Below are 96,304 nucleotides of genomic sequence, written 5' to 3' on the forward strand. Positions count from 1 at the left end.
TATATGGATATAAAAAAGGGATGTTTCATGGGAAAGTAATGGTATTCGACGATGAAATAACTGTGATTGGTACAACAAATTTTACTTCGCGTAGTTTTCATATGAATGATGAGATGGACTTTTACGTATATGGTGGCCCGCTGATTCAGCAAATGAATCAAGCGTTAACACAAGATTTTCAAGATTCAAAAGAGATCACTTCGTCCTTTTTTGATCATTTATCATTTTTAGAGAAGTGTAAAGAAAAAATAGCAGGGCTGTTTAATTACTATTTATAATAAAAATGGAATGAGGATTCATGTAGAAAATTCCTATTGTTAGGAGGCAATTTCAAATAGTAAAGGAAGAAAAACACTCTTCTCCACATACACTTCGATGACATAAACGAAATCATTAGGAAAAAGGGATACTATTTCACACAACAGGCGGATGTAGTGATAAAGAAAGAGTACCTAAAAAAATTACAATCTAGAGGGTTAAACGGTGTTAACTCCAATCGTTTTGAAAATGCCGTCCGTACCCTGTTGTCTCAATTCTTTCTGGGGCTATCACGACTATCTACAACAAACAGTCAAGTATTTATTTTCTGAGGGCGGAATGACGTTCCCAGAATTGTTAGATAAACCAGGCCGAACAATGCTAACATATAAATCGAAGTACGCATGTAATAAAAGTCGGAAAAGGATTTCGATTTTTAACACCGATTGAGTGTGAACGATTAAATGGTTTTCCTAATGATTGGACAAACACAGGTATGTCTAATCGAATGAGATATTTCTGTATGGGAAATGTGCTTGTTGTGGGGTTAATTGAGCGTATGGCCGAAAGGGTATATGAGATAGATATTATAGTTAGAAAACAACCAGAGATTAAATTTGAGGAGATGGTATAAGCCATCTCTTTTATAATATATAAATCTAGGTTGTACAGACTTTCTTGTCGTATAATTGATTTAAGGAGTATTTCTCTAGTCTTAGAGGTTATGTGATAGGCTTACTTATGTTGAGGTACTTTTTCTTTCAGTTTTTAGGATTTATGAGACTCTAAGGCTTAATAAAATTATATTTCATTCTAGAGGTGAAACAACTTAATGAAAATTGGTGTTATAGGCTCAAAGTTTTTTTTGGATTCCTTATCTAAACATTACCCTTTATTTCCTGAAGTTAAATTTATTTCTTATCAGTATGAGAACCCAGAACAAAGCGGTATGTTAGTAGAAGAAGCAGGTAGAGAAACTGATTTAGTACTGTTTTCCGGTTCGATTCCTTTTTATTTTGGGTATAAACAAGTTAAAAATAGTTCTATAGAAGGTATATATATCCTTTTTGATGAATTGACTGTAGCACTCTCATTATTATCAACTTCCCATCTAGGAAAAGTAAATATAAATAAGATTTCTATAGATTTACCAGATCAAAATCTGTTATTGAAGGTTCTTGAGGAATCAGAAATCGTTGAAAAGTCCCTTCATGTTAAGGATTATCCTTGGATATATAAGAGGGATGGGGAAACACGTGAACTAAAAATAGCTGAATTTGTCCAATTTCACAGTAAACTGTATCATGAAGGACAAACCCTTTTTGCACTAACGAGTATTCATGCGGTTTACCAAGAGCTTCAAAGACTGGACATTCCCTCTAGATACATGGTTCAGTCTAAACAGACATTGATTGATAGTCTTACAAAAGCTATATCTTTGTTGAAATTAAAGAAAACAGAGGAATCGCGAATTGCTGTTATTTCTATTCAAAGTTATCAACAGTCTCTTAAGAAAAGCGAACAATTTTTGATTTTTTTACAGAAGCTGAGTAAGAGGCTACATGCTCGAGTTAATTTGGAATATCTAGATCCTAATTTGATTTATACTACTCGTGGAGCATTGCAAGCGTTTGGAACCGATTATTATAGTGACATTATTGTTGAAATGGAAAAAGAATTCAAAACTTTATTCCAAGTTGGCATTGGGTATGGATACACGATTCAAGAGGCGGAAACTCATTCTGCTCAAGCGCTATTTTTCACGAATAAATTTCTAAAGAATAATTCGATTGCATGCTTAGTAGATGAGAATCAAAAATTACATGGGCCCTTATTTGAAAAAACTCATCATGTAGAGTTGAAAAATGAGGATCAGGCTATTCAAGAACTTGCTGGTGAGTTGAAAATGAGTGCAAAAAATATCAAGTTAATTTACCAGTTTATCAAAATTAATAATTTTAAAGCTTTTTCCGCGGCGAACCTGGAGGAATACATGAATTGTACACGCCGGTCGGCAGAAAGATTTATTAAAAGACTTATAGATGGGGGATGTTTTTTGCAAGCAGGTGAGGAACACCCTTATGAACAAGGAAGACCTCGAAATTTATACATAGCCACTGATAAACTAAAAGGGGTATATAGTATTCACGATTGACTGAATAGTGTGAATACTATATATTATTTACATTAACGACATATAGCGACAGTTTTGAAAGGGGAGATCGAGTTGATTAATGAACGTTGTGAGATTTATGCCGTTCATTTGCCTTTAAAAGAGCAATTTGTTATTTTCTATGACACCTATAAGTACATGCCGTCTGTTATTGTAAAATTAATAGTAGATAACGGTTTAGTAGGATATGGTGAAGCGGTACCTGATGATTAATATTTTTATTAAAACTAGATTGAGGAGATTACTTAGGATGAGGTGAATTGATGGAAACGGAAAAAAATACTGTACCGGTTAAGAAAAAGACATGGTTAAAAGTACCACATACATATACTCTCATATTTCTCATTATTATCCTTGCAGGGCTTGCTTCATATATAGTTCCTGCAGGTGAATTTGATCGCGTGAAGGATGAAGAGTCTGGGAGAATGTTAGTTGTCGATGGAAGTTATCATACGATTGAAAGTGATCCTGTGAGCTTTTTTGATATGTTTACGTCAATTCCGTTGGGCTTGGAAAAGGGGTCCCAAATTATCTTTTATATTTTTCTTGTAAGTGGTGTATTTGGAATAATTCAAACTACTGGGGCAATTGAAGCTGGAGTCCATAAAGGCGTACGTTCTCTTGAAGGCCGAGAAAAGCTATTAATTCCGGTCAGTATGATAATTTTTTCTATCGGTGGTTTTACCATGGGGATGGCGGAGGAAACAATAATTTTCGTGCCAATAGGTATTGCAATAGCCAGAGCAATGGGATTTGATGCGATTACTGGAACGGCAATGATTACCCTAGGTGCTGCCAGTGGTTTCTTTGGAGGTATGCTTAATCCGTTTACCGTAGGGGTTGCTCAATCACTAGCTGAGGTACCTTTATTCTCTGGAATTGGTTTCCGAGTTGTTGTCTATTTTTTTGTACTAGGTTTTGCAATTTGGTATGTCAGCCGTTATGCATTTAAGGTAAAACGAAATCCTGAAAAAAGTATAATCTATGATATTGAGCAAAAAGAAAAGAAAGTGACAGGGTTAGCTGAATTCCCAGAGTTGACCGGACGCCACAAGCTAGTTTTTGTAGTTTTGATTTGTGGTTTAGCATGTAATGTGTATGGTGTGTTTAAATGGAAATGGTTTTTAACAGAGCTTACGGCTTCCTTTTTGATTATAGGTATCGTTTGTGGATTAGTTGGCGGCTTGAAGTTAGGGAAACTTTTCGATTCATTTATCGCGGGTGCTAAGGCAGTTACATTTGGGGCATTAATCGTTGGATTTGCACGAGCTATTACAGTTGTTTTAGAGGAAGGGAAAATCATTGATTCATTAGTTTATATGATGACCGCGGGAATAAGTCAATTTCCGGAATCATTGAATGTCGTAGGTATGTTTTTTACTCAAGCGTTTCTGAATTTATTCATTTCTTCAGGTAGCGGGCAGGCAGCTGCCACAATGCCAATTATGGTTCCAATTACTGATATTTTAGGATTAGAAAGGCAGATTGCTGTGCTTGCTTTTCAATACGGAGATTCTGTTACGAACTCTATTATTCCAACGTCTTCTGCGTTAATGGGATACCTCGCTGTTGCTGGAATTCCATATGAGAGATGGGTAAAATTTATTTGGAAATTAATTCTCGGGTGGGCTTTCATGGCTTGTATTGCATTAATAGCTGCAGTCGCTCTCGGTATTTCCTGAGAAGATAAGGAGCGATACGATGAAGGAATTATTGAAGGAACTTAAACCTCAAGTTATGAAGATATTTCACGATCTTCATGAGAATCCAGAAGTGAGCTGGAAAGAATTTCAGACTACATCTTATATTTCCAGTATACTTCAACAAAATGGGCTTGATGTGATTAGTTTTGTTGATATCCCTGGCGTTGTAGGTGAGTGGTCTTCAGAGGACAGTTTAAGTGAGATAACGATTGGATTAAGAGCTGATATGGATGCCCTTTTTCAAGAAGTAAACGGGGCCTTTCGTGCTAATCATTCCTGTGGACATGATGCTCATATGACAATTGTATTAGGTGTTTTACTATTATTAAAAAAAATGAAGGTTACTCTTCCGGGTACATTAAAGTTTATTTTTCAGCCAGCTGAAGAAGTTGGTGAAGGGGCTTTAAAAATGATTGAAAAACAGGTAATAGATGATGTTGACTTTCTCTATGGTCTTCATCTACGGCCTGTTCAAGAAATTAAATATGGACAAGCTGCTTCCGGTATTATTCATGGATCAGCGGATACGGTAGTTGGTGAAATTTATGGTTTTGATGGTCATGGTGCGAGACCGCATTTAACTTTAAATTCCATTGAAGTGATATCTACAATCGTTGAGCAAATTAAAGGAATCCGCTTAAATCCGCAACAATCTTATTCAGTCAAAATGACACAGGCTTCTGCTGGAGGTGCGAATGCGAATATTATTCCTGGATCCGCTAAGTTCAGTCTTGATTTACGTGCACAAACAAATGAAATTATGGATGAATTGATTGAAAAGGTAGATAGTGTCCTAAAGAGAATAGCTGAATTCTATCAGTGCCGTATAAGATTTGAACATAGAGAAAGAGTTTATTCAGCGGTTATTGACCGAGAAGCAGAACAATTTATGGCCGAAGCAATTGAAAATACAATTGGATCCCAAGGGCTTGTACAACCTATTATTACCCCTGGTGGAGAGGATTTTCACTTTTATACAAAAGAAAGACCTTCTATTAAGGCAACGATGCTAGGAATAGGATGCGATTTAGATCCTGGCTTACATCACCCTAATATGGCATTTAAACATGATGCCATTCTTATAGGAATAGAGATATTAACCAGAACTGTTATTGAAACCTTTACAAAATATAAAAAATAATAAGCGATTTTTTGTCTTTATTAGTAAGTAAATCTCTGTTTATGCCAGGAAATCAGGGGAACGAATTAACGCTGGCGGATGTTCGACGGTATAAACAATTTGTTGAATTGCGTTATGAATCCAAATAAGGACCTCAGATGTTTTCCTTCTTGTGATAAAGAGTGCTTTAATACAATATGAGCGTGTTTTGATTGAATTTTTTCAAAACATGCTCTTTCTATTTGTTTTTATACCAGGGTTATTAGTGTTAATTTGAACAAACTTTATTTCAAAGTTACATTTAGCGCCATTTTAGATTCCGAAATGCTTGTGGATAGAGTTCAGGGATTCGATCTAAGGGTAGGAGAGATGGTACACGGCCTTTATGATTATTCGTTCGGGCGAGTATAGATCATTTTCACAATCCGAGGGCAATTAGATATTCACAAGACAAAGAATCAGCTAAAGGATATTATGAAGATGCTCATGATTATAAATCATTTGCTGAGCGAGTATTGATTCCGTTCGGGCCTGATGGAGATATGCGATATGTGATGAAATCACATGATTTAGAAACTGATAGGTATATGAAAACAGAGTCCGTACTCGCTTCAAAAGATATGATATTTATGATGGATGGTACTTTTTTAGAAAGAGTAAGGTGCGATAAAATACCGCACCTATTTTTAATGCCAAAATTGCAGTTGTTCTATTCGAGAAAACATTATTTTTCGTTTACGAGTTCGGTTACCTCATGATTAATTAATGTACCAATATGTTCACCTAAACATATTTTCTTCATCACTCCTGGCTCATCGAAGTTAAAAACATGTGCGGGTAAATGATAGTCACGAGCAAGTAATAAGGCTGATTGATCCATCACTTTGATGTTGTTCCGAACAACATCGTTATAATTTAAATGCCGATACATTTTTGCTGATTTATTTCGCTTCGGATCACTTGTGAAGACACCATCTACGCCTTGTTTTGCGACTAAAATCGCATCGCTATTCATTTCAATTGCACGCTGGACACTTGGGTAATCTGTTGTAACGAACGGTTGCCCGTTTCCACCGCCAAAGATTACGATATGTCCTTTTTCTAAATGATGAACGGCTCGTAAACGAATATAGGGTTCTGCGACTGCTGTAAAAGTAATGGATGTCATAACGCGTACTTCTTTATCGGTTTTGCTTGTGAGTACACCTCGCAGCATTAAGCTGTTCATAATGGTACCTAATGTCCCTATATTATCCGCTTCAACACGGTCAATCCCCCATTCCTCCGCTAAATTTCCTCTAAAAATGTTTCCTCCACCAACGACAAGAGAAACTTCAATACCTAAATCGACAATTGATAAAATTTCAGTTGCGATATGTTCTAAACGTTTGGAGCCAAAACTATTTCCATCTTGATCAGCGAGAGCACCGCCGCTAAGTTTAATTAAAACGCGTTTGTATGGCCTCATTATCATCACTCCTTATTTTGAAGAAAATGTTTTTCCGGTGGAGTCCGTAATTATCACTGAGAATTAGTTCTCATCATACTTGGATTCTTATAGGCAGTTTATTCTGAATTTAATTACTTTGCTCATATGAAAAAAATTTGCATGTAAGTAGCATATCGATTAGCAATAAAAAAGGAGCAGAGGCGAGTGCCTTTGCTCCTTTAAGAGAAATTGAAATAGGAAAGGAAGAGTTGTAATTGAAACATTTCGTAAGATTCTTCATAACCTCCACTCCTTTTCAGTTTGTTTATGTTCAAAAACTTATCTTTTAGATTATACAAAGAAATCAGATATTTTATCACTAAATGGTGTCAATGAATATTAAAAGAAAAAAATTCGAATCTTTTGTGAAGAAGTTGTAGGTTTTTGTCTGATTTTGTAGGTTTACTTATATCATGTGAATGAGCTTTTATTATTACGAATTGAAAGCGCTCGCAAAAAGGGGATGAAAATATATGAAAAAATTCGGATTGGCGACACAAATATTTGTCGCACTTGTGTTAGGGGTTGTGATAGGGGCAATCTTTTATGGCAATAAAACGGCACTTTCTTATATCGCACCAGTTGGGGATATATTTATTCACTTAATTAAAATGATTGTTGTACCGATCGTTATTTCAGCATTAGTTGTTGCGGTAGCTGGTGTAGGGGATATGAAGAAACTAGGAAAACTAGGTGGTAAAACAATTCTTTACTTTGAAATTATCACGACAATTGCGCTTTTAATGGGATTAATCGCAGCGAACGTGTTCCAACCGGGAACAGGTGTTGACATGAGCAACTTACAGCAAAGTGACATTTCATCATATCAGGAAACAGCTGATGCAACAGAGAAAAAAGGCTTTGCGGAAACCATTGTTCATATTGTACCGACAAACGTATTTGAATCACTGGCACAAGGTGATTTATTACCGATCATTTTCTTCTCGGTGTTATTTGGTTTAGGAGTTGCAGCAATTGGTGAGAAAGGAAAGCCAGTTTTTAATTTCTTTGAAGGTGTGCTCGAAGCAATGTTTTGGGTTACAAACCAAGTTATGAAATTTGCTCCGTTTGGCGTATGTGCGCTAATCGCTGTCACGGTTGCGAAATTTGGTGTGGCAACACTACTTCCTTTAGGAAAATTAGTGCTAGCTGTGTATGTAACTGTTATACTATTTGTTATTGTTGTATTAGGGATTAATGCACGTATGGTAGGTGTAAACATTTTCACCTTAATGAAAATTTTAAAAGAAGAACTTATCCTTTCGTTTACAACAGCGAGTTCAGAAGCTGTTTTACCTAATATAATGAGAAAAATGGAAGAATTCGGTTGTCCGAAGGCAGTTGCATCTTTCGTTATTCCAACTGGTTATACATTTAACTTAACAGGGTCGGCTATTTATCAGGCATTAGCAGCATTATTCATCGCACAAATGTATGGTATACACATGTCTTTAACGGAGCAAGTAACATTATTATTCGTTTTAATGTTAACGTCAAAAGGGATGGCAGGGGTTCCAGGTGCTTCATTTGTTGTAGTATTAGCGACATTAGGTTCAATGGGATTGCCGTTAGAGGGTATAGCGTTAATAGCTGGTATTGACCGCATTTTAGATATGATTCGTTCGTCTGTCAATGTGTTAGGAAATGCATTAGCAGCCATTGTTATGTCGAAATGGGAAGGCGAATTTGATCATGATAAAGCAAAACAATATGTAGAAACTGTCAAGCAAACAGAAGCAGCATAAGAAATAGATGAGGAGTGAGCATTCATGGTAACAGTAACTGAAGCTACAAAAAATGTACGAATCGAAAAAGATTTTTTAGGTGAAAAAGAAGTGCCAATGCATGCGTATTATGGAGTTCAAACAATGCGCGCTGTAGAAAACTTCCCGATTACAGGCTATAAAATTCATGATGGTTTAATTAAAGCATTTGCGATTGTAAAAAAAGCAGCAGCACTTGCTAATGCAGATGTAGGAAGATTGGAACTGAAAAAAGGTGGCGCAATTGCCGAAGCTGCACAAGAAATTCTTGAAGGGAAATGGCATGATCACTTCATCGTCGATCCAATTCAAGGCGGTGCGGGAACTTCTATGAACATGAATGCAAATGAAGTCATTGCCAACCGCGCTCTTGAATTATTAGAGATGGAAAAGGGAGACTATCATTATATTAGCCCAAATAGCCACGTGAATATGGCACAATCAACAAATGATGCATTTCCAACAGCAATTCACATTGCGACATTAAATGCACTAGAAGTGTTATTACAAACAATGGGCTATATGCATGATGTATTTGAAGTGAAAGCAGAACAATTTGATCATGTGATTAAAATGGGACGCACGCATTTACAAGATGCTGTACCAATTCGTCTTGGGCAAGAATTTAAAGCGTATGCTCGTGTAATTGGACGTGATATGAAACGAATTCAGCAATCTCGTCAACATTTATATGAAGTGAATATGGGAGCAACAGCAGTTGGAACAGGGTTAAATGCAGATCCTGAGTACATTGAAGCAGTGGTGAAACATTTAGCTTCAATTAGTGGATTGCCTCTTGTTGGAGCAGAGGATTTAGTAGATGCGACGCAAAATACAGATGCATATACGGAAGTATCAGCTGCACTAAAAGTATGTATGATGAATATGTCTAAAATTGCAAATGATTTACGCTTAATGGCATCTGGCCCGCGTGTTGGACTTGCAGAAATTATGCTTCCATCTCGTCAACCAGGTTCATCGATTATGCCAGGTAAAGTAAACCCTGTTATGCCAGAAGTGATTAATCAAATCGCGTTCCAAGTAATCGGTAATGACCATACGATTTGCCTTGCTTCAGAAGCAGGCCAATTAGAGTTAAATGTTATGGAACCAGTACTTGTTTTCAACTTACTTCAATCTATTAGCATTATGAATAACGGTTTCCGTGCCTTTACAGATAATTGTCTAAAAGGAATTGAAGCGAACGAAGGGCATTTGAAAGAATATGTTGAGAAAAGTGTTGGGATTATTACAGCTGTTAACCCACATATCGGCTATGAAGCAGCAGCTCGTGTTGCAAAAGAAGCGATTGCAACTGGGCAATCTGTCAGAGACCTGTGCGTGAAAAATGGTGTATTATCCCAAGAGGAATTAGACTTAATTTTAGACCCATATGAAATGACACATCCGGGGATTGCAGGAGCAACTCTTCTAAAGAAAAATTAAAAGAAGAGGGGGACATTCCCCTCTTTTTTGTTTACAATATAGAAATGGTATATATGAATGAAGGTAGGGATGGTATGAGTAAATTTACAGTTTCCTCTAATGGTGCATTAGAAACAACATTAAGGGGAGTAGAAATATTAGCAACGCCACTTTTAAATAAAGGTGTCGCTTTCACGAAAGAAGAAAGAGAAGAATTAGGACTAAAAGGGTTATTACCGCCAGCGGTATTAACATTAGATGAGCAAGCACGCCGCGCGTATGAGCAATTTTGTTCGCAGCCGGATGACTTATTAAAGAATGTATATTTAACAGCACTACATGATCGTAATGAAGTATTGTTTTATCGTTTGCTTACAGATCATTTGCGAGAAATGCTTCCAATTGTGTATACACCAACTGTTGGGGTAGCAATTCAAAGATATAGTCATGAGTACCGTAAACCGCGTGGCGTTTACCTATCAATCAATGACCCTTCTGGTATTGCAGAAGCGTTTACTAACATAGGTGCAACAGCTGAAAATACAGATTTAATCGTTGTAACAGATGGTGAAGGAATATTAGGGATTGGCGATTGGGGTGTTGGCGGTATTAATATTGCCATCGGAAAACTAGCTGTTTATACGGCTGCAGTTGGAATCGATCCTAGCCGTGTATTACCTGTAATTTTAGATGTTGGTACGAATCGAGAGGATTTACTAAATAATCCGTTTTATATTGGTAACCGTCACCCTCGTATAACTGGTGAAGCATATGACGCATTTATTGATACGTTTGTAAAAACCGTACATGACAAGTTCCCGCAAGCTTTATTACACTGGGAAGATTTTAGCTCACATAATGCACGCAGGATTTTAAATAAATATCGAGATCAAGTATGTACATTTAATGATGATATTCAAGGGACGGGCGCTGTTTCATTAGCAGCTGTATTGTCAGCAGTGAAAGTTTCTAATGTTCCTTTATGCGAACATCGCGTTGTAGTATTTGGTGCTGGTACAGCTGGAATCGGAATTGCTGATCAAGTGCGAGATGCGATGGTCCGTGCAGGATTATCAGAGCAAGAAGCAAATGAACGTTTTTGGTGTATTGACCGCCATGGTTTACTTACAGATAATATGAAGGAGCTTCTAGATTTCCAGGTTCCATATGCACGTAAGGAATCTGAAGTGAATGAATGGGGACAAGATAGTCTGATTGGGCTTGCGGAAGTTGTAAAACGTGTAAGACCGACGATATTAATTGGTACATCAACAGTAGCTGGTGCTTTTACAGAAGGAATTGTAAAGGAAATGGCTTCTCATGTAGAAAGACCAATTATTTTACCGATGTCTAATCCAACACCGCTTGCAGAAGCAAAACCAGTAGATTTAATCCATTGGACAGAAGGAAGAGCATTAGTGGCAACAGGAAGTCCGTTTGAACCAGTTACATATAATGGTGTAACGTATGTGATCGGACAATCCAATAATGCGCTTATTTTCCCAGGTCTTGGCCTTGGAACAATCGTTGTTCGTGCAAGCGTAATGACAGATGGTATGTTTGCGGCGGCGGCAGAAGCGGTGGCAAGTATGGTAGATACGAGTCAACCAGGAGCACCAATTCTTCCAGAAGTAGAAGAATTGCGTAACATCTCAGAAATAGTAGCGATTGAAGTAGCAAAAGCAGCAGTTGCTGAAGGGGTTGCTCGTGAGGAACTCAGTGATAACGATATCAGAAAAGCTGTGAAAGAAGCAATGTGGCAGCCTGTATATCGCCAAGTAAAAGCAGCTAAACAGGTAACACTATAGAAATAAAGCCCGTTTATATAATAAGCGGGCTTTCCTTGTTCAATTTTTGAAAAATATATTTCATAAATAGGAAGTGGCATCTTTGAATTGGAATCAATTATGGAAGAAAGATATGTCCCTTTTAATCATTTTAGTGTTAGTTGTTCCGATAGCCGGAGAGCTGAATTTTCATCCATTTAATGATACATTTCGTGTGAGTTTTGGAACCCCCATTTTTTTCTTCTTACTATTATTTTTACGGAAAGTACCGGGTGCTATAGCAGGTTTACTCGTTGGATTATCCGTTGCTATATTTCGAATTAGTCTGGATTGGATGTTGCAAGGAAACTTTGATTTAGCGGAGTCTTTTTATTTGCGTTATCCAGTTTTCTTTTATTATTTTATTTATGGTAGCCTATTTTCATTATGTAGAGTAAATAAATTTCATCAAAAACCGTTTATCATAGGATGTTTGGGTATTTCAATTGAAATTATAGCAAGTATGTCAGAACTTGCGTTTAATCACTTTTTAATACTGGGGACAACTATCACGGTTTCAGAAGTAAATAAATTGATTATTATTGCTGTTTTTCGAAGTTTCTTTGCTCTTGGTTTCTTAAATATGATGAGTTTATATGAAACGAAATTAAAAGAAGCGCAAGTTCGGAAGGAAAATGAAAAGATGTTGATGCACCTTTCCACTTTATATGTGGAATCTGTCCATTTAAAAAAGACACTTCAAAATGCAGAATTAATTACACAAGAAGCATATCAATTATATCGAAATTTACAAGCTAGTAATGATACAAATGATATAGAAATGCACAGTAAAAAAGTATTGAAAATTGCTGGGGAAGTACACGAAATTAAAAAAGATAATCAAAGAATTTTTGCAGGATTATCAAAGCTTTTATTAGATAAAAATCTTTCTGAATACATAGAAGGTCATGAGTTGACGGAAATGATTGTTAGGATCAATGAAAAGTACGCTCAGCTATTAGGAAAAGAAATAGCATTTTCTAAAAACATGGAAGGTGAGCACAATGAGTATCATGTGTATACTGTATTGTCTATTTTAAATAACTTAGTGGCAAATGCTGTAGAAGCAATAGAAGGTGTTGGTGAGGTTGTAATAAACGCTTATAAACAAGAAGAAAATGTAATGTTTGAAGTAATAGATAATGGTCCTGGTATTGCACAAAAGTATAAAGCGTTAGTATTTAAACCGGGATTTACTTCGAAGTATGATCAGACAGGGACACCATCAACGGGAATAGGTTTGTCATACATAAAAGAGATGGTTACAGAACTAGGCGGAGAAGTGATCCTTCAGGATAGAGAAAATGAAAAAGGATGTAAGTTTGTCGTATGGTTACCTGAGTCTAGTTTAACCAGGGAAGGGTGATAGGATGTTTTATTACATCGTAGATGATGATGAAGTATTCCGCTCTATGTTATCACAAATTATTGAAGATGAAGATCTTGGAGAAGTTGTGGGGGAAGCAGAAGACGGTGCTTGTATAGAAGTGGATCAGTTGAATTTTAAAAAGGTAGATATTTTATTTATTGATTTATTAATGCCAATGCGTGATGGAATTGAAACGGTACGTCATATTCTACCTGCGTTTACAGGAAAGGTAATTATGATTTCTCAAGTTGAATCGAAACAATTAATTGGAGAAGCGTATTCTCTAGGTGTTGAATATTATATTACAAAACCATTAAATAAAATTGAAGTTGTATCTGTCGTGCGAAAAGTGATAGAACGCATTCGGTTAGAACGATCGATACAAGATATTCAAAAATCATTGAATAATGTGTTTCAATGGGAACAACCACAAGTTCGAAATGAACCAGTGCAAGAAGAGAAAAAAATAGCGGACTCAGGTCGTTACTTATTATCGGAGCTTGGAATCGCGGGAGAGAATGGAAGTAAGGATTTACTTAGTATGCTTGAATATTTATTAGGTCAAGAAAAAGAAAAAACTTTTGAATATGGTTTTCCGGTGTTGAAAGATATTTTTCAACACATAACAGTTAAGAAATTAGGAGAAAGTGCTTTGGAAGTAGAAATTGATAAAGAAAGAAAGGCTTCAGAACAAAGAGTGCGCCGAGCAATTTATCAATCTCTGAACCATCTCGCTTCCCTTGGTTTAACAGATTTTTCGAATCCGAAGTTTGAAAGTTATGCACCGAAGTTTTTTGATTTTACAATTGTTCGTAAGCGTATGACAGAACTGACGAAGGAAGAGATAACAGCATCAGGGCATACGAGAATTAATACGAAGAAGTTTATTCAAGTGTTGTATTTTGAGGCAAAGCGATTGATGGAATTAGAATAGAACATGTAAAAAGAAACTACAGATGTCCTCGCATAGTAGTTTCTTTTGATTTACGGGTTTATTTTTTTATTATGACACTGATCGGTATTTTGAGGATTTGCTATTGATATATATACATGTAAAATGTTGTATAGGAGTAGATACAAACGCTTTACAAGCTTGTATGCTAATGTTTTGGGAATATAATTTTTGAGTTTTAAGGAAGGGCCTAAATAATGAGTTTTATATTAAATAAAACAATAATGAAACAGTTGTGTGGAGAAACCTCATATAAAAAAGGTGAGGCTTATTGTAAGACAAACAAGGTAGCTATTACTACTTATGATGCAAAGAGAAATATTTGCGAAGCGACAGTGAAAGGAAACGGAGATTTCTATGTCACGATAGAAACTGCTAATAATGGCGATATTGTTGGGAAATGCAGTTGTCCTTCACTTGCTTCTTTTCATACATATTGTCAACATATTGCAGCTGCATTATTATACATAAATAATTTTCAACGAAGTGGACAATCGTTAGAAGATGCTTTAAAAAAAGACCCGATAAACGCTAAAGATACTCAACTAGCGAGTGGTATGTTGGATTTATTTGATGAAAAGCCACTGCGACCTAAAAGTAAGCAGCACCGATTTGATACGCGAAAAATTCTTGATGTGGAGTTTATTGGTATTCCAGTATCTTCTCAAAACGGAGGAGCGCTGTTTGGTATTCAAGTAAAGTTAGAGAAGTTATACACTGTATATAAGCTTAGAGAGTTTCTTAATAGAGTGGAGCAGAGAGACTCCTTCATATGTTCAAATGATTTTACTTACACACCAGAGGTCTACAGCTTTCAACAGGAAACAGATGCTGTTATTCAACTGTTGATTCAAATGTATCGGAATGAAAAAATGTATGTAGAATCGTTGCAAATGAATTTTGAACAAGATGAAAGTATAATCTTAATTCCACCAGCTTCTTGGAAGGAGATGCTTTCTCTACTTTCTAATACTTCATTTGTAATACTACAACATGATGGCAAATCATTTCATGGTGTCCATATCTCAAAAGGGCTGTTGCCTTTAACTTTTGAGTTTAATAAAGGTGTAAACGGAGGATATACGCTTCAGATTGATGGATTACAACAAGTTCAAGTCATGGATACATACGGTTATGCTCTTTTTGAAGGAAAGTTATATCAATTAAATATAGAAGATTGCAATCGACTCATTGAATTAAAAAGAATGATGAATCGTTCTGGCAGTAATCAATTTCATATTTCTTCTGAGAAAATGGAGCATTTTGTAGCGAAAGTAGTACCAGGTTTAATGAAGCTAGGAAATGTACGAATTGATGAGGTTATATCGGAACGCGTTGAAACAGCTCCTTTGAAAGCAAAATTATTTTTAGATCGAGTTAAAAATCGATTACTAGCAGGGTTAGAATTTCAATATGGAAATGTCGTTATTAATCCGTTAGAAGAGGATGGACAACCTTCCGTTTTTAATCGGGACGAGAAAAAAGAACGAGAAATTTTAGAAATTATGAATGATAGCGCCTTTGCAAAAACTGAAGGCGGTTATTTCATGCACAATGAGGAAGCAGAATACAATTTCTTATACCACGTTGTTCCAAAATTAAAAAATATGCTTGATATTTACGCAACTACAGCTATTAAGTTGCGTATTCATCGAGGGAACAGTGGACCTCTTATAAGAGTAAGGCGGAAAGAACGAATTGATTGGTTAGCATTTCGCTTTGATATAAAAGGGATACCTGAAGCTGAGATTAAAGGTGTATTGGTAGCGCTTGAGGAAAAACGTAAATATTATCGATTAGCAAACGGTTCCTTACTATCGTTAGAGAGCAAGGAATTTAATGAAGTGAATCAGTTTATAAAGGAATCGGGTATTCGAAAAGAAATTCTAAAAGGAGAAGAAGTGAATGTACCTCTCGTACGAAGTGTGAAATGGATGAGTTCGCTTCAAGAAGGAAATGTTCTTAGTTTAGATCAATCCGTTCAAGAATTAATGGAGAATATTCGAAACCCTAAAAATATGGAATTCACTGTACCAGACAGTTTAGTTCCAGTACTTAGAGAGTATCAAAAAGATGGATTCGAATGGATGAAAACACTTGCACATTATCGATTTGGCGGTATTTTAGCAGATGATATGGGACTTGGGAAAACATTGCAAAGTATTGCTTTTATTGCTTCGGTTTTACATGAAATTCGAGAGAAGAAGCTACCTGCATTAGTCGTATCTCCTTCTTCTTTAGTGTATAACTGGCTTAGTGAAATAAAGAGATTTTCCCCGCATATACGAGCTGTTATTGTGGATGGGAATCAAACTGAACGGAGAAAGATTTTAAAAGATACTACAAAGTATGACGTCATGATTACGTCATATCCTTTGTTACGAAGAGATGTAAGGCAATATGCACAGCCGTTTCATACGTTATTTCTTGATGAGGCGCAAGCCTTTAAAAATCATACGACGCAAACTGCAAAGGCAGTGAAAACGATTCAAGCAAAGTATCGTTTTGGATTGACTGGAACGCCGGTAGAAAATTCATTAGAAGAGCTTTGGTCTATTTTTCATGTAGTCTTTCCAGAATTGTTACCAGGAAGAAAAGAGTTTGGAGATTTAAGGCGTGAAAATATTGCAAAACGGGTAAAACCGTTTGTATTACGTCGCTTAAAAGAAGATGTGTTAAAAGAATTGCCAGAGAAAATTGAGCACTTACAGTCTTCAGAACTACTTCCAGAGCAGAAAAAATTATATGCAGCATATTTAGCAAAATTGAGAGAAGAAACATTAAAGCATTTAGATAAAGATACATTGCGCAAAAATAAAATTAGAATCTTAGCCGGGTTGACGAGACTTCGACAAATTTGTTGTCACCCAGGTTTGTTTGTAGATGATTACAAAGGAAGTTCAGCTAAGTTTGAACAACTACTCGAAATTGTAGAGGAATGCAGAAGTACGGGGAAAAGAATTCTGATCTTTTCGCAATTTACGAAGATGCTTTCCATTATTGGACGTGAATTGAATCGTCAAGCTATACCATATTTCTATTTAGATGGGAATACGCCGTCAGCTGAGCGCGTAGAACTGTGCAATCGATTTAATGAGGGGGAAGGCGATTTATTTCTCATCTCTTTAAAGGCAGGTGGTACAGGGCTGAATTTAACTGGGGCTGATACTGTTATATTATACGATTTATGGTGGAATCCTGCGGTCGAACAACAAGCCGCAGATCGTGCTTATCGAATGGGGCAAAAGAATACTGTACAAGTAATCAAATTAGTAGCACATGGCACAATTGAAGAAAAAATGAATGAGCTACAAGAGAGTAAGAAGCATTTAATTGCAGAAGTGATTGAGCCGGGGCAAGAAAAATTCTCCTCTATTACGGAAGAAGAGATTAGGGAAATTCTTATGATTTAACATAGTAAAAAAAGCGATTCTTTCTTATTGATGAAAGAATCGCTTTTTTTTATGAAATGAAAATTTGGAATGCTTACGCCGCGCTGCGATAATTTTCTTGTGTTTCTTTTTGCTGTTTAGGTGCTTGAATGAAAATAGCGATAATAAGTGAAACGACACACAATACGCCAATTACCATGAAAGTAGGTTTGAATCCACCCAAAAGTGCACCGATAAAGGAACCTGCGAGTGCTCCAAAACCGAAGCCTTGATACACAATTCCGTAGTTTTTGCTATGGTGTTTCATACCGAAGAAATCACCAACGATAGCTGGGAAGATAGTGATATTTCCACCGAAGCAAAACGCAACACTTGCTACACAGACGAAATAAATGCCATAATTTAAATCTACAAAGCTGAGAACGAAGACAGATGTAGCCATCACGATAAATGTTGCAGTAACAATTTTTAAACGGCCGATTTTATCTGATAACGGTCCTAGAATGATTCGACCGAGCGTATTGAAGATTGCAACCATAGCGACAGCATTAGCTGCTGTTGCTGCACTAAGCCCTACAAGTTGAACACCAATGTCTTTTACCATACCAATTAAGTATAGACCACTCATACATGATGCGAATAGCATAATGAATAACAGATACACTTCTTTTGTGCGTAGCATTTCTTTTGTTGTATAGTCTTGACTATTTGTTGCATGAGCCGCACTTTGTTCAGATGCTTGACGGATCAAACAAGCACCAAGCACGATCATAGTTGTAACAATTACACCCCAGTATATAAATGCTTGCGATACACCAACTGAATCAATTAATTTTGCATTAATGTATTTAAATATTAAGCTACCTGTACCATATGCAGAGACAGATATACCGGCAATTAAACCTTTACGCTTTGGAAACCATTTTATTAAGTTAGATAGTGAAGTAATATATGCTGTACCATCTGCATAACCGACAACAAAACCTGCTAATACATAAAGCATGATTAATGAAGAAGCTTGTGAACTAAGCACTAATCCGATTCCTAATGCTAACCCAGAGAACATAATAAGCTTACGAAGTCCCCATTTTTCTTGTAATTTACTAGCAAACAAAGTTGAGAATGCTAAGGAAAGGCTAGTGATTGAGAAGGTTATAGCAACAGCGTTAAGACTCCATCCGTATTTACTCACTAAAGGCTGATTGAATAAGCTCCATGTATATATCGTTCCAAGTCCCATTTGTACAATGACTGTACCGAGAACAATAAGCCATGGATTAGTAGGTGATTTTTTCATACGATCTCGCCCTCTTTCTTTGTTTCAATGCTATTCAATAATCGTCTATTGACGTTTAAATCTTTTGTAATCATTTTTGCCACCTCTTAGGATTTGATAGCTTTATTGTATAGGATGAAAACGATTACGTAAGCGTTTTCTAGCGGAACGTCAAATATATGAAACCAGTTACAGAAAAAGAAGGATGAAATGCAAAAAGCTGCTTGTTAAATACGAAGCAGCTTTTTACATCATTACATTATACGTAGAGTTAAACCATGGCTGTATTTCAAAAATATGATTTACACGTACTTTTCACGAGGGTTTTTAGTTATTTTTTGTACCTTTACTTTTATAAGGCTTCGCATTTTTCTTTTTCTTAGCACTAGATTGCCAACGGTTCCAGCCTTTACTTCCTGTTCCTTGACCGATACCTTTTTTAGGTTTTGCTTTCGTTTTACTCATATTATCACTCCGTTACGATTGTATAAAAAATCTACTTTAATAGCAGTCAATGTCTTTGAAATATAATCTCGATCTATGACCATGTTAGTTCCTATTTGTTATGGAATTAGAACAAACAGCTGAATAATATAGTATATCATAAAATCGGCAGTAATTTGATATATTATGGGATCATGATCAAAATTTGCATAGATTTCTTCGAGTTGTAGAATGATATACATATGAAAAGAATTACAAAGGAAATGAAAATGATGAGAAATACAATGGATCCGGTTTTTCGGACGCTTACCCTGCTTGTCATATATATGTTGGTTACTTTAGGTGAAGTTTTTTTTAAATCAAAGCTACAAAAGAATCGCTAAAGAACTAAAATAAAGAATTGAAAAAATTTTAAAATTTTTGTTGACTTTCTCATTTTTTTGTATAGAATAATCATTAATAAAATGTTTCAGAGATGTGACAACAAAACGACTGTGAAAGGACGAGTAGTAGTAGGACGTAGTCAAAGCGAGTCAGGGGTGGTGTGAGCCTGATACGAAGCCTGTTATGAAGAACCTCCTGGAGTCGCTAACCGAAATCCTGTAGAGGAAAGTAGACTTAGCCGGGAACTTCGCCGTTACAAGAAGAACAGTATCGAGATTTTTCTAATCTCCGTACTGAATAAGTGAGCAACCTCTGTTGCTAATTTGGGTGGTACCGCGGAACCAAAGCCTTTCGTCCCAGTTTTTTTGGGAAAGAAGGGCTTTTTTGGTTGGCTTCTTTTCACTACATCCAAACATTTTAGGAGGAAACCACCATGTATCAATCATTAATGACAGTAAGAGAGACACAAATCGCAATCAAGGACGTTAAAACATTTTTTGAGGATCAATTAGCAAAGCGCCTTGGACTATTCCGCGTATCTGCACCACTATTCGTAACGAAAAAATCAGGTTTAAACGATCATTTAAACGGTGTAGAACGACCAATTGAATTTGATATGCTTCATTCAGGAGAAGAATTAGAAATTGTTCATTCACTAGCCAAATGGAAACGACTTGCATTACATGAATATGGTTATGAAGCTGGTGAAGGTTTATATACAAACATGAACGCGATTCGCCGTGATGAGGAACTTGATGCGACGCATTCGATATATGTTGACCAATGGGATTGGGAAAAAATTGTTCAAAAAGAATGGCGTACAGTAGATTACTTACAAGAAACAGTACGAACAATTTATGGAATATTCAAAGATTTAGAAGATCATCTATTTGAAAAATATCCGTTTCTTGGCAAGTATTTACCAGAAGATATTGTATTTATTACATCACAAGAATTAGAAGATAAATATCCAGAGTTAACGCCGAAGGATCGTGAGCATGCAATTGCGAAAGAGCACGGTGCAGTCTTTATTATCGGAATTGGTGATGCGCTTCGCTCAGGTGAAAAACATGATGGGCGTGCATCAGATTATGACGATTGGAAATTAAACGGTGACATCTTATTCTGGCATCCAGTATTGCAATCTTCATTTGAACTGTCATCAATGGGAATTCGCGTTGATAGTAAATCGCTTGATGAGCAGCTAACAAAGAAGGGTGAAGATTTCAAACGCGATTATGACTTCCATAAAGGTATTTTAGAAGATGTACTCCCGCTTACAATTGGTGGTGGCATCGGACAATCAAGAATGTGCATGTACTTCTTACGTAAAGCACACATTGGTGAAGTTCAAACTTCCGTATGGCCTGATGACATGCGTGAAGCTTGCAAGAAGGAAAACATTCATTTGTTTTAAGGAAAACAGAAAACCTTCTAAGTAGAATTGTGGTTCTATTTAGAAGGTTTTTCTCTTATAAGGAAAAAGCTAAATCTATTTTTTATAAGCTTTATAGAGCCCCATTCCAATGTCTAATAGTGTAGCGGAAATGAAGATAGGCAATGCATATTGCTTAGGAAAATTCCATATCATTTTGATTGTTTCATATGCTTCGCTTTGTGATTGTGCAAGTTCGGTCATAAAATGTGTGTTCCAAAAAGGTTGATTTGTAAATTGAACAAGGAGTAAAACAATACTTAATGACAGAGCGTTTAGTAGTAAGTTGTAGAGTGCTAATCTTTTTGTCCATTTTCCAATTATCAGCTTCAAACATTCTTTGAGAATGCCGATTCCTAATATGAGAAAAATAAATGGAAGGTAGAAAGCGAATGTTTCTGGATTGAAAAATGGGATAATCATGAGTGTTGCGTTTTCTTGTAGTATAAAAATACCGATAAATTGATTGGCAAAGAGAAAGAGTAGAATGAAAAGAATAGAAAAAACAATTCCGACTATGGGCTCGGTGCGATTGATTTGTTTTTTAGTTTCTGGGAGTAAAGGAAGATCTTGAGGTCTCCAATTAGTATGAAGAGCTTTTTGTATATCTTTAGATGAAGTTTTTCGGTAATCTAGTAAGGCAAATCCGATTGTTACCCATGCAAACCCTTGAACACCAGTTGTAATGAGAGAGGTTATATAGTCTATAGAGTGTTTGAGGAGGTTACTTGGGTCTAATATGATCTGAATTGTGAGTATGACGCTAAAAGCTAGGAAGATGGAAAGTAGTACAATCTTTAAAAGTGAAGCGTAAAGTTCAAATAATTCTGGGCTAATCAAATATCGTTTTGAACGGTGATATGTTTTTACTACAAGATTGGGAGGTCCTAATTCTAGAAGGACTTTTTCTATATCGTTGTTTGTAACTTCTTTTTCTTGTACGTATTTTGTTAACTCTGTGTCAATTACATTTCGTAGTTTTTTGGAAACATCTTTGCGATCGGATGGTGGTACATTTTTTGTGGCTGCGTAAATATATCTTTCAATCATCTCCATTTTTAGTTCCTCCCTTATTTCTCATATCTTTATACGAGGCATACCTTTTATTATTAAATGAGGATTTAGTGATGCAAGTGTTGTGAAGAGATGTTTGAATCATTCAATGTGTATTCTTCTTACTTCTATATATAGTGTAGTTTACATAGTCTTAGCAGTGACATATTCATGAACAATGGAGGAAAATCGAGGGTAATTTATATCCTCGATTTTCCTTTTATTTTACTTAGATTTTACTTTCGTTCCTTACAATGAAAACTAGAGAAACATTCGTTTTCATAAAGTGAGGAGGAAATGTAATGGAATTAATCATTGAACATGTACAGAAAAGGTACGGCGGGAAAGTAGTGTTGCAAGATTGTAGTTTACATGTAAAGCCTGGTGTATTAGGACTTTTAGGACCAAACGGAGCGGGGAAATCTACCCTTATGCGTATATTAGCAACAATTGAACAACCGACGAATGGTAGTGTGATGTGGAATGGGGAAAACATTCAAAAGAAACCAAAGTTGTTACGTTCACAGCTTGGTTATTTACCACAAGATTTTGGGGTATATCCAAATATGAATGCGGTGGAGTTTTTAGAGTATATCGCAGCGATGAAAGGTTTAGCTATGAACTCTTCAAAGAAGCGAATTAATGAACTACTTGAAGCGCTGAATTTAACGAACGATAGAAAACGACTATTAGGTAGCTATTCTGGAGGAATGCGACAAAGAGTTGGCATTGCGCAAGCTTTATTAAATGATCCAAAATTATTAATTGTAGATGAGCCAACAGTAGGATTGGATCCTGAGGAAAGAATTAGATTTCGAAATTTATTGTCAACTCTTTCTACAGATAGAATTGTTATTTTATCAACGCATATTGTAACAGATATTGAATCCAGTGCGACGAACATTGCTTTACTATCAAAAGGAAATGTATTAGCTCATATGAAACCAGAACAATTATTAAAACGTGTTGAGGGAAAGGTTTGGGAAGAGGTGATCCCAGCTTCAGAACTACACCATGTTCAAAAAAAATACATAGTAAGTGGTGCTGTTCATCGGCCTGATGGCATTCATGCTCGAATTATTTCAGTTCATGCTCCTAGTAAGGCGGCGCGTATGATCCCAGCTTCTTTAGAAGATGCTTATTTGTATTATGTTTCTGCGAAGGGAGGAATCCGCATTGAACAATGTATATAATCTATTTTACGTTATTAAAAATAATGTTAGAAAACAAATGAGAAGTTATTCCTTTTTAATTGTAATCGGCGTAACGATCCTTTTTGGATATGCCTGTGTACCGGCAGCTTCAGCGGGATATGAAGTGTTTTATCTTGGCGGAGTGAGAGGGATTTATAATTCAAATTGGCTCGGTGGTATGGGGGCGATGACATCTGCTTTATTTATTTGGTTACTCGGTTTTTATGTATTAAGGAGCCAAATTTCAGACGAACAGCGATTAGGCGTTGGGCAATTAATTGCTGCTTCACCGATAAGCAATTTCCGATATATTTTTAGGAAAACAATTTCTAATTTTATTGTATTAGTAGTGATTGAGATGGTATTAATTGTTGCTTTTATCGCAATGCAATTTATACGTGGAGAAGATCTTTCATTTCAATTAGGTGGTTATTTGTACCCACTTATTTATATTGTGTTTCCTTCACTTTTTCTTCTTGCAGCGTTAACAACCTTTTTTGATGTATTTCCTGGTTTGAATGGTGTGATTGGTAATATCGTATTCTTTTTCTTATGGGTGTTATTAGCGATTTTGTCTTTTGAAGTACCAAATCGCTATTTGGATGTATTTGGTTTAGGAATGATTCGTTCAGATATGATACAGGATGCGGTTAGCGAGTATGGATTTTTAAAAGGAAATGGCGGGGGAGGATTTGGTTATAACCCTACCGAGGGAACGATACAAACATTTGATTGGAATGGAGTAGATTGGAATCCCGGAATGTTTGTCGTAAGTTTGACTTGGCTTGGAGTGGCACTTTTATTCATTTGGATTACTTCTCTTATTTTTAATAGATTTCGTATATGTTCTAAAGTGAAGGGAAAGGAAGAAGAGTTTGAGAAGAAACAGCAGTCTATCATTGTGAATGAGCAAAGTCTGGACAGTTTTATACTTACTACGATTAAGAAGACAAGAGGAATAAACATGTTTCTATTAATCAAAGCGGAGTTATCTATTATGTTAAAAGGATTTACAGTTTGGTGGTACGTTATTGCTGCTGGACTTATAGCATTTGGGTTGATATATCCAGTACATATAGCAAGAGAGTGGCTATCTATCATTCTAATTTGGCCTATTGCAATTTGGTCGCAGATGATGACAAGAGAAAAACAATATGGTACAGATCAAATTATTATGTCGAGTTGTTCTCCACTTTATAAGTTTTTTGCAACATGGATCTCGGGTATTATAGTGGGTCTTATTATTTCTAGTGGTGTTATTGTTCAATTGATAGTAATGGAAGATATTTCATCTCTGCTTTCTTGGCTTAGCGGTATTGTATTTATTCCAACGTTCGCATTGACACTTGGAGTATGGAGTCAGACGCGTAAATTATTTGAAGTATTGTATATATTTTTATGGTACTTAGGCCCAATCAATCATCTCCCATATGTAGATTTCCTAGCAATATCAACATCAAATGTGGTCTTGTATATTACGTTATCTATTTTATTGTTATGTATCGCTCTAATTGGACAGTTGCAGCGAATGGGGAGTTTGCGGTTATTGTATAAGTAAGGTAGTTAAGAGGGGGGGATGAAGGTTATGAAAGGGAAACGATATATGTTTTTATGTATAAGTCTAATGATAGTAAGTCTTGTAGCATGCGGTACAAAAGAGAATGAATTAGCAGATACCAAACAGTTCGACGCGGAACATATAAATGAGATTTATGTAAAAACTGTAGGAGAAAACATTAAACTTTACTCTACAGTAGAAAAGAATATTAAGATTGATACAGGAGATACGGAAGGTGTGAAAGTGAAAGCGGATGGAGACAAATTAGAGATTATTATAGAAAATGCTCCATCAATTGTAAATTTGAAAACAGCAACTGTGCAAATATACCTTCCTAAAAAAATATATAAAAAAATAGATGTTGAAACAGAATCAGGTGAAGTAATAGGTGAAAATATGGCATCTAAAAAATTGGATTTATATAGTGATTCAAGTGATATGACAATAAAAAATTATAAAGGAGACCAGATGGAAGGAGTTTCTGAATCAGGAGGGATTACGTTACAAGAAGTGGAGGGGAGCTTCGATATTCAAACCAATACTGGGGAAATTAATGTAACAACGGCTTTCAGTGTTAAAAATGAAAGCAAAATAAAGACTGAATCATCCCATATACATATAAAACTGGAAAAAGAGCCGGAGAATCTTGAAGTAGATTTGTCGACACAGGCAGGGAAAATCGAAAATGATTTTTCACTTTCATCTGTTGAAAAAGGAAATAGTCATAAAGTAAAGGGGCGTATAGGAACTGGACAAGAGAATGATGCAAAGTTAACAGTGGAGTCTATGACAGGAACGATTACGTTAAAGCGTGATAAATAGTGAGAGTATGAAGCGGATATTCATCTATTTAGGATAAGTTTTTGCTGTATAAATCTCTTTTTCCTGTATTTACTAGAGGGTTTTCTAATTTTCATAGATTAACCTTCAATGGTGCACTGTATACTCTCTTTTTCTTGACATGCATATCATATAGTATTAATATACCGAGGAGTATGTTAATACTATATGTGTGGTAGAAATGCCTGATGAAAAGGAGTACAGAGTGTCATGGGAAGAAAAAAAGAATTAACAAATTCGAAACGACAGTTATCGGACATTATAGCCCAAACTGTGAAGACTGGAATTATTAAATCGAATTTGGTCCCGATGTTTGCTGGATTGACATTGGCTTTATATAAATATAAAATCAGCCCGTTTGAAAAAATTCCAGAAATAATATTTGCTTTCATTGGTTCAATTTTAATCATAGGAGCAGCAGGAGCATTTAATAATCTGTATGATCGTGATATTGATTCGATTATGGAGAGAACAAAAAAAAGACCGACTGTAACGGGAGAAATCAGTTTTAAAGCTGTATTATGGCTTGGAATATTGATGACAATCTCCGGGTTAGTATTTCTTGCGCTAACGACATATTTAGCGGCGTTATTAGGTTTTTTAGGTTTATTTTTGTACGTTGTACCATATACAATGTGGAGCAAAAGAAGAACGATTTACAATACGGAGATAGGAAGTATTTCAGGAGCAATGCCACCGCTTATCGGTTGGGCTGCTATATATCCGGATATCACGCATCCAGCTATCATTGGTCTTTTTATCATTATGATTATTTGGCAAATGCCTCATTTCTATGCGATAGCCATTCGTAAACATGATGAGTATAAAGCTGCAAATGTTCCGATGCTTCCAGTAGTAAAAGGTGTTAAAAGAACATATATACAAACGAACGTGTATTTAATGATTTTAATCATTATCAGTATTCTTTTAGGGTCATTAAGTATTGGTCTTATGTTAGTAGCACTTCTTTTAAGCATACTATGGCTTGCTTTAAGTATTTATGGTTATAGAAAAATGGATTCAGAGAAATGGGCAAAATCATTGTTTATTTTTTCTCTGTTCCATATGACGATTTTATTTTCCACAATTATTATCTATTCTCTAGTAGGTATCTTTTTTGGAAGCTGAAAATAAGCTACTGATACAAGAGTTTTGTAAAAAGTAAAAAACCAATTTCTCCTCTATAAAAGGAGAAATTGGTTTTTTTATGTAAAGAAGAAAGTTTCATTTCATGTAGACAATCTCAAAAGAAGACTAGTGATTTGAGAGTATGATGTGAATCTTTGAGCCTGTACCGATTTCACTCGTAACATGAATTGTCCCGCCGTGTGCTGTTATAATTTTATGAGCAATTGCCATCCCGAGTCCTGTTCCTTCATTTGAAACATTTGTAGTCGTCCCACGATAGTATTGCTTAAATAAGTTTTGAACGGTTAATTCATCCATGCCGGCTCCAGTATCTTCTATTATAATATGTATGTCTTCTTGTAATAGAATAGAGGTATGAATGCTTGTCTCTGGAGGATTGTGTAAAACAGCGTTCATAAACAAGTTTTGTAAAGAACGGTGGAATAATTTTGTATCAATTGGAATTATTATGTTTGTATTGCTTGATTCAAAACTAAAATGATACTGCTGAGAGCGTGGATCATTTGTTATATCAGCTATTAGCCTTCTTGTAAATTCAACGATGTTTATTTCTTCTTTTTTTAATGGAATCTGTGAATCTTGAAGGCGAAAGGAAAGGTTTAAGTCTTCGATTAACTCTTTCATGTGATCGCCTTTTTGCTGAATTTCTTGCAAAAACTTTTCTTTTTCTTCATGACTCCAAGTATGATCTGGTGATAACATAAGTGCACTGTATCCTGTAATATAAGTAAGAGGTGTTTTGAGGTCATGAGAGATTCCTGCCATCCATTCCCGTTTCATTTTCTCAAGTTGTTCACGTTCAGTTTCTATTTCTCGTAATCTATTTGTTAAGTGCTCTATATTTAGAAAGACGTCTTTATATAGGCGGTATGGCCCTTTTAATTTCCCTGTTTTTTTCTTATACATTTGTTTTGTGTTTGCTGGCGTCACGTATGATCCTTCTGCTAGTTGGTTAATCCAAGAAATCATCCGGAAGAGAGGCCTACTAATATGCCACCCATATATAATGGCACCGATAAGAAGCGTACATATAAAGAGGGAAAAAACGATAAGAGCTTCTGTATCCTTGTCATCTTTTCCTATTCCTATAAGAGGGAGTATGCCTTCCATAAAGATTGCCATAAAAATACCCATAAAAAAAGTACCGATACATAAACTGCGAATAAAATGGAAGCCTAATCTGAAACCGATTTTCATATTATTGCTCCTTCGTATGCGGGATAAATTTATAACCAATCCCTCTTAAATTGACAATGTATGTAGGCAATTTAGGGTTTTCTTCTATTTTTTTACGTAATTTAGAGATATGCATGACGACTGTTTTATCATCACCTATAGAAGTCAATCCCCATACTTGTTCGTACAATTGTTCAGCGGTAAAAATTCGGTTTGGATGTGTACAGAGGAAAGTGAGTAATTCTAGTTCCTTAGCAGTACAATGTACAGGTTCGTTGTTTACTGTTATCAATCCTTCGCTAGGATATAGAGAAAAGGATCTAAAATGTAGGTTTAATTTTTCTCCATTGTTTGGTTCTTGTGTCATATGTTGTCTTCGTAATTGGACGTTAATACGTGCAGCAACTTCTAAAGGATTAAAAGGTTTTGTTATGTAATCATCTCCGCCGATTCCTAGTCCGGTTAATTTGTCTAAATCGCTAGAGCGCGCTGTTACAAATAAAATGGGAGTATTTGTATAGTTGCGTATTTGTCTACATAGTTCAAACCCATCAATATCAGGTAGCATCACATCAAGTAAGATAATATCAAATGAATGATTTTTAATAAGATGTAACGTTTCAGCTCCATTGATAGCGGTTGTTATATGAGAGAAGTTTTCTTTTTTTAGTGTAAGTACTAACATATCTAGTATGCCTTGTTCATCATCTACTAAAAGTATTTTTTCTGTTCTCACTACGGATCCACCTTTACATGTTTTTTTGAATCTATTCAAAAGATATTTGGAAAATATTTCACATGTAATAGTGTAACATAATACTATTTTACTAGATAAAAAAATAACAACAAAGAAAGATTCCTTGTTGTTATTTTCGAAATTAATTCATTTGTACCATAGGATCAATTTTTGCCATAAATGATTGATGAAGTGCTTCTACACCATCTACTAAATGGAGGCGATCAATGACAACAGATACTTTAATTTCAGATGTACTTACCATTTTAATATGAATATTTTCTTCTTTTAATGTAGAAAACATGCTAGCCGCAACACCAGGATTTGATACCATGCCTGAACCTACAATAGATACTTTAGCTAGGTGGTTTTCATATTCTACAGATTCATAATGAAGCGTTTCTTGATTTTGTTCTAATACTTCGAGTGTTTCTCTTAAATCATTCGAATGAATAGAGAAGGATAGATGTACAGTACCTTCATTTGTAATACTTTGAATAATAATATCAACATTAATATGAGCTGTAGCTAGTGTAGAGAAAACAGTTGAAAGTGATTCTTGTTCTAACCCTTTCATTGTTACACGTGTAATGTTATCTTCAAATGCAATACCTTTTACCACTGATTGTTGTTCCATGTTACATTCTCCCCTTACAATTGTTCCATTTTCTTGTTCCATGCTTGAACGAACTTCTAAAACGACGTTATGATTTTTTGCAAATTCAACAGCGCGTGGGTGCAGTACACCAGCTCCAAGATTTGCGAGTTCTAACATTTCATCATAAGAAATTTCATCTAATTTATATGCGTCTTTTACAACACGTGGATCAGTTGTGTAAACGCCTGTGACGTCCGTATAAATATCACATTTTTTCGCTTTCAGCGCAGCTGCTAATGCGACAGCAGTTGTATCAGAACCGCCTCGGCCAAGTGTAGTAATCTCGTTCTCTCCACTTAATCCTTGGAAGCCAGCAACGATTACAATCGTACCTTCTTGTAAATAGGATTGAATACGTTCTGTGTTAATATTAGTGATTCTTGCACTTCCGTGTACAGATTCAGTTGTAATACCAGCTTGCCAACCCGTTAGTGAAATAGCTTGATATCCTTTTGCTTGCAATGCCATTGTTAATAAGGAAATGGTTACTTGTTCGCCAGTTGTAAGAAGCATGTCCATTTCGCGTTTACTCGGATTTTCAGTAATAGCGGTAGCGAGTGCAACAAGTTCATCTGTACTTTTCCCCATGGCGGAGACAACTGTAACAACACCGTTCCCTCGTTCATATTCTTCAATAATTAAATTTGCTACATGTTGAATGCGCTGGATACTTCCGACAGAAGTACCACCGAATTTTTGAACAATCGTTTCCATTACAAATTCCTTCTTTCATCCATTTTTTATTCGTAATTTAGGAAAGGTGTAAAAATATATAAGTCCCTAAGTATTCCTGTAGTTACCGGAAAGAAAAACAAAAAACACCATCTCAAATAAGTGAGGATGGTGCTGTTACAGGAAAAGGGAAACAGAAAAAGGAGCTAATAAAAAAACCGCCAAAAAAGGAATATCATATAAAACATGATATCTCTTTTTTGTAGATAGCTCTTCATATATACACGTCTGTATATATGACAGTTCTGTTTCTATTCGAAAACAGCCCCAATTGATAAATGCAGAGAAATTTATCAATTTCGGCAACACTTCCTTTTTTCTAAACTCATAGACATCTCTGTGTCTCCTTTAGAATACTTATAAGCGTTGCAACCTCTATCTCACGTTTTGGGCGAGAGTGTTTGGTTTATGAAGTTATTTGGTAACATTTTTTTTATAATAATTAAAATCTTTCAGGAAATCAAGTGGTTTATTAATATTTTGAAAATTTAATCTTTTTAAATAAATAAAAAGAAATATTTGAAAAATATAGATAGAATTGGATTATATATATACATTAGTAATATAGAGGTATGGGAGGGCGAGAGTGTGAAGAGGCCGAAACCGATTTATGTTCAAACAAAAATGGAAACATCAATGGAGGAACTATGGAAATATACGCAAGATCCAATGTTACATACAGAGTGGGATGCTCGTTTTACTGAAATATCATATTTAGAGAGAAAAGAAGATGAACCACAACGTTTTTTATACAAAACGAAAATCGGTTTTGGGATTGAAATAGCTGGAGAAGGGGAATCGGTAGGTCAATTACGAAAGGAAACAGGGGAGAGAATATCTTCATTAAAATTTTGGACTGACAGTAAACTTTCATTAATCAAAATAGGACGGGGATATTGGAAGTATACACCGAAGGGAGAAAAGATTTGCTTTGAAACGCAATATGATTATGAGACGAGGTTTGGCCGTATAGGAAGAATGATAGATTCATATATATTTCGGCCGTTATTAGGATGGGCGACAGCATGGAGTTTTGACGCTTTAAAGTTATGGCTAGAAAAGGGACTTCATCCACGTTTGCTAATAAGGAAATCGATTATTCACTGGTTGATTTGTTTGATACTTTCCTTTGTATGGATATATCAAGGGTTTGTGCCAAAAATATTATTTACTAACCCAGAAGAAATGCGGATGCTTTCTGTACTTATCGGTTCAAATGAAAATGGTATTCTTGCCCTTAAAATAATTGGTTTTTTAGAAATAGGATTCGGGATTACATGGTTGTTGCCATTTCAAAAACAGAAGTTATTGCTGTTACACATTATTATTTTAATTGGTGTAACTATTGCAGCAGCATTCACAAATATTTTGAGTTTTATCCAACCATTTAACCCCATTACCTTAAATCTTATATTAATTGGATTATCAGCTATTGGTTATATAAACAGTGATGATTTACCAAGAGCGAAAAATTGTAAGAGAAAAAGAAAGGGGTAAATGTGTGACTAGCATCTATGAACAATTATTAGGTGAATCTTACCAGCAGCTACATCCAAAATTGCAAAAACGCTATGCGATTACAGAAAAATATAATTTTATAGGTGAAGGAAAGATGAATGAAATTGCTGAAGGATCTTTCCTTGTCAAAATGATTTTACGGGTTGCATCGAAATTTCGCATGTTTTTTTCGGAGAGAGGAAAAGAAGTGCCGTTTACGATACATAATACTGCTGAAAAGGATGCGAAAGGAACTACCTTTGTAAGGTGGAATCGGATGTTTCTGTTTGGTAACAAACAACGTTACTTCAATGCTGTTATGTACTTGGATACGAAACAGAATGAAATTATTGATTACTTTGGTGAACCGCATTTGCTTGTATCAACACTTACATTTTATGTTGATAAAGAGGGAGCGCTGCATATCTCATCAAAGAAACAATGGTTGTACATACTTGGGAAGAAAATACCTTTACCGAAATTTTTATATGGAGAGGCGAAAATTAAAGAGAGCTATGATGATGCAGTAAACTGTTACAAGATTCATGTTCAAGTACGAAATCCATTGTTTGGCCCGCTTTTTTCATATCAGGGAACATTTGTAGAAGGGGATCAAAATAGATGAAAAATATAATTGTTGGACTTATTTGTTATATGATTTTTCTTATATTGGAATGGCCAGTACTACATCCTGTTGAAGTGATTATATTACTATCGATTCTTCTATTCATACCAATGTCATTTTGCATTGTTGATAAGGAGAAAAGAGATGGATTACAGGTTTTATTTTATAAAACAGTATCTTTGCTTTATCCGGTTGCTGCAATTAGTGCGATGTTAGCTTTTGCAACGGATTATTTTTTCTTTGCGGTTATATGGTTTATGTATACAGGCATGATTGCATTATTCGGTGTAAGTAGATTGTTAGAAAGAGGATGGAAGCCATTAGAAGAGACTGCAATTGATAGTGGTTTCATATATTTGTTTTTAGGTGGTTTTTGGTTTTTTGCTTCTGTAGCAAATTTATCAATTATGCACTTTAATTCTGATATCGTTTTACTTACAGCAGCCCATTTTCATTATTCAGCCTTCGTATTACCTTTATCTGTAGGGTTACTTGGGAGAAAGCGACAAAAGAAAAGTAAATTATTTAAGATTGTTACATGGATTATTATCATTTCTCCGATGACAGTAGCAGTTGGGATTACGTATTCAAGAATATTCGAGTTCTTTGCTGTATTCATTTATCTCATTTCGCTTTATGCATACGGTATTTATGTATGGAAAACAAAATTTACTTCGATAGTTGCAAAAATCCTTCTGATCATTTCATCGAGTACACTTATGATGACAATCCTATTTTCGCTCGTATACTCATATGGAAATTTGAAACAAGCTATGACGTTTACTATTGCCCAAATGGTTTGGATTCATGGTGTTGTGAATGGAATTGGGGTAGCATTGCCTGCCTTTATTGCTTGGATGCTTGAAAGGAATGTGCCAGCGTACATTCATTACGGCAAACCGATGAGTCGCATGAGGGGAAAAATGAATGTGGAAGGGATGAAGGTTGTAAAAGAGAAGATATATACAGGTCTTGTAAATCAAATGAGTGATTTTCATAGTGTGCAGTTTGATGAAAGAGAAGTATCTCCACTTATCATTGATTTTTATGAGCATACGAAAAATTATCAACTAAAAGCAAATATTATGTGGTCCCAATGGTTTCGTCCCTTTGCCTTTCTCTATGAGAAAATGAGTAGACATATGCAACAAATTCATTTAGGGATGGGGAATAGATGGGAAGTTATGTCTGGTAATATTATTGCGATAGAAAAGGAGCAAGATGGTAGGGAAGATGTGAGAGCGTGGATCAGAAAAAACGAACAAGGTGAAACGATTTTTGTCGCTCTTTACGCGCACCATACATATGACGGAGAAATATACATGAATATTGCGTTACCATTACCATTTTCGAATATGACGGGTATTTTAAAATTACGTAATGAGAATAAGAATCTGATCATCACTAGTAGATTAAGAGAAAGTACAAAAGGCGACGAAGGAATTTACTTACATACTCGTTTCTGTACGCTTCGATTACCATTAGCCGAGACGTTTACGATAAAAGAAAAGGCGAATAAGGCTTTGGTAGCCCATCATCAAATGTGGATATTTGGAGTGAAGTTTTTAGAGATTGATTATGAGATTGAGCGGATGGAAGAGAGAGGACATTGAATTAATTTTTGGTATATCTAAACATTTAATTGTTAGAAAAAAAAGAAAATTAAATGTTATAATGAAAGGAAAAAGAAGGAAAATATGTAAGGGAAGGGGATACATATGCAAGGAGAGGTGCAAACGGAAAATAAGGGGAATTATGTAAGTAATTTATTATTACCTGTTACAAAATCACGCCATTTTACTTTTTTATGGATTGGGCAGCTTCTTTCCGTCTTGGGAAGTTCCATTACAATGGTAATTCTTCCAGTAGTCGTATATACATTGACTGGATCCACGGTTGTGATGGGAACGACGATGGCGATGTATATGCTACCGAATATTCTCGTTTTACCGTTTTCTGGGCTAATCGTTGATCGCATCAATCGAGTTAAGTTCATGTTATTTACAGATGTTGTTCGATGTATATTGATGATAACCCTTGCGGTGCTTATGTTTACAAATACTTTAACAATCACAATTTTGTATGTGCTAGTAGCAATATACGGATTAATGGAAGGGCTATTTCAGCCGGCATATGCAGCGGTGCGAGCAAGGGTGTTCGTGCCAGAAATTCGGAATGCAGCCAACGCATTAACGCAAATGAGTAATCAAGGCGTTCGTTTAATAGGCCCAGCGCTTGGCGGTCTTATTGTTTCCGTTGCATCGGCTGGAATCGGGTTTGGGTTAGATGCATTAACGTATTTATTATCTTTTGTTTGTTTATTGTTTTTGAAAGATGTAACAGCTAAAAAGGTACAGGAACAGACAAACCAAAAAATGAATTTTAAAAAGGATTTTACAGAAGGTATTGTTGTCTTAAAAAGCCATCCATGGCTTTGGATTACAATTTTAGCATTTTCATTTATTAATATTTGTTACGCAGGAATTATCGTTGTATTAATCCCTTGGCTATTTCATATACATCATCAGTTTGAACCGTTTGTATATGGACTTGGAATGGCATTTTCTGGCGCTGGGGCTGTTGTTGCAGCTCTTATTTTTGGAGGGAAACAGAGGTGGCATAAACGAGGATTGCTCGCTTACGGAGGGGTCCTTATTAGTGGGATATCACTGTTACTAATGCCTTTTGTTTCTTGGGCACCAGGATTAATAGGATTAATGGCATTAGAAGGATTTGGGATTATGATTTTTGGCCTAATATGGGAAACAAGCTTGCAAGAACTTGTGCCAGAAGAAGCATTCGGAAGAGTGGCGAGCCTTGATATGCTAGGATCATTTGCATTATTACCGTTAGGGTATATCGTTGTTGGTTGGTTAGCGAATGTGATTGGTGGTACTGTAACGATTACGATTTTAGCCATTGCGGCCATTATAGTAGTAGTAATCGCGCTCTTTGTCCCAAGTATTCGCCAGTTTGATTAGTGTATATTTGCAAAAAAACAGTAAGTTCTGCTAAAGGGCAGAGCTTACTGTTCGTGAAAGAAAAATATTTGTGAATGCTGTTTCGCGGTATTTTCAGGATGACCGTTATAACTAAATTGATTCTCGTCCCAGCTAATGACGATGTCAAATGAGTTGGTATCCTCAGATAATGGGAATTGCATTTTCGGAAGACTCGTTTGACTATATGCTACACGTATATCGGATTTATTGAAAGGATTAAAAACAGCTTCTGCATTTGGGTTATTTTCGCGTATTTCAATGGATACGTTGCTTACGTCTTTACCGATATTTTTTACAAGTAAGTTGTATGTATGAAACATACCTTTTTTTGCTTGCGATGCTGTAGAATCCTTCGTTTTATCCACTTCAATATACCACTGATCAGATTTTGATATAACAGGAAGCTCTGTAAAAGTTAAAGCACTCGCTTGAAGTGGCACTGCGAAACAGATGAAAGTGAGTAAGAATAATATTTTTCTTTTCATGAATCATTCTCCAATTCACTATTGCTGATTTTTTATTTTGTTAGCATCTTCTAAATGTAAAAAAGTTATGCATATAGTTGCTTTAGTAAGTATAGAAGGCTCTTTTCGTAAATAATGTTGCTTTATTGCGTGAAAATTTTATCCTTATTGATTTTATAAAGTTTTTTACGAATAATTGTAACTAAGGGAGATGATTTTAAGTTGAGTAAACAGAATATTAGCACAACTGTTTCGGGAGATTTAATTGTTACCCATCTGATTGGCAAGATTAAAACAGATGATGTTAACAAATGGTTTGATGGCTTCGAGCAAGTTTGTCAGCAATTCATTTCATAGGGGCGGAAATACAAATTGTTGGTGGATAGAAAAGGCTACACTCCAGATCATTTTTCCGTTCAAAAAGCATGGAAAGATAAGTTTTTCAATGAAATCATTTTGAATCATAGTAAGGCAATTGCGTTTCTCCTTGAAGAAGGAGAGATAATGAATTATTTGCAACAGTCCAATACAAAAGAATCCGTAAAACTTTTCGATAATTATGAACAATCATTGATTTGGTTGAATGAATATCCAATATAAAGCCTTTATTGAATCGGTTGTTCAATTTGTGAAAAAGTATTTGAATCTTATGTTCATTACACTACTAGTCGGTATAACTACCTCGTTATTTGCACTTTGTATGATTGGTTTTACATGGTTAGTGTATTTTTTACTAGAAGCGGGTATGGCACCTGAGATTAGTTTCACAGTAGGGTCAGTTATGAAATAGAAGTTTTTATAAGTTATAAAGCTAATCTTTCTGAATGAATAGGAGGGTTAGCTTTATTTTATAACTATAAAATAAATATGTAATTATGTAGGAAGAAAATGAACTTTTTTCAAGTTGATAGGTAATAAATATATAGGGTGATTACGGGGAGGTGAGAATGTGGATGAAATATTACTTATTCAGCAGGCAAAGAAAGGAAATAAAGAGGCATTTAATCAATTACTGCAACCATACATACAAAAAGCATATAGAACATCCTATCTTATATTGAATGATAAAGGTTTGGCGGAAGATGCTGTGCAAGAATCTCTTATACAAACATACCAATCTATGAAACGTTTTAATGAAAACATTGCATCATTTAAAACATGGTTTCATCAAATATTGATTCATACGACTTTAAAACAAAAGCGAAAAAAACGATTTGCTTTTTTACAGATAGAAACATGGTTTCATATAAAAGATGAGAGTACATCAGAGGGAAATTTTCTTGAACAAGAAGAGACGGAAATGATTATGGATATGGTACGGAAATTATCAATGAAGCATCAAGTTGTTATTATTCTATTTTATTATCAAGAACTATCTATCATAGAGATTGCACAAGGGTTGGATATAAAAGAAGGAACTGTAAAATTGAGACTTCATCAAGCGAGGGAAAAGTTAAAAGAGTATCTAACGAAAATGAATTTTAAAAATCAAGAAACGGAGGTGAGCACATGGATCAACAAATAAAGAAAGCTGTTCAGGATCAAGCAAGAAAAGTCTCATTCCCGGAGCATGTCGATATTGAAAAATCATTAAGTAGAAAAAAGAAAAAGAAAATGAAATTACAATGGGCGATTATTCCTCTGCTTCTTGTAGTTTGTTTTTTTGCTAGTTGGAAAATGACATCTACAATTGCGAGTTTGTTTGAAACTGAGCCAGTTAAGCATGTATATGATGAATACTTAATTTATAATGAACACTACTATGTGCTCACTGATGAAATAGTAGAGAAGAAAAAAATTGGACAAGAACTAGGTGAAGTGAAGCGTACAGGAGAGTGGGCGTATTTAGAAGAAGGCGACACAAATATGTTTACTCCGGAAACAAAATATTATGAAGTGAAAGGTGAAAAAAATAAGATTGCGATTGAAATGGTACATAACGGAGCAGGGTATCCTGAATTTCGAATTTTACAGAAACAAAAACCGATTGAAGCAGTAGATGAGAAGAAAATGTTTGGTGCAAAAAATGATTCAAAGGGTGTACAAAAATCTTTGGGAAATGTACGAAAAGTCGTTCCTTTTTTGTATGAAATCACTGACGATCAATTAAAACCTAGCTTTGTAAAATTAAGTAATGATAAAAAACATTATTATGTAAAACTCATGTACGAACCTCATGTAAATAATCCGGATCATCCAAAAGTTATTTTTGTTCGAGAGTATGAGAAGAACTATGTAGATCCGTATGTTTCTGATATGTCATTAGACGGGGATTTTTGGTTTGATAAGAAAGATAAAGTGAATCAATTTGTAGTGAGTGATATGAAATGGACGGAATATCGATCTAAGCGAGAGAAGGAGTATGTAACTGTATTTCGTGCAGAAAAAAACAATGTGATTTATGAAGTGTCGTCACAATTATATACAGCAGAAGAAGTGAAAAACTTTTTGGGGACGATGAAGGGAAGGGGGGAAACAAGATGAAATGGAAAATAATAGTGAGTCTTTTCATTATTACATGTTTAGCTGGAGGTATATATAGTTTTTTAGATTTTGGGGCAAAAGCTGCTAGTGATAAAGTGAAAATTACCGAAAAAAAAGAAGAGAAAAAACAAGAAACTCATGAATTTTCGAAAGAGGAATTATATGAAAAGATTACAAATGCGATGGATTACTTTCAGACGGTACAAGGTAGTTATATAGAAGAAACAAAGGGATATGCTCGTAAAGATGAGTATAAGTTACGATTAGGAGATCGGGCGGCATCTTTTGTAAAAAGTTTTACTAAAGTTCCACAAACGGATCAGTGGGGAAGAGAACATGTTATATCAGCTAGTGATGGGAAATTACTAACTATGTCGGTACAAGATAAAAAATGTTGGGAGCAAAAATATGAACAAATAGAGAAACAGTCTCCTCAAGAAATTAAAAAGAGGATCACAGAAGCGAGGAAAAAAGAACCATATGTAGCAATCGCACGCCGGATAGATATTCCTTTCGCTGCAAACGGCATTTTTCAAGCAGACGCCTATGCTAATTTCTTTCGTGATTTTAGTAAATGGAATATAGTGAATCAACATGAAATGTATAAAGGTAATGATACAATTGTAGTTCAGGGAGAATTTACAGGTGCCAACGCTAAAAAATTTCAATCTAAAACATTTCATTATTGGTTTGATCGAAATACAGGACTTGTTTTGAAATATGAAAATCGAAATGAACAAGAAGAGGTAGTAGGTTATTTAGAAACGGAGTCCTTTGTTGTAAATGTACCGATTAAAGATGGGGAATTTGCGGTGGATATTCCTAGTGATTATCAGAAAGATAAGCATTGAATGAATAACAAATAATCAACTTAGATTGTATTTGTAGGAGGAAGTATGAGAATCAAATTACTAGTTTTAGTATTTTCTATTCTATTTTATATTACAGGCTGTGATCGTTCGTATTATTTCAAAAACACGAGAACAACAGCGCTTACTGCGGAGAATATTGATGGTTTAAAATTACATGATAACATTTATGAATCTAAATTTATTGAGAAATATGGAAAACAGATAAAGACGAGTCAAGATAATGAATTTTATGATTACTATCGTTTGCGTGATGATGTAGAAATTGCCGCTATAAAAGAAGGGGAAAATAAAGGTGATATTGTTCGGATTATGATTTTACATGAAGATTATAAGGTGAAAAAAAGTGAAAGTCATACGTCAAAAGGAGTAAAAATTGGTAGTAAAAAGGAAGAAGTACTATCCTCTTATGGAAAAAACTATTATACAAGAAATGAACAAGGAGCTAACATTATTGGTTATATAGACACCAAAATGCAAGTTACGTTAGAGTTTTGGTTGGATGATAAAGAACAAGTTGCGTTAATGCGCTTTGATGATGCGGATGTTCAATGAATAAGTTTAATATAAGGGATTATGTGCAGGAGGGCTATTGTATATAGCCCTTTTTTATATCTAGATTTTTGAAAGAATGTGAAACGAATTAAATTGGTTACATTTTACAAATGGATGAATAAGTTATATAATCAATAATCATATTNNAATATGATTATTGATTATATGTTTGTGAGGTGTGTGGGATGAAAGGAAGAGATGTTGTTTTAGGACTATTGATGGGAAAAGAGTTGTCTGGCTATGACATAAAAATTGTATTTGAAGATGTGTTTACTCATTTCTTTGATGGAAGCTTCGGTATGATTTATCCAACTTTAAGGCAATTGGAGAAGGAGGGGAAAATCAAAAAAGAGGTTATCATGCAAGAAGGAAAGCCAAATAAGAAAATGTATTTCATAACGGACGAAGGAAGAGAAGAGTTTTATGAATATATGAAGAGTGATGTAGAGAAGGATGTTTTGCGTTCTGACTTTTTAATGCGAATGTACTTTGGAAACTATAGCGATACAAATACGATAAAAAAATGGATTGAAGAAGAAATTGAAAGAAAAGAAGCGTATATTGCCGATCTTCGCTTGAAGTATGAAAAATGGAGAGGAGGTATCACATTTGTAGAGGAGATTTCGCTCGATGTCGGTATTGCATCGTATACAGCGCAAGTTGAGACATTAAAGAAGAAATTAATTCAGCTTACAGTAGACGATAGGGGAAATAAGGAATAAAAGAAGTGCTAACTTATAAAGGGGGAGGTTGCGATGGAGCAATCAAAGGGGCTTAAGATAGTATTTTTAATGTGTTTAGGTATTTTTCTTTGTATGATCGATACAACCATTATGAACATTGCTTTACCAGCAATACAATCTAGTGTAAATACGTCATTAGAAAAAATGTCATGGATTTTAAATGTATATACAATGACAATTGCTGTACTAGCAGTTCCGTTAGGGCGTATTGCAGATATTTTTGGTAAGGCAAAAATGTATATCATTGGTTTAATCGTTTTTGGTGGTGGTTCCGCACTTTGTGCATTTGCGAATACTGGAGATTTTCTTATCTTTTCTCGCTTTATTCAAAGTATAGGAGCCGCGATTTTATTTCCGACGAGTATGATAATTGGAGTGTCAGCAGTTCCGTTAGCTAAGAGACACATTGCGCTTAGTATTTTAGGTGTAACACAAGGGTTATCGGCGGCAATTGGACCAGTAATAGGTGGGGTTATTACAGAAAATTTAGGTTGGAGATGGGTATTTTTCGTCAATATTCCGATTTGTGTAATTGGGGTTGTTTTATGCTTTGTTATGCTACAAATAAAAAATGAAGAACGTATTAAATCCAAAATAGATTGGATCGGATTGGTACTAAGCAGCTCTGCAATTTTCTTTTTCACCCTTGTATTAGTTAAGGGGAACACATGGGGATGGATGAGTAACTTAGCTTGGGTTTGCTATGTTACTAGTATTATTTCTTTCTTATTATTTATTTTAGTCGAAAGAAAAGTGGCAGCGCCTATGGTGAATTTACAGCTATTTAAAGATCGAACCTTTGTTGGAGCGTCTATTGTAGTCATATTAAGCAATTTATTTTTAGTTGGAGTAACTGTATTACTTCCGACTTTCCTCACAAAAATACAACATCGAACAGAAATGGAAGCGGCTTTTTTAATTACGCCTATTTCAGCAATGATATTTATTGTTTCCCCACTATCTGCAATACTAATTAAAAAGCTTGGGAAAGTTTTTATTATTTTATCGGGTTTCATAGTGATGAGCATAGCGTATTACTGGTTACAAATGATAGGAGTAGATTCAACAAGTACAGATATTATTATTCCTTGTATGATATTAGGTGTTGGATATGGTTTAGTAGTCGGACCAATTACAATTTTAAGTGCTTCTTCATTTGAAGGGGAATTATTAACTGCTTCTCAAAGTGTCGTATCAATGTTAAGACAAGTGGGCATTGTATTAGCCGTAGCAATATTTGTATCTACTTTAACTCAAAATCTATCAGTAAATAAGGATATGGTTTATCGTTATGCGGAAGAAAAAGTTCGGACGATTCATGTGGAACAGGCTGAACAAGCAAAAATATTACAAATAACGAAAGAGAATATACAAAATAGAAGTTTAGAATCAAATATTGAAAAGAAACAAAGTGAAGAAACTCTTGGATTAAGCGAGGAGCAAAAAGAGAAATTGATTCATGAAAAAGTGAATGAAACTTTAAACGGAGTTCCAGTGGAATATAGAGAGATAAAAAGAGAAGAAATTACAAAACAAGTAACAAAAGCGATTGAAGAAAAAGATGAGCAAGTAAGGGGAGAGATTCTTGCATTCTCAAATGATGTTAGGCATTATGCAGAAAGCAAGATGGCGATGAGTTTTACTGATTTATATAAAGTGAGTGTACCAATCATTTTGGTTTGTGGTTTGGTAAGTTTGGTGTTTTATGAAGGGAAGTTCTGGATTGGTAGGAGAAAAAAGGCTTTAATGAGTGAAGATTAGAAAGTGAATGTTTTTCTGTTTATATATCAAGTAACTACTAACTTAAAGTTCTTTCGAAAATATGTTTTGAACCAATTCTGTAAAACTCTTTTCCCCCCTTGGTACGATGGATACGTCTTCATGCCAAATCTCAATAATTTCCCAGTTATTTGTTATATGAAAGCCTATAGCATCGCCGGAAAAGTTATCACCAAATAGTAAAACATTTTTCAGTTCTGGATTGTTATTGGCATCATATATTTCATCTGCTTCGATAAGTCCTCCGTAGAACATAAAATAGGAATTAGAAACAGATCCATAACCCACTTCTTTTAAGAAGGAAATATAATCTTGGGGTACACCGTTAAGCGTGGATTCTTCCTCAATAATAGAATCAGTTAATGTACTAAAATCATATTCAGTTGGTGCATCATGAATCTTTTTAATAATATCTTTGTATACCATTTGTAAACACTCCAAACGTATTTTGAGTTTGAGTATAAATATGGCGGTTTCATTACCTGCCATATTTTTGCAAATTACTAGAGAGATATAGACTAACGAAGTATTGAAACAAAAGTTATCAATACCAACTATATACTTCGTTTTTTTTTTATTGTTTTAATGATAACATACTATTTTGTTTTTCTGGAATGTACTATTTTTATTTACCTTAAAGTGTTTTGAGGGTGTTGCAAAACTTATAAATATCCAAAAATGAATGCATAAAAAATCCGTCTTCCTGGAAAAGTTGAACAACTGTTTAGTAAACTCAAAGATCAAGGGCTGGAACAGCCGCGCTGGTATAGCCAAAAGTGCTATCTACTGCATGTTCAGTTAGTTTTTTTGATTTATAACATTGCATATTTATTTTAGTTTTGCAACACCCTCGATATAGTTTGTATATATAGTATTCTTGCAATTTTTCGATTCTATCAGGTTGTGAAAAATACGAAAAAGTGTTATTTTTTAAGGGGTATTTAAGGTTATATATGCATAATAAAAATGGATGTGAAGATTGAGAGTATACTATATTCATTGATGCGGGGTGAAACAAAGAAACGAAAAGAGGGAATAAATTGCATTTAGATTTTGTAGCTCAGAAACAAAGAAGAAATGAATTACGTTTTAATTTTTCTGTTCAGCAAGTAAGAAAAAGCCCATTACTTTCTTTCATTATTAGCGGAATGTGGACCATTTTTTTAGAAACGTTGTTTTTTATTACGCTAGGCTATTTCGAATTAGAGAAGACTAAGCTATTTTTTAATGAGGGAAGCACATTAAGTATAGTTACTATAATTTTATGGAGTATACTATTTTTTATTGATTATTTGAATAAGGGGATAATCAATAGACTTAGACCAGCTATAAGAATTCATATTTTATTGTTTGTAATAGCTCATTTAATAGTTTGGCTTTATATATTCATACAAGAAAATATGAATTTTTCATTTGTGAATAATTGGATTTATTTGCAGTATGCACAGTACCTACTTAGCTTAGTATTCATTTATATGGTGTATATTTTAGTTTATAATTTATTTGGTAAAATTTTACTAAGTGTAATGTTAACTAGTTGTTCTTTAATTATTTTAGCAATTGTTAATTTTTTCAAAATTATTTTCAGAGGAGAGCCGCTTTATCCGTCTGACTTTACACAAATCAGGCATATGCAGTCCGTTATACCAATGGTTATGGATTATTTTAGTTTGAAAAATATATTGATAGTAATCATTAGTATAGCTTTATTTACATTTGTAGTTTTTCATATTCGAAAACACATTAACTCTATAAAAATCCATATTAGTATGAGGATTGTTTTAATATGTGCATCCGTGTTTATGGTATATTCGTTTAGTAATTACCCTAATACATTTGTGAATAAGTTATTTGCAAAAGGGGGGATATATTTCCCTTTGTGGAATCAAAATATGAACTATGGTCAAAATGGTTTGGTTTTGGGGTTTTTAAGTAACTTAGATACAACGGTCATCCAGGAACCAGAAGAATATTCAAAAGAAAATATGCTTCAAATTGCAGAGGATATAAAGAAACAATATGGCGATAATGTGGGAGAACAAAAAAAAGCAGAGAAACCGAATATTATATTTCTTATGAGCGAGGCTTTTTGGGATCCTACAAAACTAACGAACCTTTCATTTAGTGAAGATCCGGTGGCGAATTTACATCATTATATTGAGAATTTTCCTGGTGGACAAACAATAACTCCTACATTTGGGGGGAATACAGCGAATACAGAATTTGAAGCGTTAACGAGTTATTCAATGAGTTTGTTAATGCCTGGTTCTATACCATATCAACAAGCTGTTACAGGTCAGAAAGAAATTCCATCCATCGCAAGTGAATTGAAAAATCAGGGGTACTATGCGAGTGCAATTCATGCTTTTAATCGAGCATTTTATAAACGGGACGATGTATATAATATATTTGGATTTGATAACTTTAATGCAGAAGATACGATGAAAAATAAAGAATTAGCTGGAGACAATATTAGTGATTTATCTATGAGTAAAGAAATAATAGATGAATTGAATAAGAGAAAACAGCCTACATTTATTCATGCAGTGACGATGCAAAATCATTTTCCATATAATCCAGGGCGGTTTGAAGAAAATAAAATAGAAGTTAGTGGATTAACAAATGAAGAATCAAAAGAAGAATTAGAAGTCTATACGGAAGGTGTAAGGCGTTCCGATGAAGCTCTACAATATTTAATAGAGCAGCTTAATGAGCTAGAAAGACCTACTTTATTAGTCTTCTTTGGGGATCACTTGCCAGTGTTAGGAACGAATAAGGCTATTTATAAAGAGGCTGGATATATAGAAAATGAAGAAACTTTAAGTGAGAAATTAGCTATGTCAAAAACGCCATTACTAATGTATGCAAACTTTGATCTGCCAAATGATAACTTAGGCTTAGTAAGTCCGATTTATTTTTCAAATATTGTTCTTGATTATGCTGGATTAAATAAATCACCATTCTATCAGTTTTTATCGGAACTACAAAAAGAAATACCAGTGCTTAAAGATGATTTAAAGGTCGATAAAAATGGAGAAGAAATAAAAGACTTAACGCATAAACAAAAAGAAATGTTAGAGAAATATAAACTTATTCAATATGACTTACTTGCTGGAAAGCAATATAGTAAGGACATATTATTTAAATAAGCGCAAAAAAGAACTTGTATACGATACAAGTTCTTTTTTTATAGTATTTAACGGGGTAACCAGACAAGCTGAGTTAATTAGGGAGTATTACCTGTTAGTATAAATTAAAATGTAATCGTTTTATTTATTAATTTGAGAGAAATATTTGAATTTTTATCCGTTTTAAGATTAATTAAATCGAGAGTTATAATAAAGCTCTCAGAATTTGAGAAATAGTAGTTAAGTTTTGCAACACCCTCGTTTTATATAAACACTTTAGATAAGTTGAACCGTCAAATTGAAAATAGAACCTTACAAAAATGTAATGTTCATGTCACGAAATAAGATAGTACATTGTGAGTAATCTTATTAAAATTAAATAGATTATGCCTTGTATCTGGAAAATTACTAAAAATATAGTCCGCTGCTAAATTACTTCATAAGGTATATCTTATTAAAATGTAGCAGGAACTAAAACATTAAAGGAGATTATGTAATGAATTTGAAAGATTTAGATTATGAATGGTTTAATTTTATAAATGATAAAGTACAGCAATATCCAGTAGTAGATCATGTAATGATACTATTTGCAGAATATGTACAATATGCTTTCGTGTTATTGCTCGCCCTATTATGGATAAGGAATAAGCCTAATTTTCGTATAATGGCTTTTCAAGCGATGGTCGCATTTACTTTAGCTTATTCGATGAATAGGATTATTGAACAATTTCTGTATAGAGATCGACCTTTTGTTTCACATAACATCACACAACTCGTAGATCACGCGGCTAACTCTTCTTTCCCAAGTGATCATGCAACATCAGCTGTTGTAATTGCAGCTACATTATTGCTATCTGCATATCGTTTTAAGTATACTTGGTTTTTCTTAGCACTAGGTGTGGCTTTCTCAAGAGTGTGGGTCGGCGTACATTATCCACTTGATGTAATTGCAGGAATTGTACATGGAGTATTGATAGCGCTAGTTACACAGTATGTTGTATTTAAAATACGTCCTGTTGCTAGATTAATTGCAAAACCTATTTTTCAAGGGGGAAACTAGGTTTATAAAATAAATATGTTTGTACCCAAGAAAAAGCTGTTCTAAATCAAAGTATTTAGAACAGCTTTTTTGTTGGTCTCTTTTAGAACGAAAAGAACGGATGAAAATGTTATTGAATATGAAATGTTAACCATAGTACATTTAACAAGGGGAGAATTTTTCAAAAAGAGGGTGAGGAAATTGCTTAATGAAGCAAATGGCCTAATAAGGGGGCATATGTATACAGCAGAAGAACAACAAAGGCTGTATAAACGAACATTAATCATTGTAAGTATTTCACAAATGTTTGGAGGGGCAGGCTTAGCGGCTGGAATTACAGTCGGAGCACTGCTTGCACAGCAAATGCTTGGAACAGATGCATTGGCGGGACTGCCAACAGCGATGTTTACGATGGGATCAGCAGGAGCGGCTTTCATAGTAGGGAGGCTCTCACAACGTTATGGGCGCCGAATTGGGCTTGCATCTGGGTTTATGGCAGGAGGAATAGGTGCGATTGGTGTCGTAATGGCAGCTTTAACAAATAGCATTATCCTTTTATTAGCTTCTTTACTCATTTATGGGGCAGGAACAGCCACAAATTTACAAGCTCGTTATGCTGGTACGGACTTAGCGAATAAAAAGCAACGGGCAACAGCGATTAGTACGACAATGGTTATGACGACTTTTGGTGCGGTCGCTGGACCGAACCTAGTCGGGGTAATGGGGAATATCGCTCTTTCTATTGGTATTCCAAAACTTGCGGGGCCGTTCCTATTATCAGCAGCTGCATTTTTACTAGCAGGGCTCATACTGTTCATTATGCTTCGCCCAGATCCATTAATCGTAGCGAGTGTAATAGAAACATATAAACAGAAACAAATAAAGAAAGAAAATTCAATGGCTAAGGCGTCGATAGAAAATAAAAGAGGCGTAATAGTTGGTGCGGTCGTTATGATACTTACGCAAATCGTAATGGTCGCAATTATGACAATGACTCCTATACATATGAAGCACCATGGCCACGGCTTGCATGAAGTGGGCCTTGTTATTGGTTTCCATGTAGGGGCAATGTATTTGCCATCACTCGTTACAGGAATGTTAGTTGATAAGGTTGGTAGGATGACAATGAGTATCGCTTCTGGGGTAGTATTACTTAGCGCAGGGGTGGTGGCTGCTGTCGCACCGAGTGACTCTCTCATTCTCTTAGTCGTTGCTTTAGTTTTACTTGGATTAGGATGGAACCTTGGTTTAATAAGCGGTACTGCTCAAATTGTTGATGCAACAGAACCTTTAACACGCGCAAAAACACAAGGGAAAATCGACGTTTTAATTGCGTTAGCCGGTGCTTCCGGTGGAGCGATGTCAGGCATGGTAGTAGCAAATTCGAGTTATGCAGCATTATCATTAGCTGGAGGAGCTTTAGCATTGTTGCTTATTCCTGTTGTGATTTGGTCTCGAAAAAGTGATAGCTAGTATGTATTAAAAGAAAATAAAGACGTTATTAGACAATATGAATTTTATAAAGTGATGAGGGGTATGTCTCTGTTTGGTGGAGGATGCCCTTCTTTTGATTCAAGTTGTAGTTTATTAGGGGGCTTGTCCGTAATCATATTAGTAATGTAATGCAAAAACTAAGAAGTAAAGAAGTGCACAAGCAATTGTTGAGCTTTTTTGCATAGAAGAACGTATACTACATGAGCCAACTTTTTGATAATAGTTGGTCGTTTTTCTATTCGTTTTCGCTTTATACGAAGTACAGTATAGGAATAGAGGGTACATGGTGAAAGTGTATGGTTAGCAACATTGTAAAATCAACCATGTATTTTCAAAGTTTCTTCTCCATAAATCTTCTTTTTTAATCCAGAAATACAATAAACCAGTGTCTCCCCAATCCATTTCAGATTCATCATTCGTATCAAGTTGCAATAGTAACATCCAATCTTTAGGACTGCCAGGCAGAAGTTTTATTTTTTCATCTGAAGGGTATCCATTTCCTAAATATATCCCATTTGTAACAAGATGACACTCTTCCGCCATTTCTTCTGATTGTATAGCTTGTGCGGAGCCAAGTAAATGATGCAATCCATCGATATATAATTCTTCTATTTCTTTATAAAGATCCCATTCATCATCATGCGATAAAGCTGTTTCGCCGATCTTTTCTTTTGCTAATGTCCACGCCTCTTGAAAGGAGATGACGGAGGGAGGAAACACTTCTGTTTGCAGTTCTCGACGTTTTAGATTTTCTATATTTTCCGTGTATAGAATGCGGTGTCCTCCTGTATCTCTTGGATCATATCCCCACGGCTGTTCTTCTGCATCATAAAAGAAATACAGCATGCCCTTTGTAGGAAGTAGGTTTTCTTTATGATAAGGTTGTACTTCTTCTAAATTTAGTTGTCCAATAAAGTGTAGCGGTGTGTCGTTGTATGTTGGGATCTTGAATTCATTAGGTAAATCTGGAAAGCCTCCTAATTTTGAAGTTCCTATTGCTATTTGTTCATCAGATCCTTTATGTAGATGAATTTGAATTGCTCGCTCAAGAGAGTTTAAAATCTGTTTTTCTAGATGCAAGGCATTATATTTTTTTAATACTTTTTGCAATGTTTGTTTCATTATGTATCACCTCATCTTTATTGTACAACAGCAGAGTTCTAATTTTTCGAAAAATAGTATCATGGATAATAGTTAAAATACTCATTATGAATAGCATGGATTTTTAGTTGCATATAAAAAACATTAAATAACTTGTTTTAAATATTACACTAATATAATATTTATGTGAGAAGAAAGACTTGTGATCTTATACATGAGAGCATAGCGCGGCGTGGAACTGAATTCTCGGCCCATTATAAAAGAATAAGTTATACACCAGTTTAATTAATGTTTGATTTCTAGGGGAAAGGTGAAGGAATGCAATGAAGAAAGCAATGCAATTTTTAATACTACTCACATGTATTATATATGTGAATAATTTTGTATATGCCTATGTAAACGGGTATAAAACTTTAAAGGGTGCTAGCGCCGTATGGTCTATTTCACCGTACTTATTGCTAACAGTATCTTCTTTTATATTAGCAAATGATTATAAAAAAGAATATTCTATAGTGAAAAAAGAAGCTAGAATAGGCATGGCTTTGAAAATTCTCGCTTGTATAGTAGCCTTTTTTAATTACAAATTTGAAATAGAGTCTTTGGAATATGCTATGAGGTTTGTAATTTTAGCTATCTTATTCATTATAAATATCACATTAGAATATAGGATGTATAAAATAGCTGAAGGATATGTTCCTAAAAAAAGTGAAGATGAAGCTGTAACAGAGCGAGAAAAGTGGAATCTTAAAAATTATGGGAAAGCAACTACGTTAGGATTAAGTTCTTTTATGTTATGTGCATTAGGTGGAATGAATGTAGTAGCTATAGCACAAATGAATCCGTATTACAGTTTTATTTGCGTGTGTATATTTATCGTGTTTTTGAAAATGAATTATGATAAAACGATGTTGTTTTTTGAGAATAAATCATTAGGGAAACATATATTTGTTAGAGATGCTTTTTATGCAACAGTAGGCTTTGGATATAACTTGGTAATCGCTCTAGAATTGATTTCATTAAATGAAATCTTTGTAAATACAGCGCTAATTGTTGGTGTTTGTTTCCTTTATCCAACTATTACAACAAATAGGAAGATTTCTTTAAGATATAAAGCAGTATCAAAAGTAGTTGGAAGTAACTTAGCATATTATTTTGATGATAAGAAAAATCCTTATAAGCAAATGTAAAAAACGTTTAATCAATGATTGGACGTTTTTTATTATATTCAGAGAAATGAATCTACTAATAAAAACCGAAATATTGAAAATTATGTTAAAATATCATTAATATGGAAAGGGAGGAATATTTCATGGCAAAAGACCGTCTTGCTCAAGTAGATATAACAAAGAAAATGGAATCAAAATCAAAGTATAATAAGAAACTTGAAAAGTATCAAAGGCGCTTATTAGCGTTGCAGCAAATTTTACAAAAAGAAAAGATAGCTGTTATTATGGCGATGGAAGGTTGGGATGCGGCTGGAAAAGGGGGAGCAATTAAACGAATTACGGAGCATCTTGATCCACGTGGTTTTCAAGTAAATCCAATTGGTGCGCCTGCTCCCCATGAAAAACGTTATCACTATTTGCAACGCTTTTGGCGCAAAATTCCTCAGTATGGCCAAATTACGATTTTTGATCGCTCTTGGTATGGTCGTGTATTAGTTGAGCGTGTAGAGGGGTTTGCTACAGAAGAAGAGTGGAAGAGAGCATATGATGAAATTAATGATTTTGAAAAATTATTAACGGATGATCATTACATAGTAGCAAAATTTTTCTATCATATTAGTAAAGATGAGCAGCTGGCACGATTTAAAGATCGAGAGAAAAATCCTCTGAAGAGATGGAAAATTACTGATGAAGATTGGCGTAATCGTGAAAAATGGGATGAATATACCGAGGCGATGGAAGAAATGTTTGAGAAAACAGATAAGCTAAATGCAAGCTGGAATATTATTGCGAGTAACGATAAATTATATGCACGTGTGAAAACATTGAAAGTAATTATTTCATTAATTGAAGATTATTTTGTAGAACATGGAATCGAATTGCCATCATACTATCATGAAATGAAAGAGAACACGCAAGAGGAAAGCGAACAAGTGCAAAATTAACTTATGCCCTATTCATAATAAGAAGTGTACGCAAAAAATGAAAAATACACTAGAAAATTGATGATTTTGTTTATGCCCATAATTGCAGTTTATTCTTGTGGAAAGTACATAAGTATGCTAAGCTTTATGTAACTTTTAATGAACGGAGGGGTCTCCTTTGATTTTAATCAGATTACGTCTCAATACTTTGTGCCGATAATTGAATAGCGCTCAAAGGCTCTGTCTGTGTGCAGAGTGAACGGGATTGGTCTGCCTATTTTAAAGGAACCCTTTATTGAACTCATATGTGAAAAGAGGGAGGGACGAATACGCCCTCTTTTTGTTTTGCCTTTATAATAGAATGATGTGATATATGTGTATGTTTTTAGGGATACGTATATCACTTGTGATGTGTTGACCATGTAGCAATTGGAAAGCAATGCTTTCTTTTATTTATTTGTTATACTCTTATCCGTTTACGAAAAGCACAGGCAGTGACCTGTGTTTTTTATTTTGCGTAATCGAAATGGAGGAATAAATATATGGAAGAACTAGTACAAAAAGCGATATTAGTTGGAGTAAATTTAAATAATGAAAGTGATTTTGAATATTCGATGGAGGAGTTAACGAATCTTGCAGAAGCGTGTGATGTAGAGGTTGTAGGGCGAGTTACACAAAATTTACATCGCGTGAATCCATCACATTATATTGGAAAAGGGAAAATTGAAGAAGTTTCCGCTTTTGTGAAGGAATCAGATGCGAACATGGTGATTTTTAATGATGAATTATCGCCTTCACAAATTCGAAATTTAGAAGCTGACTTAGATTGTAAAGTTATTGATCGTACCATTTTAATTTTAGATATTTTTGCGCAGCGTGCTAAGACGAAAGAAGCACAGCTACAAGTTGAAGTGGCGCATCTGCAATATATGATGCCACGTTTAATCGGTCTTCGTGAATCTTTAGGAAGACAGAGCGGCGGTGTTGGTACGAAGAATAAAGGTGTCGGTGAGAAGAAATTAGAGCTCGATCGTCGTAAAATTGAAGAGCAGATTGCAGTATTAAATAAAGAACTAGAGGCACTTGTTGCCCAGCGTCAAACGCAGCGCAAGCAGCGCAAGAAAAATGAAATCCCTGTTGTTTCATTAGTGGGATATACAAATGCGGGTAAATCAACAATTATGAATACGATGCTTGAAGTCTTTAACGGTTCTACCGAAAAACAAGTATTTGAAAAGGATATGCTATTTGCGACGCTAGAAACGTCAGTGCGAAATATTGAACTTCCAGATAATAAATCATTTTTATTAACAGATACGGTTGGTTTTGTAAGCAAGTTGCCACATCATCTTGTAAAGGCATTCCGTTCAACGTTAGAAGAAGTTGCAGAGGCCGATTTATTAATTCATGTGGTCGATTATGCAAATCCGAATTATGAACAATTGATTGAAATTACAAACCAAACTTTAAAACAAATTGGTGTTGAAAACATTCCGACGATTTATGCGTATAATAAATCAGATATGATGGATGTTGAAATCCCGAAAATGCAGGAGGACCGAGTATATCTGTCTGCAAAACAACAAATTGGGATTGAAGAACTTGTAGAAATGATTCGTTCGCACATTTACAAAGAATATACAAAGTGTCAGATGTTAATTCCTTATGATCAAGGGCAAGTTGTTTCTTATTTTAATGATCATGCACATGTTACATCTACGAGTTATGAAAATGAGGGCACGAAAATTTCGCTTGAATGTAAGACGAGTGATTTTGAGAAATATAAGCGTTTTGTTATTTAAAATGAAAAAGATATTGATTTTATTTGAAATTTCTAGCTATACTAAAAGTAGTGTTAACAAAATGAAAAGAACGGAAGGGTGACCCAATTACATGAAGTACTAATCCTATTTACGAAAACAAACAATTGAAGGTTATTTTTAACAGATGATTATGCTGTTATTTGTAATGCCTTTAATTTGCGTTTTTCAGAATAGGATTGGCTTTGTATAGTTGGATCTAAAGGGGATAGTCTCTTTTGGTGTACACCTATATATAATGATGCCTCCTATTCTGAATGGATATAGGGGGCATTTTTTGTCTCCTACACTAGATAAAAGGGGATGTTACTATGTTTTTATTAGAAGCTAATTATATAAAGTATTATGTGCGGGATCGTTTATTATTAGATATAGAGCAGCTACAAATTCAGCAAAATGCTCGAATTGGGTTAGTTGGTAAAAATGGAAGTGGGAAAACAACGTTATTTCAAATGTTAGCTGGGGAAATTTCTCCAGAAGAAGGAAATGTGATTCAACGTACGAAATGTGAACTTTTACCGCAGCTGAAACGAACAGATACAACGAAAAGTGGCGGTGAAGTGACGCAAGAATATATTCAAAAAGTCTTTGTGAAAGATCCGGAACTTTTACTAGCAGATGAACCGACAACAAATTTAGATACAGAACATATCGAATGGTTGGAGAAGAAATTGAAAAAGTGGCAAGGTGCATTTGTCGTTATTTCACATGACCGTGCATTTTTAGATGCGCTTTGTACAACGATATGGGAATTGGATGAAGGAAAGATAAAAGAGTATACAGGCAACTATAGCGATTATGTAAAACAAAAAGAAATAGAGCGAAGCCAAGAACAAGTAGCGTATGAAAAGTATGAGAAAAAGAAAAGACAGTTAGAAGAAGCGTTAAAGTTAAAGGAGAGAAAAGCAGAAAGAGCAACAAAGACTCCAAAAAAGGTGAGTCAATCAGAAGCAAGAATTACAGGAGCAAAACCATACTTTGCAAAAAAACAAAAGAAGCTACAAAAAACAGCATCGGCCATTGAAACGAGATTAGAAAAGCTTGAAAAGGTAGAAAAAGTAAAAGAAATTCCACCGCTTAAGATGAACTTGCCGAATGCAGAAACATTCAAAAATCGAATTATTGTTCGCGTAAACGATGTAGCGGGGAAAGTTGGTGAGCGTGTACTTTGGAGCAAAACGAGTTTTCATATTCGAGGTGGGGATAAATTAGCAATTATCGGTTCAAATGGAAGCGGGAAAACGACATTTGTAAAAAAAATCATGAACGGGGAGTATGGGATTAAGCTTTCGCCAGCTGTTAAAATCGGCTATTTTAGTCAAAACTTAAACATATTAGATACGGAGAAATCAATTATTGAAAATGTCCAAATTTCTTCAAAGCAGGATGAAACACTGATTCGAACGGTTCTCGCGAGAATGCATTTCATCAGAGAAGATGTCTATAAGCCTGTAGGGGTTTTGAGCGGTGGTGAACGAGTAAAAGTAGCATTAACAAAGCTATTTTTAAGTGATATTAATACGTTAGTGTTAGATGAACCGACGAACTTTCTCGATATGGAGGCTGTTGAAGCGTTAGAGTCTCTTCTAAAGGAGTACGAAGGAAGTGTAATCTTTGTCTCACATGATCGCCGGTTTATTGAAAATATAGCTACACGAATTTTAGTAATTTGTAATCAAAAGATTGCATTATTTGAAGGAAACTACGAGCAATATAAACTAGGGCAAGTAGAAAAGGTGCGAGATACGAAAGAAGATAAGCTTCTGTTACTTGAAACAAAAATATCAGAAGTGTTAAGTCGCTTAAGTATTGAACCATCTGAAGAATTAGAAATGGAATTTCAAAAACTTTTAAAAGAAAAAAGAGAATTATAATGAAAGTTGATTGGAAAAAAGCACATGGGGTAATGTGCTTTTTTTCTTTTTGAACAACATAAAATAAAGAAGTCTACTGATGTAATTGAAATTATTTAATTAATATATAAATATAATAGATTATATGATTTATATGAAATCCAAGTTGTGTTGCTGGAAAAAGAAATCAAACCGTTATAGAATAGGAAATATTTTAAAAATCAGAAATTATTACAGTAAGTGTACTGTTAATAAGTTGTATTTTCTGCTTTTAGGGAAGGAGAGAGTGAACTATGCAGGCAGTTTCAAAGGAAAATACAGTAGCCTCACCGACGATTTATCGTATTTTATTTGCGATTAGTTTCGGTCATTTTTTAAATGACTCGATGCAAGCAGTTGTGCCGGCGCTATTTCCTATTTTGGAAAAATCGATGAATTTGTCTTATATGCAAGTAGGGTGGATTGCATTTGCACTGAATATGACGTCATCGATTATGCAGCCGGTATTTGGGATGTATTCAGATAAGAAGCCATCGCCATTTTTACTACCACTTGGTATGCTTTCAAGTATGCTTGGGATGATTGGACTTGCATTTGCACCAAACTTTATTATCGTTATTATTTCTGTTTTATTTATCGGATTAGGATCCGCAGTCTTTCATCCAGAAGGAGCGCGCGTTGCATACATGGCAGCGGGTGCGAAGCGTGGTTTGGCGCAATCGATTTATCAAGTAGGAGGAAATACAGGGAATTCTCTTGCGCCTATTTTTACAGCGTTAATTTTTGTTCCGCTTGGACAAATTGGAGCACTTGGATTTACAGTTTTTGCAGCAGTAGGTATCGCGCTATTAATTTTTGTTTCAAACTGGTACAAAAATGAGTTAGTAAATGGTGCGGTGAGAAGAAAGAAACGAGCTGCGCTTGAAGCTGAGAATGCAATTGTAAGTACGCATATTAAATTTGTAATTGTTCTTCTTGTTTTCTTAACTTTCGTTCGGTCTTGGTATGGAGCGGGCATCGGGAATTTCTATCAGTTTTATTTAATCGAGCATTATGGTTTATCCATTCAAAATGCGCAGTACTTTGTGTTTGCATTTATGATTGCTGGGGTGCTTGGCACATTCTTTGGCGGACCTTTGGCAGATCGATTTGGTAAGAAAAATATTATCGTATTTTCCATGCTGGGCTCTGCACCGCTTGCGCTTTTATTACCGTATGTTTCTTTATCGTGGGTTGTACCGTTATTTTTATGTATCGGTTTTATTAGTTCAAGTAGCTTCAGTGTTATTGTTGTGTATGCGCAAGAGCTTGTTCCGGGAAAAGTTGGAATGGTGTCAGGGTTAATTGTCGGTCTTGCATTTGGTCTTGGAGCGTTAGGGGCTGTTGTTCTTGGGAAATTAGCAGACGTGTATAGTCTACAATTTATTATGGTATTATGTAGTTGTTTACCATTAATTGGACTTACATCATGGTTACTGCCGAGTGATCGGAAGTCATGATATATATAACCAAATTAAAAAACACATCAAACCATTCTTTTTAGGTGGGCGAGAGCATCCGGCCATGCATAGAAACGGTCAGTGCCTTTTTTAGCCCCATGCCGTGTGAAAACAAAAAGAGGAGATAAGTAGAGAACTGTTTTTGTTTTCATAGCCGCAGCTAATATGTGGAAAAATCAAAATAGGTTTATATAGAATAGGGGATGCGCTATGAAAATATGCCATAATGTTACAGAGTTAATTGGAGATACGCCAGTCGTACGATTATCACGATTTGTTCCAGAAGATGCAGCTGATGTATATGTGAAATTAGAAATGTTTAATCCATCTCGCAGTGTGAAAGACCGCGCTGCATACAATTTAATTCATATGGCGGAAGAGCAAGGTCTCATTCAGCCAGGTGATACGATTATTGAACCAACAAGTGGGAATACAGGAATTGGCTTAGCGATGAATGCAGCTGCAAAAGGATATAAAGCAATTTTAATTATGCCAGATAATATGTCAAAAGAACGAATTAACTTACTTAAAGCGTATGGAGCTGACGTTGTTTTGACGCCGGCAGAGCAAAGAATGCCAGGAGCAATTGCAAAAGCGGTAGAACTGCAAAAACAAATACCAAATAGCTTTATCCCACAGCAATTTGAAAACCCAGCAAACCCGAATATTCATCGTTATACAACAGCACTTGAAATTTATGAACAAATGGATGGAGAGTTAGATGCCTTTGTAGCGACTGCAGGAACGGGTGGAACGATTACAGGAACAGGTGAAACATTGAAAGAGAAACTACCAGATTTATATATCGCAGTAGTGGAGCCGAAAGGCTCTCCTGTTTTATCTGGTGGTGTACCAGGTCCTCATAAACTAGTTGGAACAAGCCCGGGGTTTATTCCGAAAAATTTAAATACAGAAGTGTATGATGAAATTATTCAAATTGCAGATGAAGAAGCGTTAAGTACAATGCGAAATTTAGCAAGACAAGAAGGCTTATTAGTAGGGCCATCTTCAGGTGCTTCGGTCTATGCTGCAATTATGATAGCGAAACGATTAGGTGCTGGTAAGAAAGTGTTATGTATTGCACCTGATACGGGAGAACGTTATTTAAGTATGGGGTTGTTTGAATAAGGAACATACTAAAAGAGATTGTATGCGTCATATACAATCTCTTTTTTGTTCTTATAATACAACTTTAGTCTATTTCTTCAAGTGTAGTTCCTTTGGGCAAGTTAGCGCATAAATGCTCTAATGTTGAATGTTTTTCTAGATTAGAAAATAAATAGTAACCTAAACCATCGTGAGCAATCGTAATAAAGATCGTGTCTTTTTCTGTTTTGAAATGGGGAATTGAATGTTCTTTCTTCCTCCTAAATTCATAGATTGTTTCTAATGGAAAAGATAAGTTTTGAGAATTTGAAATTGCATAAAACTCATTTTGAGTTGTTATCCCAAATGTTGCTTCTAAAGCGAGTATCAAGGCATTTGAATGATCAATTTGTATTGTAAAGCAAGGCGGGTGATAGTTTATATTTTGGTTAGCAGTCCAATATGTTTGTATTTCCTCTAGGAAGCTTAGTGTATAGGTAATACCTAATTTATTAAGTGTGGATTGTATCATTTCATAGTCATCGTAATAAGTAAATGTAAGATATAGAGGGTATGTATTATGGGCGATTAAGAGATTCTGTAAAAGCACTTTATTGTGTTCAACATAATCTCCCTCAGTACCTTTACTCATAAAATAAATGGCGTTTATATGCCCATCTATCTTTAAAGAGCGATTGAGTTTGTCTAAAAAGTGCTCATTCATTTCTTCTTTTTGAATCCATACTTTTGTCATGGGTTCCTCCCTGTAAGGAATAATTTAAAAATAAAGAAGAGGTGTAATATGAATCTGAGTTACACCTCTTCTTTATGTTATTTTACTAATTTTTTCAATACAGGTAAACGATTGATTTGATCGCCAAGAATGCGTGATGCAAGTCCACTTGTTAGTACAAAAGTAAGATAAACCAACCCTCCAACTACGCCGCAAATAATAACGATGAGTAATGATTCAATATAAGATTGTCCAGGAATTAGCCATCTTATAATCGCTTTTAATCCGATTACGACAGCGGACATTGCTGAGGAGTAAATGGTAATAAGAAAGGCCGTTTTGGCTGTCTCTGTAATATCAAATTTTGCAAATTTGACGATGCAATAGAGCATGATGATATCGGAAACGAGATATCCGAGAATTGTTCCAAGCACGGCACCATGTCCACCTAATAAGTAGAGAAGTGGCGTATTCACTAAGACTTTTACAAGAATACCAATGGAGAAGGCAATCATTGTTTTTCGTTGGTAATCAATTCCTTGCAAAATAGCTGCTGAAACAGTGAAAATGGCGCTTAATATAGCTGATGGTGCGTAAGAAATCAAATACTGTGATCCGCCTGATGCGATATCAGGGCTCACATAAACCATATGAAATGCATCATATGCGATGCTAGCGAGTCCGAATGCAGCAGGGATTGTAAAGAATAATAACACTTGAAAAATCTTTGCGATTTGTTCTTGTAGTTCTTCTATTTTCCCGCCTGTAAAGGATTTCGTTATCGCTGGAATAATGGTAAGTGAAAAACCAGTTGCAAGTGAAGCAGGAATCATAATAAGTTTTTGCGCATAATTCGTTATATAAGCGAAAATAGCGTTCGCTGTTTCTAGCGGTTCCCCAAGCGCTCTAAGGGCATCAGCAACCGTATATTGATCCACCAGTGTATAGAGCGGAATAGCAATTCCTACAAATACAATTGGGATTGCGTAACGTAGTAATTCCATATAGATACTTTTTAATGGAATATGAGATGATCTTGATTTGAGTTCTCCTTCAGGTGGTTTCAAATGATTGTATTTTTTCCAATACATCATTAAAATCGAAACGCTAGCAAGTGCTCCGATAACAGCGCCAAACGTAGCGACTGCAACAGAAGAAGCTACAGAACCACCTAATAATTTTGTAACGATGAAACTACCAACTAAGATGAAAACGACACGTGCAATCTGTTCTATAACTTGGGAAACAGCACTTGGCTTCATATGCTGAAAACCTTGGAAATAACCGCGTGTAACACTCATTGCTGGCACGATAATAAGTGCGAAACTTAATGCTCGCATTGTAAGTGTAACGTCAGCGATAAACGTAGGATCTGGTGTCTCTGAACGGATAATAAATTGTGATATGTAAGGAGCTCCGATAAATAAGATTAAAAATCCAGCAAAGCCCATGAATAACATCAATTTTACACTAGAATTATATAGTTTTTTACTTGTATTGTAGTCGCCTAATGCGTTGTATTTTGCTACAAATTTAGAGACAGCAATTGGAATACCAGCTGTTGAAAAACTAAGTAAGATACCATACCAAGAATACGCATATCCATATAAAGCAACCCCTTGTGTACCGACTAATAATTGAAAGGGGAAGAAGTATATAAATCCTAAAATACGTGAAATCATTGTGGCACCGCTTAGTAAAGCGGTCCCTTTTAAAACTTTTGAAGTAGACAAAACTTTTCCTCCTACTCGTGCTCTCATGTAACTATCCTATATTACTATAGATCTTCCGGTGTATTTAATAAAGTATAAACAGTAAGTGATGTAATAGTATTCATCGAAAAGTCATATTCTTACTGTTTATAGTGAAAAAATAAATGTATGATACATAAATATTCATAAAACTAGTTGACACTATTTTTAATGTGTGATAAAAATGATATTAATCAATTCGGAAAATAATATTTGAGCAATGAAAGGGTCAAGTAATGAAAATCTCCCTATTTCAGAGAGCTGGTGGTTGGTGTGAATCAGTATATAGATTATTCATGAAGTTCGTCCTGGAGCATCTTTCATAAATCTCGTAATGAGGAAATGGAAGACGGTAGTATATACCGTTATCAAATAAAGTGGTGAAGAATTTTTTCACAACTAGGGTGGTACCGCGATATATATCGTCCCTACGTATTTGCGTAGGGGCGTTTTTGTTTTGGTATGATTCTTGTTGTATCTTCATAACTAGGGTGGTACCGCGATATTTTATCGTCCCTACGTTTTCGTAGGGACGTTTTTTATTTCGGGAGTTTCTTAGTATTCTTCACAACTAGGGTGGTACCGCGATATTTTCATCGTCCCTACGCTTACGTAGGGGCGATTTTTATTTTTGAAAGGAAGTGGTTACATTAGAAAGGAAAGTGGATTGGAAAATAAAAGTAAGGGTGCAATGTGAAAAATAGAACAGATAAAAAAAGAGAGGAGATAGAAAGATGAATTCACAGCAATGGACATCGAAATTAGGTTTCGTTTTAGCTGCAGCTGGTTCAGCGATTGGACTTGGAGCAATTTGGAAGTTCCCGTATATGGCCGGTATTGGAGGGGGCGGTGCGTTCTTCCTTATTTTTATCGGCTTTACTTTACTGATTGGTTTACCGTTATTATTGGCGGAATTTGTAATTGGGAGAAGTACACAAAAAGAGGCTGTTGATGCGTATAAAGAAATAGCTCCTAAAACATTATGGCCGTGGGTTGGTAAGTTAGGGATTGTAACATGTTTCATATTACTTTCTTTCTACAGTGTTGTCGGGGGATGGATTTTATTATATTTATGGAATGCGATTACAGGAAGACTGTGGGAAGGAAACGGTGCATACGAAGCAACATTTGGTGAAATCATTTCCAATCCATATTTAGCAGTTGGATCTCAGCTATTATTTATCCTTATTACTATTTTTATCGTAAGTAAAGGCGTACAAAACGGTGTTGAGAAAGTAAATAAATACTTTATGCCAGCACTATTTGTTTTATTTTTTGTATTAATTGTTCGTGCTCTTACATTAGATGGAGCGTGGGAAGGAGTGCGCTTTTTCCTACAACCAGACTTCTCTCATGTAACATCTGAAATTGTTTTATATGCGATGGGACAATCGTTCTTCTCTTTATCTGTCGGGGTAGCAGTAATGGTAACGTATAGTTCATATTTACCGAAAGAAGAAAGTTTACCACGCTCAGCATTTTCGATTGTTGGTTTAACACTTGTAATTACATTGCTTGCGGGGCTAGCGATTTTCCCTGTTGTGTTCGCATTTGGAATGGAACCATCGCAAGGACCAGGACTACTATTTATCGTATTACCAGCTATTTTTAGTAAAATGGCCTTTGGAAAACTATTCTTTATTATTTTCTTATTACTATTCTTCTTTGCCACTGTAACATCGGCGATTTCTATGTTAGAGATTAGCGTTGCCTCTTTGACAACAAAAGGCAAGGGGAAACGTGAAAAGATGGCATTGATTGTTGGATTATTAATTTTCGTTGTTGGAATTCCATCAGCACTATCATACGGTGTGTTAAGTGATGTGAAGTTGTTTGGAAAAACAATATTTGATTTAGCAGACTTTGCAGTAAGTAACGTTCTAATGCCGCTTGGCGTATTATTGGTGGCAATCTTCGTGCCGTTAAAAATGAAGAAAGATACATTAATGAAAGAACTAGGTGTAAGTAAAAACAAAGGATATAAACTATTTGTATTATGGTTGTTTTTACTTCGCTATATAGCACCAATTGCAATTATTATTGTATTTTTAAATGTAATTGGATTGATTTAAAATACAAAAGGCCCTAGCATAACAAATGCTAGGGCCTTTTCTCTGTAGAATTATCTGTTTTGCAACTCGTTGACAGTTACAAATTGATATCCTTGTTTAGATAAAGAATCTAAAATACCTTCAATAGTTTGTAGGGTATTACTAGAATCGTCGTACATCGAATGTAACAAAATGATAGAACCTGGCATTACATTTTTATTTACATAGTTTATTTTTTCAGAAGGAGAAGTGTAGTACGTATCCGGTTCAAGATCCCAAGTAATGGTTTCGATATGATGCTTGTTTAAATAGTAGGGCAAGCCGATTAGTTTTTTTCCATTCGGTGGCCGGAAATCAATTTGATCTGTATACCCTGTTTTACGAATAAGTGCATTCGTTTTTTCAATTTCATCTTTCACAAAAGAAGGTGTTTTAAAAATCATGCGCTTATGAGAGTACGTATGATTTCCAATTTGATGTCCAGCTTTTACGATGGTTTGCCCAAATTTCAAGTTTTTCTCTAATTCATTTCCAATGACAAAAAAAGTAGCTTTTGCATTATATTTCTCTAAGAGTGGTAATATTTGTTCTACATTTTTTGTAGGACCATCATCAAAGGTTAATGCAACAATCTTTTGATTTGTTTCTACTCGATTTGTTAATGTACCAAATAATTGATACGTCCGTGAATTCATGAGTTTATAAGTTCCAAAGAGTAGAAGGAAAAGAGTAATCAGTATAATCAATGATACAATGATTCTTTTTTTCATAAAGTGACCTCGCATTATATTTCATTTCAATTTGTATGTATTATATCAAATTGAATAAATTAGTGCTTGTCTCAAAATCATGAGGATGCAAGAAAGAAAAAGTTGTCATATAATAAGAATCAAAAGGTATATTAGGAGGTGTTCATATGGCGATTACAATACAATTGCCAGACACTGCAACGTCTCATGCAAAGCCAAGTATGGAAATGGCGATACTTTGCGTGAGGTAGACAAGTAATATACAATCGCCACAATGAGTTCGTATCATTTCTTCTATGCTCGGCTTTGCACCTTATTAAAATGAACGAGAAAAAATAAGGGGCGAGCAGAAATGAAATACGTAAAAGCAGCGACTGTTTTACCAGAAAGCTTAATTGTAGAAATCCAAAAGTATGTACAAGGTGAAACAATTTATATTCCAAAACAAGAAACTGCACATTATAAATGGGGTACACGATCTGGCGTGAGAAAGCAAATTGATGCACGGAATAGAGAAATTAAAGATGCTTTTAAAAATGGAACTTCTATTTTTCAATTAGCAGAGGAGTACTTTCTTTCCACAGAAACGATAAAAAAGATCGTATATTCAAAATCATAATAAAAAGCACTGATTATTCTTTTTAGAAATAATCAGTGCTTTTTATGTATACTTTGTTTAGGAATCGTTTTTGGCATTTTACAAACGGACTGTATTGTATACAATAAAAAGAGATTAACAAGTTGTATGGAGTGATGGAAATGGAAGCGTTTATTAGAAGTGATCAATATAATTTTATAAAGTCACAAGCTCATATTTTAGCAAATGGGCATGCTACAGCAAATGATAGAGGAGTTATCGCTGCTCTGAAGTCACTTGCGATAGAAAAAGTATTACATGTTTTTGAAAATCTTACTGATGAACAAAAAGAATTAATTGATACAATTTTGACGGTTGAAAATAGAGAGGACGCAGAATCGTTTTTATTCAAATTAAACCCGTATGTTATTCCGTTTCAGGAAGTTACGCCGCAAGCGTTAAAAAAATTATTTCCTAAGGCTAAAAAACTAAAGCTTCCTGAAATGGGAGACGTAAATATGAAAGAAATGTCTTATTTAGGTTGGATTGATAAAGGAACAAGCAGAAAGTTTATTATAGCAAAGAACGGTAATAAGTTTGTAGGTTTGCAAGGAACGTTTCAAAGTCTAAATAAAAAGAGTATTTGTTCATTGTGTCATGGTCATGAAGAAGTAGGTATGTTTTTAGTGGAAATAAAAGGGGATGTACCAGGTACCTTTGTTAAAAAAGGAAACTATATTTGTAAAGATAGTATAGCGTGTAATCAGAATATGACTTCGCTTGATAGGTTACATGATTTTATTGAGAGATTGAGAAAATAAACAGGGGCAAGCAAAAAAGAGCGATTATTTTTCGCTCTTTTTTTATGCGTTATAGCATGATTTATTCAGGTTTGCATAGAACGAAAAAGGGTAGGACAGAAATGAATCAACATGTTCTATGGCACAATTTTTGCATTGTAATAAAAGAAAATGTAAGTAAGGGAAGTCTCTTTGCATGTAAAAATTATGTTTAAGAAGGGGAAATGAGAAATGAAATATCCACTCACACCAGATGTAAAACCAGAATTTTGTACGACAGGTTCATTTATGAGATTACCTTCAAGTCATGATCAAGCTAAGGTTGCGATATTGGGGATGCCATTTGATACAGCAGCTTCATTTCGCGTTGGTGCGCGTTTTGCTCCGCAAGCAATTCGTCAAGCATCGATGACGTTGTTCCCATATCATCCGATTCACCATGTATACCCGTTTGATGATACAAATGCGATCGATATTGGAGATGTTTCTGTTATCCCGCACAACATTCATCGTAGCTATGATTTAATTGAAGAAGCTGTTTCTGGATTAATGCAGCAAGGGATCATTCCAATCGGGCTTGGTGGAGATCATTCAGTCACATTGGCAAGTCTTCGTGCAGCAGCAAAAGTTCATGGCCCAGTTGCGATGATTCATTTTGACTCGCACACAGATACATGGGATACATATTATGAAGAAAAGTATTGGCACGGTTCGCCGTTTATACGTGCGCACGAGGAAGGATTATTACAGCCAGATAAAGTATTCCAAATTGGAATTCGCGGAACATTGAATCACCCTGGTGATATAGAAGCTAGTAATGATTTGGGTTATAACGTCATTACAACAGCTGAATTATGTCATCGTGGTTTTGAAAGCGTTCTTCAGCAAATGAGAGAAGCGATTGGTGATACGCCATGTTTCTTAACATTTGATATTGATTTTGTAGATCCATCTTGTGCGCCTGGTACAGGTACGCTGGAGGTAGGGGGATTTAATAGTCGAGAGACGCTAAATATGGTACGTTCATTAATCGGTTTTAATTATGTTGGTTTTGACTTAGTAGAAGTATTACCGCCATATGATCAGTCGCAAATTACATCGCTTTTAGCTGCCACACTTGTGCATGATTTTGCTAGTTTAATTGCATTGCAGTTGAAAAATGAGGATAAGTAAGTAGGGGATTATTATATTGAAATACAATAAAGGTCTATGAAATGACTTTTCATAGACCTTAAAACATTGAGTTATTATTTCTTTTCCCAGTTTTCTTTAATAAAATCTTCACGTCCAGACTCTTTACGTTCTTGTGCGTATTTTTCGGGATTCTTCTTATAAAAATGTTGATGATATTCTTCTGCTTCGTAGAAAGGAGACGCTGGACGAATTTCCGTTACGATTGGATCCTTAAACATACCGCTTTCTGCTATGGCTAGCTTTGATTTTTCAGCTAGCTCTTTTTGCGTTTCATTATGATAAAAAATAGCTGTGCGATAGGATGGACCACGGTCAAAAAATTGTCCGCCATCGTCAGTTGGATCAATTTGTGGCCAATATAAATCTAGTAATTTTTGATAAGGAAAAATAGAAGGATCGAAAGTAATTTGAACGACTTCTAAATGTCCAGATGTTCCGGATTTTACTTGTTCGTATGTTGGGTTTAGGGTGTGGCCACCAGCATAGCCCGAAACAACTTTTTGAATACCTGGAAGCTCATCAAATGGTTTTACCATACACCAAAAGCAGCCACCTGCAAATGTAGCGAGTTCGTATGTTTTTTCTGTCATTGCTGTAATCCTCCTAAATAGATATGTTTTATCTAGTATTATATAAATTATTTTATTGCGCAATAAAAAAGATTTGAAACTATATGTTTTTTATCCCGCATTAACGGGCAGTAAGACCTCCGCCTCAAGATTCAGAGAGAAATGAGGAAGGTAGTTGGGAAATCAGCTGCCCCGTAAAAGCCCGATTGGTGCGGGCTGATTAAAGTTTCACTTTACAAGCAAGAACCACCGCTCACATCAACTAATTGACCAGTAACCCAGCGACTGTCAGGAGAAGCAAGAAATGCAGCGGTATCTGCAATATCTTCTACTTCTCCTAAACGGCCGAAAGCAGAAATTTCAGTTGCATATTGTTTCATCATGGGATCACTTAAGAGTTCAGCATTCATATCTGTTTTAATAAAGCCTGGGAGTATTGCATTCACTGTTATACCTCTCGCCCCAAGTTGTTTTGCAAGTGTAAAAGTCATTGTGTTGATTGCACCCTTTGTCATACTATAGGCAATGAAATCAGGTAAAGAAATTCGCGTTGCAGCTGATGAAATGTTGATAATACGGCTATTGTCACGTAAACGTGACAATGCTTGTTGGATAATAAAAAATGGGGCTTTTGCATTCACGGAAATCATTCGGTCAAAAAAGTTTTCAGTTGTTTCTTCAATAAAGGCACCTGGTCCAATTCCGGCGTTGTTTACTAAAATATCAAAATGAGTCTCTCCAGTACGGTTTTGTAATTCAAAATCTAAAGATTTGTAAAGAGATTCTACACCATGTAACGATTCGAGGTTTCCATTTATGGAAAAAGCTGAACCGCCATTCGATTGAATTTCCTGCACGGTTTCTTCTGCATCACTTTTACGATTTCCATAATGAACAGCGACTAACGCACCATCGTTTGCTAAGCGCTTCGCAATAGCGCGTCCAATTCCGCGGCTTGCCCCAGTAACTAATGCAACTTTTCCTTTTAACATATTTACATCATCTCCTTAGTAAATTTACATATGTATGAAGCTGTCTTTTCTTATGTGAATAGACTTAAGTAATATATGAGTGTTAGATTGAGATTCATTCCTTTTTTATTTTGATAAAAATAATCTAATTGTAAATTAAAAAATAAATATTCAAAAAATTTATTGACAATGAAAAGAACAAAGTCCTATAATACGTGTAATAACAAAAACATTTGGAATTTTCTAACTTATATACGTTTTATATGCAAAGAAGAGGAAAGTAGATGATTATGAAAGTTTTAGAGAGCTACCCCATGGCTGGAAGGGTGGTAACGATCAGATCATTGAAGATCACCTCGGAGCATCGCTTGCGAAAGGGAAACTGAGTAGAGAGTGACGGTATCGTCTCCGATAAATGGACGAGGGTCTGATAGGACCTATAGAGCTTATATTTCGTGAGAAATATAAGGAAGCTGAGTGGTAACGCGGAACTCTCGCCTCAGCAATCAAAGCTACTATGTTGTAGTCATTGATTGCTGAGGTGAGAGTTTTTATTTTAGAAAATGAACAGGAGAGGATTGGGAAAATGAGAAGTGATATGATTAAAAAGGGTTTCGATAAAGCACCACATCGCAGTTTATTAAAAGCTACAGGTTTAAAAGATGAAGATTTTGATAAGCCATTTGTAGCGATTTGTAATTCTTTTATTGAAATTATTCCAGGACATAAACATTTAAATGAATTTGGCCGTCTTGTAAAAGAAGCGGTACGTGCAGCGGGGATGGTTCCGTTTGAGTTTAATACAATTGGGGTAGATGATGGGATTGCGATGGGGCATATCGGTATGCGCTATTCACTTCCAAGCCGTGAGATTATTGCTGATTCTGTTGAAACGGTAGTAAATGCACATTGGTTTGATGGGATGATTTGTATTCCAAACTGTGACAAAATTACACCAGGTATGATGATGGCAGCACTGCGCGTCAATATTCCCACTGTATTTGTTTCAGGTGGACCGATGGCAGCTGGAAAAACATCAAAAGGAGAAGTAGTCGACTTAAGTTCTGTTTTTGAAGGAGTAGGGGCTTATCAATCTGGAAAGATTTCAGAAGAAGAATTAAAGGATATTGAAGATCATGGCTGTCCATCTTGTGGTTCCTGTTCAGGTATGTTTACTGCAAACTCAATGAACTGTTTATGTGAAGTATTAGGGCTGGCCCTTCCTGGTAATGGAAGTATTTTAGCAACAGATCCAAGACGTGAGGAACTAATTAAACAGGCAGCTGAAAAATTAAAAGTATTAATTGAACGTGATATTAAGCCAAGAGATATCGTGACAGAAGAAGCGATTGACGATGCATTTGCATTAGATATGGCGATGGGTGGATCAACAAATACAGTATTACATACGCTAGCAATCGCGCAGGAAGCGGGACTCGAGTATGATATGAGCCGAATTGATGCAGTGTCAAGACGCGTTCCACATTTATGTAAAGTGAGCCCAGCTTCGAATTGGCATATGGAAGATATTGATCGTGCGGGCGGCATCAGTGCTATTTTAAAAGAATTAAGTAGGAAAGAAGGGGTACTCCATCTTGATCGTATGACAGCTACTGGTCAGACGCTACGAGAAAACATCGCTCATGCAGAAATTCAGGATAAAGAAGTGATTCACTCTCTTGAAAATCCTCATAGTGAAGAAGGTGGCCTGCGTATATTAAAAGGTAACCTTGCAAAAGATGGGGCTGTCATTAAAAGTGGTGCAACAGAGGTAAAACGATTTGAAGGGCCATGCGTTATTTTTGGATCTCAAGACGAGGCACTTGCTGGCATTATGCTTGGGAAGGTGAAAAAAGGAGATGTTGTTGTTATTCGTTATGAAGGACCGAGGGGGGGTCCAGGTATGCCGGAAATGTTAGCACCAACATCAGCAATTGCTGGTATGGGATTAGGTGCAGACGTTGCACTGTTAACAGATGGTCGTTTTTCGGGGGCATCACGTGGGATTTCAGTTGGGCATATTTCCCCAGAAGCTGCTGCAGGCGGAGAAATTGCGCTTCTAGAACAAGGAGATATTGTATGTATTGATGTAGAAGAACGTTTACTTGAAGTGAGAGTAAGTGATGAAGAATTAGAAAATCGTAGAAAAAAATGGAAAAAACCAGAGTTGAAAGTGAAAACAGGCTGGCTTGGGCGTTATGCACAAATGGTAACATCTGCAAATACAGGAGCTGTATTGAAAATACAAAATTTAAATTAAATCCATATGATAAAGGGTGGTACGAGATGGTGCAAAATGTAAGGGAGAGAGTGAAAATTGAAGATATCCTCGTAGCTCACAATCATATGAAGGATATCGTCAATAAAACAGCGCTGCAGCGAGATTCCGTTTTATCTGAGAAATATGAATGTGACGTATATGTGAAACGAGAAGACTTGCAAGTGATTCGTTCGTTTAAAATTCGAGGTGCGTACAACCATATTCAAAGTTTACCGAAAGAGAAATTACAAAATGGTGTTGTATGTGCGAGTGCTGGTAACCATGCGCAAGGGGTTGCATACACGTGTAATTTATTGAAGATTCAGTCTAAAATTTTTATGCCAACAACAACACCTAAGCAGAAAGTATCTCAAGTACAATTTTTCGGAGGTGCTTATGCAGAAATCATTTTAGTGGGGGATACTTTTGATAGCTCTTTCCAAGAAGCACAGCGTTATTGTGAAGATAATCATATGACGTTTGTACATCCATTTGATGATTTGGATGTAATTGCTGGGCAAGGGACAGTTGCTGTTGAAATCTTACACGATATGGAGAAACCTGTTGATTATGTCTTTACTGCAATTGGTGGGGGTGGTTTAGCATCAGGTATCGGTACATATGTAAAAGGTGTGAGTCCAACTTCAAAAGTAATCGGTGTAGAACCAAAGGGAGCAGCATCGATGAAGGAAGCTTTTTTACAAAATGAAAATGTGGCCTTAGAGAAGATTGATAGTTTTGTTGATGGGGCGGCAGTTAAAAAAGTAGGGAAATTGACTTTTGAGATTTGTAAAGAAGTACTGGATGATATTGTATTAGTTCCTGAGGGGAAGATTTGTACAACGATTTTAGAGTTGTACAAGAAAAATGCAATCGTTGCTGAACCAGCCGGTGCTCTTTCCATTGCCGCACTCGATTTTTATAAGGATGAACTGAAAGGAAAAACCGTTGTTTGTATAGTAAGTGGTGGAAACAATGATATTGATAGAATGCAAGAAATGAAGGAGCGCTCTCTCATTTACGAGGGGTTAAAACATTACTTTATTATTGAATTCCCACAGCGTTCTGGAGCATTGCGAGAATTTCTAGACAAAGGTTTAGGACCAGAGGATGACATTACTCGTTTCGAATATATTAAAAAACACAATAAAGAGAATGGGCCTGCACTTGTTGGAGTGGAGTTAAAACATAAGGAAGATTATGAACCGTTAATTACTCGTTTTCACGAAAACAATATTCAGTTTATGGAGTTAAATAAAAATCCCATTTTATTTGATTTATTGATTTAATATACAAAGAGAAAGGAAGCTTTTTACGCAAAAGCTTCCTTTTTTCTAACTACGTTTGTTTTTTATTGTTCCATTTTCATCAATTTCTACATCTGTTGAAACAGTTTGTAAATATTGTAACGCTTTTTTCTTTTCTTCAGGAGTGACTGGTGAAACTTGATCATTACGAATGATATAAGGATTAAATGACATTTGTACGTCTTTTCCTTTAAAGGTAAGGGTTAATACACCTGTTTCAGCACTTTTTCCTTTTACATAGTTAGGGAACAAGAAGTTTCCTAGCGAATAAGCAACAGGGACTTTGTTGTAGTATTCAAACCCTTGTAACCAGTGTGGGTGACTTCCAACAATTGCATCGGCACCCGCTTCAACCATTTTCGGAACATATTGTTTTTGATAATCTACAGGTCGATTTGATTTTTCAACGCCCCAATGCATATAGACAATCAAGTAATCGGCATCTTTCTTTTGCTCTTTGATAGTTTTTGTTACGAGATTGATATCATACCCATTGGCAACACCAGGATTATCTTTACCGGCTACCCAAGTAAAGTCAGGCATAAAGCGAACAAAGGAAAGAAATTTGAATTTTTTTCCCTTTACTGTAATTTCTCTAGCTGTGTATGCATCATTTGCATTTTTTCCAGCCCCAATATAAGGAAGTTTTAGTTTTTCTACGTGAGAGATTGTATCCATTAAACCATCTTGTCCATAGTCAAGGGTATGGTTATTACCAATATTCACAATGTCATAGCCTGTGTTTTTAATAGCTTGTAATGTGGAAGGATCGCTTTTAATCCAGAATAACTGACCAGGAGCTTTTTTCTCCTTTGTTGTAAATGCAGATTCCAAGTTTATAAAGGAAATATCAGCTTTTGTTATTTCATCTTTTACATGTTGAAACGGATAATCAGCACCGTTTTTTTGAATAACCGGTCGCAATTGCCAATCGAACATTGTGTCTCCTGAAAAGGTAAGTGTAATTTCAGGATCTTCTTTTTTCTTTTTTTCGGTTTTCGTTGTTTTATTTTCTTCTCCAGCTGCATCTTTTGCTTTTGATGTAAAGGAATGATTTATTAATAAAACAATCGGCGTAATAAGAATTACTATTAAAATAAATCGTTTAAATAAAGTTGTCATAGTTATTTTTCCTTTTTATTTTTATGTAATGACTGACTTTTAGAAAACTCACTAATAAGAGTTTCGTATAATATGTAAGATAGATAGGAGCTTTTATTATAGATATGTAATGAGAGTTCATCTCATGGTGCATGCAATATTACGGTAACATGAAACAATGAAAGAATACAATACATAAGTTCATTTTGTTTGTGTATTTTCGAAAATTCTGTTAATTTTCTTGTATGTATGATAGAAAAATAATAGTTGAAGAGGATGAAGAAGGCGTAATGGTTATATTAGGAGCAGTAGTAAACGGAATTTGTATCATAATTGGTACTATATTAGGTAAACTATTAAGCAATATTCCAGAGAGTATGAAAGGGACGGTGATGCACGCAATTGGTTTAGCTGTTACTATACTTGGTCTTCAAATGGGATTGAAAAGTGAAAACTTTCTTGTTGTAATTATAAGTCTCGTTATGGGAGCGGTAATTGGAGAATGGTTGGAGTTAGAAGAAAAATTAAAGAGTTTAGGAGATTGGTTAGAAAAAAAGGCTGGCTCAAAAGGAGAAGGAAGTATATCTCTCGGCTTTGTAACAGCCACACTTATCTTTGCTATCGGAGCGATGGGGGTACTTGGAGCTTTAGATAGTGGTATCCGAGGGAATCATGATGTACTATTTACAAAAGCAATTATTGACGGATTTATTTCTATTATTTTAACAACAACACTCGGAATAGGCGTACTATTTTCAGCAATACCAGTTATTTTATATGAGGGAGGTATTGCAATTTTTGCAACGCAAATTAATAGTTTTGTACCAGAGAAACTAATGAATCAATTTATTGTAGAAATGACTGCGACTGGTGGGATTATGATTTTTGCAATCGGACTCAATTTGCTGGGGGTTATTAAAATTAAAGTGGCTAATTTATTGCCGGGAATATTTGTAGTTGGAATAATTGTTTCTATTATGTATGGATATCATTTGTGTGTGTAGTTACGTTGAATAGCCCGAAACTGTTTTAAATAGTTTTGGGCTATTGGTATGTAAAAGGTTAATATGCTTTTTTCATAAAATGAACGAAGCCGCCTATAAACAAAATAACAAAGCTACCAATTACGACAAATACGAGTGTTTCAAAAGAAAGATAAAATAGCTGTGAGTCCTCTTTAGGAAGCATAGCTAAAAATGGTTGGGCCCATGGATAAAAAGGACCGAATCTTTCGGAATTTGCAATCATTAGAGCTGGTATAGAAGCTATAGCATTTAAAGCAATCGGTGCAGCAAAACTAGACCAAATGGTTGAAACCCATAATTGTAAAGCGATTAAAGGTAGAGTAGCGATAAAGCCCCCTATAGTACTTTTAAGTGTGGGAATGAGCGGGAAAGAACCAGACAAATGCAAAAGTTGCCCAACACTAACAAAGCTTATGATGAAGAGAAGTTGCATTGTACCCACAAATAAGAGAACAAAGAAAAATTTTATGATATAGGTGTGATACCTTGCTGTCGGTTGTACTAAAAGTTGTTTCCATCCACCGTTTGCATGTTCATATCGGCAAATATATGCAGTGAAAATACCTGTTAATAATGGGAGAAGCAATGTACCATGCACCAGTATCATAATATTATAAATTAGCTCCCAATATTGATAATCAGGATAGTTTAAGGCATTTGCATAAGCTATGCCTCCTGCCAAAATCGGGCTTAAAAATAATAATGTCCATATTTTAGTTTTTCTCATTTTATAAAATTCGGCTTGCATAGTTTTAAGCCAAAGCATTATTTATGCACATCCCTTCTAGTAAAATCTGCTGTTTCAATACTTAACATACATATACCAACAATTATGCCTATTGCTACACATAGAAGTGGAGATCCCCAGTCAATACGTAGACTTGGCCACCTCCATATGAACCAATTGGGAAGAGCTACTGAAAACATTGTGAAAATAGTTCCTAAAAGTCCGATTGTAAATGCGATACTTTGGTTTTGAAATGTGATAGCAATCCATAGTTGTAGAGCTACAAGTGGTAGTGCCGCCCAGTAAGGATAGAAACTCAATTTAAATATAGAAAGCCATGGAATGGAATCATCGAATTGTAATGTTAAACCTAATCCAACTATGCCAATTAATAATAAAGAACAAGATACAGTAAGCAAAAAAAATACCAATATGAATTTTACTAGAAAAACATGTCGTTTATGAATAGGTAAGGATAAGAGATGTTTCCATGAACTAGAATGATGCTCCATGTGAGCGATTAAAGAAGTAATAATAGTAGTACCTAATATCAGGGTTACTAAAGCAAGTGGCTGAACTTCAGAAAGAAGACCTTCCCATAAGTCTTTCGCATATTTCTCTGTTAACCAATCGTAGCGGAGAAAAAAGTTACATGCTTGAAGGGAAATAATACCGATTGGCCCTAAGAAGATTAAAAACCAAATCCACTTCCTTTTTATTTTTAAAAGCTCAGACTGAAAGAGGCGTTTGTACATGTGTCTCTTCCTCCTTTATAAGCTGTAAGAATATCTCTTCGAGTGACTTTTTATTTTCTTCAATTCTAAATACAGCAATGTTATGTGTCACAAGTGTTTTGACAATCTCTCCAACAGTTTCATTTGATACATTTGATAGAAGAATTTTTCTCTCTTCTTGTATAGAAGGAATTCCTTTAGCGAGAATGAGCTTCCAAGCTGCATCTGGTTTGTCTGTCATAAGTGTAATAGAATGCTGAGCATGTTGACGCAATATTTCTATTTTATCTTGAAAAATAAGCTTTCCTTTTGCGATAATTCCAACATAAGTTGCCATTTGATCAATTTCACTTAATAAGTGACTAGAGATAAGGATAGTAATTCCTCTTTCTTTCGCCAGTTGTTTAATTAGTATACGAATTTCGTGAATCCCTTCTGGATCAAGTCCATTTGTCGGCTCGTCTAAAATTAATAGCTGCGGATCGCCAAGTAAGGCAATGGCAATTCCTAACCGTTGTTTCATCCCTAATGAATACTCTTTTACCTTTTGTGTGGCAGCATGTTGTAAACCGACAATTTGTAATACTTCTTCAATCTTTTCTTTCGGCACATTTCTTAAAATACGATAAACCTCTAAATTCTCAATGGCATTTAGGTGGGCATAATAAGATGGATTTTCAACGAGAGCTCCAACTTTAGATAATATAGATAGGCGTTCTTTCGCCAAATCTTGTTGAAATATCATGACATTTCCTTGCGTTGGTTTAATAAGTCCTAATAACATGCGAATGCTAGTTGTTTTACCAGCTCCGTTAGGACCGAGAAATCCATAAATCTCTCCTTTTGGAATTTTTAAATCTACGTTATGTACTACATAATCATTTCGATATTTTTTTGTTAACCCTGCCGTTTTTAAAATATAATTCATGTTCCTATCACCTCAAATCAAGTATAGGAAATAAAGGTTAATGATAATGTTAGAAGAGTTTAAGATTTGTTTAAATTTATACAGTATTCCCTAAATTTGGAGTGTACTAGTTTTCAAATTGTGTGCTATTCCTTATGATGGAAGAGAAAGGTTAAATTTATATATGAAGGTGAAAGAATGACACACATTTTATATGTTGAGGATGATCACGAGATTGGAGAATGGGTCAAACGAGAATTGCAGAAACAAGAGTATGAAGTGACATGGTTTACTTCAGAGGAGGGTACGAATGAAGTATGTGAAATCGCAGATGTCATTGTTTTAGACGTAATGTTACCAGGACTGGATGGTTTTACACTTGGTCAACGTTTTAAAAGGGAATATCCAGATACTCCTATTATTATGCTAACGGCAAGAACGACATTAGAAGATAAAATATATGGATTAACATTTGCTGATGATTATATAACAAAGCCATTCCACCCAAAAGAGTTGATGGCACGTATTGAAGTTTTATTAAGACGGTACAACAAAGATGGAGCAGAAGTGCAGCATGTGAAGCATTTAAAAGTATTTATGAAAGAATATCGTATTATTGATGCAGACACGGATGAAGAAATTGTTTTATCAGGAAAGCAGCATCAAATCTTTTTTTATTTAATGAAAAATATGAATCGTACATTAACGAAAGAACAAATTTTTGAGGCGGTGTGGAATGAATCCTACATAGAAGGGGATAAATCATTGATGGTTCATATCCGGCATTTACGCGAAAAAATAGAGAGAAATCCAAGTAGTCCTCAAATAATAGAAACCATACGTGGAATAGGTTATCGGTGTAAAGTATGATGAAAAGTACATCATTATTGCGAAAGTATTTATTTATCATATTTATAGCAATTATATTGTTACCTCTTATTGTTCCGCTTAGTTCGTTTCTCTTTATGAAATCTATTGAGTGGATAGAGGATTTTAAAGTTGCGTATTCAAGTGTACAAATAGAAGAGGAATGGAGAAATCGAGCGACAGGTTTACGTGAAAATAATCCGAAAGGAATTGAGCGAACTTTTCAAGCCTTTCAAGAGAAATATCCAGAAGGATCAATGTTTTGGGTAGATAGTAAAGGGAAAACGAACCTTCAAATTCCTGAAAAACAAAATATTCCACAGGAGTGGAGTGCAAGTGATGCAGTTGCATTTATGAAAAGGAGCTTTGAAGGCGATCCATTTACAGTTGTATCTTACATTGGGAAAGAGAAACAAGGGGCATTTATGGTATTTCAAATTCCGAGGAAATATGTGAAGGCGCCAATTGTTCAAATACGTGAAAGATATGAAATTATTTTTGAAGTAGCTATTATTGGATGTTTTACAACGTTTATCATTATCTCTATTATCTTTTTTCTTAAAATTAGAAAAAGATTATTAAATCTACAAAAAGCAATGGAACTTCCGCAAGACCAGACACTTCCGTCAAAAGTTTCTATATCAAAGCAGGACGAGATTGGTTTATTAGAGGAGTCTTTTAATCGTATGGTAGAGGCTCTGCAGCAAAGTCGATTGAAGGAGGCGGAAGAGGAGCAATTTCGTAGAAAATTAATTGCAGATCTTTCTCATGATTTACGGACACCATTAACGACAATGCGTGCACAAATAGATTCATTGAAAGAGGAAGTTGTTTCGGTAAAAGGGTATCAAACAATGTTGCTAATAGACGAAAAAATTAATTATGTGGCAGAATTAATTGAGAATTTATTATCTTATTCTTTAATATCGGCAAAAAAATATCCATATCACCCAGAACGAACGGATATGACACGTTTAATGAGAAAGCTTGTTGCATCATGGTATGACATATTAGATGAGAAAGGTTTTGAGGTTGATATTGTGATTCCAGAAAAGCAATTATTTTGGAATATCGATGAAAATTGGTTTCAAAGAATGATAGATAATGTAATTCAAAATGTAGTTAGGCATGCCGATGGTGGGAAGTTTATAGGGATATATATAGATCATGAGGAAAAAACAATTACAGTTGTTGATCATGGGCCAGGTTTTCAACATGTTCATTCGCCAAATAAAGGTGCAGGGATTGGATTATCCATTATTGCTGTTATGGCGAAAGAGATGGAGATTGAATGGGATATTGATTCTGATGATACGGGAGCTAGATTTACATTTAAAAAATTACTATAAAGGAAGAATACATATGGAAGAATTTAAATTTACAAAACGAGTAAATAGGATTTTTCAAATTGCAAGCAAGGAAGCTGAATGCCATGAACATATTATTCAACCACTAGATTTATTTATAGGGACGTGTAAAGAAGGGACAGGAGTTTGTAGTGAATTGTATATGTGTTTATTCCGTTATATGGGAATGAATTTTATGGCGAAATTTATACAATTGCAACAGATGAAAATCCAAGATAAAAGATATGTAGAAGTACAAGGCTATAAAGTGTCTTATAAAACAATGGAAGTATTACAGTTAGCTAAACAAAAGATGGCACGATTTAATCAAGTATATGTAAATGAAGGCCATATTTTAAGTGTGATTCTTCAACGAGATAGGGAGATTCAAAAGGTAATAAATGAAGATGTGAAACAAAGTATTTTACAAATCGCATCAGTACCAAGAGATATGATTGTAAATTTGAGCAACTATGAAACATCTACAAGTATGAACGATTGTATTTGTAATGTTAGGCAAGCTGTTCAATCTGATTTGAAAGAGCTGCTTCAATTTGTTAAGTGTGAATTTGGTGAAAGGTGGATTGAAGCGGTAAATAAGGGATTTCAAAATTATAAAGAAATACCAATTTTTATCGCAGTAGAGGATGAGAAGATCATCGGTTTTGCTTGTTATGATATTGTAAGAGGAAAAAAAGGACTGTTTGGACCAATGGGAACAGCTAAAAATAATCGTGTAAAAGGTGTTGGGAGAGAATTATTACATCGATGCTTGTCTGATATGAAAAAAATTGGCTATGAATATGCAATTATTGGTCAGGCAGGCCCAATTGAGTTTTATGAACATACATGTAATGCTAAATTAATACATAATTAGAAAAACGCACAATTGGTAGGCAAAATATTTCCTATCAATTGTGCGTTTTATTGTGATTGGAATCGTATTACTAAACTTTTTCAGAGGAAGGGTGTAGAATGGGTATCTAAGAAAGAAGGTGTGAAAATGGCGAGCTGGAAAAGAAATTTAATGATTTGTTGGCTCGGTTGTTTTACTACGGCAGCAGGTATGAGTTTAGTAATACCATTTTTATCTTTTTATATTGAGGATCTAGGCGTGACAGGTACATCCGAAATTGCACAGTGGTCGGGACTTGCTTTCGGTGTAACTTTTTTAATGGGCGCGATTGTATCGCCAATATGGGGGAAACTTGGTGATATACATGGGCGGAAATTGATGCTCATTCGTGCGAGTCTTGGGATGGCAATGATTATGACACTCATGGGATTTGTCACAAATGTGTATCAATTAGTTGCACTTCGTTTTTTGATGGGGGCGGTGTCGGGATTCCTTTCGACTGCAATGACATTCATTGCAGCAGAAACACCGAAAGAGCATTCTGGTTGGGCAATCTCTACGATATCAACTGGTGGTGTAAGTGGTTCATTGCTTGGACCGATGCTTGGTGGGTACTTGTCTGAACTAATCGGAATGCGTCATGTGTTTTTAGTAACGGGTGCTTTTTTGTTTCTTTCATTTTTAATCGTCTTTTTCTTCTTACATGAATCGAATCATTCTGCTCAAGCGAGAAAAGAGCAGCCGAAAAAAGTATGGACGATGGTTCCAGCCAAACATTTTATTATGAGTTTATTTGTAGCAACTTTTATGATTCAACTTGCAAATATGTCCATACAACCTATTGTTACGTTGTATGTAAAACATTTGGCGGGTCCTCATACGGATCATATTGAAATGATTGCGGGAGCGGTGATATCTGCGACAGGTTTAGCCGTCATTTTAACAGCGCCTAAACTCGGAAGGTTATCGGATCATATTGGTCCTCAAAAAACGTTAGTTGTAGCATTGTTCGTTGCAGGAATTCTTTTTATCCCACAAGCATTTGTGACAGCTGCTTGGCAGTTATTAATACTCCGCTTTCTACTAGGGATCGCACAAGCTGGGTTGTTACCTTCTGTACAAACGCTACTAAAACAACATACACCACAACATGTGACTGGACGTATTTTTGGATATAATCAATCCTTTCAGTTTTTAGGAAATATGATTGGGCCAGTACTCGGGGGACAGATTGCAGCACACGCCGGATTTCACTATGTATTCTTCTCTACATCATCGCTTTTATTCTTGGCTTGCATTTGGGTATATTTCAATAGTAACGGTATAGAGGTGTCAGAAAAAGAGCATTTGGAAGTTAGTTAATAAGATGAAAAATATACGATGTAAATATTGAATAAACATAAGACAAAAAGGATGAAGCAAACAGTGCTTCATCCTTTTTATTTGAAATCAATTAAAACTGAAAGCAAAGATAACTTAATGTGCCAAGTTCATAGCTGCGGTGAATGACTTTTCCTTCAGTATTACCACTTCCCATAGCGATGAAAAGAGGAACAAAATGTTCCGCTCTTGGAACAGCTACATGTGCGTGAGGGGCAGTAGTTTCCCAGTTAAATAATGAATCTTTATCGTTATGTTGCATATGATTTATAATCCAGTCATCAAATTCGACAGCCCATCGTTCAGGTGTTGTTTGATCCCATTTGAGCGCACGTAAATTGTGCACAGTAACACCGCTTCCGATTACTAAAATATCATCTTGGCCAAGTCCTTGAATTGCCTGCCCGATTTCGTATTGCTCTTTTGCGGGAAGGAATGGATTTACTGAAATTTGAACGACAGGTATATCAGCTTTTGGATACATACGATGTAATAGAGTCCATGAACCATGATCTAATCCTCGAGTTGTATTTTTTTGAACTGGAATCCCTTTATCTTTAAATTTTGTTTCTAACATCTTTGCAACGGCAGAAGAACCTTTTGCTTTGTATTGTATTTCATATAATTCAGGAGGGAATCCGCCAAAATCATAAATAGTCTCATATTCTTCATTTGAAGATGAAATAGTTAATACTTCACTTTCCCAGTGTGCTGTGAAAATAACAATTGCTTTTGGTTTGTATGTTTCACCAAGTCGTTTTAAAAAATGTGTATATTCTGTATCTTGAATCGCAAGCATTGGCGAGCCGTGTGCTAAAAATAATGATGGAATCATAATTGCTACCTCCTGGAAAAATATATAGTTACTTTATGTAAGTAACTATATAATTATATTTATTGTTCGTCAAGATAATAATTTGAGGATTCGTTTAAAAAATACAGTGTTTGTCATAACGGGAACAATTGCATATAATACATAGTAAGAAGAATGAATGATGATTCATTTTTGGAGATATAGATCAATATTGTTCGGAATAGATTATATAGATTGGGGCCATCAAAATGAACATACGGGAAAGCTTTGTTACGGTATTAGATGGATCAGAAATTTATTTGCGAAAGTGGCTGCCGGAAAGTGAACTTCGTGGAATTGTACAGATTGCACATGGTATGACGGAACATGCTGGTGTGTATACAGAATGTATTGCTGCCTTATTGAAAGCAGGGTATGGTGTGTATGCTCATGATCATAGGGGACATGGAAAGACAGTAAAGAATGAAGATGATTACGGTCACTTTGAACCGAATGTTGGATGGAATCAGGTTGTTGCTGACATCATCTTTGTATCGGAATTGATTCGAAGTGAACATACTTGTCCGCTCTTTTTATTAGGGCATAGTATGGGTTCATTCTTATCAAGACGTGCTGTGCAACTTCGTGGTGAACTATATGATGGATTTCTTATTTCTGGGACGGGTGGAAATCCTGGGTTTTTAGGTGTAATAGGTCATAAAGTGGCAACGGTTGAAATGAAGCTGCGCGGTGCAAAAACGAAAAGTCCAATGTTGAACTTTTTATCATTTGGGAATTTTAATTCAAACTTTAAACCGAATCGGACAAAGTTTGATTGGCTTTCTTCAGATACAAATCAAGTTGATAGATACATAGAAGATCCATTGTGCGGTTTTATTTGTTCGACGAGTTTTTATCGAGAATTATTTAACGGTGTGCTTGAAGTGAATAGATTAGAAGAATATGAAAAAACGCCGAAAGACCTTCCGATACACATTTTTTCAGGTGATCGTGATCCAGTTGGAGACATGGGAAAAGGTGTAAAAGAAGTATACGATATGTATAAAAGATGTGGTGTAAAAGATGTAACGCTTCGTCTATATGAAAATGGAAGACATGAAATGTTTCATGAAGTAAATAGGGATGAAGTATTTGAAGATTTGATTTCATGGTTAAATGAGCATAGTGTATAAATGGGAAGTCTCACTTTTTGCAGAAGTGAGACTTTTATTTTAAGAAATTGGAGGAGAATCATGAGTGAGTTTATAAATAAAGAATATGTAGAAGTGAATTTTCAAGATATAGTCATAAAAGAAGAGGAATTAAAAAATTGTACATTTATAAAGTGTCGTTTTAGAGGTGTAGATGCATCAGAACTTGTAACGGAAAATTGTAATTTCATAGAATGTGACTTTACAGGCGCTCTTTTTAATGCTTCAATTCACCAAGGAAGTACGTTTGCAAATTGTAAATTTTCTGGAGCAAATCTATTTGTTTCTAAGTTTGAGGAATGTAAAATGACGGGTTCTGATTTTGAAGAGGCTAATTTAGATGGGATAACGATTGTATCCGGCGATTGGTCATATACAAATTTAAGATTTGCGAATTTAAGTAAACAAAAATTAAAGGGTATTCGTTTAGCTGAAGCCGATCTGTATGAATGTAATTTAGAAAAAGCTGATTTACGTAATGCAGATTTAACAGCTGTACAATTAGGAAAAGCAAAACTCACGGGTGCAGATTTAAGAGGAGCGGTAGTTGATAGAATTGACTTTAGAACATTTGATTTAAAAAATGTCAGATTGGATATAACACAGGCAGTTGCTGTAGCGAGGTGTTACGGAGCGAAGGTAGATTAAAATGATGAGAGAACTCTTACGATGATAAAGTACAAGTAAGGGTTCTTTTTGTAATATAAAAGAAAGGGAGAGGGAGAAATGATAGTGAGGACAGCATCATTAAATGAGGCAAATGAACTAAGTCATATAGCACTAATATCAAAGGCAACGTGGGATTACAGTGAAGAATTTATACAAGCGTGTAAGGAAGACTTAACAATTACGGATGATTATATTATGAATAACTACGTATATGTTTTAGAAAGTGAAGGAATAAAAATTGGTTTTTTCTCATTCCAACGTAAAGAAGAAGATGCTCTTGATTTCTTATATTTACATCCAAATTATAAAGGAAAAGGCTATGGGAAACTTTTGTGGCAAAGCGTTGTAGAAAAAGCAGTTGAATTAGGAATGAAGTGTTTTACGATTGATAGCGATCCGAACGCAAAAGGCTATTATATGAAAATGGGAGCGAAATTAATTGGAGAGACACCTTCAACCGTTTTTAAAGACCGACTTTTACCACTTTTGAGATATGATGTATAAAACCGAGTGTACATAGGAGATGCTGAAATGAGAGAGTTGAAAATTGCGCAGATACAAGAGATTTTGATAAATGCTTGGTCAATAGAAACGAGCTCAAAGTGGACAAGAGAAAATCCAGCAAAAGGACAATGTGGTGTAACAGCGCTTGTTATACATGATTTGTTTGGAGGAGAAATAAAGAAGACGCCAGTTGACGAGGCTTGGCATTTTTACAATATTATAAATGACAAGCGCTATGATTTTACAGCGTCACAATTTTCGGAAAAGATAATATATATGGATGCCTCTTCTAATAGAGAAGAAGCTTTTGCAGACACAAATCAAAGGCAATATTATGCTTTGAAGCAGAAAGTGCATATCTTTATGCAGTAGAATTTGTCTGAGGTGAAATATCTTTTGACTCTTAACACTTAATAAGTTACTATAATGGTGGTAACTTATTAAAGGGAATATACTTCATAGAGTCGAGAGGGGAAATACTTTTGAAAACAGCTTATGTAAGCGCTGCGATTGCAACGTTAAATGAACAGAATGAAGTTTTTGAAAATGGATATATCATCGTAGAAGATGGTCAAATTATAGAAGTACAAAATGGAGAATTTTCTAATCAAAATCAAGTAGATGAAGTAATCGATTTAAAAGGAAAGTGGTTATTGCCAGGTCTTGTGAATACGCATACACATGTTCTGATGACTCTTTTACGTGGCATTGGTGATGATATGTTACTGCAGCCTTGGCTTGAAACAAGAATTTGGCCACTTGAAAGTCAATTTACACCAGAACTTGCCGTTGCAAGTACAGAACTTGGTTTATTAGAAATGGTAAAAAGCGGGACGACAGCATTTTCTGATATGTTTAATCCAATTGGTGTAGATCAGGATGCTATTATGGAAACGGTTCGTAAAAGTGGAATGCGTGCAGCAGTTTCAAGAACGTTGTTTAGCTTTGGAACGAAAGCAGATGAGAAGAAAGCAATTCAAGAGGCTGAAAAATATATAAAGCAATACTATAGTGAAGGTGCCATGTTAACAACGATGGTTGCTCCTCATAGTCCATATGCATGTTCTACAGAAATGTTAGAAGAGTGTGCGCGAATTGCAGTAGAAAATCAGACAATGGTCCACATTCATCTTTCAGAAACAGAGCGTGAAGTACGGGATATTGAAGCGCAATATGGCAAACGTCCAGTAGAGTATGTAGCAAGTTGTGGTTTGTTTAAGAGACCAACAGTTATTGCTCACGGTGTTGTGTTAAATGAAAATGAGCGCGCTTTCTTAGCAGAACAAGATGTTCGTGTTGCTCATAATCCAAACAGTAATCTAAAATTAGGATCTGGTATAGCAGATGTGAAATCGATGTTAGAGGCTGGGATTAAAGTTGGTATTGCAACAGATAGCGTCGCGTCTAATAATAATTTAGATATGTTTGAAGAACTGCGCGTCGCAACCTTATTACAAAAAGGAATTCATAAGGATGCAACGACATTACCAGTTGAAACAGCTCTTTCACTTGCAACAAAAGGGGCCGCAGAAGTAATCGGTATGAAACAAACAGGTTCTATTGAAGTAGGAAAGTGTGCGGACTTTATTACCATTGACCCATCCAATAAGCCTCACTTACAACCAGCAGAAGAAGTATTATCGCATCTTGTTTATGCAGCAAGCGGAAAAGACGTATCAGATGTTGTTATTAACGGGAAGCAGGTTGTATGGAATGGAGAATGTAAAACTTTAGATGAAGAGCGAATTATTTTTGAAGCGAGTCGCTATAAGCGAGGATTAAATATGTAGTAAAAGTATACTAGAAGATATGTGGAATTTTCAAGTGAATATAGTTTGTTTATAAATTGAACTAATAATCAGTGGGGTGTTCCCCACTGATTATTAGTTTTTAGCATATATAGGGAGTAGTGCTATGTATTTCGTACATAAAAACTAGAAGAATACATCTCATATTTTATCCCGCATTAACGGACAGTAACACTCCCACCTCAAAATTCAGTGAAAGCAAAGTCCAGCTCTAGCGGCTAAAATCTCCAGTCGTTTCGCTCCCTCGGACGAGGCAAAAAACGCCTCTCTGTCGGGAGCNNAAAGAAGTTAGGTGGGAGATGAAGAAACCCCCCACTGATTAAAGTTTCACTTTATTTAGCAAATACATGATTACCGATTACTGCAACAGTTTGACGTGTGGTAATCCATGTGTCTGTAGAAAGGGAGATTTTTTCATGGATAAGCTACAACAAGTATTAGAAAAGTTTCGGTTGAATGTGTTAACAATTGAAGATGTTCCGCAGTCTTTTGGTTCAACGATTTATAAAATTAAGTTAATGGATCAGCGTACGGTCTATATAAAAATTCCGTATTCCAAAGTAAAGTTGGAACGCGAGTATACAGTACTGGAACGATTCCGTCGTGAATTAGTAGTACCGCAAGTGTTGGATTATTGGGAAGGTAATGAGGATGTTACAGGTGCACTATTATTATCCGCAATCAACGGTGTCCCGGCAACAGGAAATGTAAATGCGGTCTTAGCATATGATATTGGAGTACAACATGCCAAATTGCATGCAATTATTCCGAATGAACAGGATTTCAAAAGCTCTGTTTCCAATGTATATAGTCAGTGGTCTGAGTTTATTAAGCAACATTTTTATTCCTTCGCAAAAGATGTAAAGGAAGTAATTGACCAGCGTTTATATGAGCAGTCATTGGAATATTTTGAACGGCATCTAGCGTTACTACCAGATCCAGATGGACCGTGTTTTATACATATGGATTTTCGGCCGGGGAATATTTTAGTTGCTGAAAATCAAGTGACGGGTATCATTGACTTTGAAAGTGTCCGCATTGGTGCAACCGAAATGGATTTTACAAAAGTGAATCGTGATATCTTTATGAAATATCCTGGAACGATGGAAGCTTATCAAAAGGGCTATGAATCCATTCGTCCACTTATTGATTTACAAGAAGTTTTGCCGTTTTATCGTTTTACCGATTCGTTTAATTCAATTGGTTGGTGTAAAAGAAGGGGCATTGAAAAGCATCAAACTTTTTTACAAGAGAATTTAGCAATTTTAAACACTTTTTTTACGAACGTGTAATAAGTAAAGGAGAGTTATCAAATTGATATCAAACCGATTTTTGAAAGGTATATTGTAGAAATGGTTTATGGCGGTTATTGTGAGATTTGCGTACCGATAAAGTAATTTAATTAGTGGGTTTTCCAGGATGAAATTAGAAGGATAATTATCGTACTAGAAAAGAAGCGTATTCACAATATAGTACGTTGTCTAAAATATGATTGCTAAAAAGAAATGAGGATTCTCTTTTGCTACATGTTAATATAATTTTATGGAATATATTTCAAATGCATATTGAAGAGGGTGTACTATGAAACAACAATCTATATTAATCGTAGATGATGATGCAGATATTGTTCAATTGATTGCATTGCACTTAAAACAAGAAGGTTACAAAGTTATACAAGCTTATGATGGCGTCGAGGCGATATATATGTTGGATACGAACAATATTCAACTCGTTCTTCTTGATGTGATGATGCCGACTATGGATGGGGTTGAAGTATGTAGAAGAATACGAGAAAAATTTAATATCCCTGTGATGTTCTTAAGTGCGAAATCAGCAGACATAGATAAAGTTATTGGACTAAGTACAGGAGCAGATGATTATATAACAAAACCATTTAGTATGATGGAGCTCGTAGCACGAGTGAAGGCTCAATTAAGAAGATATACATATTTCAATCAAGTTCCAAGTGAAGTACATGAAAACAAAATTCAAATTAGAGGTTTGGAAATAGATGAATTATCTAGAACAGTAATGTTATATGGAAAATCTATTAATCTTACAAAAACAGAATATGACATATTGCATCTTATGGCGAAGAATAGAAATCGAGTATTCACATTAGAAGAAATATATGAAAGTGTTTGGAGAGAAAGAGCGCATGAAAGTAATAATACTGTCATGGTTCATATTGCAAGGTTAAGAAATAAGATAGAAGAAAATCCAAAGGAATCAACAATTATACAAAATGTTTGGGGAGTCGGTTATAAAATTGAAGATTAATGTATTGCAAGGAATTAGGATGAAATTTTTTCTTGTTTTTATAAGCAGTATTTTATTCTCTACCATTTGTATTACACTGTTCCAAAGTTTAATTGGCAATATGTATGGGGATGCTGAAAAATTTGAAGAGGCGTATTCTTTTATTTATTTTGTTGTTTTTTTACTTTTAACCTCGCTCTTTTTCTTACTATTATCAAAGAATATGATGAAAAGATTGGAGCAAATTAATCAAGGTGTGAGGCGGATAAGCAAAGGGCATTTAGATGTACGTATACCCACAATAAAAAATGATGAGATTGGACAATTAGCAACAAATATTAATGGAATGGTAGAAAGCTTAAGTGACTCAATTGAAAAAGAAAAAGAATCACAAGAAATGAAAAATGAAATGATTCATAACATTTCTCATGACTTACGAACACCTGTAACATCTTTAATTGGTTATGTTGATTTGGTGGAGAGTAAGCTGCATTCTAATATAGAAGAATGCGATCAGTATATATCGGTATTGAAGCGGAAAAGTTATGAGTTGAAAAATCAAATAGATGATCTACTAGAATATTGTCATATAAATTATAAGGAAATTCAGTTACAGAAGGAAATAATAGAAGTTAAACCATTAGTAGAACAAATCATGATTGATTTTGTACCACAGTTAGATGAGGAAAAGATACATTTTTATATCGAGTGCAAACAAACTGTACACATTAAAGTGGATATAAAATTAATTATAAGGCTTATGCAAAATGTAATTAGTAATAGTATTGTATATGGGAAGTCTGGAAAGAGCATCGTTATTGAAATAGTAGTTGAAAACATGAATGTTCAAATAAAAATAAAAAATTATGGTCCGTGTATTTCAAACGAAGACATTCCATATGTATTTGAAAAGTTTTATCGTGGAGAGAAATCAAGAAATGCTCATACTGGTGGAAAAGGAATGGGGCTCGCTATTGCTAAAAGTATTGCTCAAATCCATGAAGGTGATATAACAGTGGATAGTAATAAAGAAGAGACAACATTTATAATCAGCTTACCTGTATATAAAAAAGAATCGTAAGAAAGTCGTAAGTATTTCTTTCATATGTCTTAAAGTCTGTTTTATATCATAGCGAATGAAGATATGGAAACGGAGGATATAATATGTGGAAGAAAATCATACTTACTACTTTGCTAGCAGTTTTGTTAATAGGTTGGAGCTTAATTTATTTAGCTAGAGGTATTGTATCCATCTTTGCTTGGTGGGGAATACAAGCTTTTAGTTTCTTTTCTATCGCAATTTTAATCATCACAGTGACTAAAATTATTTGGAATCTGTTTTCTAGAAGGTGTATAGGTAAACTAATTATTTTCATTTTGGTTTTATCTATAGTTGGAACTTGGCCAGCAGGATGGTTGATAGGAATAGGACAAATTGCTTACCCGGCAGATGTCCATTCTGCAGAACCAAAAGTAACGGTTCGTTTGCCATTGAACCAAGCAGTGTTAGTAGGATGGGGAGGGGACGAGCTTGATACGAATTATCACGCCTGGGCACCAAACGAGCGCTGGGCATACGATCTTCTCATTCCGCCAGCTAGTATAAAAAGCTCGAAGCTAGAAGATTACGGTATATATGGTGCGGAGGTAGTAGCTCCGGCTTCGGGAACAGTTATCTCGATTCATAATGATGAACCGGATTTGAAACCGGGAACTGATGATTTTGATTCAATGACAGGTAATCACATATATTTACGTTTAGATGAGACGGGAACGTATTTGATCCTTGCCCATTTGCAGAAAGGATCAGTAAGAGTGAAAGAAGGACAACAAATAAAAGAAGGAACGGTGATTGCAAAAGTCGGGAACTCAGGAAACACCAGTGAACCGCACTTACATATACACCATCAACGACAAGATCCATCTAAGACGAGCATGTTTCTTTCAGAAGGATTACCATTGTATTTTCGAGGGATAGAGGGGGCAACTATGCCAAATGGAGGGGTACGTTTGAAGAATGGTAAAGAAGTACCGATAGGGGATGTCATTTCACCTAAATAAACTAAAAAAGGATGTGATACACATGTGTATCACATCCTTTTTAGTTATTATCCAGTAAATGTTTGATACAGTAAGAAAATATTTAAAGCAATAACGAGCCCAGCGATTAGCCAAGCAATTGCACTTGTAATGCGATGATTTACGAGTACCCCCATAATCTTTTTACTACTTGTGAACATAATGAGCGGTACTAATGCAAATGCAATACCAAATGATAATACAACTTGACTCATAACAAGAGCGTAAGTTGGATTTATACCTAAAGCGATAATAACAAGAGGTGGGATCATAGTAATAAAACGTCTTACATATAAAGGAATATGCATGCGGATAAATCCTTGCATAATAATATCACCAGACATGGTTCCGACAGAAGAACTAGATAAACCAGCAGCTAACAACCCGATTCCGAAAAGGCTAGCTGAGACAGGCCCAACTAAGTTGCTAAACTCATGAAAAGCAACGTCTAAGTCTTCAACGTGTAATCCGTTTTTAAAGAATAAGGCAGCTGCTACGATGAGCATGCTTGCGTTAATTGCTCCAGCAATCACCATTGCAATAATGATATCGATGAATTCGAAGCGGAAAATCTTTTTACGTTGTTCATCTGTTGTTCCGACTACGCGGCGCTGCGTTAAAGCGGAATGCAGATAAATTGCGTGTGGCATTACGGTTGCGCCTAAAATTCCAGCTGCAAGTAAAATACTGTCCACCCCTTGGAATTTAGGAACAAATAGTCCTGAAAGAAGAGGACTTAACTCTGGTTTTGCATAAAATACTTGTACACCAAACGCAACAACAACAATAAAGACCATTCCTGTAATAACAGCTTCTAATGGACGGAAGCCTCTACGTTGAAATTCAAGTATAATGAATGATCCGACTGCTGTGATTAAGGCAGCAGGTAACATCGGAATGCTGAACAATAAATATAATCCTAAAGCCGCTCCGATAAACTCAGCTAAATCAGTAACCATAATAACGAGTTCACCTTGTATCCATAAACCGATTGAAACAGGTTTTTGGAAATGCTCACGAGCAACTTCAGGAAGGTTTTTACCAGTAGCAATCCCGAGTTTCGCTGATAAAGATTGAATTAAAACGGCCATTAAATTGGAAGCGAGAATGACCCAAAGCAGTAAGTAACCGTATTGTGACCCTGCTGCAATATTTGTAGCAAAGTTCCCGGGATCAATATACGCAACGGATGCGATGAATGCTGGTCCTAGAAAAGGAAGTAATCTTTTAATTCCTTTTGTTTCACCGCTTAAAGCGAGTTGAGCAGATTGAACAGTTGTACTTTGCGGAGGAGCTTGTTCATCTTTTGTTATAGTTTTATTCATAGTAGTTTTCCCCTTTAGTTTCGTAGCTTAATGCAATTATTGTATGTATTCGTATTACATATTTCAATACATTTAAATATTCCGGTTGTTGTTTTTATTTGAACACAAATGTTTCCTTAGTGCAAATTATATGATTGAATGCAATAAAAGGTGTGCTTGAAATAACTATGTAATAAAAATAAATAAAATAGTTAACATACAGTTATAACCTTTGGGATTGTGGAAGAATAAAGAGAATTGACCTATAATATGGAATGGAAAAGAGAATTTTTAAATTGTAAAATAGGATTCACAGCATATTAATTGCTGGAAACGAATTTGTATGTTATATAATATATTGGGATTACATCACAACCGTAGTGGATTGTTATGTAATCTCGTTTTTCATTTGCGTTAACTTCTGGGAAAACATTGTAAATAGGAGAAAGTTATTTGAACAATAGTTAACAAAGCTTTTCTTATTCTTATATGTTCCGATATGATCGTTAACTTATACATGATTTTAAAATATCGAATGAGATAGGTGGTAAAAATAAAATGTTAAATACAAAACCATACAGAGTACTGCTGTACTACATGTACACAACAATTGAGAATCCGGAAGAATTTGCTGCCCAGCATTTAGAATTTTGTAATTCACTTGAGTTAAAAGGAAGAATTCTTGTAGCAGAAGAAGGGATTAACGGAACTGCTTCAGGTACGATTGAACAAACAGAGAAGTATATGGAAGCAATGAATAATGACCCGCGTTTTGCTGGAATCGTTTTTAAAGTAGATGAAGCTGATGAACATGCGTTCAAAAAAATGCATGTACGTCCCCGTCCGGAGCTTGTTACGCTTCGTTTAGAAGATGATATCAATCCGAAAGAAACGACAGGTAAGTATCTAGAACCAAAAGAGTTTTATGAAGCAATGCAAGAAGAAAATACAGTTATCATTGATGCGAGAAATGACTATGAGTTCGATTTAGGACATTTTAGAGGCGCGGTGAAACCTGATATTAACTCTTTCCGCGAATTACCAGATTGGATTAGAGAAAATAAAGAGGTTCTTGAAGGTAAAAAAATCTTAACATATTGCACAGGTGGTATTCGCTGCGAGAAGTTTTCAGGCTGGTTAGTTAGAGAAGGTTTTGAAGATGTAAGCCAGCTTCACGGCGGAATTGTAACGTACGGAAAAGACCCTGAAGTGCAAGGTGAACTATGGGATGGACAATGTTATGTATTCGATGAGCGTATTGGTGTACCAGTGAACCAAAAAGAACATGTGATTGTTGGGAAAGACCGCTTTACAAACGAACCATGTGAACGATATGTCAATTGTGCGAATCCAGAATGTAACAAAAAGATTTTATGTTCTGAAGAAAATGAGGCAAAATACTTACGCGCATGTTCACATGAATGCCGTGTTCATCCACGTAACCGTTATGTAAAAGAACATGAGTTAACAGATGAGCAAGTGGCTATCGCATTAGAAAAAATTGAAGCAGAAAATAAAGTGGAATTAGGATAATATGTCACTTTAATAAAAAACGGATCTTCTCGTAAAAGAGAGAAGATCCGTTTTTTTGTTCTTGCTTAGAGAATGAAAAAAATCACACTTTGCTTGTTTGCAACAGCTTGCTTATATAAATCCTTAATTTCTAAAAAGTAACTATAGGTATATTCAAATATTTCGTCAGAGTCATCGTTTTCCACAAGTGGGTAAAGTTGTTCATCCATCAAATCGTGGAAGTTATACATTTTGTTGAAATCATCTGCACTTAAATCCTGTATTGCAGAATATGCTTCTTCGACTTCACTAGCTGTAAGGTAAAATGTACCGAGCGAATCGTTATCGATGATGGAATCATTAAGAGGTACGACATGTCCAAGTGGTGGTTCGCCTCCGCCAATTTCACCACATAAAATAAAGTGAAGTAGTTGCCAGGACTTATCGATATCTAAATCAGATTCTTTAAAGTAGATATCTAATTCATTGTTTTTGAGTTTACTTAATTCCTCATCTGTAACTAATAGATACTGTCCAATCATCCCCATAATAGCCAGCTCCTCAAAAGATTTTTAATTAAGTATACCATATTTTGGTGGGTGTTTTTTAGGGATGGAAGAGGTTTGTACCTCAGTTATAAGATATGGATTACGATTGAGTCAGATGTATAATATAGTTATGCTACAAAGAAGTAATGAAAGAGGGGAGTTCTGTATGCGTATTTTAGTATTAGGAGCTGGTGGAGTCGGAGGATATTTTGGGGGCCGTTTAGTAGAGAAAGGGGAAGATGTTACTTTTCTCGTTCGTAGTAAACGAAAACAACAATTAGAAGAAAAAGGCCTCGTTATTCGGAGTGCTAATGGAGATTTTTCATTTCAACCGAAATTAGTAACGAAAGAAGATGTCGTTTCTCCATTTGATGTGATTCTATTTTCAACAAAAGCATATCACTTAAAAGAAGCAATAATAGATTTGAAGCCGTTTGTAGGCGATCATACAATGATAATCCCATTATTAAACGGTGTTGCTCATATATCGCATCTGCAACAGGAGTTTGGTGAGGAAAACGTAATGGGTGGTTTATGTTTCATAGAGACAACTTTAAACGATGAAGGAGAAGTTGTACAAACTAGTGCTGCTGATAGACTTGTATTTGGAGAAATGAAACACCATAATTCAGCAAGAGCACAAAAAATTGCGAAAGTATTAATGGGAACGAAAGCAAGTTTTGTTCTAAGTGAACATATTTTACGAGATATGTGGCATAAATATTTATTTATTACAGTAATGTCAGGTGTGACGACGTTAATGCGTGCACCGATAGGCCCAATTCGCGAAAGTGATGGTGGTCGCGATTTTATTCGAAGTTTATTTGAAGAAGTAGCAGAGATCATGAGGGGATTTGGAGCGCCGATTCAGGAAAATATTGCTCGGGAACATATGAAGACAATTGATAAAATTTCTTATGATATGAAGTCATCTATGCAGCGTGATATGGAAAAAGGCTCGTTCATTGAAGGGGAACATTTGCAGGGATATTTATTAAAATTAGCAAAGCAATTTCGTGTAGATGCACCATTATTGAACGTGGTCTATCAAAACTTAAAAGTATATGAAGAAATGGCTTTAAATAAAGAACCGTTATAGTTTTTATAGTATCGAAATGAGTGAAGGATAGAAAAAATATAATTATTTTTCTATCCTTTTTGTATTTGGCGAGTAAAAAATGAGAAAGAGCATGATTTATTAACAGGATATCATTAAGGTATTTAGATAATATAACGTAATGATTTTAATCATACATTTTTGTGGGGATTTGGTATTTTATTTCTTATACGTAGAGAAAATCGGTTCTAAAAGAAGGACCTCTTGAAATATAAATGTGTTGGAAAGGAGGGAGAGTAATGACTATAAGTACTTTTTTAGGATTGTTTTGGGGCTGGATTATATTAATTGTATCAGGTATTCTTTTTGTGCGTCCATCTGTGTTACGTGAATTAAAAAGGTTAGTGGTGGAAGATAGAGGGTCTGGAATTATGTATGGATTTTTATCAATCTTTTTAGGATTAAGTACTGTCATTTTGCATAATATATGGGACTTTAATTGGGAAGGATTTGTTACACTCATTGGATGGCTTTCGCTCTTAAAGGGGATCTATATTATTGCATATCCCGAACCTTCAAAAAAGACGGATTTTGAAGTGCGAGTACTTTCTACTCGTATCGTACTCGCAATCATTTCTGCTTTAGCCATTTGGATGCTTGTAGTGATTTATATGCGATAAATTTTGATGTTTTAAAAATAAAAAGTCTGTTCTTATTAAAAAAACAGACTTTTTACTTGTTGATTATTGTATGTTTACCTTAATAAATTACTTATTTCTTTTATTTTCTTGGGAACTATTTTGTTCTTCAGTTGTGTTTCCATATAACTTATTAATTTCTATTGTAATTTTATCTAAAAATGCATCCGATAAAAGTGGCTTCTTTTCTTTAGACAAATCAATACCTCCCAATCTATATTGATAAATTGAAACTTTAATCAGTGGGGGTTTTTCTTCACCCTCCACTAATTATCAGCCCGCACCAATCGGGCTTTTACGGGTAGTTTATCTCCGACCTACCTTCTTTGCTTTCGTCGAATTTTGAGGTGGGAGTATTACTGCCCGTTAATGCGGGATAAATACATTCTGTTCATTTATAAAACGATATCATACATAATTATTATAAATTTTTTTGTTTCTAAAATTTTTGTTTACTTTTTTAAAATAAAGAAGTATTATAATCCACAGTTTCAAATTTCTAAATCGCTGAAACCGCATGGTACGGGGGACCCGTTTTTCTGGATTATTGCATAATCCAAGGGGTGAATCCTTGAAAAAGGTAGGGCTACTCATAGGCCCGAATCCGACAGCTAACCTCGTAAGCGTTATATTGAGAAGGAAGGTGGAGCTTGTGCGACAAAAAATTTAATGTCTACAAGTCTATTTGTTATGGCTTGTAGACATTTTTTTATGTTCTGAAAAGATAGTTTATGAGCTTTAACTAGCAGAGAATTGTTCGTACAAAATTATTGGAGAGTGGACAGCAGTGGTTTCATCTATAAAAAGATTTTTAATTGGAAGACCATTAAAATCAACCGAATTAGGGGAGCAAAAGCTTAATAAAACGAAAGCGTTAGCGATTTTATCCTCTGACGCATTATCATCGGTTGCATATGGTCCAGAGCAAATTTTAATCGCTTTAGCCAGCCTTGGTGCAATAGCGTTTTGGTATTCCATTCCAATTGCGATTGGAGTATTAGTATTATTAACAGCTTTAATCTTATCTTATCGACAAATTATTTTTGCCTATCCTCATGGAGGAGGAGCATATGTTGTATCTAAAGAAAACTTAGGTGTGAATCCAGGATTAATAGCTGGAGGATCTTTATTAGTAGACTACATTTTAACTGTAGCAGTAAGTGTATCAGCAGGTACAGATGCGATTACATCAGCTTTTCCTAGTTTACATGAGCATAATGTAATTATCGCGATTATATTTGTATTACTTATTACAATATTGAATTTAAGAGGAGTAACAGAGTCCGCTTCTGTTTTAGCATATCCAGTTTATTTATTCGTTTTAGCATTATTTATATTAATAGGAGTAGGAATATACAATATTGTAACTGGTCACGTTTCACCAAATTTGCATACACCAATTGGTACACCAGTAGCAGGAATTAGTTTGTTTTTACTGTTAAAAGCATTTGCATCAGGTAGTTCTGCTTTGACAGGTGTTGAAGCCATTTCCAATGCGATTCCAAACTTTAAAGATCCGGCTCCTAAAAATGCTGCTAAAACGTTACTTGCGATGGGATCCTTACTTGCAGTGTTATTTTCAGGAATCGTATATTTAGCTTACTATTATGGTATTACTCCTAGTAAAGAGGTAACAGTTGTTTCACAAATTGCCGAAGAAACATTTGGGCGGAACTTCATGTATTTCTTTATTCAAGGAACAACAGCGTTGATATTAATCCTTGCTGCTAATACTGGCTATTCTGCTTTTCCTTTACTCGCAGTTAATCTTGCGAAAGATAAGTTTATACCTAGAATGTTTACAGTTAGGGGAGACCGTTTAGGGTATTCAAATGGAATTATCATACTTGGAATTGCTTCAATTCTCTTAATTATTGCTTTCCAAGGGCAAACAGAACATCTTATTCCACTCTATGCAGTAGGCGTGTTTATTCCATTTACGTTGTCTCAGTCTGGGATGGTAGTAAAATGGATTCGTGAAAAGCCTCAAGGATGGATTTTGAAATTAACGATTAATTTAGCGGGTGCTATTATTAGTTTTATAGTTATGAGTATGTTCTTTTTAACTAAGTTTGCACAAGTTTGGACAGTCTTAATTTTCTTACCTGTCATCATTATTGTTTTTCACCGAATTAGAAAGCATTATGAAGCGGTAGGTGATCAATTAAGTCTTAAAACTTGTGAACCAATTGTGCCGATTGAAGGGAATGTCATCATTGTTCCTGTTGCTGGGATGACTCATGTAGTAGAGAACTCATTAAACTATGCTAAATCTCTTTCACCAGATCAGATCATTGCTGTTTATGTTTCTTTTGAAAGAGAAGATGAGAAGATGTTTGAAGAAAAATGGAAGAAATGGCAGCCTGGAGTTAGACTAGTGACATTGCACTCCCATTACAGAAGTATTATTCAGCCGTTGACCAAATTTATTGATACGGTTCAATATAAAGCTAGTGAATCAAATTACCGGGTTACTGTAGTAATACCGCAATTTATCCCTAAGAAAGGCTGGCATAATATTCTTCATAACCAGTCAAGCTTATTAATTCGTGCATTCTTACTTTATAAGAGAAATGTAGTGATTACGACGGTACCTTATCATTTGAAAAAATAAAGTTTATCCCGCATTAACGGACAGTAAGACTCCTATCTCAATATTCAGAGAGAAACGAGGTCCAGCTCTAGCGGCTAGAATCTCAGGTCGTTTCGCCCCCCGGACGAGGCAA

At 35.2% G+C, this 96,304-nt stretch carries 83 protein-coding genes, 4 pseudogenes, 2 riboswitches and 3 other annotated features (1 of these 92 cut by a window edge); of the genes and pseudogenes, 63 read left to right on the forward strand and 24 right to left on the reverse strand.

The window, feature by feature from the left end:
- From cls to CN373_RS01560, 6 genes and pseudogenes are all read left to right on the forward strand, one after another.
- Positions 1-278: the 3' end of a cardiolipin synthase gene (cls, locus tag CN373_RS01540; protein WP_000239308.1), read on the forward strand. Its footprint begins 934 nt before the window's first position; 278 of the gene's 1,212 nt are visible here — the last part of the coding sequence; its start codon lies beyond the left edge, outside the window; its stop codon occupies positions 276-278.
- A gap of 295 nt (positions 279-573) precedes the next feature.
- A pseudogene (locus CN373_RS01545) lies at positions 574-892 on the forward strand (DNA cytosine methyltransferase); the annotation flags it as partial.
- Between the two features lie 198 nt (positions 893-1,090).
- Positions 1,091-2,413, forward strand: coding sequence for a MarR family transcriptional regulator (locus tag CN373_RS01550; RefSeq protein WP_098358670.1), 1,323 nt, complete (start codon positions 1,091-1,093; stop codon positions 2,411-2,413).
- Between the two features lie 72 nt (positions 2,414-2,485).
- On the forward strand, positions 2,486-2,644 hold the full coding sequence (locus CN373_RS25440) for a hypothetical protein (RefSeq protein WP_002056359.1): 159 nt from the start codon (positions 2,486-2,488) through the stop codon (positions 2,642-2,644).
- 50 nt (positions 2,645-2,694) lie between these two features.
- Positions 2,695-4,113: a YfcC family protein gene (locus tag CN373_RS01555; RefSeq protein ID WP_098358671.1), complete on the forward strand. Its 1,419-nt coding sequence runs from the start codon at positions 2,695-2,697 to the stop codon at positions 4,111-4,113.
- A 19-nt stretch (positions 4,114-4,132) separates the two neighbouring features.
- The gene (locus CN373_RS01560) at positions 4,133-5,275 is read left to right on the forward strand and encodes a M20 peptidase aminoacylase family protein (protein ID WP_098358672.1); all 1,143 of its coding nucleotides are present in this window, start codon (positions 4,133-4,135) and stop codon (positions 5,273-5,275) included.
- Positions 5,276-5,978: 703 nt separating this feature from the next.
- Here the strand turns inward: CN373_RS01560 and pyrH are convergent.
- Complete coding sequence (pyrH, locus tag CN373_RS01570) at positions 5,979-6,722, reverse strand: UMP kinase (protein ID WP_001248047.1); 744 nt, start codon at positions 6,720-6,722, stop codon at positions 5,979-5,981.
- A gap of 494 nt (positions 6,723-7,216) precedes the next feature.
- On the opposite strand from pyrH, the gene CN373_RS01575 reads away from it, so the two are divergent.
- The 6 genes from CN373_RS01575 to CN373_RS01600 all read left to right on the forward strand — a co-directional run bounded on the left by CN373_RS01575 (position 7,217) and on the right by CN373_RS01600 (position 17,491).
- Positions 7,217-8,488, forward strand: coding sequence for a cation:dicarboxylate symporter family transporter (locus CN373_RS01575; protein WP_098358673.1), 1,272 nt, complete (start codon positions 7,217-7,219; stop codon positions 8,486-8,488).
- Between the two features lie 24 nt (positions 8,489-8,512).
- Entirely contained in the window at positions 8,513-9,952 is a 1,440-nt protein-coding gene (gene aspA / locus CN373_RS01580; protein ID WP_000259151.1) for an aspartate ammonia-lyase, read from the forward strand.
- Positions 9,953-10,005: 53 nt separating this feature from the next.
- Positions 10,006-11,739: an oxaloacetate-decarboxylating malate dehydrogenase gene (malS, locus tag CN373_RS01585; protein ID WP_098358722.1), complete on the forward strand. Its 1,734-nt coding sequence runs from the start codon at positions 10,006-10,008 to the stop codon at positions 11,737-11,739.
- A gap of 73 nt (positions 11,740-11,812) precedes the next feature.
- A complete protein-coding gene (locus CN373_RS01590) occupies positions 11,813-13,123 on the forward strand; it encodes an ATP-binding protein (protein ID WP_098358674.1) in 1,311 nt (436 codons plus the stop codon).
- A 4-nt stretch (positions 13,124-13,127) separates the two neighbouring features.
- Positions 13,128-14,060, forward strand: coding sequence for a response regulator (locus tag CN373_RS01595; RefSeq protein WP_098358675.1), 933 nt, complete (start codon positions 13,128-13,130; stop codon positions 14,058-14,060).
- A 215-nt stretch (positions 14,061-14,275) separates the two neighbouring features.
- A complete protein-coding gene (locus tag CN373_RS01600; protein WP_098358676.1) occupies positions 14,276-17,491 on the forward strand; it encodes a DEAD/DEAH box helicase in 3,216 nt (1,071 codons plus the stop codon).
- Positions 17,492-17,564: 73 nt separating this feature from the next.
- On the opposite strand, the gene CN373_RS01605 is transcribed toward CN373_RS01600, so the two are convergent.
- Together CN373_RS01605 and CN373_RS01610 are read right to left on the reverse strand one after the other, a co-directional pair.
- Positions 17,565-18,767 (reverse strand): L-lactate MFS transporter, encoded by a 1,203-nt coding sequence (locus CN373_RS01605; RefSeq protein ID WP_098358677.1) that lies wholly within the window; start codon positions 18,765-18,767, stop codon positions 17,565-17,567.
- A 306-nt stretch (positions 18,768-19,073) separates the two neighbouring features.
- Positions 19,074-19,211 carry a DUF3934 domain-containing protein gene (locus CN373_RS01610; protein ID WP_000047586.1) on the reverse strand — a complete coding sequence of 46 codons (138 nt, stop codon included), beginning with the start codon at positions 19,209-19,211 and terminating at the stop codon, positions 19,074-19,076.
- Positions 19,212-19,675: 464 nt separating this feature from the next.
- Positions 19,676-19,936: a binding site (T-box leader), on the forward strand.
- Positions 19,937-20,007: 71 nt separating this feature from the next.
- On the opposite strand from CN373_RS01610, the gene asnA reads away from it, so the two are divergent.
- Complete coding sequence (gene asnA / locus CN373_RS01620; protein ID WP_098358678.1) at positions 20,008-20,991, forward strand: aspartate--ammonia ligase; 984 nt, start codon at positions 20,008-20,010, stop codon at positions 20,989-20,991.
- Positions 20,992-21,066: 75 nt separating this feature from the next.
- Here the strand turns inward: asnA and CN373_RS01625 are convergent, their stop codons facing one another.
- Positions 21,067-22,065, reverse strand: coding sequence for a hypothetical protein (locus tag CN373_RS01625; protein ID WP_098358679.1), 999 nt, complete (start codon positions 22,063-22,065; stop codon positions 21,067-21,069).
- Between the two features lie 299 nt (positions 22,066-22,364).
- Here CN373_RS01625 and CN373_RS01630 point away from each other — a divergent pair, with 299 nt between their 5' ends.
- From CN373_RS01630 to cyoE, 4 genes are all read left to right on the forward strand, one after another.
- Positions 22,365-23,255 (forward strand): ABC transporter ATP-binding protein, encoded by an 891-nt coding sequence (locus CN373_RS01630; RefSeq protein WP_098358680.1) that lies wholly within the window; start codon positions 22,365-22,367, stop codon positions 23,253-23,255.
- 37 nt (positions 23,256-23,292) lie between these two features.
- The gene (locus tag CN373_RS01635; protein ID WP_098358723.1) at positions 23,293-24,813 is read left to right on the forward strand and encodes a hypothetical protein; all 1,521 of its coding nucleotides are present in this window, start codon (positions 23,293-23,295) and stop codon (positions 24,811-24,813) included.
- A gap of 18 nt (positions 24,814-24,831) precedes the next feature.
- Positions 24,832-25,635: a DUF4097 family beta strand repeat-containing protein gene (locus CN373_RS01640; RefSeq protein WP_033664426.1), complete on the forward strand. Its 804-nt coding sequence runs from the start codon at positions 24,832-24,834 to the stop codon at positions 25,633-25,635.
- A gap of 228 nt (positions 25,636-25,863) precedes the next feature.
- Positions 25,864-26,781, forward strand: coding sequence for a heme o synthase (cyoE, locus tag CN373_RS01645; protein ID WP_098358681.1), 918 nt, complete (start codon positions 25,864-25,866; stop codon positions 26,779-26,781).
- Positions 26,782-26,907: 126 nt separating this feature from the next.
- Here cyoE and CN373_RS01650 read toward each other — a convergent pair whose 3' ends face one another.
- From CN373_RS01650 to CN373_RS01660, 3 genes are all read right to left on the reverse strand, one after another.
- Positions 26,908-27,999 carry a sensor histidine kinase gene (locus CN373_RS01650; RefSeq protein WP_098358682.1) on the reverse strand — a complete coding sequence of 364 codons (1,092 nt, stop codon included), beginning with the start codon at positions 27,997-27,999 and terminating at the stop codon, positions 26,908-26,910.
- Position 28,000: 1 nt separating this feature from the next.
- Positions 28,001-28,714 (reverse strand): response regulator transcription factor, encoded by a 714-nt coding sequence (locus CN373_RS01655; RefSeq protein ID WP_098358683.1) that lies wholly within the window; start codon positions 28,712-28,714, stop codon positions 28,001-28,003.
- A 142-nt stretch (positions 28,715-28,856) separates the two neighbouring features.
- Positions 28,857-30,086 carry an aspartate kinase gene (locus CN373_RS01660; protein ID WP_098358684.1) on the reverse strand — a complete coding sequence of 410 codons (1,230 nt, stop codon included), beginning with the start codon at positions 30,084-30,086 and terminating at the stop codon, positions 28,857-28,859.
- 217 nt (positions 30,087-30,303) lie between these two features.
- Positions 30,304-30,490: riboswitch (Lysine riboswitch) on the reverse strand.
- A gap of 202 nt (positions 30,491-30,692) precedes the next feature.
- On the opposite strand from CN373_RS01660, the gene CN373_RS01670 reads away from it, so the two are divergent.
- From CN373_RS01670 to CN373_RS01685, 4 genes are all read left to right on the forward strand, one after another.
- On the forward strand, positions 30,693-31,601 hold the full coding sequence (locus CN373_RS01670) for a DoxX-like family protein (protein WP_000828394.1): 909 nt from the start codon (positions 30,693-30,695) through the stop codon (positions 31,599-31,601).
- Between the two features lie 4 nt (positions 31,602-31,605).
- Positions 31,606-32,226: a DUF4166 domain-containing protein gene (locus CN373_RS01675; RefSeq protein ID WP_000200913.1), complete on the forward strand. Its 621-nt coding sequence runs from the start codon at positions 31,606-31,608 to the stop codon at positions 32,224-32,226.
- The gene (locus CN373_RS01680) at positions 32,223-33,839 is read left to right on the forward strand and encodes a YndJ family protein (RefSeq protein ID WP_098358685.1); all 1,617 of its coding nucleotides are present in this window, start codon (positions 32,223-32,225) and stop codon (positions 33,837-33,839) included. Before CN373_RS01675 ends, CN373_RS01680 begins: the two co-directional genes overlap by 4 nt.
- Before the next feature lie 105 nt (positions 33,840-33,944).
- Positions 33,945-35,207: an MFS transporter gene (locus CN373_RS01685; protein ID WP_001161215.1), complete on the forward strand. Its 1,263-nt coding sequence runs from the start codon at positions 33,945-33,947 to the stop codon at positions 35,205-35,207.
- Positions 35,208-35,251: 44 nt separating this feature from the next.
- On the opposite strand, the gene CN373_RS01690 is transcribed toward CN373_RS01685, so the two are convergent.
- The gene (locus CN373_RS01690; RefSeq protein ID WP_098358686.1) at positions 35,252-35,713 is read right to left on the reverse strand and encodes a hypothetical protein; all 462 of its coding nucleotides are present in this window, start codon (positions 35,711-35,713) and stop codon (positions 35,252-35,254) included.
- Positions 35,714-35,838: 125 nt separating this feature from the next.
- On the opposite strand from CN373_RS01690, the pseudogene CN373_RS01695 reads away from it, so the two are divergent.
- From CN373_RS01695 to CN373_RS01730, 8 genes and pseudogenes are all read left to right on the forward strand, one after another.
- A pseudogene (locus tag CN373_RS01695) lies at positions 35,839-36,292 on the forward strand (STAS/SEC14 domain-containing protein).
- Entirely contained in the window at positions 36,276-36,482 is a 207-nt protein-coding gene (locus CN373_RS01700; RefSeq protein WP_098358687.1) for a hypothetical protein, read from the forward strand. The pseudogene CN373_RS01695 and the gene CN373_RS01700 overlap by 17 nt, the downstream one beginning before the upstream one ends.
- Before the next feature lie 159 nt (positions 36,483-36,641).
- Positions 36,642-37,217, forward strand: a complete 576-nt coding sequence (locus tag CN373_RS01705; protein WP_098358688.1) for an RNA polymerase sigma factor — start codon at positions 36,642-36,644, stop codon at positions 37,215-37,217.
- Positions 37,202-38,176: a hypothetical protein gene (locus tag CN373_RS01710; protein ID WP_098358689.1), complete on the forward strand. Its 975-nt coding sequence runs from the start codon at positions 37,202-37,204 to the stop codon at positions 38,174-38,176. The genes CN373_RS01705 and CN373_RS01710 overlap by 16 nt, the downstream gene beginning before the upstream one ends.
- Positions 38,173-39,027 carry a hypothetical protein gene (locus CN373_RS25760; RefSeq protein ID WP_240519100.1) on the forward strand — a complete coding sequence of 285 codons (855 nt, stop codon included), beginning with the start codon at positions 38,173-38,175 and terminating at the stop codon, positions 39,025-39,027. Before CN373_RS01710 ends, CN373_RS25760 begins: the two co-directional genes overlap by 4 nt.
- A 45-nt stretch (positions 39,028-39,072) precedes the next feature.
- On the forward strand, positions 39,073-39,600 hold the full coding sequence (locus CN373_RS01720; protein WP_098358690.1) for a hypothetical protein: 528 nt from the start codon (positions 39,073-39,075) through the stop codon (positions 39,598-39,600).
- A 185-nt stretch (positions 39,601-39,785) separates the two neighbouring features.
- Positions 39,786-40,322: a PadR family transcriptional regulator gene (locus tag CN373_RS01725; RefSeq protein WP_098358691.1), complete on the forward strand. Its 537-nt coding sequence runs from the start codon at positions 39,786-39,788 to the stop codon at positions 40,320-40,322.
- Positions 40,323-40,355: 33 nt separating this feature from the next.
- Entirely contained in the window at positions 40,356-42,104 is a 1,749-nt protein-coding gene (locus CN373_RS01730; RefSeq protein ID WP_000438144.1) for an MFS transporter, read from the forward strand.
- Between the two features lie 42 nt (positions 42,105-42,146).
- Here CN373_RS01730 and CN373_RS01735 read toward each other — a convergent pair whose 3' ends face one another.
- The gene (locus tag CN373_RS01735) at positions 42,147-42,548 is read right to left on the reverse strand and encodes an SMI1/KNR4 family protein (RefSeq protein WP_000262555.1); all 402 of its coding nucleotides are present in this window, start codon (positions 42,546-42,548) and stop codon (positions 42,147-42,149) included.
- Positions 42,549-42,827: 279 nt separating this feature from the next.
- On the opposite strand from CN373_RS01735, the pseudogene CN373_RS01740 reads away from it, so the two are divergent.
- From CN373_RS01740 to CN373_RS01755, 4 genes and pseudogenes are all read left to right on the forward strand, one after another.
- A pseudogene (locus CN373_RS01740) lies at positions 42,828-42,959 on the forward strand (ISNCY family transposase); the annotation flags it as partial.
- 203 nt (positions 42,960-43,162) lie between these two features.
- The gene (locus CN373_RS01745; protein WP_113745321.1) at positions 43,163-45,271 is read left to right on the forward strand and encodes an LTA synthase family protein; all 2,109 of its coding nucleotides are present in this window, start codon (positions 43,163-43,165) and stop codon (positions 45,269-45,271) included.
- Positions 45,272-45,746: 475 nt separating this feature from the next.
- Positions 45,747-46,310 carry an undecaprenyl-diphosphatase gene (locus CN373_RS01750; RefSeq protein WP_001049283.1) on the forward strand — a complete coding sequence of 188 codons (564 nt, stop codon included), beginning with the start codon at positions 45,747-45,749 and terminating at the stop codon, positions 46,308-46,310.
- A gap of 180 nt (positions 46,311-46,490) precedes the next feature.
- Positions 46,491-47,762 carry an MFS transporter gene (locus CN373_RS01755; protein ID WP_098358692.1) on the forward strand — a complete coding sequence of 424 codons (1,272 nt, stop codon included), beginning with the start codon at positions 46,491-46,493 and terminating at the stop codon, positions 47,760-47,762.
- Between the two features lie 321 nt (positions 47,763-48,083).
- Here CN373_RS01755 and CN373_RS01760 read toward each other — a convergent pair whose 3' ends face one another.
- Positions 48,084-48,905, reverse strand: coding sequence for a YwqG family protein (locus CN373_RS01760; RefSeq protein WP_000815065.1), 822 nt, complete (start codon positions 48,903-48,905; stop codon positions 48,084-48,086).
- A 302-nt stretch (positions 48,906-49,207) separates the two neighbouring features.
- On the opposite strand from CN373_RS01760, the gene CN373_RS01765 reads away from it, so the two are divergent.
- The 6 genes from CN373_RS01765 to cysK all read left to right on the forward strand — a co-directional run bounded on the left by CN373_RS01765 (position 49,208) and on the right by cysK (position 57,273).
- A complete protein-coding gene (locus tag CN373_RS01765; RefSeq protein ID WP_000710101.1) occupies positions 49,208-50,071 on the forward strand; it encodes a hypothetical protein in 864 nt (287 codons plus the stop codon).
- A 122-nt stretch (positions 50,072-50,193) separates the two neighbouring features.
- Positions 50,194-50,994 (forward strand): polyphosphate kinase 2 family protein, encoded by an 801-nt coding sequence (locus CN373_RS01770; protein ID WP_001040137.1) that lies wholly within the window; start codon positions 50,194-50,196, stop codon positions 50,992-50,994.
- 521 nt (positions 50,995-51,515) lie between these two features.
- Positions 51,516-52,775: a GTPase HflX gene (gene hflX / locus CN373_RS01775; protein ID WP_098358693.1), complete on the forward strand. Its 1,260-nt coding sequence runs from the start codon at positions 51,516-51,518 to the stop codon at positions 52,773-52,775.
- Positions 52,776-53,104: 329 nt separating this feature from the next.
- Positions 53,105-54,667 carry a Vga family ABC-F type ribosomal protection protein gene (locus CN373_RS01780; protein ID WP_000479249.1) on the forward strand — a complete coding sequence of 521 codons (1,563 nt, stop codon included), beginning with the start codon at positions 53,105-53,107 and terminating at the stop codon, positions 54,665-54,667.
- Positions 54,668-54,939: 272 nt separating this feature from the next.
- Positions 54,940-56,145 (forward strand): MFS transporter, encoded by a 1,206-nt coding sequence (locus tag CN373_RS01785; protein ID WP_001149400.1) that lies wholly within the window; start codon positions 54,940-54,942, stop codon positions 56,143-56,145.
- Positions 56,146-56,355: 210 nt separating this feature from the next.
- A complete protein-coding gene (gene cysK / locus CN373_RS01790; protein WP_098358694.1) occupies positions 56,356-57,273 on the forward strand; it encodes a cysteine synthase A in 918 nt (305 codons plus the stop codon).
- A 64-nt stretch (positions 57,274-57,337) separates the two neighbouring features.
- On the opposite strand, the gene CN373_RS01795 is transcribed toward cysK, so the two are convergent.
- On the reverse strand, positions 57,338-57,985 hold the full coding sequence (locus tag CN373_RS01795; protein ID WP_098358695.1) for a hypothetical protein: 648 nt from the start codon (positions 57,983-57,985) through the stop codon (positions 57,338-57,340).
- Between the two features lie 77 nt (positions 57,986-58,062).
- Positions 58,063-59,697: a putative polysaccharide biosynthesis protein gene (locus CN373_RS01800; protein WP_098358696.1), complete on the reverse strand. Its 1,635-nt coding sequence runs from the start codon at positions 59,695-59,697 to the stop codon at positions 58,063-58,065.
- A gap of 229 nt (positions 59,698-59,926) precedes the next feature.
- Positions 59,927-60,148 (forward strand) — a binding site (T-box leader).
- A 301-nt stretch (positions 60,149-60,449) separates the two neighbouring features.
- Here CN373_RS01800 and CN373_RS01805 point away from each other — a divergent pair.
- Positions 60,450-61,787, forward strand: coding sequence for a sodium-dependent transporter (locus CN373_RS01805; RefSeq protein WP_098358697.1), 1,338 nt, complete (start codon positions 60,450-60,452; stop codon positions 61,785-61,787).
- Positions 61,788-61,837: 50 nt separating this feature from the next.
- Here the strand turns inward: CN373_RS01805 and CN373_RS01810 are convergent, their stop codons facing one another.
- Complete coding sequence (locus tag CN373_RS01810) at positions 61,838-62,536, reverse strand: polysaccharide deacetylase family protein (protein WP_098358698.1); 699 nt, start codon at positions 62,534-62,536, stop codon at positions 61,838-61,840.
- A 331-nt stretch (positions 62,537-62,867) separates the two neighbouring features.
- Between CN373_RS01810 and CN373_RS01815 the strand changes: the two genes are divergently transcribed.
- The 3 genes from CN373_RS01815 (at position 62,868) to speB (ending at position 65,065) form a co-directional block, all read left to right on the forward strand.
- Positions 62,868-63,134 (forward strand): CD3324 family protein, encoded by a 267-nt coding sequence (locus CN373_RS01815; protein ID WP_000878312.1) that lies wholly within the window; start codon positions 62,868-62,870, stop codon positions 63,132-63,134.
- Positions 63,135-63,274: 140 nt separating this feature from the next.
- Complete coding sequence (locus CN373_RS01820) at positions 63,275-63,913, forward strand: FusB/FusC family EF-G-binding protein (protein ID WP_000387055.1); 639 nt, start codon at positions 63,275-63,277, stop codon at positions 63,911-63,913.
- A 210-nt stretch (positions 63,914-64,123) separates the two neighbouring features.
- Positions 64,124-65,065: an agmatinase gene (gene speB / locus CN373_RS01825; RefSeq protein ID WP_000876942.1), complete on the forward strand. Its 942-nt coding sequence runs from the start codon at positions 64,124-64,126 to the stop codon at positions 65,063-65,065.
- Positions 65,066-65,139: 74 nt separating this feature from the next.
- Here the strand turns inward: speB and msrA are convergent, their stop codons facing one another.
- Entirely contained in the window at positions 65,140-65,676 is a 537-nt protein-coding gene (gene msrA / locus CN373_RS01830) for a peptide-methionine (S)-S-oxide reductase MsrA (RefSeq protein WP_000137080.1), read from the reverse strand.
- 212 nt (positions 65,677-65,888) lie between these two features.
- A complete protein-coding gene (locus tag CN373_RS01835) occupies positions 65,889-66,647 on the reverse strand; it encodes an SDR family oxidoreductase (protein WP_098358699.1) in 759 nt (252 codons plus the stop codon).
- A gap of 238 nt (positions 66,648-66,885) precedes the next feature.
- Positions 66,886-67,131 (forward strand) — a binding site (T-box leader).
- A gap of 81 nt (positions 67,132-67,212) precedes the next feature.
- On the opposite strand from CN373_RS01835, the gene ilvD reads away from it, so the two are divergent.
- On the forward strand, positions 67,213-68,886 hold the full coding sequence (gene ilvD, locus CN373_RS01840) for a dihydroxy-acid dehydratase (RefSeq protein ID WP_098358700.1): 1,674 nt from the start codon (positions 67,213-67,215) through the stop codon (positions 68,884-68,886).
- A 26-nt stretch (positions 68,887-68,912) separates the two neighbouring features.
- Complete coding sequence (gene ilvA / locus CN373_RS01845; RefSeq protein WP_098358701.1) at positions 68,913-70,175, forward strand: threonine ammonia-lyase IlvA; 1,263 nt, start codon at positions 68,913-68,915, stop codon at positions 70,173-70,175.
- 45 nt (positions 70,176-70,220) lie between these two features.
- On the opposite strand, the gene CN373_RS01850 is transcribed toward ilvA, so the two are convergent.
- Positions 70,221-71,315 carry a CapA family protein gene (locus CN373_RS01850; protein ID WP_000209138.1) on the reverse strand — a complete coding sequence of 365 codons (1,095 nt, stop codon included), beginning with the start codon at positions 71,313-71,315 and terminating at the stop codon, positions 70,221-70,223.
- A gap of 269 nt (positions 71,316-71,584) precedes the next feature.
- On the opposite strand from CN373_RS01850, the gene CN373_RS01855 reads away from it, so the two are divergent.
- A complete protein-coding gene (locus CN373_RS01855; protein WP_098358702.1) occupies positions 71,585-72,298 on the forward strand; it encodes a DUF554 domain-containing protein in 714 nt (237 codons plus the stop codon).
- A gap of 58 nt (positions 72,299-72,356) precedes the next feature.
- Here CN373_RS01855 and CN373_RS01860 read toward each other — a convergent pair whose 3' ends face one another.
- The 3 genes from CN373_RS01860 to CN373_RS01870 are packed head-to-tail and all read right to left on the reverse strand — an operon-like array spanning position 72,357 to position 74,708.
- Positions 72,357-73,085: an ABC transporter permease gene (locus tag CN373_RS01860; RefSeq protein WP_098358703.1), complete on the reverse strand. Its 729-nt coding sequence runs from the start codon at positions 73,083-73,085 to the stop codon at positions 72,357-72,359.
- The gene (locus CN373_RS01865; protein WP_098358704.1) at positions 73,085-73,801 is read right to left on the reverse strand and encodes an ABC transporter permease; all 717 of its coding nucleotides are present in this window, start codon (positions 73,799-73,801) and stop codon (positions 73,085-73,087) included. The genes CN373_RS01860 and CN373_RS01865 overlap by 1 nt, the downstream gene beginning before the upstream one ends.
- Positions 73,776-74,708 carry an ABC transporter ATP-binding protein gene (locus CN373_RS01870; protein ID WP_098358705.1) on the reverse strand — a complete coding sequence of 311 codons (933 nt, stop codon included), beginning with the start codon at positions 74,706-74,708 and terminating at the stop codon, positions 73,776-73,778. Before CN373_RS01870 ends, CN373_RS01865 begins: the two co-directional genes overlap by 26 nt.
- A gap of 177 nt (positions 74,709-74,885) precedes the next feature.
- On the opposite strand from CN373_RS01870, the gene CN373_RS01875 reads away from it, so the two are divergent.
- The 4 genes from CN373_RS01875 (at position 74,886) to CN373_RS01890 (ending at position 79,118) form a co-directional block, all read left to right on the forward strand.
- Complete coding sequence (locus CN373_RS01875; RefSeq protein WP_098358706.1) at positions 74,886-75,557, forward strand: response regulator transcription factor; 672 nt, start codon at positions 74,886-74,888, stop codon at positions 75,555-75,557.
- Positions 75,557-76,903: a HAMP domain-containing sensor histidine kinase gene (locus CN373_RS01880; protein WP_235676708.1), complete on the forward strand. Its 1,347-nt coding sequence runs from the start codon at positions 75,557-75,559 to the stop codon at positions 76,901-76,903. The genes CN373_RS01875 and CN373_RS01880 overlap by 1 nt, the downstream gene beginning before the upstream one ends.
- A gap of 13 nt (positions 76,904-76,916) precedes the next feature.
- The gene (locus CN373_RS01885; RefSeq protein WP_098358708.1) at positions 76,917-77,777 is read left to right on the forward strand and encodes a GNAT family N-acetyltransferase; all 861 of its coding nucleotides are present in this window, start codon (positions 76,917-76,919) and stop codon (positions 77,775-77,777) included.
- A gap of 126 nt (positions 77,778-77,903) precedes the next feature.
- Positions 77,904-79,118 carry a multidrug efflux MFS transporter gene (locus CN373_RS01890; RefSeq protein ID WP_098358709.1) on the forward strand — a complete coding sequence of 405 codons (1,215 nt, stop codon included), beginning with the start codon at positions 77,904-77,906 and terminating at the stop codon, positions 79,116-79,118.
- A gap of 91 nt (positions 79,119-79,209) precedes the next feature.
- Here the strand turns inward: CN373_RS01890 and CN373_RS01895 are convergent, their stop codons facing one another.
- A complete protein-coding gene (locus CN373_RS01895; protein ID WP_098358710.1) occupies positions 79,210-79,971 on the reverse strand; it encodes a DODA-type extradiol aromatic ring-opening family dioxygenase in 762 nt (253 codons plus the stop codon).
- 227 nt (positions 79,972-80,198) lie between these two features.
- Between CN373_RS01895 and CN373_RS01900 the strand changes: the two genes are divergently transcribed.
- The 5 genes from CN373_RS01900 to CN373_RS01920 all read left to right on the forward strand — a co-directional run bounded on the left by CN373_RS01900 (position 80,199) and on the right by CN373_RS01920 (position 84,103).
- Positions 80,199-81,122, forward strand: a complete 924-nt coding sequence (locus tag CN373_RS01900) for an alpha/beta fold hydrolase (protein ID WP_098358711.1) — start codon at positions 80,199-80,201, stop codon at positions 81,120-81,122.
- Between the two features lie 60 nt (positions 81,123-81,182).
- A complete protein-coding gene (locus tag CN373_RS01905; protein WP_098358712.1) occupies positions 81,183-81,788 on the forward strand; it encodes a pentapeptide repeat-containing protein in 606 nt (201 codons plus the stop codon).
- Between the two features lie 78 nt (positions 81,789-81,866).
- Positions 81,867-82,313 (forward strand): GNAT family N-acetyltransferase, encoded by a 447-nt coding sequence (locus CN373_RS01910; RefSeq protein WP_098358713.1) that lies wholly within the window; start codon positions 81,867-81,869, stop codon positions 82,311-82,313.
- 27 nt (positions 82,314-82,340) lie between these two features.
- Positions 82,341-82,685 (forward strand): YunG family protein, encoded by a 345-nt coding sequence (locus CN373_RS01915; RefSeq protein WP_001208676.1) that lies wholly within the window; start codon positions 82,341-82,343, stop codon positions 82,683-82,685.
- A 110-nt stretch (positions 82,686-82,795) separates the two neighbouring features.
- A complete protein-coding gene (locus CN373_RS01920; RefSeq protein ID WP_098358714.1) occupies positions 82,796-84,103 on the forward strand; it encodes a bifunctional S-methyl-5'-thioadenosine deaminase/S-adenosylhomocysteine deaminase in 1,308 nt (435 codons plus the stop codon).
- Between the two features lie 350 nt (positions 84,104-84,453).
- Here the strand turns inward: CN373_RS01920 and CN373_RS25040 are convergent.
- A pseudogene (locus CN373_RS25040) lies at positions 84,454-84,522 on the reverse strand (cell wall hydrolase); the annotation flags it as partial.
- Positions 84,523-84,537: 15 nt separating this feature from the next.
- Between CN373_RS25040 and CN373_RS01925 the strand changes: the two are divergent.
- The 4 genes from CN373_RS01925 to CN373_RS01940 all read left to right on the forward strand — a co-directional run bounded on the left by CN373_RS01925 (position 84,538) and on the right by CN373_RS01940 (position 88,441).
- Positions 84,538-85,413: a phosphotransferase family protein gene (locus tag CN373_RS01925; RefSeq protein WP_098358715.1), complete on the forward strand. Its 876-nt coding sequence runs from the start codon at positions 84,538-84,540 to the stop codon at positions 85,411-85,413.
- A gap of 289 nt (positions 85,414-85,702) precedes the next feature.
- Positions 85,703-86,401 (forward strand): response regulator transcription factor, encoded by a 699-nt coding sequence (locus CN373_RS01930; protein ID WP_098358716.1) that lies wholly within the window; start codon positions 85,703-85,705, stop codon positions 86,399-86,401.
- A 19-nt stretch (positions 86,402-86,420) separates the two neighbouring features.
- Positions 86,421-87,461 (forward strand): sensor histidine kinase, encoded by a 1,041-nt coding sequence (locus tag CN373_RS01935; protein ID WP_098358725.1) that lies wholly within the window; start codon positions 86,421-86,423, stop codon positions 87,459-87,461.
- 83 nt (positions 87,462-87,544) lie between these two features.
- A complete protein-coding gene (locus tag CN373_RS01940) occupies positions 87,545-88,441 on the forward strand; it encodes a M23 family metallopeptidase (RefSeq protein WP_098358717.1) in 897 nt (298 codons plus the stop codon).
- A gap of 47 nt (positions 88,442-88,488) precedes the next feature.
- Here CN373_RS01940 and CN373_RS01945 read toward each other — a convergent pair whose 3' ends face one another.
- On the reverse strand, positions 88,489-89,784 hold the full coding sequence (locus tag CN373_RS01945; RefSeq protein WP_098358718.1) for an Nramp family divalent metal transporter: 1,296 nt from the start codon (positions 89,782-89,784) through the stop codon (positions 88,489-88,491).
- A 537-nt stretch (positions 89,785-90,321) separates the two neighbouring features.
- On the opposite strand from CN373_RS01945, the gene CN373_RS01950 reads away from it, so the two are divergent.
- Positions 90,322-91,296, forward strand: coding sequence for a rhodanese-related sulfurtransferase (locus CN373_RS01950; RefSeq protein WP_000935319.1), 975 nt, complete (start codon positions 90,322-90,324; stop codon positions 91,294-91,296).
- Positions 91,297-91,361: 65 nt separating this feature from the next.
- On the opposite strand, the gene CN373_RS01955 is transcribed toward CN373_RS01950, so the two are convergent.
- Entirely contained in the window at positions 91,362-91,823 is a 462-nt protein-coding gene (locus tag CN373_RS01955; RefSeq protein ID WP_000525341.1) for a YfbM family protein, read from the reverse strand.
- A 166-nt stretch (positions 91,824-91,989) separates the two neighbouring features.
- Between CN373_RS01955 and panE the strand changes: the two genes are divergently transcribed.
- Positions 91,990-92,922 carry a 2-dehydropantoate 2-reductase gene (panE, locus tag CN373_RS01960; protein ID WP_001221932.1) on the forward strand — a complete coding sequence of 311 codons (933 nt, stop codon included), beginning with the start codon at positions 91,990-91,992 and terminating at the stop codon, positions 92,920-92,922.
- 257 nt (positions 92,923-93,179) lie between these two features.
- Positions 93,180-93,560, forward strand: a complete 381-nt coding sequence (locus tag CN373_RS01965; RefSeq protein WP_000156063.1) for a hypothetical protein — start codon at positions 93,180-93,182, stop codon at positions 93,558-93,560.
- An 87-nt stretch (positions 93,561-93,647) separates the two neighbouring features.
- Here the strand turns inward: CN373_RS01965 and CN373_RS01970 are convergent, their stop codons facing one another.
- Positions 93,648-93,776 (reverse strand): hypothetical protein, encoded by a 129-nt coding sequence (locus CN373_RS01970; protein WP_000031875.1) that lies wholly within the window; start codon positions 93,774-93,776, stop codon positions 93,648-93,650.
- Positions 93,777-94,073: 297 nt separating this feature from the next.
- Positions 94,074-94,219, forward strand: a riboswitch (cyclic di-AMP (ydaO/yuaA leader).
- Between the two features lie 146 nt (positions 94,220-94,365).
- Between CN373_RS01970 and CN373_RS01980 the strand changes: the two genes are divergently transcribed.
- Positions 94,366-96,192, forward strand: a complete 1,827-nt coding sequence (locus CN373_RS01980) for an APC family permease (RefSeq protein ID WP_000254905.1) — start codon at positions 94,366-94,368, stop codon at positions 96,190-96,192.
- The last annotated feature ends 112 nt before the right edge of the window (positions 96,193-96,304 follow it).

This window comes from Bacillus cereus (assembly GCF_002561295.1).
Taxonomy (GTDB): Bacteria; Bacillota; Bacilli; order Bacillales; family Bacillaceae_G; genus Bacillus_A; species Bacillus_A cereus_S.

What these genes read in the sequence shown, in the direction of transcription:
- CN373_RS01550 (WP_098358670.1), top strand. Translation starts at nt 1,091, where the DNA reads ATGAAAATTGGTGTTATAGGCTCAAAGTTTTTTTTGGATTCCTTATCT.
- CN373_RS01555 (WP_098358671.1), top strand. Translation starts at nt 2,695, where the DNA reads ATGGAAACGGAAAAAAATACTGTACCGGTTAAGAAAAAGACATGGTTA.
- CN373_RS01560 (WP_098358672.1), top strand. Translation starts at nt 4,133, where the DNA reads ATGAAGGAATTATTGAAGGAACTTAAACCTCAAGTTATGAAGATATTT.
- pyrH (WP_001248047.1), bottom strand. Translation starts at nt 6,722, where the DNA reads ATGAGGCCATACAAACGCGTTTTAATTAAACTTAGCGGCGGTGCTCTC.
- CN373_RS01575 (WP_098358673.1), top strand. Translation starts at nt 7,217, where the DNA reads ATGAAAAAATTCGGATTGGCGACACAAATATTTGTCGCACTTGTGTTA.
- aspA (WP_000259151.1), top strand. Translation starts at nt 8,513, where the DNA reads ATGGTAACAGTAACTGAAGCTACAAAAAATGTACGAATCGAAAAAGAT.
- malS (WP_098358722.1), top strand. Translation starts at nt 10,006, where the DNA reads ATGAATGAAGGTAGGGATGGTATGAGTAAATTTACAGTTTCCTCTAAT.
- CN373_RS01595 (WP_098358675.1), top strand. Translation starts at nt 13,128, where the DNA reads ATGTTTTATTACATCGTAGATGATGATGAAGTATTCCGCTCTATGTTA.
- CN373_RS01600 (WP_098358676.1), top strand. Translation starts at nt 14,276, where the DNA reads ATGAGTTTTATATTAAATAAAACAATAATGAAACAGTTGTGTGGAGAA.
- CN373_RS01605 (WP_098358677.1), bottom strand. Translation starts at nt 18,767, where the DNA reads ATGAAAAAATCACCTACTAATCCATGGCTTATTGTTCTCGGTACAGTC.
- CN373_RS01610 (WP_000047586.1), bottom strand. Translation starts at nt 19,211, where the DNA reads ATGAGTAAAACGAAAGCAAAACCTAAAAAAGGTATCGGTCAAGGAACA.
- asnA (WP_098358678.1), top strand. Translation starts at nt 20,008, where the DNA reads ATGTATCAATCATTAATGACAGTAAGAGAGACACAAATCGCAATCAAG.
- CN373_RS01625 (WP_098358679.1), bottom strand. Translation starts at nt 22,065, where the DNA reads ATGGAGATGATTGAAAGATATATTTACGCAGCCACAAAAAATGTACCA.
- CN373_RS01630 (WP_098358680.1), top strand. Translation starts at nt 22,365, where the DNA reads ATGGAATTAATCATTGAACATGTACAGAAAAGGTACGGCGGGAAAGTA.
- CN373_RS01635 (WP_098358723.1), top strand. Translation starts at nt 23,293, where the DNA reads ATGAGAAGTTATTCCTTTTTAATTGTAATCGGCGTAACGATCCTTTTT.
- CN373_RS01640 (WP_033664426.1), top strand. Translation starts at nt 24,832, where the DNA reads ATGAAGGTTATGAAAGGGAAACGATATATGTTTTTATGTATAAGTCTA.
- cyoE (WP_098358681.1), top strand. Translation starts at nt 25,864, where the DNA reads ATGGGAAGAAAAAAAGAATTAACAAATTCGAAACGACAGTTATCGGAC.
- CN373_RS01650 (WP_098358682.1), bottom strand. Translation starts at nt 27,999, where the DNA reads ATGAAAATCGGTTTCAGATTAGGCTTCCATTTTATTCGCAGTTTATGT.
- CN373_RS01660 (WP_098358684.1), bottom strand. Translation starts at nt 30,086, where the DNA reads ATGGAAACGATTGTTCAAAAATTCGGTGGTACTTCTGTCGGAAGTATC.
- CN373_RS01680 (WP_098358685.1), top strand. Translation starts at nt 32,223, where the DNA reads ATGAAAAATATAATTGTTGGACTTATTTGTTATATGATTTTTCTTATA.
- CN373_RS01685 (WP_001161215.1), top strand. Translation starts at nt 33,945, where the DNA reads ATGCAAGGAGAGGTGCAAACGGAAAATAAGGGGAATTATGTAAGTAAT.
- CN373_RS01690 (WP_098358686.1), bottom strand. Translation starts at nt 35,713, where the DNA reads ATGAAAAGAAAAATATTATTCTTACTCACTTTCATCTGTTTCGCAGTG.
- CN373_RS01700 (WP_098358687.1), top strand. Translation starts at nt 36,276, where the DNA reads ATGAATATCCAATATAAAGCCTTTATTGAATCGGTTGTTCAATTTGTG.
- CN373_RS01710 (WP_098358689.1), top strand. Translation starts at nt 37,202, where the DNA reads ATGGATCAACAAATAAAGAAAGCTGTTCAGGATCAAGCAAGAAAAGTC.
- CN373_RS25760 (WP_240519100.1), top strand. Translation starts at nt 38,173, where the DNA reads ATGAAATGGAAAATAATAGTGAGTCTTTTCATTATTACATGTTTAGCT.
- CN373_RS01720 (WP_098358690.1), top strand. Translation starts at nt 39,073, where the DNA reads ATGAGAATCAAATTACTAGTTTTAGTATTTTCTATTCTATTTTATATT.
- CN373_RS01725 (WP_098358691.1), top strand. Translation starts at nt 39,786, where the DNA reads ATGAAAGGAAGAGATGTTGTTTTAGGACTATTGATGGGAAAAGAGTTG.
- CN373_RS01730 (WP_000438144.1), top strand. Translation starts at nt 40,356, where the DNA reads ATGGAGCAATCAAAGGGGCTTAAGATAGTATTTTTAATGTGTTTAGGT.
- CN373_RS01735 (WP_000262555.1), bottom strand. Translation starts at nt 42,548, where the DNA reads ATGGTATACAAAGATATTATTAAAAAGATTCATGATGCACCAACTGAA.
- CN373_RS01750 (WP_001049283.1), top strand. Translation starts at nt 45,747, where the DNA reads ATGAATTTGAAAGATTTAGATTATGAATGGTTTAATTTTATAAATGAT.
- CN373_RS01760 (WP_000815065.1), bottom strand. Translation starts at nt 48,905, where the DNA reads ATGAAACAAACATTGCAAAAAGTATTAAAAAAATATAATGCCTTGCAT.
- CN373_RS01765 (WP_000710101.1), top strand. Translation starts at nt 49,208, where the DNA reads ATGAAGAAAGCAATGCAATTTTTAATACTACTCACATGTATTATATAT.
- CN373_RS01770 (WP_001040137.1), top strand. Translation starts at nt 50,194, where the DNA reads ATGGCAAAAGACCGTCTTGCTCAAGTAGATATAACAAAGAAAATGGAA.
- hflX (WP_098358693.1), top strand. Translation starts at nt 51,516, where the DNA reads ATGGAAGAACTAGTACAAAAAGCGATATTAGTTGGAGTAAATTTAAAT.
- CN373_RS01780 (WP_000479249.1), top strand. Translation starts at nt 53,105, where the DNA reads ATGTTTTTATTAGAAGCTAATTATATAAAGTATTATGTGCGGGATCGT.
- CN373_RS01785 (WP_001149400.1), top strand. Translation starts at nt 54,940, where the DNA reads ATGCAGGCAGTTTCAAAGGAAAATACAGTAGCCTCACCGACGATTTAT.
- cysK (WP_098358694.1), top strand. Translation starts at nt 56,356, where the DNA reads ATGAAAATATGCCATAATGTTACAGAGTTAATTGGAGATACGCCAGTC.
- CN373_RS01795 (WP_098358695.1), bottom strand. Translation starts at nt 57,985, where the DNA reads ATGACAAAAGTATGGATTCAAAAAGAAGAAATGAATGAGCACTTTTTA.
- CN373_RS01805 (WP_098358697.1), top strand. Translation starts at nt 60,450, where the DNA reads ATGAATTCACAGCAATGGACATCGAAATTAGGTTTCGTTTTAGCTGCA.
- CN373_RS01810 (WP_098358698.1), bottom strand. Translation starts at nt 62,536, where the DNA reads ATGAAAAAAAGAATCATTGTATCATTGATTATACTGATTACTCTTTTC.
- CN373_RS01815 (WP_000878312.1), top strand. Translation starts at nt 62,868, where the DNA reads ATGAAATACGTAAAAGCAGCGACTGTTTTACCAGAAAGCTTAATTGTA.
- CN373_RS01820 (WP_000387055.1), top strand. Translation starts at nt 63,275, where the DNA reads ATGGAAGCGTTTATTAGAAGTGATCAATATAATTTTATAAAGTCACAA.
- speB (WP_000876942.1), top strand. Translation starts at nt 64,124, where the DNA reads ATGAAATATCCACTCACACCAGATGTAAAACCAGAATTTTGTACGACA.
- msrA (WP_000137080.1), bottom strand. Translation starts at nt 65,676, where the DNA reads ATGACAGAAAAAACATACGAACTCGCTACATTTGCAGGTGGCTGCTTT.
- CN373_RS01835 (WP_098358699.1), bottom strand. Translation starts at nt 66,647, where the DNA reads ATGTTAAAAGGAAAAGTTGCATTAGTTACTGGGGCAAGCCGCGGAATT.
- ilvD (WP_098358700.1), top strand. Translation starts at nt 67,213, where the DNA reads ATGAGAAGTGATATGATTAAAAAGGGTTTCGATAAAGCACCACATCGC.
- ilvA (WP_098358701.1), top strand. Translation starts at nt 68,913, where the DNA reads ATGGTGCAAAATGTAAGGGAGAGAGTGAAAATTGAAGATATCCTCGTA.
- CN373_RS01850 (WP_000209138.1), bottom strand. Translation starts at nt 71,315, where the DNA reads ATGACAACTTTATTTAAACGATTTATTTTAATAGTAATTCTTATTACG.
- CN373_RS01855 (WP_098358702.1), top strand. Translation starts at nt 71,585, where the DNA reads ATGGTTATATTAGGAGCAGTAGTAAACGGAATTTGTATCATAATTGGT.
- CN373_RS01860 (WP_098358703.1), bottom strand. Translation starts at nt 73,085, where the DNA reads ATGCTTTGGCTTAAAACTATGCAAGCCGAATTTTATAAAATGAGAAAA.
- CN373_RS01865 (WP_098358704.1), bottom strand. Translation starts at nt 73,801, where the DNA reads ATGTACAAACGCCTCTTTCAGTCTGAGCTTTTAAAAATAAAAAGGAAG.
- CN373_RS01870 (WP_098358705.1), bottom strand. Translation starts at nt 74,708, where the DNA reads ATGAATTATATTTTAAAAACGGCAGGGTTAACAAAAAAATATCGAAAT.
- CN373_RS01875 (WP_098358706.1), top strand. Translation starts at nt 74,886, where the DNA reads ATGACACACATTTTATATGTTGAGGATGATCACGAGATTGGAGAATGG.
- CN373_RS01880 (WP_235676708.1), top strand. Translation starts at nt 75,557, where the DNA reads ATGAAAAGTACATCATTATTGCGAAAGTATTTATTTATCATATTTATA.
- CN373_RS01885 (WP_098358708.1), top strand. Translation starts at nt 76,917, where the DNA reads ATGGAAGAATTTAAATTTACAAAACGAGTAAATAGGATTTTTCAAATT.
- CN373_RS01890 (WP_098358709.1), top strand. Translation starts at nt 77,904, where the DNA reads ATGGCGAGCTGGAAAAGAAATTTAATGATTTGTTGGCTCGGTTGTTTT.
- CN373_RS01895 (WP_098358710.1), bottom strand. Translation starts at nt 79,971, where the DNA reads ATGATTCCATCATTATTTTTAGCACACGGCTCGCCAATGCTTGCGATT.
- CN373_RS01900 (WP_098358711.1), top strand. Translation starts at nt 80,199, where the DNA reads ATGAACATACGGGAAAGCTTTGTTACGGTATTAGATGGATCAGAAATT.
- CN373_RS01905 (WP_098358712.1), top strand. Translation starts at nt 81,183, where the DNA reads ATGAGTGAGTTTATAAATAAAGAATATGTAGAAGTGAATTTTCAAGAT.
- CN373_RS01910 (WP_098358713.1), top strand. Translation starts at nt 81,867, where the DNA reads ATGATAGTGAGGACAGCATCATTAAATGAGGCAAATGAACTAAGTCAT.
- CN373_RS01915 (WP_001208676.1), top strand. Translation starts at nt 82,341, where the DNA reads ATGAGAGAGTTGAAAATTGCGCAGATACAAGAGATTTTGATAAATGCT.
- CN373_RS01925 (WP_098358715.1), top strand. Translation starts at nt 84,538, where the DNA reads ATGGATAAGCTACAACAAGTATTAGAAAAGTTTCGGTTGAATGTGTTA.
- CN373_RS01930 (WP_098358716.1), top strand. Translation starts at nt 85,703, where the DNA reads ATGAAACAACAATCTATATTAATCGTAGATGATGATGCAGATATTGTT.
- CN373_RS01935 (WP_098358725.1), top strand. Translation starts at nt 86,421, where the DNA reads ATGAAATTTTTTCTTGTTTTTATAAGCAGTATTTTATTCTCTACCATT.
- CN373_RS01940 (WP_098358717.1), top strand. Translation starts at nt 87,545, where the DNA reads ATGTGGAAGAAAATCATACTTACTACTTTGCTAGCAGTTTTGTTAATA.
- CN373_RS01945 (WP_098358718.1), bottom strand. Translation starts at nt 89,784, where the DNA reads ATGAATAAAACTATAACAAAAGATGAACAAGCTCCTCCGCAAAGTACA.
- CN373_RS01950 (WP_000935319.1), top strand. Translation starts at nt 90,322, where the DNA reads ATGTTAAATACAAAACCATACAGAGTACTGCTGTACTACATGTACACA.
- CN373_RS01955 (WP_000525341.1), bottom strand. Translation starts at nt 91,823, where the DNA reads ATGGGGATGATTGGACAGTATCTATTAGTTACAGATGAGGAATTAAGT.
- panE (WP_001221932.1), top strand. Translation starts at nt 91,990, where the DNA reads ATGCGTATTTTAGTATTAGGAGCTGGTGGAGTCGGAGGATATTTTGGG.
- CN373_RS01965 (WP_000156063.1), top strand. Translation starts at nt 93,180, where the DNA reads ATGACTATAAGTACTTTTTTAGGATTGTTTTGGGGCTGGATTATATTA.